General features: G+C 50.8%; 85 protein-coding genes and 2 pseudogenes (2 of these 87 cut by a window edge). 75 read left to right on the plus strand and 12 right to left on the minus strand.

The features are described from left to right. From AC0YNV_RS22235 to AC0YNV_RS22265, 7 genes are all read left to right on the plus strand, one after another. A protein-coding gene (locus tag AC0YNV_RS22235; RefSeq protein WP_475769960.1) for a lamin tail domain-containing protein crosses the window boundary here: on the plus strand, window positions 1-6,088 show its 3' portion. 539 nt of this gene lie to the left of the window's left edge; the window shows 6,088 of its 6,627 coding nt (coding positions 540-6,627); its start codon lies beyond the left edge, outside the window; the stop codon is at window positions 6,086-6,088. Between the two features lie 219 nt (window positions 6,089-6,307). Next, window positions 6,308-7,882: a response regulator gene (locus tag AC0YNV_RS22240; RefSeq protein WP_475770049.1), complete on the plus strand. Its 1,575-nt coding sequence runs from the start codon at window positions 6,308-6,310 to the stop codon at window positions 7,880-7,882. Next, the gene (locus AC0YNV_RS22245) at window positions 7,879-9,699 is read left to right on the plus strand and encodes a cache domain-containing sensor histidine kinase (RefSeq protein WP_475769961.1); all 1,821 of its coding nucleotides are present in this window, start codon (window positions 7,879-7,881) and stop codon (window positions 9,697-9,699) included. The genes AC0YNV_RS22240 and AC0YNV_RS22245 overlap by 4 nt, the downstream gene beginning before the upstream one ends. A 101-nt stretch (window positions 9,700-9,800) precedes the next feature. Continuing rightward, window positions 9,801-10,727, plus strand: a complete 927-nt coding sequence (locus AC0YNV_RS22250) for a carbohydrate ABC transporter permease (protein ID WP_475769962.1) — start codon at window positions 9,801-9,803, stop codon at window positions 10,725-10,727. A 10-nt stretch (window positions 10,728-10,737) separates the two neighbouring features. Beyond that, the gene (locus AC0YNV_RS22255; RefSeq protein ID WP_210044684.1) at window positions 10,738-11,550 is read left to right on the plus strand and encodes a carbohydrate ABC transporter permease; all 813 of its coding nucleotides are present in this window, start codon (window positions 10,738-10,740) and stop codon (window positions 11,548-11,550) included. 95 nt (window positions 11,551-11,645) lie between these two features. Continuing rightward, a complete protein-coding gene (locus AC0YNV_RS22260; protein ID WP_475769963.1) occupies window positions 11,646-13,121 on the plus strand; it encodes an ABC transporter substrate-binding protein in 1,476 nt (491 codons plus the stop codon). 29 nt (window positions 13,122-13,150) lie between these two features. Next, on the plus strand, window positions 13,151-14,641 hold the full coding sequence (locus AC0YNV_RS22265) for a sulfatase family protein (protein WP_475769964.1): 1,491 nt from the start codon (window positions 13,151-13,153) through the stop codon (window positions 14,639-14,641). A gap of 63 nt (window positions 14,642-14,704) precedes the next feature. On the opposite strand, the gene AC0YNV_RS22270 is transcribed toward AC0YNV_RS22265, so the two are convergent. After that, window positions 14,705-15,517 carry a helix-turn-helix transcriptional regulator gene (locus AC0YNV_RS22270; protein ID WP_475769965.1) on the minus strand — a complete coding sequence of 271 codons (813 nt, stop codon included), beginning with the start codon at window positions 15,515-15,517 and terminating at the stop codon, window positions 14,705-14,707. Between the two features lie 16 nt (window positions 15,518-15,533). Further along, window positions 15,534-16,292: a phytanoyl-CoA dioxygenase family protein gene (locus AC0YNV_RS22275; RefSeq protein WP_475769966.1), complete on the minus strand. Its 759-nt coding sequence runs from the start codon at window positions 16,290-16,292 to the stop codon at window positions 15,534-15,536. A gap of 468 nt (window positions 16,293-16,760) precedes the next feature. Here AC0YNV_RS22275 and AC0YNV_RS22280 point away from each other — a divergent pair, with 468 nt between their 5' ends. Next, window positions 16,761-21,734, plus strand: coding sequence for an S-layer homology domain-containing protein (locus AC0YNV_RS22280; RefSeq protein ID WP_475769967.1), 4,974 nt, complete (start codon window positions 16,761-16,763; stop codon window positions 21,732-21,734). Window positions 21,735-22,110: 376 nt separating this feature from the next. Here AC0YNV_RS22280 and AC0YNV_RS22285 read toward each other — a convergent pair whose 3' ends face one another. After that, window positions 22,111-22,656: a GbsR/MarR family transcriptional regulator gene (locus tag AC0YNV_RS22285; RefSeq protein ID WP_210044678.1), complete on the minus strand. Its 546-nt coding sequence runs from the start codon at window positions 22,654-22,656 to the stop codon at window positions 22,111-22,113. Between the two features lie 316 nt (window positions 22,657-22,972). Between AC0YNV_RS22285 and AC0YNV_RS22290 the strand changes: the two genes are divergently transcribed. The 7 genes from AC0YNV_RS22290 to AC0YNV_RS22320 all read left to right on the plus strand — a co-directional run bounded on the left by AC0YNV_RS22290 (window position 22,973) and on the right by AC0YNV_RS22320 (window position 29,304). Continuing rightward, window positions 22,973-23,797 (plus strand): carbohydrate ABC transporter permease, encoded by an 825-nt coding sequence (locus AC0YNV_RS22290; RefSeq protein WP_475770050.1) that lies wholly within the window; start codon window positions 22,973-22,975, stop codon window positions 23,795-23,797. A gap of 27 nt (window positions 23,798-23,824) precedes the next feature. Further along, entirely contained in the window at window positions 23,825-24,667 is an 843-nt protein-coding gene (locus tag AC0YNV_RS22295) for a carbohydrate ABC transporter permease (protein ID WP_475769968.1), read from the plus strand. A 27-nt stretch (window positions 24,668-24,694) separates the two neighbouring features. Further along, window positions 24,695-26,065: an ABC transporter substrate-binding protein gene (locus AC0YNV_RS22300; protein WP_475769969.1), complete on the plus strand. Its 1,371-nt coding sequence runs from the start codon at window positions 24,695-24,697 to the stop codon at window positions 26,063-26,065. Between the two features lie 14 nt (window positions 26,066-26,079). Further along, complete coding sequence (locus AC0YNV_RS22305) at window positions 26,080-26,865, plus strand: HAD family hydrolase (protein ID WP_475769970.1); 786 nt, start codon at window positions 26,080-26,082, stop codon at window positions 26,863-26,865. Next, window positions 26,862-27,203: a DMT family transporter gene (locus tag AC0YNV_RS22310; protein ID WP_379114647.1), complete on the plus strand. Its 342-nt coding sequence runs from the start codon at window positions 26,862-26,864 to the stop codon at window positions 27,201-27,203. Before AC0YNV_RS22305 ends, AC0YNV_RS22310 begins: the two co-directional genes overlap by 4 nt. A 130-nt stretch (window positions 27,204-27,333) precedes the next feature. Next, window positions 27,334-28,200 carry a metallophosphoesterase family protein gene (locus AC0YNV_RS22315; RefSeq protein WP_475769971.1) on the plus strand — a complete coding sequence of 289 codons (867 nt, stop codon included), beginning with the start codon at window positions 27,334-27,336 and terminating at the stop codon, window positions 28,198-28,200. A 42-nt stretch (window positions 28,201-28,242) separates the two neighbouring features. Continuing rightward, window positions 28,243-29,304: an ABC transporter substrate-binding protein gene (locus AC0YNV_RS22320; RefSeq protein ID WP_475769972.1), complete on the plus strand. Its 1,062-nt coding sequence runs from the start codon at window positions 28,243-28,245 to the stop codon at window positions 29,302-29,304. Window positions 29,305-29,704: 400 nt separating this feature from the next. Here the strand turns inward: AC0YNV_RS22320 and katA are convergent, their stop codons facing one another. After that, window positions 29,705-31,162, minus strand: a complete 1,458-nt coding sequence (gene katA, locus AC0YNV_RS22325; protein WP_475769973.1) for a catalase KatA — start codon at window positions 31,160-31,162, stop codon at window positions 29,705-29,707. A gap of 1,227 nt (window positions 31,163-32,389) precedes the next feature. On the opposite strand from katA, the gene AC0YNV_RS22330 reads away from it, so the two are divergent. Together AC0YNV_RS22330 and AC0YNV_RS22335 are read left to right on the plus strand one after the other, a co-directional pair. Continuing rightward, complete coding sequence (locus AC0YNV_RS22330; RefSeq protein WP_475769974.1) at window positions 32,390-33,808, plus strand: RtcB family protein; 1,419 nt, start codon at window positions 32,390-32,392, stop codon at window positions 33,806-33,808. 542 nt (window positions 33,809-34,350) lie between these two features. Further along, entirely contained in the window at window positions 34,351-35,502 is a 1,152-nt protein-coding gene (locus AC0YNV_RS22335) for a slipin family protein (RefSeq protein ID WP_475769975.1), read from the plus strand. Here the strand turns inward: AC0YNV_RS22335 and AC0YNV_RS22340 are convergent. Then, window positions 35,426-36,682 (minus strand): MFS transporter, encoded by a 1,257-nt coding sequence (locus tag AC0YNV_RS22340; RefSeq protein ID WP_475769976.1) that lies wholly within the window; start codon window positions 36,680-36,682, stop codon window positions 35,426-35,428. The two genes, AC0YNV_RS22335 and AC0YNV_RS22340, sit on opposite strands and share 77 nt — an antisense overlap. Before the next feature lie 439 nt (window positions 36,683-37,121). On the opposite strand from AC0YNV_RS22340, the pseudogene AC0YNV_RS22345 reads away from it, so the two are divergent. Together AC0YNV_RS22345 and AC0YNV_RS22350 are read left to right on the plus strand one after the other, a co-directional pair. Next, window positions 37,122-37,389: pseudogene (locus AC0YNV_RS22345) on the plus strand (RtcB family protein); the annotation flags it as partial. Window positions 37,390-37,758: 369 nt separating this feature from the next. After that, window positions 37,759-38,373, plus strand: a complete 615-nt coding sequence (locus tag AC0YNV_RS22350) for a P-loop nucleotide/nucleoside kinase family protein (protein WP_475769977.1) — start codon at window positions 37,759-37,761, stop codon at window positions 38,371-38,373. Here the strand turns inward: AC0YNV_RS22350 and AC0YNV_RS22355 are convergent. Both AC0YNV_RS22355 and AC0YNV_RS22360 read right to left on the minus strand, forming a co-directional pair. Continuing rightward, complete coding sequence (locus AC0YNV_RS22355) at window positions 38,354-39,031, minus strand: LrgB family protein (RefSeq protein ID WP_475769978.1); 678 nt, start codon at window positions 39,029-39,031, stop codon at window positions 38,354-38,356. The two genes, AC0YNV_RS22350 and AC0YNV_RS22355, sit on opposite strands and share 20 nt — an antisense overlap. Beyond that, complete coding sequence (locus AC0YNV_RS22360) at window positions 39,031-39,405, minus strand: CidA/LrgA family protein (RefSeq protein ID WP_475769979.1); 375 nt, start codon at window positions 39,403-39,405, stop codon at window positions 39,031-39,033. The genes AC0YNV_RS22355 and AC0YNV_RS22360 overlap by 1 nt, the downstream gene beginning before the upstream one ends. Window positions 39,406-39,516: 111 nt before the next feature. Here AC0YNV_RS22360 and AC0YNV_RS22365 point away from each other — a divergent pair, with 111 nt between their 5' ends. The 17 genes and pseudogenes from AC0YNV_RS22365 (at window position 39,517) to AC0YNV_RS22445 (ending at window position 58,070) form a co-directional block, all read left to right on the plus strand. After that, window positions 39,517-40,428 (plus strand): LysR family transcriptional regulator, encoded by a 912-nt coding sequence (locus tag AC0YNV_RS22365; RefSeq protein WP_475769980.1) that lies wholly within the window; start codon window positions 39,517-39,519, stop codon window positions 40,426-40,428. Window positions 40,429-40,566: 138 nt separating this feature from the next. Continuing rightward, window positions 40,567-41,403 carry an adenosylmethionine decarboxylase gene (speD, locus tag AC0YNV_RS22370; protein WP_210044663.1) on the plus strand — a complete coding sequence of 279 codons (837 nt, stop codon included), beginning with the start codon at window positions 40,567-40,569 and terminating at the stop codon, window positions 41,401-41,403. A 4-nt stretch (window positions 41,404-41,407) separates the two neighbouring features. After that, window positions 41,408-41,659 (plus strand): hypothetical protein, encoded by a 252-nt coding sequence (locus AC0YNV_RS22375; RefSeq protein ID WP_475769981.1) that lies wholly within the window; start codon window positions 41,408-41,410, stop codon window positions 41,657-41,659. A gap of 413 nt (window positions 41,660-42,072) precedes the next feature. Beyond that, window positions 42,073-42,693, plus strand: a pseudogene (locus tag AC0YNV_RS22380) (glycosyltransferase); the annotation flags it as partial. 111 nt (window positions 42,694-42,804) lie between these two features. After that, window positions 42,805-43,875 (plus strand): glycosyltransferase family 2 protein, encoded by a 1,071-nt coding sequence (locus AC0YNV_RS22385; RefSeq protein WP_475770051.1) that lies wholly within the window; start codon window positions 42,805-42,807, stop codon window positions 43,873-43,875. Window positions 43,876-43,954: 79 nt separating this feature from the next. After that, window positions 43,955-45,976: an exosporium glycoprotein BclB-related protein gene (locus AC0YNV_RS22390; protein ID WP_475769982.1), complete on the plus strand. Its 2,022-nt coding sequence runs from the start codon at window positions 43,955-43,957 to the stop codon at window positions 45,974-45,976. A gap of 402 nt (window positions 45,977-46,378) precedes the next feature. Further along, window positions 46,379-47,668, plus strand: coding sequence for an ATP-binding protein (locus AC0YNV_RS22395; RefSeq protein WP_475769983.1), 1,290 nt, complete (start codon window positions 46,379-46,381; stop codon window positions 47,666-47,668). Window positions 47,669-47,822: 154 nt separating this feature from the next. Beyond that, window positions 47,823-48,809 (plus strand): bile acid:sodium symporter family protein, encoded by a 987-nt coding sequence (locus AC0YNV_RS22400; protein WP_475769984.1) that lies wholly within the window; start codon window positions 47,823-47,825, stop codon window positions 48,807-48,809. Between the two features lie 125 nt (window positions 48,810-48,934). Next, complete coding sequence (locus AC0YNV_RS22405) at window positions 48,935-49,777, plus strand: metallophosphoesterase family protein (RefSeq protein ID WP_475769985.1); 843 nt, start codon at window positions 48,935-48,937, stop codon at window positions 49,775-49,777. A 14-nt stretch (window positions 49,778-49,791) separates the two neighbouring features. Further along, window positions 49,792-50,421, plus strand: a complete 630-nt coding sequence (locus tag AC0YNV_RS22410; protein WP_475769986.1) for a glycerol-3-phosphate responsive antiterminator — start codon at window positions 49,792-49,794, stop codon at window positions 50,419-50,421. 447 nt (window positions 50,422-50,868) lie between these two features. Next, complete coding sequence (locus AC0YNV_RS22415; RefSeq protein ID WP_475769987.1) at window positions 50,869-52,224, plus strand: ABC transporter substrate-binding protein; 1,356 nt, start codon at window positions 50,869-50,871, stop codon at window positions 52,222-52,224. Window positions 52,225-52,390: 166 nt separating this feature from the next. After that, window positions 52,391-53,302, plus strand: a complete 912-nt coding sequence (locus tag AC0YNV_RS22420; protein ID WP_475769988.1) for an HAD family hydrolase — start codon at window positions 52,391-52,393, stop codon at window positions 53,300-53,302. Further along, entirely contained in the window at window positions 53,256-54,326 is a 1,071-nt protein-coding gene (locus AC0YNV_RS22425) for an ABC transporter ATP-binding protein (RefSeq protein ID WP_475769989.1), read from the plus strand. The genes AC0YNV_RS22420 and AC0YNV_RS22425 overlap by 47 nt, the downstream gene beginning before the upstream one ends. A 1-nt stretch (window position 54,327) precedes the next feature. After that, window positions 54,328-55,200 (plus strand): carbohydrate ABC transporter permease, encoded by an 873-nt coding sequence (locus tag AC0YNV_RS22430; protein WP_210044654.1) that lies wholly within the window; start codon window positions 54,328-54,330, stop codon window positions 55,198-55,200. 156 nt (window positions 55,201-55,356) lie between these two features. Then, window positions 55,357-56,139 (plus strand): carbohydrate ABC transporter permease, encoded by a 783-nt coding sequence (locus AC0YNV_RS22435; protein WP_475770052.1) that lies wholly within the window; start codon window positions 55,357-55,359, stop codon window positions 56,137-56,139. Window positions 56,140-56,152: 13 nt separating this feature from the next. Then, window positions 56,153-56,905: a glycerophosphodiester phosphodiesterase gene (locus tag AC0YNV_RS22440; protein ID WP_475769990.1), complete on the plus strand. Its 753-nt coding sequence runs from the start codon at window positions 56,153-56,155 to the stop codon at window positions 56,903-56,905. Between the two features lie 253 nt (window positions 56,906-57,158). Then, window positions 57,159-58,070, plus strand: a complete 912-nt coding sequence (locus AC0YNV_RS22445) for a restriction endonuclease (RefSeq protein ID WP_475769991.1) — start codon at window positions 57,159-57,161, stop codon at window positions 58,068-58,070. Between the two features lie 1,128 nt (window positions 58,071-59,198). Here AC0YNV_RS22445 and AC0YNV_RS22450 read toward each other — a convergent pair. Beyond that, a complete protein-coding gene (locus AC0YNV_RS22450) occupies window positions 59,199-61,604 on the minus strand; it encodes an AAA family ATPase (protein WP_475769992.1) in 2,406 nt (801 codons plus the stop codon). Window positions 61,605-61,730: 126 nt separating this feature from the next. Here AC0YNV_RS22450 and AC0YNV_RS22455 point away from each other — a divergent pair, with 126 nt between their 5' ends. The 19 genes from AC0YNV_RS22455 to AC0YNV_RS22545 all read left to right on the plus strand — a co-directional run bounded on the left by AC0YNV_RS22455 (window position 61,731) and on the right by AC0YNV_RS22545 (window position 88,382). Beyond that, window positions 61,731-62,927, plus strand: a complete 1,197-nt coding sequence (locus tag AC0YNV_RS22455) for a Shedu immune nuclease family protein (RefSeq protein WP_475769993.1) — start codon at window positions 61,731-61,733, stop codon at window positions 62,925-62,927. Window positions 62,928-63,549: 622 nt separating this feature from the next. Further along, window positions 63,550-64,338 (plus strand): toll/interleukin-1 receptor domain-containing protein, encoded by a 789-nt coding sequence (locus tag AC0YNV_RS22460; RefSeq protein WP_475769994.1) that lies wholly within the window; start codon window positions 63,550-63,552, stop codon window positions 64,336-64,338. 292 nt (window positions 64,339-64,630) lie between these two features. Continuing rightward, complete coding sequence (locus AC0YNV_RS22465) at window positions 64,631-66,142, plus strand: Fic family protein (protein WP_475769995.1); 1,512 nt, start codon at window positions 64,631-64,633, stop codon at window positions 66,140-66,142. 1,049 nt (window positions 66,143-67,191) lie between these two features. Further along, a complete protein-coding gene (locus AC0YNV_RS22470) occupies window positions 67,192-68,061 on the plus strand; it encodes a phosphorothioated DNA-binding restriction endonuclease (RefSeq protein ID WP_475769996.1) in 870 nt (289 codons plus the stop codon). 21 nt (window positions 68,062-68,082) lie between these two features. Next, complete coding sequence (locus AC0YNV_RS22475) at window positions 68,083-71,232, plus strand: DEAD/DEAH box helicase (RefSeq protein WP_475769997.1); 3,150 nt, start codon at window positions 68,083-68,085, stop codon at window positions 71,230-71,232. A 12-nt stretch (window positions 71,233-71,244) separates the two neighbouring features. Next, window positions 71,245-71,625, plus strand: a complete 381-nt coding sequence (locus AC0YNV_RS22480) for a (deoxy)nucleoside triphosphate pyrophosphohydrolase (RefSeq protein WP_475769998.1) — start codon at window positions 71,245-71,247, stop codon at window positions 71,623-71,625. Window positions 71,626-71,891: 266 nt separating this feature from the next. Continuing rightward, window positions 71,892-72,068 (plus strand): hypothetical protein, encoded by a 177-nt coding sequence (locus AC0YNV_RS22485; RefSeq protein ID WP_475769999.1) that lies wholly within the window; start codon window positions 71,892-71,894, stop codon window positions 72,066-72,068. A gap of 197 nt (window positions 72,069-72,265) precedes the next feature. Further along, window positions 72,266-73,156, plus strand: a complete 891-nt coding sequence (locus AC0YNV_RS22490; RefSeq protein WP_475770000.1) for a helix-turn-helix domain-containing protein — start codon at window positions 72,266-72,268, stop codon at window positions 73,154-73,156. Between the two features lie 80 nt (window positions 73,157-73,236). Continuing rightward, complete coding sequence (locus AC0YNV_RS22495) at window positions 73,237-73,932, plus strand: nuclease-related domain-containing protein (RefSeq protein ID WP_475770001.1); 696 nt, start codon at window positions 73,237-73,239, stop codon at window positions 73,930-73,932. Window positions 73,933-74,445: 513 nt separating this feature from the next. Continuing rightward, window positions 74,446-77,823 carry a DUF4832 domain-containing protein gene (locus tag AC0YNV_RS22500; RefSeq protein WP_475770002.1) on the plus strand — a complete coding sequence of 1,126 codons (3,378 nt, stop codon included), beginning with the start codon at window positions 74,446-74,448 and terminating at the stop codon, window positions 77,821-77,823. A 228-nt stretch (window positions 77,824-78,051) separates the two neighbouring features. Further along, on the plus strand, window positions 78,052-79,245 hold the full coding sequence (locus tag AC0YNV_RS22505; protein WP_475770003.1) for an MFS transporter: 1,194 nt from the start codon (window positions 78,052-78,054) through the stop codon (window positions 79,243-79,245). A gap of 11 nt (window positions 79,246-79,256) precedes the next feature. Further along, window positions 79,257-80,423 carry an iron-containing alcohol dehydrogenase gene (locus AC0YNV_RS22510; protein WP_475770004.1) on the plus strand — a complete coding sequence of 389 codons (1,167 nt, stop codon included), beginning with the start codon at window positions 79,257-79,259 and terminating at the stop codon, window positions 80,421-80,423. Window positions 80,424-80,632: 209 nt separating this feature from the next. Beyond that, the gene (locus AC0YNV_RS22515) at window positions 80,633-81,148 is read left to right on the plus strand and encodes a hypothetical protein (protein WP_475770005.1); all 516 of its coding nucleotides are present in this window, start codon (window positions 80,633-80,635) and stop codon (window positions 81,146-81,148) included. A gap of 349 nt (window positions 81,149-81,497) precedes the next feature. Then, entirely contained in the window at window positions 81,498-82,451 is a 954-nt protein-coding gene (locus tag AC0YNV_RS22520) for an aldo/keto reductase (protein ID WP_475770006.1), read from the plus strand. 125 nt (window positions 82,452-82,576) lie between these two features. Continuing rightward, window positions 82,577-83,605, plus strand: coding sequence for a sugar phosphate isomerase/epimerase family protein (locus AC0YNV_RS22525; RefSeq protein WP_475770007.1), 1,029 nt, complete (start codon window positions 82,577-82,579; stop codon window positions 83,603-83,605). Window positions 83,606-83,626: 21 nt separating this feature from the next. Next, the gene (garR, locus tag AC0YNV_RS22530; protein ID WP_475770008.1) at window positions 83,627-84,532 is read left to right on the plus strand and encodes a 2-hydroxy-3-oxopropionate reductase; all 906 of its coding nucleotides are present in this window, start codon (window positions 83,627-83,629) and stop codon (window positions 84,530-84,532) included. After that, window positions 84,529-85,977 (plus strand): four-carbon acid sugar kinase family protein, encoded by a 1,449-nt coding sequence (locus tag AC0YNV_RS22535; protein ID WP_475770009.1) that lies wholly within the window; start codon window positions 84,529-84,531, stop codon window positions 85,975-85,977. Before garR ends, AC0YNV_RS22535 begins: the two co-directional genes overlap by 4 nt. A 249-nt stretch (window positions 85,978-86,226) precedes the next feature. After that, entirely contained in the window at window positions 86,227-86,778 is a 552-nt protein-coding gene (locus AC0YNV_RS22540; RefSeq protein WP_475770010.1) for an N-acetyltransferase, read from the plus strand. A 356-nt stretch (window positions 86,779-87,134) separates the two neighbouring features. Then, on the plus strand, window positions 87,135-88,382 hold the full coding sequence (locus tag AC0YNV_RS22545; RefSeq protein ID WP_475770011.1) for an ATP-binding protein: 1,248 nt from the start codon (window positions 87,135-87,137) through the stop codon (window positions 88,380-88,382). Between the two features lie 101 nt (window positions 88,383-88,483). On the opposite strand, the gene AC0YNV_RS22550 is transcribed toward AC0YNV_RS22545, so the two are convergent. Beyond that, complete coding sequence (locus AC0YNV_RS22550; RefSeq protein WP_475770012.1) at window positions 88,484-88,639, minus strand: hypothetical protein; 156 nt, start codon at window positions 88,637-88,639, stop codon at window positions 88,484-88,486. A 176-nt stretch (window positions 88,640-88,815) separates the two neighbouring features. On the opposite strand from AC0YNV_RS22550, the gene AC0YNV_RS22555 reads away from it, so the two are divergent. After that, window positions 88,816-89,589, plus strand: coding sequence for a hypothetical protein (locus AC0YNV_RS22555; RefSeq protein ID WP_475770013.1), 774 nt, complete (start codon window positions 88,816-88,818; stop codon window positions 89,587-89,589). Window positions 89,590-89,701: 112 nt separating this feature from the next. Here the strand turns inward: AC0YNV_RS22555 and AC0YNV_RS22560 are convergent, their stop codons facing one another. Further along, window positions 89,702-91,273 (minus strand): histidine kinase N-terminal 7TM domain-containing diguanylate cyclase, encoded by a 1,572-nt coding sequence (locus tag AC0YNV_RS22560; protein WP_475770014.1) that lies wholly within the window; start codon window positions 91,271-91,273, stop codon window positions 89,702-89,704. A gap of 298 nt (window positions 91,274-91,571) precedes the next feature. Between AC0YNV_RS22560 and sigJ the strand changes: the two genes are divergently transcribed. Next, a complete protein-coding gene (gene sigJ, locus AC0YNV_RS22565; RefSeq protein ID WP_475770015.1) occupies window positions 91,572-92,432 on the plus strand; it encodes an RNA polymerase sigma factor SigJ in 861 nt (286 codons plus the stop codon). A gap of 337 nt (window positions 92,433-92,769) precedes the next feature. On the opposite strand, the gene AC0YNV_RS22570 is transcribed toward sigJ, so the two are convergent. Then, window positions 92,770-93,483, minus strand: a complete 714-nt coding sequence (locus AC0YNV_RS22570) for a TioE family transcriptional regulator (protein ID WP_475770016.1) — start codon at window positions 93,481-93,483, stop codon at window positions 92,770-92,772. 273 nt (window positions 93,484-93,756) lie between these two features. Here AC0YNV_RS22570 and AC0YNV_RS22575 point away from each other — a divergent pair, with 273 nt between their 5' ends. The 5 genes from AC0YNV_RS22575 (at window position 93,757) to AC0YNV_RS22595 (ending at window position 100,890) form a co-directional block, all read left to right on the plus strand. Then, a complete protein-coding gene (locus tag AC0YNV_RS22575; RefSeq protein ID WP_475770017.1) occupies window positions 93,757-94,650 on the plus strand; it encodes an ABC transporter permease in 894 nt (297 codons plus the stop codon). Window positions 94,651-94,653: 3 nt separating this feature from the next. Then, the gene (locus AC0YNV_RS22580) at window positions 94,654-95,550 is read left to right on the plus strand and encodes a carbohydrate ABC transporter permease (RefSeq protein WP_475770018.1); all 897 of its coding nucleotides are present in this window, start codon (window positions 94,654-94,656) and stop codon (window positions 95,548-95,550) included. A gap of 65 nt (window positions 95,551-95,615) precedes the next feature. Beyond that, window positions 95,616-97,316 carry a type 2 periplasmic-binding domain-containing protein gene (locus tag AC0YNV_RS22585; RefSeq protein ID WP_475770019.1) on the plus strand — a complete coding sequence of 567 codons (1,701 nt, stop codon included), beginning with the start codon at window positions 95,616-95,618 and terminating at the stop codon, window positions 97,314-97,316. 174 nt (window positions 97,317-97,490) lie between these two features. Further along, window positions 97,491-99,281 (plus strand): cache domain-containing sensor histidine kinase, encoded by a 1,791-nt coding sequence (locus tag AC0YNV_RS22590; RefSeq protein ID WP_475770020.1) that lies wholly within the window; start codon window positions 97,491-97,493, stop codon window positions 99,279-99,281. A gap of 10 nt (window positions 99,282-99,291) precedes the next feature. After that, window positions 99,292-100,890, plus strand: coding sequence for a response regulator transcription factor (locus AC0YNV_RS22595; RefSeq protein WP_475770053.1), 1,599 nt, complete (start codon window positions 99,292-99,294; stop codon window positions 100,888-100,890). Window positions 100,891-101,025: 135 nt separating this feature from the next. Here AC0YNV_RS22595 and AC0YNV_RS22600 read toward each other — a convergent pair whose 3' ends face one another. Continuing rightward, a complete protein-coding gene (locus tag AC0YNV_RS22600; protein ID WP_475770021.1) occupies window positions 101,026-101,838 on the minus strand; it encodes an IclR family transcriptional regulator in 813 nt (270 codons plus the stop codon). Window positions 101,839-102,227: 389 nt separating this feature from the next. On the opposite strand from AC0YNV_RS22600, the gene pxpB reads away from it, so the two are divergent. From pxpB to AC0YNV_RS22665, 13 genes are all read left to right on the plus strand, one after another. Beyond that, window positions 102,228-102,986, plus strand: a complete 759-nt coding sequence (gene pxpB, locus AC0YNV_RS22605; RefSeq protein ID WP_475770022.1) for a 5-oxoprolinase subunit PxpB — start codon at window positions 102,228-102,230, stop codon at window positions 102,984-102,986. Beyond that, window positions 102,983-104,062, plus strand: a complete 1,080-nt coding sequence (locus AC0YNV_RS22610; RefSeq protein ID WP_475770023.1) for a 5-oxoprolinase subunit C family protein — start codon at window positions 102,983-102,985, stop codon at window positions 104,060-104,062. The genes pxpB and AC0YNV_RS22610 overlap by 4 nt, the downstream gene beginning before the upstream one ends. Further along, on the plus strand, window positions 104,034-104,810 hold the full coding sequence (locus AC0YNV_RS22615) for an ABC transporter ATP-binding protein (RefSeq protein ID WP_210046315.1): 777 nt from the start codon (window positions 104,034-104,036) through the stop codon (window positions 104,808-104,810). The genes AC0YNV_RS22610 and AC0YNV_RS22615 overlap by 29 nt, the downstream gene beginning before the upstream one ends. A 58-nt stretch (window positions 104,811-104,868) precedes the next feature. Then, on the plus strand, window positions 104,869-105,672 hold the full coding sequence (locus tag AC0YNV_RS22620) for an ABC transporter permease (RefSeq protein ID WP_475770024.1): 804 nt from the start codon (window positions 104,869-104,871) through the stop codon (window positions 105,670-105,672). Window positions 105,673-105,750: 78 nt separating this feature from the next. Further along, window positions 105,751-106,827 (plus strand): ABC transporter substrate-binding protein, encoded by a 1,077-nt coding sequence (locus AC0YNV_RS22625; RefSeq protein ID WP_475770025.1) that lies wholly within the window; start codon window positions 105,751-105,753, stop codon window positions 106,825-106,827. A 43-nt stretch (window positions 106,828-106,870) separates the two neighbouring features. Then, window positions 106,871-108,295 carry a UbiD family decarboxylase gene (locus AC0YNV_RS22630; RefSeq protein WP_475770026.1) on the plus strand — a complete coding sequence of 475 codons (1,425 nt, stop codon included), beginning with the start codon at window positions 106,871-106,873 and terminating at the stop codon, window positions 108,293-108,295. A 143-nt stretch (window positions 108,296-108,438) separates the two neighbouring features. Further along, window positions 108,439-109,212 (plus strand): LamB/YcsF family protein, encoded by a 774-nt coding sequence (locus AC0YNV_RS22635; RefSeq protein WP_475770027.1) that lies wholly within the window; start codon window positions 108,439-108,441, stop codon window positions 109,210-109,212. 31 nt (window positions 109,213-109,243) lie between these two features. After that, complete coding sequence (locus AC0YNV_RS22640) at window positions 109,244-110,941, plus strand: FAD-binding protein (RefSeq protein WP_475770028.1); 1,698 nt, start codon at window positions 109,244-109,246, stop codon at window positions 110,939-110,941. Window positions 110,942-110,963: 22 nt separating this feature from the next. Further along, window positions 110,964-111,275 carry a 2Fe-2S iron-sulfur cluster-binding protein gene (locus AC0YNV_RS22645; RefSeq protein WP_210046309.1) on the plus strand — a complete coding sequence of 104 codons (312 nt, stop codon included), beginning with the start codon at window positions 110,964-110,966 and terminating at the stop codon, window positions 111,273-111,275. A gap of 72 nt (window positions 111,276-111,347) precedes the next feature. Next, window positions 111,348-112,193: an FAD binding domain-containing protein gene (locus AC0YNV_RS22650; protein WP_475770029.1), complete on the plus strand. Its 846-nt coding sequence runs from the start codon at window positions 111,348-111,350 to the stop codon at window positions 112,191-112,193. Between the two features lie 23 nt (window positions 112,194-112,216). Continuing rightward, entirely contained in the window at window positions 112,217-113,176 is a 960-nt protein-coding gene (locus tag AC0YNV_RS22655) for a substrate-binding domain-containing protein (RefSeq protein WP_475770030.1), read from the plus strand. A gap of 24 nt (window positions 113,177-113,200) precedes the next feature. Next, window positions 113,201-113,686 (plus strand): (2Fe-2S)-binding protein, encoded by a 486-nt coding sequence (locus tag AC0YNV_RS22660; RefSeq protein ID WP_475770031.1) that lies wholly within the window; start codon window positions 113,201-113,203, stop codon window positions 113,684-113,686. Beyond that, window positions 113,683-115,343: the 5' portion of a xanthine dehydrogenase family protein molybdopterin-binding subunit gene (locus AC0YNV_RS22665; RefSeq protein ID WP_475770032.1), read on the plus strand. 577 nt of this gene lie beyond the right edge of the window; the window shows 1,661 of its 2,238 coding nt (coding positions 1-1,661); it begins with the start codon at window positions 113,683-113,685; its stop codon lies beyond the right edge, outside the window. The genes AC0YNV_RS22660 and AC0YNV_RS22665 overlap by 4 nt, the downstream gene beginning before the upstream one ends.

Here is a 115,343-nt window from a genome sequence, read left to right on the forward strand (position 1 = left end):
AGGGATATTCTATCAGCTTCCCACAGATGGCAAAAATATGGTCATGATGCCGGGCGCAGGCACATTTGCCGCATCTCCGGGCGTCGTGGACGCTTATCAGGTTTCTCCTGATTACGTAAATCAGCCGCCGGTCATCACGCATACGCCACTGACGAGGATCAATCCGGCGGACGATCTGGTGGTCGACGCGCAAATTGCGAATCCGGAGAACAGTTCGGGAACGGATACGGTGACCGCTTCCGTCTATTACAAATTACCGTCGTCGCCGGCATTCACGCCGGTTAACATGGCTTCCCCGGCGGCAGGCAGCTATAAGGGCGTTGTTCCGAAGGCGCTTCTGACGGGAGATCAGCTGCAATATTATATTGAAGCCCGGGACAGCGCCCATACGGTGAAGACGGATATCTATACCGTTGCAATCGGAGATGGCAGCTATGACTATACGAAGGTCCCACCGCTGCTTGTTACGGAGCTTGTTCCCGACACCACGAATGTCACGGGAGTAAGCAGCGATGCCTATGAATTTATCGAGGTGTACAACAATACGGACAAGACCGTCAATTTCAAGAACTATAAATTGATTTACCGGTATACTGGTGATCTATCCAAGGATACGCAGTGGCCGACAGGAGATCAGGACATCAATATTCCTTCCCAGAAATCGGTCGTATTCTGGGTGATTAACAGCGCGAACGGGGCGCTGAAAGCTGAGGATTTTAATGCCAATTACAATACAAACACCCTGATCGAGAACAATAATCTGTTCCGCATCTTCAATGACGGCATGGCCAACGGATCGCCTCGCGGGCTGATCATCGCAGATGCCAATGGCAATGAAATATCCGGCTCTTATTATGACAATGATGAACAAACGCAGCCGAACAAAGGGATCTTCTACAGAAACCCTGTGGACGGAAGCAAAAATACGGTCATCTTAACTGCCGGGCAGAATGCGGCTACTCCAGGAGTAGTGGACGCCGCGCAAGTTCCGCCAACGCCGGTCACCCTTAGGGAAAGCGAGCCTCCGGTCATTATTCATACTCCGGTTCTGGAGACGGGCACGGAGAGCGATCTTGTCATTCAAGCATCCATCAGCAACCCTGAACAGGATGAGACGATTACAGCAGATGTATTTTACAAGCTGCCTTCTCAAACCGCCTTCCAATCTGTGAAGATGAGCTATTCGGCAGACAGCGGCTATCAGGCAGCCATTCCCAAGGAAGTGCTGACGGACAATACACTGAGCTACTATATTCAAGCCAGCGACGGCATTCAATCCGCCAAGTCGGAAACCTATACCGTTATGGTTCATCTCCCTGTAAACGATACCCAGAAGCTTCCTCAGCTGCTTGTAACCGAGGTGGTTCCGGACTCGGCGAATGTAGGCAGTGCGGACGGCTACGAGTTTGTGGAGGTCTATAACAATACCGACCAGCCTGTTAATTTCAAAGATTATACCATTCGCTACCGTTACACGGATCAGGGACCGGATGCCGACGTGCTCTGGCCGGCTGTTCCGGACGACAGAATCATTCCATCCGGAGGCACGCTTGTATTCTGGATTATCAATGCCCAGAATTCAGCCAAGACGGTCGACGATTTCAACGCCAACTATGGCACGAGTCTGGTGAAAGATCAGGATATTGTAAGGATATACAGCGACGGTATGGCTAACGGCGGCAACCGCGGCCTTATCGTAGCCACCAATACGGGGACCGACATTTCGGCCACCTACTATGATACGGACGCGGAAACGGTCGCAAACAAAGGGATCTTCTACAAATTCCCGATTGACGGCAGTACGAAAATGATCAAATACAGCGCAGGGCTGCTCCCCGCCACTCCGGGTAAGGTTGAGCCTGTACAAGTGCCCGAAGAGCCTGTGCATCTGACCAAGGATGACAAGGACCCGGTTGTCAAGGATATCACCGGCAAGACCGAGGTGAAACAATCGAGCGACATCGAAATCATTGGCGACGTGAGCGACGACCGCCAGGTGAAGACGGTGCTGCTCTATTACAAAACAGATAAGCAAGCCGACTACAAGAAGGCGTATTTGACAGAAAGCTTTGCGGATACCATGTATCATCAAATCGTGTATTCACCCGAGCTGATCGGGGAATCGCAGCTGTCGTATTACTTCGTTGCTTCGGACGGCACCAACGAGACCACGACGAAAGTGGCCACAGTCAACATTACCGGAGGTCCGGATCATGCTCCCCTTCGTCTGAACCTGAAGGACGGCGATTATATAGCGGACAAAGCCATTATCAAAGGTACTGGCGAGGGTGTTAGTCCATCCACGCTGAAGCTTTCAATCGATGGCAGCGAGCTGTCGCAATCCGTCTACAATGCGGTGGAGAACGATGCGTATTTTGCTTTCGAAGTGACGGGCGTCAACTATTACTTCAAGAATGCCGTCACAATCGGCCAGGAAATCATTCAAACCTTCCAGGACCCGATTAACACCTATACGACCTTGTCTGTTCCGATTCAGGCCGATCGTCTGAAGGAAGGCGGCAATATCATCTCGATCCGCGCAGGCTCGAAGGCATCGCCTTTCGATGACCGCGGCGAAGAGAACAAAGATGATTTTACGGTGAAAAATATTCGTCTCGTACTTGCGGACGGCACGGAAATTCGCGATGCGAAGTATTCCGATCCCGGTACTGTCATCAAAATGGGCGACAGTGCTGGCAAAAATCCTTTCATTGATTTCGACTTCACGCTGCCGGCGGACAAGCTGGCTTCCAAAGCGTATGAATGGGATACGAAAACGGCAGCCGACGGCGCTCATCAAGTGACAGTAACAAATGCGCAGAACGACAAGGTTACGGTAAATGTTTCCGTCGATAACACGGCGCCGGCGATCAAGCCTTCCGTTGAAGAGGGCAAAGAATACCGCGGCGCATTCACGCTTAATGCGGATGTAACCGACGCACTGGCCGGGGTGGACAAGGTGGAAGCAACGCTTGACGACAAGCCGCTTGCGCTTCCGTATGATACTTCCTCTTCGAAGCTGGCAGGCGGCAATCATGTGCTTGTCATCACGGCAGCTGATAAAGTCGGAAACACCGGAAGCGTGACGGTTCATTTTACCGTACCGGATGAGATCCCGCTTGCTCCCGAGCTGGTTGCGCCGGCACAGGGCGCCACCGTTCCTGGCGGAAGCACTCCGTTATCCGTCAAGGTAACGGACCCGACCAGTGACGATATGGATGTATCCTTCTATCAGGGCTTCAAATATGACGCCAATGTGCAAAGCAGCTTCGTCGGCAATCACGGCGCGGCCGACACCGAGCCGCCGAAGCAGGAGAAGCCTGCCGGCGAAACGGCTTTTACAGAGGAAGATTACGGGAAAATCAGCAAGCAGGACGGCACCTATCTGGAGGATGATGCCGTGGACAAATTCCCTTACCAGCGCTTCGAGATTGCACTCGATGAATCCGTTAAGAGTACGGACCACGTGAACATCAGCTGGGAGGGGAAATCGCTCGAAGGCCGCAAAGTCAGCCTTTATGCCTGGAGCCCTGCGCAAAGTGTATGGAATGCGCTGGATTCCGTAGTAGCAGGCACCGCTGATTTTGAGCTTTCGGCAGACGTTCAAGCTGGAGATTACGCAAAAAACGGTAAGATTCAGGTTATGGTGCAGGATGAGGTAGCTGCAGAACCGGATACCGGGGACAGCGGGGATGACTACGACTTCTCCTTTGCCTGGATGTCGGATACGCAGTATTATGCTCAGAGCTATCCTTACATTTATCAGGATATCGTGAACTGGATCGTTGACCATAAAGAAGACAATAAAATTAAGTATGTTATTCATACTGGCGACATCGTCAATAATGCCGACCAGCCGTACCAATGGGTAGAAGCCGACAAGGACATGAAGGTGCTGGAGGATGCCGGTATGCCGTACGGCGTGCTCGCCGGCAATCATGACGTCCTGCATGAGGACAATGATTACAGCTATTATGATGAGCATTTCGGCGAAGACCGCTTCAAGGATCAGCCCACGTATGGCGAGTCCTACGACAACAACAAGGGACATTACGATCTCATTTCCTCCAACGGCAACGACTTCATTATTGTTTATATGGGTTGGGGCTATGGAGACGAGGAAATCGACTGGATCAATGGAGTGCTGGCGAAATATCCGAACCGCAAAGCGATTCTGAATTTCCACGAGTTCCTTCTTGTATCCAACAACCGCGCTCCGATGGCGGACAAAGTGTTCGAGCGCGTCGTGAAACCGAACAAGAATGTATTTGCCGTATTGTCCGGTCATTATCACGACGCTGAGCTGCATGTGGACGCGATCGACGATGATGGCGACGGTCAATCCGACCGCAATGTCTATCAAATGCTGGCGGATTATCAAGGAGCGCCTGAGGGCGGTCTTGGCTACATCCGGCTGCTGCAATTCGACTTGAAGAATGATAAAGTCAACGTCAAGACATACTCGCCTTATCTGGATGACTTTAACTTCTACGACGAACCGGAATATCCAGGCAAGGATGAGTTCTCTCTTGATCTTGACATTCAACCCGTGATCAAGCGGGTGGCGACCGATTATATCGGCATAAGAGTGTACACGGATCAGTTGATTGGCAAAGACAAAGGCGTCAAGAGCGGGGGAATTGCTTCTGCAACGTGGAGTCCGCTTGCCGATAATGCAGCCTATGAATGGTATGCGGAGGCCAAAGACGCTTACGGAGGCGACAAGCTGTCGGAGATCTGGAAATTCAATACAGGCATTATTGACCCTGGCGAAGACAATCCAGGCGATCCCGGAAACGGCGATGGCGGTACCCCAGGCAATGGGGACAATCCTCTGGCCGAAAATCCCGGACAAGGCGGAGGGGATAATCCTCCGGCAAACAATCCGGTTAATCCCGGATCAGGCAGCAGCCAGCCGGTTACACAACAGCCTAACGATGGCGTAATCAAAGTTGAACCGCAGGCGGATCATACCTTCGTTGTGGACGAGGATATGATGCAAAATGCCTTAGCGCATGCGGCATCCGACACCGTTGAAATTCTGTTGGTCGGTCATGACGGCACGCAAGAGCCGGCTCAGCTCCAAGTAAGCGGAAAAGCCATACAGGCTGTGCAGAAGCAAGGCACCTTGCTGAAGATCGTAACTCCCGGGCTCACACTCGAGATTCCAGCCTCGGCGCTGCCAGCCGAAGCCGCCGGTGCGGATTATGTGACTCTCAAGCTGGATACCCGCCAGAACGCTGTGAACCAAAGCGATATTACCGGCGCAATTGGGCAAGGTTCGGACTACACGGCGACGGGTCTTGTCTATAATCTGCAGCTTATCGTAAATAAAGCCGGCAGTGAATCGCAGATCCATCAATTCGGCGAATCGCTGAAGGTTGAACGCACATTAAAGCCTGAGCAGGTCGCCGGCATCGATCCTGATTACGCCGGTGTTTATTACCTGAACGGCGATCAGGTTGAATATATGGGTTGTGTGCTTGAGGGCAATAAAATCAGCTTCACGACGGACCATTTCTCCGCATTCGCCATACTGGAATACCGGAAGCATTTCGTGGATATGATCGGCAGCTGGGCAGAGCCGTTTACGCAGAAGCTCGCAGCGAAGCATATCATCGAAGGCGTGGATGCCGACCATTTTGCGCCGAATACAGCGGTAACCAGAGCAGATTTTGCAGTCATGGCCGTCAAGGCGCTTGGATATGACAAGCCGGATACTGCGACTGCTTTCACAGACGTCAAGCAGGATATGTACTATACACCGTACGTCGGCAAGGCGTATGAGCTTGGTCTGATTGAAGGCGACCATGGCAAATACAGACCAGCGGACTTCATTTCCCGCGAGGAAGCGGCTGTAATTCTGCTGAGATTCTACCAAATTAAAGAGAAGCGGGACTTTACAGGCAAGCCTGAAGCAGATTTCATGGATATCGGCAAAGCCTCATCATGGGCCCAGTCATCCATCCGCAGCGCACAGGCCTTGGGACTTGTCAACGGCAAAGGCGGCAACCGCTATGATCCGAAGACAACTGTGACCCGTGCGGAAATCGCGAAAATGCTAGTGACGGCAATTGAAGTGAAATAAAGCAAAAACGGCGGGATGTGCAGTAATCCCGTCGGGTATGAAAGTACGGTAAAGAATGAAATGGCGACCGCGCTCCTGATAATCATCAGGGGAACGGTCGCCTTTTTTATGATCTTGCTCTGTGAATCTATCGCTTGGCGTTCAATCTATTTCGTGATTATTTCCTCGTATTGACTATAATAGGAAATACAACGGCCGGAGGTGAACCCCTTGTTTAAAGTGATGATCGCGGACGACGAGTCCTGGATCCGCAAAGGTTTAAAAGCCATGATCGAGTGGGAGCGCTTGAATTTGGAATGCGACAGTGAGGCGGTCGACGGACTGGAAGCGCTTCAAATGGCAGAGGAGCGCATGCCCGATATTCTGATTACGGACATCCGGATGCCGGGGATCGACGGGCTGCGCCTGGCGGAGAAAATGCTCAGAATCGCTCCCCGCCTCAAGGTAATTATCGTAAGCGGGTATAGCGATTTCCAATATGCCAAACGAGCCATCCAGCTGGATGCGATTGATTATATTCTGAAGCCGATCAACCCTGCGGAGCTTAACAAGACGATCGAGAAGGCAGCCGGGAAGCTGAGCTTAGAAATGCAGGAGAAAACGGCAAGCGGCCATTTAGCGGTCGTCCTCGAGAGACTTGCAGGGGATATATGCCGCTGCGGCGACCTGCCCTCTGCCCGGAAGTTCCGGGAAGCGCTGAAGCTGCAGGGCATTGAGCCGGGCGAAGCGGCGGCGCTGTTGATCCATTATGACGAGGATCAATATGACGTACAGGCGATAACGGGTCTGTTAGAACGGGCCGCAGCTGCCTGGGGCACGGCCGGCCGGCGTCTTATTATATGGGAACGGAGTCCACTGCGGCTGAGCGCAGTCGTTCTTGGCGAGAATGGGACGGCTGTCCACAAGTATGCCAAAAACATCTGGTGGGCGCTCAAAAAGCAAAACGTCTCCGGCATTTGGGGCGCTCTCGGCCATCATGTCCCGGTCTCGGAAATGCAGTTGATCAGCCGCTCCTATCAAGAGGCGCTTAGCGTATCGGAGAGGCATGCCTTCAGCAAGGCGGAGGATATTATCCCGTATTCGCGGGAGGAGGAAGAGCAGCTCTCCTACAAATATCCGCTGCATCTTCAGAAGAAGCTGAACGAGGCTTTGATCCGGGACGACACGGACGCCTATGAGGGCATTATCACCGACATCGAAGGGTACTACCTGCACACGGAAGGGGCTTCCCTCAAGCATGCGCGCAGTTTTTTCCTGTCCGTTGTGTCGGATGCCGTCAAGCTTATGCTGACCAAGCCTTCATTCGATGAGAATATCGTCAAGGCCGGCTTCGACTTCTGCCTGGGGATAGACAGCTATGACGATCTGCCCGGGATGACCAGATGGCTCAGAGGCTTCCTGGGGAAAATCAGCGATTTCATGGCTGGCTCCTCCCAGGGCGATGTCCACCGGAGCGTCCTGCTTGCAGCCGAGTACATCCGGGAGCATTTTGCGGAAGAGATCAGCCTGAATTCCGTGTCAACACAATTCCATGTGACCTCCAGTTACTTCAGCAGCATGTTCAAAGAAATTATCGGGGAGAATTTCATCGAGTACCTTACCCGCGCCAGGATGGAGAAAGCGAAGGAATATTTGACGGATTCCGGCATGAAGATCGCTGAGGTCGGCGAGAGGGTCGGTTATGCGGACAGCCGTTATTTCAGCAGGCTGTTCAGGAAGCACACGGGACAGATGCCGTCTGATTACCGGCAGAGCCCTCCGGTTTCACCGGCAGACGGACAGCACGAAGCATGATACGGCTGCCCGCGTTCCGCAAGAGCATCCAGACCAAGATGCTGCTCAGCTTTATGACGGTCAGCCTCATTCCTCTTGCCCTGCTGGGCTGGTTCTCGTACAGCTGGTATGCCGATCTGGTGGAGAACCGGACCGCGGAATATAACGCCAAATTGATGCAGACGGTCACGGCGGATATGGACCAGCTGCTTATTCAGATCGAGCAGTACTCGTATACGGCCTATCAGGATAATTTTCAGGAGCTCTGGAAAGCAAGCCGGACCGTGGATAATTTTGGCAGGATCCGCAATCAGCTGGAGATGAATGCCCTGTTTCTGAGGCAGGAGGAATTTTATAATTTTCGCGGAATCATCCAATCGGTCACGCTGCTGAATGAACAGGGCTACGTATTCTATCAGAACAAGGAAACGGTAGATCCCACCTATCCTTTCGGCAATGAGCCATGGTTCTCGGAAATGCGCGGCGGGCGCAGCAGCGATAAGCTGATCGGTCCGTATTTAACGCAGGCATGGCTGCCCGAGAGTCTTGTCCCGGAGGAAAAGGACGTCGAGGACTTTCATTTGATCTATATAAGAAAGGTTTCGGATCTGCAAAGGCCGCAGGAGGCTCTCGGATACATCATGCTCCACTTCAGCCTGAAGGAAGTGCAAAAATTTCTTGAGCCGCTTCTGCTTGACTCCTCAGGCTCCATGATCATCGCGGACGGGGAGGGCAAAATCGTTTACGATACCGACTCCCGGCAGATCGGGCGTCCGATATCCGCCGCGCTTAGCGTTTCGGATGACAAGAAAGACGGCTATATGGTCGTGCCGGAGAACGGCAAGAAATATCTGGTTACTGCTTCCTCGCTCAAAATGGTCGATTGGAACGTCTACTGCAAGAATGACCTCGCCATTCTGCTGTCGGACAGCCGCAGGATGCGCGATATCACGCTGCTGTTCGTGCTGGCAAGCTTCGGCCTGGCTGTAGTCGTCTCGCAGTTTCTGTCCGTCGGCTTGGTCACGCCCATTAAGCGCCTGAAAAACGCCATGCTGAAAGTAAGCCAGGGCTATCTGAGCGTACAGACAAGCAGGCTGTCCCAGGACGAGATCGGGGAGCTTGGACGGTACTTCAACGAGATGATTAGCCGGATCAAATATTTGATCGAGCAGGTGTATCAGGCGGAGCTGCATGAGCGGGAAGCGAAGCTGAACGCGCTGCAGGCGCAGATCAATCCTCATTTTCTGTACAATACGCTGGAGACCATCAACAGTATTGCCGCCGTAGAAGGCGTGCCCAAGGTGAGCGAAATCGCCAGGGCTTTGTCGGATATGTTCCGCTACAGCACGAAGGCCGGGGGAATTAAGGTTGACGTGGCTGAAGAAATCAGGCACATAAGGAATTACCTGGATATTGTGTCGATCCGTTTTGAGGATAAACTTTCATTCCGGCTGGATATTCCCGAGCAGCTGCTTGCGTATAAAATGATCAAGCTGGTATTTCAGCCGATTATGGAGAATGCCGTATTTCACGGCATCGAAGTGAAGCGGGGCAAGGGCGAGCTCATCATCGGGGCACGCAAAGAAGGGGAGGATCTCGTCTTCTCCATACGGGACGACGGGGTAGGCATGACAACCGGACAGCTTGCCGCTCTGAACAAACGTCTGGCTGACCATTCCAGTCTGGACCAGTCCGACCACGCTTCCGGCAAAGTAGGAATCAAGAATGTGCATGACCGGATCCGGTTTTATTACGGGGACCATTACGGAATTACACTCAGCAGCGTAGAGGGATGCGGAACGGAGGTCATCGTCCGCATCCCCGCAGTCTCAGAGTAAAAAAGTACACCCAAGCGCATAAATCTGTCGCATTGCCCGGGAATCCCGGCCCCTTCTATAATAAACTCAGAAGAGTTTGGATATAGAAGGGACTGGCACCCATGAATGAATTCGCTTACAGCAAGCCTCGCGGGAAAGGGTTATTCCACCGGATATGGAAACACAGAACCGCTTATATCTTCCTCATACCCGCTTTACTGCTGCTTTCCTCGATTAAGTATTATCCCTTCTTCACAGCCATATTTGAATCCCTGTTCGAATGGAACGGAGTTAATATCAATAAATTCATCGGCTTCGGGAACTATGCCGAACTGCTCAAGGACGAGAAAATAAGGGTCGCCTTCGCGAATGTATTCAAAATTTCGATCGCCACCATCCTGGTTAATCTGACGATTCCGATGATCGTCGCCCTGCTCGTGTTTCGCGTGAAGCACGCTGCCCTGCAGAATTTCCTCAAAATCGGCTTCATCGTGCCGCTTGTCGTCCCGATGATGGTGCTCGTCCTGCTGTGGAGGTGGATGTATTCCGGCGATTTCGGCATGATCAACCAGCTGCTGGATACCGTGGGACTCGAAAGCCTGAAGCATTCCTGGCTGGGAGATCCCTCAACCGCGCTCTGGGCCATCGTATTTGTTGGGTTCCCCTGGGTTGCGGGGCTGCCTTTCCTTCTTTACCTGGCAGGCCTGCAGGGAATATCGGAGGATCTGTTCGAAGTCTCCCGGATCGAGGGGGCAAGCCCGATCAAGAGGTTCTTCTCCATCGAGCTTCCGCTCATGGCCAGTCAGATCCGGCTTGTCCTCATGTATTCGCTCATTCAGGCCTTCCAGGTATTCGAAGCTCCTTATATCCTGACGAACGGGGGGCCGGGGATCTCCACCATCACGCCATCCCTGCATATCTATGACCAGGCCTTCAACTACGGCCGGTTCGGCTATGCTTCGAGCATAGGGGTGCTGCTGTTCGCGGTGCTGCTCATTCTGACCTTCGTCATTCAGAAGCTTATCAAAAATACAGAAAAAATCGATTAGAGGGTGCAGCATGAAAAAAGGAAGCTTGGGAATAAACCTGACCGCCGTTGCCATTCTCGTTCTGTCTCTATATCCGTTCTTCGTGATGCTGGTCTCGGCATTCAAGCATCAGATGCAAATTTACGAGAATCCCTGGTTTTTCTCGATGCCGCTGCATATGGATAATTTCTCGAGCGCGTTTGAGCAAATTTCGCGTCCGATCGTCAACTCGGTCATCATCACGCTCATCGGCATCGTCGTTACGCTGACCGCGTCATCGACGGCTGCCTATGCATTTGCCAAATTTTCATTCCCGTTCAAAAATTTCTTCTATACCTTCATCGTGATGCTGCTGATGATTCCGGGCTTCGTTATCCTGGTTCCGCAGTTTATCAATATCAAGAATCTGGGGATGTACAACACTCTGATCGGCCAGGCGCTTCCTCCGGCGGCGAGCTATACGGCGATGGGGGTCCTGCTGATGCGCACCTTCTTCGAGGGGCTATCCAAAAGCCTGTACGAGGCTGCCGAAATGGAAGGAGCCAGGGATGTCCGGATATTCACGCAAATCGTCATCCCGCTCTCCAAGCCCATTCTCGCAACCGTTGCGATTATGTCGGGTCTGCAGATCTGGAACAACTTTGTATGGTCCCTGGTTGTGACCTCGGGCGACAGCGTCAAGCCGGTTATTCTGGCGATTACCACGATAGCGGGCGGCGTGAATCAAGGCGACGGAGTGAAGCTTGCCGGCTATATCATCGCATCGCTGCCGCTCCTGATCCTGTTCTTCGCGGCCACGAAGCCGTTCGTGTCCGGTCTTACCCAGGGAGCCGTGAAAGGTTAGCCAAATAACCCTGCCCGAGAGGTCAACCTCCGGGAAAGGCTTATATATAATCACCATCCAAATTGAATCATGATCATCAGGAGGGGTATTGCAGGATGCATAAAAAACTAAAATCGGGTCTTCTGGCGCTGAGCCTCATCATCGCGCTAACCGCATTATCGGCATGCGGAGGGAACAATGCCAACGTGAATTCTTCTGAAGCTTCGACAGACGGTGAAGCGGCGAACACGGGCGGCGAAGCAGCCAAAATCACCGTGGCCTATTGGGGCGCCGAATTCGCCACCGCGCAGAAGGTCGAAGAGACGTACAAAGAAATATTCGACGAATACAAAGCGAAAACGGGCACAGAGGTGGAATTCACCTTCATTCCGGACAACAACTACAGAACGTGGATGGTCACGCAGCAGGCTGCCAACAGCATGCCGGAGGTGGTCCTGACCCGGATGGCATGGGTTTGGGAGGATTTTGCCAAGCAGCAGGTTCTGGATCTGACGCCTTATATGGACAAGGAATCGCCGTACAACCCGGGGAAGCCATGGAAAGAAACGTTCCTCCCGTCCTTTTACAAAGACAGCATCAACCCGGCTAACGGGATCATCAACTCCGCTCCGGCGTTTACTGCCATGATCCGGATCCTGTATAACAAGGAACTGTTCGAGCAGGCGGGAATTGCCAAAGCTCCGGAAACCTGGACAGAATTCATTGACGCATGCAAAAAGCTCCAGGAAGCGGGCATTACTCCGATGGCGATGTCGGGACAATCCAACAGCCATATGAGCTGGTTCTTAACCTCGATATTCGGTCAGCTTGATGAGCAGCTCCGCAAAAAAATGGACACGGACGGAGACAACCAGGTTATCAAAAACGAACTAGCGCGCGCTACGGACGAAGGCCTGGTCGACTATACGAAATATCCGTTCAAGGACGGTCTTGAGCTGTTCAAGGACTTCTCGCAGTACTGGAATACGGATTTTAACGGCATCGACGAGAAAACGGCCCAACAGCTTTGGCTGACAGGCAAAGCCGCTATGCTTCCGTTGAATTCCGCCGATCTGTCGCTTGTGGAAGATATGGAAGGCCGGAATTTCGAATACGGCGGCATGCCGATTCCGGTTATCACGAAGGAGCAGTTCCCGGAAGCGATGGGCAAATCCGTTATGCTGGGCGGAGCCGCGAACGAATCGTGGGCAATCTCCAGCAGCGCCAAGGACGAGAAGCTGGACGCTGCCGCAGATCTGATCATGTACCTGACATCGCCGGAAATTCAGGGCAAGCTTGGAGAAACCTTAAGCTACCTGCCGACGATCAACAATGCCAATCTGCCTGAGAAGCTGCAGGGCTTCGTGATGCAGAATGAAGACATCCGCAGGGCGAATTACACCGGACCTGCCACGATCAAGGAATTCTCCGACTTCCTGGTGAAATCCCTTCAGCTTTATCTGGGCGGTTCGGTAGACGTTGCCAAGCTGACGACGGAACTGAATATGGAGTGGAAAAAAGGCATGGATAACGCGAAGACGACAAATGATTGGACGAAAGAGAACGATTACGGCATGAAAAAGGCCGAATAGCGCAGGAGCGCAAGGCGGGAGCGGATCTAATGAAACAACCCAATATTCTGCTGATCATGTGCGATCAGCTGCGTGCGGATGCCATCGGCGCGCTCGGGGACGGCATTGTAAAGACCCCTAATATGGACCGGCTGGTTGCACGCGGACTAACCTACGACAAAGCCTATTCGACCTGTCCGGTCTGTGTGCCCGCGCGGTATACGATCCAGACGGGAAGGGAGCCTTACCATACCGGGTATTACGATAACGGCGGTCTGCATCTTTCGGACCGCCAGCCCCGGGGCCCCGAGGAGCGCTGCGGAGATTACTTGCCGCGGACGATGAAAGCCATGGGCTACAGGACGTTTGGTGTCGGCAAGTTTCATACGGATCCATGGAATGAAGATCTGGGGTATGAGGTTCAGCTGCGAACCGAAGAGCTGATGGACACCGAGGAGCAGCTACAGGGAGACGACTACGCCAGATTTATCGCCGAGCAGCATCCGGAGTACAGTCATATCGAGCAGCTGCACGGCGAAAGGACCGAAATGTATTACATGCCCCAGACCAGTCCGCTTCCGGCGGAGCTGACAGTGGAGGCATGGGTTGCGGACCGGGCGGTTGAGCTATTGCAGGCGGAAGCGGACGAACGGCCCTATTTCGGGTACGTTTCGTTCATCGGCCCGCATCCGCCGCTCGCTCCTCCCGTACCGTTCAATCGCATGTATAATCCTGACGCGATGCCAAGTCCTATCCGCGGGGATCTGGAGACGGATTTCATGGACGAACAGCTCAGCTGGATGAATCATCTTATCTGGGCGGAGAATATCGACGATCCCCGCGCCAGGGCGCTGAAGGCGCGTTATTACGGGGAGATTACCTACATCGATCAATGTCTGGGCAGGATCCTCGATGCTGTAGAGAGCAGGCCCGATGCGGATGATACGCTTATTTGTTTTTACAGCGACCATGGCGACCATATGGGCGACCATCATGCCTGGCAGAAGGAAAGCTTCTTCGAAGCGTCGGCCCGCGTGCCGTTCATGGTCAGTTGGCCGGCGCGGCTGCCGAAGGGGGAACGAAGAGATGAGCTCGTCTGCCTTACGGATTTGTTCTCCATCGTCACGCATGCGGGCGGGGACCTTCAGACGAGGGACGGGGTCGATGTGCTGGGAAGCGTAACCGGCAAGGCGGCTCCCCGGGAATTGCTGTTCGGCTGGTACGGCAAGCCGGGAACCCCGAACTTTAAAGTCATGGTCAGGGATCAGGATTATAAGTACATCTACATGTCGAACGGCGGACGTGAGCAGCTGTTCCATCTCACGGAAGACCGCAACGAGCTGACTCAGCTGGCGGATCTGTATCCTGAGATAACAGCAAGGCTCAGACTGGCGGCTGTCGATGAAATAAGCAGGCATGAACCGCTTGCCGGGGCGCTCACGTTCGGCGGCTTAAGGAGCTTCCCCTTTAAGGAAAGGCCTCTTGCAAGAATCAGGCAGTTTAATCTGGCAATAGGCGTGAAAGATTTTACGGTCAATTAAGGCAAAAGCAGGCAGCAAAAGGCGTCCACCAAGTCGGATTTTGGCTTGATGGACGCCTTTTTTCTATTCATGTAACAGGGCTTCCCGCCTGATCTCGCTTGGTGTCATGCCGGTCTGCCGCTTGATCATCCGGGTGAAATGGTAGACCGTCTTGAATCCGGCCTGCCCGGATACCTCGCTGATCGACAGACCTGTGCTGCGCAGCAGGCCCAGTCCCTGCTGCAGCCTGTAGCGCCACAGGTACTGAATCGGCGTTACCCCTTCGTCCCGGCGAAACAGCCGGATCAGATGCTCCGGCGACAGGCCTGCGGCGCGGGCGAGGTCACTCAGGCTCAGATTATCTGCGTATCGGTTGCGGATTTCATCCTTCGTCACCAATACCGAGGGATGCTTCCGGACATTGGCGCTAATGCGCCCATGCTCCTCGAGGAAGAGCTGCATGGCGGCCCATCCCAGCGTGCGGATCACGTCCGCCTCCGGAGCGGAGCCGCTGCGCTGCAGGGCGAGCATCAGATCCGCCAGCCGGTTCATTTCATCGGACAGCGGCAGGGCTAACGGCAGCGCGTTGAAGCCGGCCAGCACGGAAGGAGGCAAACCGTCCGGACTGACGTTGATCCATAGATGCAGGGTATTCCGATGGGTATCGAATTGAAAAGCTTCATGGTGGTTCGGCTTCAGGAAGGCGGTGTGACCTGCAGGTACCGCATAAGGACGGCCATCGATCGACACGGTCATGGAGCCGGTAATCACCAGCACCAGCTGGAGATCCTGCTGCACGCGCGGGCCGAAGGTGCCGCCGGGCGCGTAGGTGACAGAACCCGCAGCAGCACGTCGGACGTCAAACCATGAAGCGGGCTGCAATTCATCCTGATTCAATAACGCTCATCCTCCACTATTCAAGAGAATATTTTTTCTTCAAATCCTCCCGCTCGATTGTAGAATCATGGCGGATATAATGGCAGACATAAGACCGCCGCCAACGCTTAGAGCGGTTGCGGGTCGACGAATGGATCAGCAGGCTGTCGAAGAACAGGATATCCCCTTTATCCAGCACGACGGCAACCTCCCGGCTCAGGTCAACGCCTTCGACCTCGTCCGTCCAGGCTTCGTGCTCCTCCAGATTCTTCACCTTGCCATGCGGAAGAATGCCGATCTTGTGCGAGCCGGGGATGACGTAGAGGCAGCCGTTCTCCTCGTCCGTATATTCCATCGCCACCCATGCGGCCGTGAGCGAGTTGGGTTCGTTGCGGATATAGTAATAATCCTGATGGGCGGCCTGGCCGGGCGCTCCGGGCTCCTTGTAGAAATACATGCTCTGAACGCCGGCCGCCTCATCCCCGAGAAGCTGGGCAAGAGCGCCGCGGATAACAGGAAGCTTCATCATCTGCTTGGCGAAACCATCGTGCAGATGAGGATTAAAGAGACGCAGCGAAAAACGGTCCTTGTCTTCCACAACATCCTGTCCCCTCCTGGGCTTTGCCCATTCCGGCATATCCTCAGACAGGCGGATGCTCCGGATATGAGCATTGAAGGCATCGATCAAATCGTCGCTGGCGCTTTTGCGCAGAATGAGATAGCCGTTATCCTTATAAAATTGAAGCTGTTCCCGGGTAAGCGGGGTCAAGCGGTCAGTCGATGTGGACATATTCATGCAGGCACACTCCCTTATATCGGATTAGTCTTGCCTCTTTACGATACCTTCTAATCCGGTTTGTGGAAATGGTTGCAACCGGCATGTTTTTGTCTGAAATTGATATGGGCTGGCGCATGCTTTGGATGCGCTCTATCAAGTTCAGATTTTGTTCAGAATGTACCTGTATGATAGTTTTGAACATCTGAACCGATATACCTATGAAGTATTCAGTTTCGTCATCTTTTTCTATTTTTTTGAAAATGAATTGTCGAAGTAGTTGTTTTTTTGTGGGTTTATAAGAAAAAGTTCAGATGATTTAGAATAAAATGATTCTGTATGACTAGTCCTAAATAACTATATCTATCAGAATCGACATGGAGGGATTGTATGAGGAGGCGGAGGTAGCGAGGCTGCTTCTGGTAGAGGAGGTTTCACTGTTTTATGTCATATATTCAATTAAAGTCAACCGAGAGGAGAAAACAAATTTTGAGAAAGAGAACAACGAGCAAACGTATAGTCTCGCTTGTAATGGCCTTGTTTCTGCTGCTGGGAGCGGTCACGCCTTCATTTGCGGCGGAGGGAGGAGTACCTGAGGTTTCCGGCGGTGCTACTTATTTTACCGACACTGACAATTGGGGTGGACTGGATTCCGAAGGCAGTGATAATGCCGTCGACGCGGATCTTGATTTTCCTTCTAAAATTGGAAATGGCGATGCCAAATATCCCATTGAATTCAAGATTGAAGATGTTGATCAGCTTCCGGCAAAAAGCGCCTATCTGTTAATTCGTGCTCTTGATGTGGACGAGTATGATGGTAACAGCGGTACGGGGGAATGGGATCGTGCCTATTTATCTTCCGATCCCGGGGAAATTGTTCTTGGAACCCCGTACACCGATTGGAACCAAAGTCCGAACAGCAGCTTGAAAGGTCAAAATGCGACTTATAAAAGAGAGTTCAATCAGAATGCTTATGTGGGAGCTCTTTCCGGTAACAACGATAAGTGGAATACAACAGTGCTGAAAATTGATCCCGACGATTTTGGTAAGATTCAAACGGGAGATAACTTTGTTGGCATTTCCACCCATCACTATCTTTGGGCAGAAACTACTTTCTCATCGTGGATCGTTAATGTTGACTGGGGCCAGCTTGTAATTGACGGCGGATCCCGCACTACCGGGGAAATAACAAGTGCAATTGTCAAGGTTGAAAATGGCAAGATCACTGTCGACCCGGAATTTTTGCCGAAGAATAACGGCGATTTTGCAATGGAAATCAACGTTATTGAAGAAGTAACAAATGGTGGAGATACCGTTGAGCAGAATCTTGTAACGGGGCAGGAATTTTTCCCGGATGCCGAGCAAGGTCAACCTGAATCCCCCAACCAGCCTATTGCGCTTTCAAATCCAAATATTGATCCAAGTAAAGAATATACCGTAAATATTATTTTGTTCGATAACAGGGATGACGAAAGCTTCGACCCCGGCAAGGCGGAGCATATTTACTCGCTGTCGACCTTTGATCCAATGGTGTCGAACATAGCGAAATCCGGCAGCCAGTATGATCCGACTGCATTTGCCAAAGAGGAATTCAAAAGCAAATTCTCCAAAATTAATGGTGCCACAGACAACGATCTGGGAAAGGTGAAAATCGTTACGCTGCCGGACTCCGGACTTGGCATCCTCAAGCTTGGAGCAGCGACTGTCACCGAGGGAATGGATATCGACTATGACCAATTGGACGAGCTGCAGTTTATCCCCAATTCGAATGGCAGCTTCGATGAGCCGGTCACATTCAAATGGAATGGGTATGACCCTGATCAAGGGAAATACGCCCAATTCGATGCTGATGTTACCATCACGCCTAATCTGGCGCCAACGGTTGATAATACGGTAATATCGGTCAACAAGGGTACTGAAGAAATTCCTTTGGGTGAAAATATTTCAGATGCTTATGCCGATCCTACTGTTCCTGATGAACCTCTGGAACAAGTGAAGATCGTCCATGTGCCGACGTCCGGCAAATTGGTATATCTTCCTGATGGAGATACAGAAGAAAAGGTTGTCACAGACGGAGATATTATTTCTGTAGACGAGCTGGAATCTCTGAAATTCATTCCGGACGAAGGCCAATCCGGAGCGGTAACCTTCGAATGGAATGGATCAGATGGAACGCAGTACGCGCAGACACCTGCGACGGTCACCATCAAAATCAACACACCGCCGGTCGTTAATGCAGTAGCTGAAACGGGACTTGAAGGGCAAAATGTTGCCATTGCGAAGAACGATTTGGGTTATGTGGACAATGACGGCGATGTATTGACCAAAATCCGTATAACAGGTCCAAGCAGTGACAAGGGAATGCTGAAGTATAATACGGTCACTGATGCAACGTATATCGACATTCCGGTTAACAATGAAATTGATTTCAATGAATTGAACAATCTGATTTTTATTCCGGATCCGGGATTGACTATCGATGAGCCGGTTACTTTTGAGTGGGAAGGGTATGACGGCAAGCAATATTCCGAAGCACCTGCCGCAATTGTCATTACTTATGACGGTATCCCGATCGCCAAACCGCAAACTGTAAATGTGGAAGAAGGCACGCTGTCCATTCCGATTGAGCTGATCGGGGAAGATGCGGAAAATTCGCCTTTGACTTATAGCATTACGGTTGATCCGGACAAAGGCGGGCTGCAGCAGATAGATTCCGGACATTGGATCTATACACCGAATGAAGGCTTTAAATGGGGAGAAGACGCATTCTCATTTACAGTAACGGACGATACTTATCATCAGGTAAGCTCGCCTGCCGAAGTCACCATCAAGATTCACCGGGCTCTCGACGGTTGGGTTGGCTTCAAGGGGCTGGGGGACCCGAACGTCGTTAAGGCGATTCCCGGGGAGCCGCTTCTGCTGTCTGCGGTAAGCTCGCTGCTGGCTGATTCGGTAACAGCGATTGTGAATGGACAATCCGTTGAGCTGACACTCGCGAACCCCGAAACGTACCTTCTGGATGGTTTTAAGTCATGGATGGATAACAATTTCGTTCTCCCGTCCGAGACGGCAACCGGCGTATACACGGTAGCCTTCGAGGCGAGAAAATCCGATGATTCCCTGCTGCCGGCCGAGCCGGAGAACAAGCTGGCCGACAATAAGTTCGAGGTTGTCGGAGTGGATCTTGCGCTAACTGCAAACCCGGATAAAATCGTGGGAGACGGCAAGTCGACTACCGAGCTGACCGCTGTGCTTAAGGATGCAGACGGCAATCCGCTTTCCGGCGTTGAGGTGGAATTCAACGCACCAATCGGAGAGTTTGTCGGATCCAATAAAGCCGTTACGGATGAGCAGGGTAAAGCTGTCGTAACCTACAAGTCGGCCAAAATTACCGGCATCGACGAGCAGCAGATTCCGGTTACGGCTACAGTCTATGATCCAGAAAAAGGCTTGAGCGGCCAAGATCAAATTATGGTGACCTTCCAGCCCGCTACGATCAAAGGGGTTATCACCAAAGGCGATACGAACGAGCCTGTTCCCGGCGCCAGTGTGAGAGTGACGCTTGATCTGAACGGAGACGGCAAGATCGAAGCCGGAGTCGACTTTGACGGAACGGTCGTAACCGACGCCAACGGCGCTTATTCGATTCCTGTTCCCAAGGGCGATGCGGAATACGATCTGGAGGTTACGCAAACCGTGATTGTCGGCGGTGTTGAGACGCCGGTAACCTTTAATCAGAAAGCTCATGTCGGTACGGTTACCGGCAGTGAGGATGAGAGTTTCGATTCCGAGAAAACCGTAACCGGTATCGTTTTGTTCCAGAAGCCGGATGGCAAAACCAGCCTGATCAGCGATGAAATGCTGGGCAAAACGAAAGTATATCTTAAGGATGCCGACGGAAATTACGTTTCCGAGAATGGCGTTCCCAAAGCATTCGAGCTGCAAGCCCAAGGTCTGTTTAATGCAGATGGGTTGGCAGTAGGCGATTACACACTGGAAATCAGCTACGAGCTTGCTCCAGGGCAGGAAATCATTATCAGCCGCGGCACTGTAGGCGTTAAGGCCAACGGCGAAATGAACATTACCGAGGAACTGGTCGATCCGTACGGTACGATCACGGATGCGGCGACAGGAGCCAAGATTGAAGGTGCGAAAGTCGTTCTGCATTTTGCGGATACGCAGCGCAACAAAGACAAAGGCAGAACGCCGAATGGCGAGGTTACATTGCCTCTCCTGGTGGGCTTCGACCCGAACGACAACGCGAGCCCGGAACAGCTCAGCGATGAGCATGGCTTCTATGCGTACATGGTATTCCCGGAGACGGATTATTATCTGACCGTTACAAAAGACGGCTACGACAGCTATACAAGCCCAACAATCTCGGTTGAACGGGATATCGTGAAGCATGATCTGCAATTGGCTCCGGTTACCCGAGGTCCTGGGCCTGTCTACATTCCGCCAGCCGCACCTGATGTAACGCTGAATCTTTCCGTGGACAAGAACCTTGTGGAAGCAGGCGGCCAATCGACGATTACAGTCGATTACAAAAATCAATCCACAGCCCAACTGGCTGCGGGAGAAATTAAAGTAACGCTTCCCGAGGGCGTGGAAATTATTGATGCCAATGGCGGCAAAGTAGAAGGCAGCACGATTACTTGGCCGGTTAAGGAGCTTGCGGCAGGTGGAACGGGAAGCTTCAAGATCGTTGTGAAATGGCCTCAGCTGGATGCGAAGGACGCGTCATTCGACGTATCGGGCGAGTTTACTGTGAACAATAATTCAGCCGCTCCTGTAAAGGCGCAATCGGCTGTGAAAATTCAAGTATTCTCCATTGAAAAGCTGGAGCATCAGCGTTATATTCTGGGCTACCCGGATGGGCTGTTCAAACCGAATCGCTCGCTTACACGTGCGGAGCTTGCGGCGATTGTTGCCCGTCTGACGGAGAACAATCAGCTGGAAGATACGCTCAGCTTTACCGATGTGCCGGCCGATTACTGGGCGGCAAACTATATTAAAATTGCAACGAAGCATGGCTACTTCAGCGGTTTCGAAGACGGCACATTCCGTCCCGACGCTGCAGTAACAAGAGGAGAACTGGCATCGGTTATGGTGCGCTTCCTCAAGCTTGATGTAAGCAAGCCTGGGGAATTGCATTTCAACGATGTTAAAGGCCACTGGGCGGCGTCTGCGATCGAAGAATTGTATCGCAGCCATTTCCTCGCCGGTTATCCGGACGGATCGTTCAAGCCTAGCAACAGCATTATCCGTTCCGAAGCGGTAACGTTGATTAACCGCATGCTGTATCGCGGACCTTTGAACGGCCTGGGTGCCATGTTCCCTGACGTACCGACAAGCCACTGGGCATTCGGAGATGTGCAGGAAGCGACTGTATCTCATGAATCGGTCCGGAATTCGGACGGCAGCGAAACATGGGAGAAAAACATCGCGGACGATGTTGAATAAGTAAAAGAACGACCACCAAAAACCAACCTCCCTCTTGAAGGGCGGTTGGTTTTTGCCGTTTCCTGCAATATTTGTTGGGTACGGTTTATTAGACCTGTATTAAGAACCTGCACGTGAAGCGCTGTTTCCATACGAAAAGGCCCTGGTCGGCGGACTGATCAGGGCCTTTTCAAGCATTTACCATATTGCAGTCTCTGCGGGATCCCACCCTACTGGAAACCTCCGGGATCTTCCCTATTTGCCGGATTCAACAGCAACAGCTTTTACCCCACCCGCTGTGTGGCCGCCCGGGACGAACGTCGTAAGAGGCGCGCATTAGGAATAACCACGTCAGCTTCAATTAATGCCCAAGCAGCATTCCGTCATCGCCCCCCGGTCACTCGCTAAAATACCGCCCTGCCTGGAGATTATTCACGAATTCCTGCAGCCATGTGTAATAGCTGAGCCCATGCCGAAGCTTGTGCAGATCCTTCAGGCACAGCTGACGCTCTTCCTCCGGCGTATCCATCGCCAGAATCAGCTCCGTCAGATCCGGAAGAACCCCGTTGATCGCCTCCGTCATCACATCCACTTCGCGCTGCAGCTTGGTCGTAAAGAAGTTCTGGAACGCCAGGAAGAAATCAGTCTCCGCAAGATACAAATCTTTGCGGTCCTCTTTCTCATCCAGCTTGGTGACCATTTTGGAGGCCATCAGCGAACGGACCGCATAGCTCATATTGCTTTTGCTCATATTCATATGGGTCTTCATCTCTTCGAGTGTCATGGGCTTGTCCTCGAAATACATAATGCCATACAGCTCGCCGAATGAATGGGTCGCGCCATACAAATCCATGGTATCCGCTATCGCATCAATGACCTTGCGGCGAAGCTCCCCGCGCTGCAGCGGCGAGCGCTCTTCCCCATCCGAAGCCGTTTGTTTCATAAGTTCACCTGCAATCGCATTGAATTCATCATGGTTCTCCTTGTATCATTATACGTTTTAAGCACAGGAATGAACATGCGGCATTTATCCTTTTTTACATGATCTTAAATTCTATTTTACACTAAGAAAACCAAACTCTACACTTTTAACTGTACAATAAATTTTGAACGAAACCACATGATAATGCGGAACGAGGGGGATAAACGAGAGAATCCATTGTTAATGTTAAAAATATATTGAACGATTAGGAGGGGCAGATTTGAAACAATCGAAACTTGCCGCAGACGGAAAGGCACTGCTCTTCACCCTGCCGGCGATGGTTCCGCTCACGGTTTTCTGGCTCGGTCCGCTTGTGTACGCCTTCTACCTGAGCTTCACCGAGTGGGATTTCATGAGCCCGGACAAGCTGTTCGTCGGCCTTGATAATTACACGGAGTTGATCAGCAATCCGCTCTTCTACAAGGCGCTCGGGGTAACGCTGCTGTTCTGTGCCGGAAGCGTGGTGCCGACCCTCATCGGTGGACTTGCCTTTGCGATGCTGCTGAATAGCAAGCTGCGGTTCTCGGGTCTGTACCGGGCGCTTATCTTCTCCCCGTGGGTGACGCCGACTGTCGCGGTCTCCATTGTATGGTCGTGGATTTTCGAGCCGGAGGTCGGTCTTGCCAACAATGTGCTGCGGGTATTCGGCTCGGATGGCATCGGCTGGCTGAATGATCCCGATTGGGCGCTCGTCGGTATCCTGATCGTTACGATCTGGAAAGCTGTCGGCTGGGCGATGGTCTTCTATCTCGTGGCGCTGCGCAATGTTCCGCCGGATCTGCTGGAGGCGGCCGGGATTGATGGAGCGGGAAGCTGGCGCAGATTCATCCATGTTACGGTGCCGCTCATCTCGCCCACTACCTTCTTCCTGTCGATTGTTCTGATTATCCAGTCCGTGCAGGCCTACGATCAGATTAATGTCATGACGCAGGGCGGACCTTCCGGATCCACGCGGACCTTATTGTACATGTATTATCAATCGGCGTTCGAATCCTACAATATTGGCGAAGCGTCCTCTGTAGCGGTGGTGCTTGTCATCGGCTGCGTGCTGCTCTCGCTGGCTTCATTCACAGTCAGCCGGCGAAGCGTGCACTACCATTAATAATCAAGGGAAGGAGAGAGCACACCTATGACTGAGAGAAAAACAATGCCTGCCCTCACAAGGCATCTACTGCTGGTGCTGGTCGGCGCCGTAATGGCCTTTCCTTTCTATTGGATGGTTACGAGCGGCCTCAAGACCAATGACGAGATCTGGCAGTTCCCGCCAACCTTCTGGCCGGAAGCCCCCAAATGGGGCAATTTCCTGGAGGCTTGGGAGGCGGCGCCCTTCTGGCGTTATATGACCAACAGCATCGGCGTGGCCTGTGCGATCGCATTCATTCAGGTGATCAATTCCGGCATGATGGCCTACGCGCTGACCCATATGAAATTTCGGCTGAAGGGTCTCTTGACCGCCGTGATCCTGCTTGGATATATGGTGCCGAGCACCGCCGTATATTTGCCCAGCTACATCGTGCTGGCCAAGCTGAATCTGCTTGATTCCTACGCAGGCATGATTTTGTCCAACTGCGTCAGCGTGTTCTCGATCTTTCTGATCAGACAGGCCTTCCTGCAGGTATCCCATGAGATCGTGGAGGCCGGGCAAATCGACGGGGCAGGGCATTCGCGCATATTGTGGACCCTTCTTATTCCGCTTGTGCGTTCCTCGTTTGCGGTGCTTGTGCTCATCACGTTCATAGAGCAGTACAACAATTATTTCTGGCCTATGCTCATCACCAAGAATCCGGATCTGCAGCTGGTATCGGCGGGTCTGCGCAGCTTCTTCGTGGAGGGGGGTGCTTATGGCTTGAAATGGCCGCTGATTATGGCAGCCAGCTCATTCACGATTGCGCCGTTACTGCTGCTGTTTCTGCTGACGCAGAAGACGATTATGCAAAGTGTGAATTTATCCGCGGGAGTCAACAAGGGTTAACAAAACGAATGGAGTGGGGGAACTAACATGATAGTATTCAAAAAGGGTCTGCTGTTCACGATGGTAATGAGCTTTATCCTGCTTGCGGCATGCGGTACCGGTGGGGAAAAAACGAATAATACGGCCAATACAGCGGCCGTGAATGAGGCAGAGACAGCGGTGAACACCGAGCCTGCAGCGCCGGAGGAACCGGAAGTCAAGGAGCCGGTTACCATTGAGTTCTGGTACGGGCTGGGCGGCAAGCTGGGCGAGCATATGAAGACGCTCATCGACGAGTTCAACGCGTCCCAGCAGGAAGTCATTGTGAAGGGAATCGTCCAGGCCGATTACGCGGAGACCGAGCAGAAGCTTCAGGCTGCCATCGCCGCAGGCAAGGTGCCGGCCGCCGTTCTGGCTTCCAATGTAGATTGGGCGCGCAAAGGTTATTTTGCCCCGATGGATGATATGATCGCCCAGTATCCGGATTATAACAAAGAGGATTTCGTGCAGACCTTCCTGACTCAGGGACAGGTGGACGGCAAGCAGTATTTCATTCCGATGTACGGCACAACCCAGGTCATGTACTACCGCAAGGATATGTTCGAGAAGGCGGGCATTAAGCCCGAGGAAGTCAAGACCTGGGAAGACCTTGCAGCCGCAGCCGCGAAAATGACGCAAAAGGCGGATGGCAAAACAACCGTATACGGCTGGGAGCCGATGTGGGGCTACGAGAATATGCTTGATGCCGTATTAAGCAAGGGCGGACGCATTCTCAGCGAGGACGGCAAGACGGTCATGATCGATTCCCCGGAATGGGTGGATACCTGGTCATTGTTCGGCAAGTGGATTCATGAGGACGGCATTATGAGCATCCACTCCGGCGGACAAGGCTGGGAATATTGGTACAAGACGATCGACGATGTGATGAAAAGCCAGGCGGCCGGCTATACCGGTTCAAGCGGCGACCAGGGCGATCTCGACTTTGCGCAGCTTGGGGCCATGGAGCAGCCGGGCTGGGCGGGCGTTGGCGAAGGCAAGCCTGTAGCGAATGCGATTATGGCAGGCATTCCGGCAAAAGCAAGCCCTGAGGAGCAGCAGGCGGCGTTCAAATGGTTCGCGTTCTTCAACAATGCCAAAAACACGGCATTCTGGTCGATGAACACCGGCTACATCGCAGTCCGTCAATCTGCGCTTAACGATCCCGATTTTGTGGCCTACAGCGAGCAGAATCCGCAAAGCAAAATCCCGCTGATGCAGGCGTCGCATGGCTCCGCTCCTTTCCAGGATCCAACGGGCGGCAAAATCAACGATGCGCTGAAGATTGCGGCCGACAAGGTGCAGATCGAGAATGTACCGGCGGAGAAGGCGCTTAAGGAAGCGAAGGAAACCGCGCAGAAAGCGCTGGATAATTTGAAATAGGAGTGACTTGTAAAATGCCTGAACTCATGATCCATCATCGCAGCTATGGTATAACGGGCATTTTATTCGATAAGGATGGAACCCTGCTGGACTTCATATCCATGTGGGGCGGCTGGAGCGGGCATATGATGAACAGCTTCAGAAGCAGGCTTGCGGAGCAGGATCTGGAGCTGCCGGCGATCGAGCCCTCTCTGTGGGGGACGATCCACAGGCCGGATGGCACGATCAGCGGCTATGACCGGGGCGGTCCGCTGGCCATGGGCACGATGCAGGAGCTGTTTGCCCTGCTGATCTGGCAGGGCTACCGCCTCGGCCTGTCATGGGCGAAGTCCAAGGAGCTGGTGGAGTTATGCCGCTTGGATGCGGATGAGGAGCTGGAGCGGGTTCGTCCCGCCCGGCCGATCGCCGGGATCGTGGAATTTCTTGCGGCATGCCATGCGGAGGGTATCCCGCTTGGCGTGGTAACCGCCGATGAGACACAGGCGGCGGAGAAGCATCTGAATTGGCTGGGCATCCGGCAGTACTTCGGCGCTGTAGTCGGCACGGATCAAGTGGAGCGGGGCAAGCCATTCCCGGATATGATGGAGCTTGCCTGCCGCAAGCTATTCATTGACGCCCGGGGAGCGGCCGTGATTGGCGACACGAACGGCGATATGCGGATGGGCCGGGCCGCGGGAGCAAGGCTCTGCATTGGGCTTGGCGAAGCCGGTTCCGAGAATGCGCGGGCTGACGATTTTCCCGATGCGGATATCATCATTGGCGATTATAGGGAGCTTCGGCCGGGGGGAGGAGCAGCATGAAGACGGAGAGCAGTATAGGCTGGCTGTTTCTTGCCCTGGCAATTGCTTTGGAGCTGTCAGGCACGATATCGATGAAAATGTCCGAAGGGTTCACCCGGCTGTGGCCTTCCGTGCTGATGTTCCTCTTCTACGGAGCGAGCTTTACGTTCCTGAATTATGCGCTGCATTACATGAATATGAGCGTTGCCTATGCGATTTGGTCCGGCATCGGCATCGTCCTGATTTCGCTTGCGGGCGTGAAGCTGTTCAATGAGCAGCTTCCGCTTTCCTCTATTATATGGATTATTGTAATTGTCATTGGTGTAATCGGATTAAATATCAGCTCCAAGGTTCATTAACGGCGGTAAATATACAGGGACATATTTGAAGTGAGCAGCTTATGCAATAAGATGCACACATGAAAAGCAGCTAATGCGAAAGATGCACATCCGAGAAGCAGCCTATTTGAAAAGGAGTGCGGGCATTCCAATGAAGCGAAACGATCATAACGAAGCGGGGAAGCCGCTGGTTACCTTCCAGGTCATAACAGACACTCATGTGACTGCAGATGCCGATCATGAACACAACCGGAATTTGGACAGAGCGCTAAAGGATATTATCGCCAATAGTATGGGCAGCAGCGGTATTATGCATGTCGGCGATCTGACAGATCACGGTTTTATAAAGGAATATGGGCAGCTGAACCACATCATAGAAGCGAATAAAGAAGGGCTCCCCGCAATCCGGTTTGCGGTGGGCAATCACGATGTCGCTTTTGGCGAATGGGCTTCGAGGCTAGGGAATTACACCGCATACAGCGGTATGACGGGCGCCTATCATGATCACTGGATTGATGGGTATCATTTTATCTTTCTGGGGACGGAGCAGGGGCTGAAGGACTTCTGTCATCTGACACAGGAGCAGCTGGAGTGGCTCGATATGAAGCTGGGCGAGGAAGCCTCCGCGGACCGGCCGGTATTTGTTTTCCTGCACCAGCCGCTTATGGACACGGTGGCAGGCTCTTTGCAGGCTCAGGGGTGGTACGGCGTTGTGCAGGACAGCGAGCTGAAGCAGGTGCTGGGCAGGCATCCGCAAGCGATTATGTTCAGCGGGCATACGCATTGGCAGCTGGAAGCCGGACATACGATGTTCGATGGCCGGGGGGTTACGGCAACCATGTTTAATGCGGCCTCGGTCGCCTATCTCTGGACGGATGAGGACGAGCATCTTGCGGGCAGTCAAGGCTATTACGTGGAAGTATTCGCAGATAAGGTGCTGGTGAAAGGCCGGGACTTCGCATCAGGCAGTTGGGTGGAATCCGCGCAATTCCAGGTGGATTATCCGGCTTCCCGGTGATGGCTTCGGCGATTTGTCCCAAATCCGCCTGACGTTTCTCCATTGTTAGAAGCACGAATCTCCATTATTATAACGATAATGATAATCATTATCGAATTTGATTATTTGACGGAGCTGCGGATGAAGCGGGCCAAGGAGCTGCTGCTGCTCTCCAATGATCCGCTGAGGGAAATTGCCCGCAGCAGCGGCTTCAAGGATGAATACTACTTCAACCGGCGTTTCCGCCAAACGATGGGATTCCCGCTGAAGCAGTATGCGCGTGCATATAATCATGGTGTCAGAAGAGAAGACTGGCGCGGCTTGGAAATCGAAATTCCTCTCCAACCCGCACGGGTAGTTGCCATCGGCTATGCGCTCGGGGAGATGATTGCCCTGGGCATCAAGCCGCTGGGCGCGGATCTGACCATTATCGGACGGCAGGTGGTCTATCGGAACAAGCTGGGCAGCATATCGGATGTGGGCACTGTGGGGGATCCCAAACGCATTCGCGAGCTTCAGCCTGATCTGATTCTGCACAGCAGCGATCTGAATGAATCGCTTGAAATTTTCTCGGATATTGCGCCGACGGTGAGTATCCGCAGGAGTGAAAACTTATTTGACCGGCTGCGGCTGACGGCGGAATTATTCGGGAAGAAGCGGCAGGCGGAGAATTGGATTGCCCGATACAAGAGCAAAGAAAACGACTTTTGGAGGAATTACGATTCAGGCAGAACGGCCAGGGAAACGGCAGCCGTTATTTTGCAGCTGCAGGAGCAGCTTTTTGTAATGGGGAACCGCGGAATCGCGTTAACGCTTTATCACCCGTTGGCATTCAAACCGGCCAAAGAAGTGGAAACTATGATCGGGGACGGGATTCCCTTTCTCGCGATAGCGGCTGCGGATCTGCCGGCTTACGCCGGGGATCGGATATTTCTCCTGATCAGCGAAGACGGGCTGTCGCAGAGCGAGGCACGCAAGCTAACTGGCAGCAGGCTCTGGCAGGAACTGCCTGCCGTCCAATCCGGCCGGACCCATGTGACGGATGCCAAATGGAATTTCGATAATCCGTTTACAAGGGACATGCTGCTGGCCATGCTCCCCCAGCTTTTGAGCCAATCTTCGTAAAAGGTTGGTTAAATGGAAAAAATTGCGCTTGAAGAAAAAAGCGGGAAATGTGGTCGGATCGTTGATAGATGGGGGCAAACGGACATTATACCCAACCTGGGATGTGCGCATGTAAAGGAATGCATTTGTGTCCAAATATGCAAAAAATACTCTTTCGCCCATGAGGGGAAAGAGTATTTTTTTAACATTACAGCATATATAAGTTTCACCTTTATAATTGCCATTAAGGGTAAGCGAAGAAACTGGCTTTGCCGACGGAGGGAGGCAAGAACCAGCTCTTCCGACCTTTTAGAATCCTATATATTTCGCTTCTATAAGCCAGATACGTAAGGTGTTTCTTCCTGAACTGACAGCATTTGATTAGTCTCATACTTCGCTTCAGCCAAGCTTCTTAAAACCCTTAAAGTCCTGGAGGAACTTCCAGTCCAAGCCCCTCTGCAACGCGTCTTCCGTATTCCGGATCCGCTTTGTAGAAGTGGCCGATCTGGCGGAGCTTGATCTCGTCCTTCTCAACGGGAGCCATGGCTCCGACGATGTTCTTGATGAGGCGTGCCCGTTCCTCTTCGCTCAGCAAGCGGTACAGGTCCCCCGGCTGCGTATAATGATCATGCTCATTATAAGCGACGCTCGCCGCGAGGCCGGATACGGGGTACTCGACTTGCTTGCTTTCCGGGGACTCTGCAGGTCCGCCATAGCTGTTGGGCTCATAGTAGACGGAGCCTCCGCCATTGCTGTCAAACCGCATTTGGCCGTCGCGCTGGTAGTTGTTCACCTCATTGCGCGGCCGGTTGATCGGCAGCGCCTGATGGTTGGCGCCTACACGATAACGATGCGCATCCGCATAAGCGAACAAGCGGCCCTGAAGCATTTTGTCAGGCGAAACATCGATGCCCGGCACGAGCGTGCCCGGCGAGAAGGTAGCCTGCTCCACCTCGGCAAAATAATTATCCGGATTCCGGTCGAGAACCATCCGCCCGACTTCTATGAGCGGATAATCCTTTTGCGACCATACCTTCGTCACGTCGAAGGGGTCGAAGCGGTACGTATCCGCATCTTCAAGCGGCATAATCTGCACGAATAATTTCCATGCCGGGAAATCCCCATTCTTAATGGCGTTAAACAAATCCTCGGTATGATGATCGGGATTTTCTCCCGCAATTTGGGTGCCGACCTCCTCGGTCAGATTGCGGATGCCCTGCTCCGTCTTGAAATGGTATTTCACCCAAACGGCGTTTCCTTCCTGATTCACCCATTTAAAGGTGTGGCTGGAGAAGCCGTGCATATGACGGTAGGTGGCGGGAATGCCGCGGTCCGACATCAGAATCGTGACCTGGTGCAGCGATTCCGGGGAGAGGGACCAGAAATCCCATACCGCGTTCGGATTTTTCAGATGTGTGGCAGGGTGACGCTTTTGCGTATGGATAAAGTCCGGGAACTTGATGGCGTCGCGAATGAAGAAAACCGGTGTATTATTGCCGACCAGATCATAATTGCCGTCTTCGGTATAAAATTTCAGGGCGAAACCGCGCGGATCCCGCACAGAATCGGCAGAGCCGTTCTCGCCGGCAACGGTAGAGAACCGGGCGAACATGGGGGTGCGTTTTCCCACCTCGGACAGAAAGCCTGCTTTCGTATATTTCGAAACATCCGCTGTAACCTCGAAATAACCGTGCGCACCTGCGCCTTTGGCATGAACGACCCGCTCCGGAACGCGCTCTCTGTTGAAATGAGCCAGCTTCTCGAGCAGGTGGACATCCTGGATCAGAGTCGGTCCGCGGGAGCCCGCCGTAATGGAGTTCTGATTATCTCCAACCGGAGCGCCCCAGCTTGTGGTAAGCTTATTCTTATCTGTAGTCATCGTTCAATCACCTCTTCTGTTTGATTATGTTTTTAACTATAAATTATATGATAATAATTATCAATATAAAACTAATATTAAATTATAATAAATATAATTAAAGATTTGGAATTAGGGATTTACAACACAAAAAGACTGGAAGCACAACTGAAAATGTGCCGCCCAGTCTTTTTTTAATGTGTAATTGCGATAACCTTTAGGGTGCTTGGTTTACAGCTTGTTCACCTGGTTTGGGCCAAGATGGCAATACCCCGTCCTGTTTTTAGAAATATAGGTTTAGACTGGAATTATTTTGACGGGGTTCTGGGCATTCGGCGATGAAAGCCGGAAAACCAGGAAAAACCTTGCTGCAGCGCAGATCGGGCCGCTGCGGGCCGCTCCACACCCAACAGTCATCCCCAGCAAGGAAAAATCGGTTTACATGTGCGCCAGCACCAGTATCCGGCGTTGTAAACCGGAAAAACCTTGCTGCAGCGCAGATCGGGGCTGCTCGAGGCCCAATAGTCAGCTCCAACAAGGTAAAATCGGTTTACACGCTCGCCAGCACCGGTATCCGGCGCTGTAAACCGGAAAAACCTTGCTGCAGCGCAGATCGGGGCCGCTCCACGCCAAACAGTCATCCCCAACAAGGAAAAATCGGTTTACACGCTCGCCAGCACCGGCATCCGGCGCTGTAAACCGGAAAAACCTTGCTGCAGCGCAGATCGGGGCCGCTCCACGCCAAACAGTCATCCCCAACAAGGAAAAATCGGCTTAGATGTGCGCCAGCACCGGCATCCGGCGCTGTAAACCGGAAAAACCTTGCTGCAGCGCAGATCGGGGCTGCTCGAGGCCCAATAGTCAGCTCCAACAAGGTGAAATCGGTTTACACGCTCGCCAGCACCGGCATCCGGCATTGTAAACCGGAAAAACCTTGCTGCAGCGCAGATCGGGGCCGCTCCACGCCAAACAGTCATCCCCAACAAGGAAAAATCGGCTTAGATGTGCGCCAGCACCAGTATCCGGCGCTGTAAATCGGAAAAACCTTGCTGCAGCGCAGATCGGGCCGCTGCGGGCCGCTCCACACCCAACAGTCAGCCGCATGAGTGTCCATTTTTCTCAAATTTCCCCTTGTCGCCATACTTTCACCATGTTCGCACGCGCTGTAATAAGTGATGATAAGACACATCAGAGAGAGCGCGGGGCGCTGAACTTTAAGCAAGAGAACATTGGAGGATCAAGCAAATCATGAATAGGAATTATAGCTTTCACGGAAACAATCATCACGAAATGGAGCTTGCGCACGGCAAGCTTCATGTCTATGCCAATGAAGAGATTTTTCAATCCTTCCATGCGAATATGTATGAGATGGCGGATAATAATCTGCGCATTCCGCGCAACCAATATATGAGCTATACGCCGGATGCGCATATTGGCGTGGGAACATGCATTGGAACAACGGCGGTATGGAATATGAGAGATGGCTGTGTGTCCCCTTCCATTGTCGGGGTGGACATCGGCTGCGGCATGCGCGTCCATACGACGCAGCTGCGCAAGCAGGATATTCAGGATAAAGCGGTCCGCCGCGCCTTGATCGCCGCAATTGAGAAATATGTGCCCACCAATGAACGCACCAACACGAATTATGCGGATATCGAAATTATGGACGTGGTCCGTAACGGTCTGAAGGGGCTGCCGGCCCGATATATTCCCGATGCTCAGTGGTTGACGCATGTGGAGCAGTCCACCTTTTCATACGATCATACTTATCTGGAGCAGCTTCCCCCGAAAATCCGCAGAAACGCCCACGGGCAGCTGGGTTCCCTTGGCGGAGGCAACCATTTCATAGAGATTCAGGTCCTGGAAATCAGCGGGTCCCAAAAGGAGCTTGCCGCCCAGTGGGGGCTGTTCGACGGACAGGTGGTTGTGATGATTCATTCCGGCTCCCGGGCCTGGGGTGCGATGCTTGGACGGGAATACAACCGGATTCTCAAGCAGGCGATGCATTTGTGGGGAGTCAGCAATCCCGATCCGAATCTGATCTATGCGCCGATCGCAAGCCAAGAAGGGCAAACCTATTTGAACCTGATGTACTCCGCTCTGAACTTTGCTGTCAGCAACCGGCATATGATTGCTTTCGGCGTACAGGAGGCCTTCCGGGAGGTGTTCGGGTCGGGCCTGCAGATGCCCGTTCTCTATGATCTGATGCATAATTATGCGCTGCAGGAATTTCACCGCAACCAGCCCATGCTTGTCCACCGCAAAGGGGCGACCCGGGCGCTGCCGCCGAAGCATTTTATGAATGCGCCGGCCTACAAGGCTACGGGCCATCCCGCCCTTATCCCGGGCTCCATGGGAACCTCCTCCTATATCATGGTGGGAAAAGAGGAAGGACTGAAGAACTTCTACTCCATCTGCCACGGCGCAGGGCGGGCAAGATCGCGGAAGGCGACAAAGGAGCTGGTCACGGTCGATCAATTTCAGCAGTCCCTGAAGGTAGGGACAGAGGAAGAGATTCTGGTCAACCATCCATCCCTGCAGACGATTCTGGACGAATGCCCTCAAGCCTACAAGGATGTGGATCAAATCATCGAGAGCATCGTCGGGGCATCCCTTGCCGAGGTGGTCGCCGTGTGCAAGCCGATGGCGGCTATCAAAGGCATTTGACTTTAGATGCAGCTAACAGCATCAATCATCAGCGCTATTAAAGATAATATCAATAATAGATTGGATTCGTGAAATGGGCGGCGTACCTTGGCTGGGATGTCTCATTCATCCCGCAGTGCCTGCACATGCTATGTGCTCGTATGCTGTACGACCGTACCGGCGCGGATCCCACCTTCTGTAGGGGTTCGAATCCCCTATCGTCCCCAACTGGGCGATTAAGCTCAAGTGGCAGAGCACTCGACATTTAATCGAGAATGGCAAATCTGAAGCTTTTACCAAGGAGGAAGTCTCATGGCGGGCATTCGTGCCCTGTCGCTGCGGCAGCGGCTATGCAATGGGGCGGATATCGAACCAGCGGACATTCTCTAGGTCCCGGCTGTCAGGACAGGGGGCGGGGAGCAGGCGGAACCATCGCCTGTGAACGGCAGTCTGACAAGACACCGAACCTGAGAAGGGCGCTGTTCTCAAGCCCGATTCCGTCTGAGCTGCAGGAGGCTTCCCAAGCGTAAAGGCAACAAACGAAAAAAGAGGTGCAAACAAACATGTTGAAAAAAGTGATCATAAAAGCGGATGAGCGGGGATTGCTGTTCCGCAGAGGCAGCTATGCCAGACATCTTCAGCCCGGTACATACCGGACATCCGTCTTTTCCGACGATACCATAACGATCATGAATGTGGCGAAGCCATTTGATGTGGCAGGCAAGGAACTGCAGCTGTTTCTGCGGGATAGCCAACTTGTTGAGGAATTGGCGGTCGTGGATGTGGCGGATCATGAATACGCGCTGCATTACGCGGACGGCAAGTTCATATCTATCCTGAAACCAGGCGTATACGCCTACTGGAAGGCATGGAAGAAACACAGCTTTACGCATGTGGATACCGGGAAGCCGGAAATAACGGGCGAGGTGGATGCCGCCATTCTGCCCAGACTGAACGGGTATGTGCAGACGATTGAAGTTGCGAGCTACGAATCAGCGCTGCTTTACTTCAACAATGTCCTGCAGCGGGAGCTGCATCCGGGCAAATATTATTTCTGGCGCGGCCCCGTTGCCGTTACGGCGAAGCCAGCAGATCTGCGGCAGCAGCAGCTGGATATGACCGGGCAGGAGATGCTGACGGAGGATAAGGTGACGCTGCGGCTTAATTTTGTTTGCCAATACCGGATCGTGGATCCGCTGAAAATTATGGCGATCAAGTCCTTCGATGACCAGATTTATATTGTGCTGCAGCTCATTCTGCGTGAATACGTCGGCACGCTGAAGCTGGATGAGCTGCTCCGGATGAAGCAGGAAATTGCCGCATTCGTGCTTGCCCGCCTGAACGAGAAAAGCGGCCAGTACGGCGTGCAGTTTATCTCGGCCGGTGTGAAGGATATCATATTGCCCGGCGAGATCCGGGATATCATGAACACGGTTCTGCTGGCGGAGAAGAAGGCGCAGGCCATGATTATCACCCGCCGGGAAGAGACCGCGTCGACCCGCAGCCTCTTGAATACAGCGAAGCTCATGGATGAGAACCACACGCTCTATCGTCTGAAGGAGCTTGAATTTCTGGAAAAGATCTGCGAGAAGGTCGGAACGATCTCGCTGACAGGAGGAGGCAATCTGCTCGAACAGCTCAACGCGCTGGCGAACGCCGCCCAGCGCCACTCCTCGAGCCGTTTGGCCGACTCTTCGCCCCGGGGCGAATCGTAATGAGCGTGATGACAGCGGAGGCGAGCGCCGTCGATGCGATAATGGTAAAAAGCAGTACCATCGACCGGTCCATCAGCAGTGCACTTGCCGGCGGTCCTGCCGCAACCCCGATAAACCGCATGCTGCTGTACAAAGAGGTCACTGTACCTCTTTGTTCCTTTTCTATGCCTTCCGTGATCAGGGCATCCAGGCTTGGCAGCGCAGCGCCGATTCCGGTCGAGGAGACACCCAGCATAGCAACCATCCACCACGTATGACTCCACTGCAGCCATCCGAGTATATACAGGCTTGCAGCCGCAACAACCAATCCGGTGAAGCACGACCATTTCATAACAACTTTATTCTCGCCGATCCATTTGCCGCTCAGATACGAAGTCAGGCAGAGGCAGGCGAGCGGAACGGCGAGCACCAGCCCTTTGATGATCGAATTCAGCCCCCGGTCCTCCAGGGTTTCGGACAAATAAAACAGACTGCCGAAGATGACGAACATGCAGATGCCGCCAATCGCGAAGATGCCGTACAGCCATTTGCCCTTTGACCGCAGCAGGGAGCCGATGGATTTCAGGAATGTTTTTAGGCCGGTATCGGCCGTTTTCTCCTGCTCTTTGGAAGGGGATTTGACCAGAAATAGGACCAATACGAATGAAAGCATACTGAATATCGGAATGGCGAAAAAAGGAATATACCATGCCCAAATCGCCAGCGCCGCACCCAATATCGGGCTAAGCACCTTGCCGAAGGTATTGGAGGTCTCCACCACACCCAGCCCGCTGCTGACATCTTCTTTCTTCTTGAACAGATCTCCGACCAGCGGAATGACAACCGGAAAACATCCTGCAGAACCGAGTCCCTGGACCAGACGAGCCGCGATGATCAGCCCGTAGGCGTGATTGGCCCACAATGCCGCGAGGCCAGCTCCCACACCGGCAGCCGAGACCAGAATAAGACCGGGAAGAATAACCGCTTTGCGGCTGAACCGGTCTGATAAATAGCCTGCCAGCGGAATGAACAGAATAGCCACCGCCGCGTAGACGGTGATGATTAGACTGGCCCGGAATGCACTGATGCCCAAAGCCTTCTGCATAGCGGGAAGAATGGGAATGAGCATGGAGTTGGCCAGTGTCATGGTTAAGGGAATTGAAGCTATCGAGAGCAAATCCCATTTCTTTTTCGCTTCCATGCCGGCTGATTCTCCTTATATAAAGTTTATCGGTTTAGACGGAATTAGGGCTTCCGGTGCTTGTATTCGGCGCGCTGATACTCAAACAAGCTTAACCATAATGGTACAGGATTATGCAATTCGGGTGGTGCTCTTACCGATGAATATGACCGCATACCAACCGTTTTATACAAATAGGCAAGGTAAGTCCATTCACGGCCCTCTGACGGGATATGTGGGCATTAAATAAGATTTTGCGCGTATGAACGGTGAAGCTTAGATAATGAAGTTGCTTGTGAAGCTGTGGACCCTGGCAAGACGGTCCGCAGCTTCTTTACGTTACCCTGAAGAGGAATAATTCAATGATATGACGAGAGGATTTTAGACAATGAAAGAAAACTATTACCGGCAGGTACGGCTCCCTTCGGGGCAGCTGCATGTCTAAGCCGGGCACGCGCTGCTGGCGGAGCAGTGGGGGATGTTCGAAGGGCAGGTCGTCGTCATGATCCATTCCGGCTCCCGCGTCTGGGGCGGCTCCGTCAGTCAATACTGAGGCAGCTACATTGCGAAGATGATGTGGGCCGGAGGGGCTGAGAACGGCCGATCCCAGGCTGCTGTTCGCGCCTCTGTCCCACCCGCTGGGACGGAGCTATGTGGATCTGATGTATTCGGCCTTGAATTACGCCGTGGTGAACCGGCATTTGATCGCCTGTAGTCAGGTGCAAGCCCCTGGCTGCGATTAAGGGCAGCTAAAAGTTAATTGAATGACAGAAGACCGGACTAATAATAGGGGAAGTGATCGGGATCTATACGGTCAAAGCGGCCGAACAGGGAGTCGTATTCTGTTATGCGGGCAGCGGAGTCTGACTGGCCGATCAAGTCCCTGCCGGCTGCTGCAGCCACAAGGAAAATTAACTCGAATTGCGGTATTCAAAGACAAGGTGAAAGGGATGCTTCTCTCCCGCAGCCTTGTCTTTTCCTTCTGCGCGTATTTAAATAGGAGTAGCAATTACGCTTCAATTGGAATTGGAGATCGTGTTTGGAGAGACGATGAAGACAGACAGGATAGACATGAATACAGGATGGAGGAACAAAATATGCGCAAGCTGGTCTTTTTTATCGGGGGCGCCGGAGCGGGGAAAACAACGGTGGCCAAAGCTTTGGCGGCCAGGCGGCATGCGCCCTTATTCGATATGGATACGTTGTCGAGGCCGGCGTCCGAGGCGATTATGAAGCTTTCCGGCCTTGACCCGAACGACCGCGATTCCCCTGTTTACAAGACGCTCTGCCGCGATCTGGGGTACAGAATCACGATGGACGCCGCGCTGGAGAATGTGGATATCGGCAGCGACGCTTATGTGATCGGACCCTTCACCAAGGAGACCGAAGATCCGCTGTGGCTGGAGCGGGAGCTTGCCGGCATTGGAGCTGCGCTTGTGGATGTGGAGGTCAAGGTCATCTTCGTTGAGCTGCAGAATGAGGAGCTCTATCGCCAGCGGATCCAGCGCAGAGGCTCCATTCTGGATGCCTGGAAGCTTGCGAACTGGAGCGCGTTCAGCCAGTCTCTTGCTCCCCGCCATACCCGCTGGAGGCTGCCAGCTTCGTCCGTGCTTCATTATGACAATTCCGCATCATTGGATCATGAGAGACTGTCGCTAATTGAGCAGTTCGTCTATGGCGGCAACACCGACCTTATTGAAATAAAGCCATGAGCCAGGGAGCTGCGCATAAGGTAATGAAGGCGGTGCAAATCATCGCAATTCCGGCCACCGAGCCGGATACCGCACCGTACTCCAATGCTTTGCTGATTCCGGCCGAGTGGGCACCGGTACCAAGCAGCAGTCCCCGTGCAATGGGATGTCTTATGCGGAGCCATTTGACAAGCAGAGGCCCCATAATCATTCCCACCAGTCCCGTAATGACCGTCGCGGCAGCCGTAATGGCGGGGACCCCTCCGATCATCGAGGACACCGAGACGGCAATCGGTGTCGTTGCCGAGCGCGGCGCGAGGCTGCTGGCGATTTCATCAGACAGTCCGAACAAATGGGCGAGCCCCGCAGAAGTCACAATCGCAGCAAGAGCGCCGCATCCGACACTGGCGAGGATGACCACGGCGTTCTTTTTTAATAGATCAACATTCTTGTAGAGGATGACGGCAAGCGCAATCGCAGCAGGCTCCACCATGTCGGAGAGCAGGCCCGCGCCTTGATCATAATCCGCATAGGTGACGCCGCTTAAGCAGATGACCGCGATGACGATAATCGGCGTAATGAGCAGCGGCGTCAGATACGTTTTGTTGAACGTACGGTAGAACCGTTTCGCTGCCCAATAGATGGCAATCGTGCAGCCAAGCCAGAATAAAGCCTCCATCAGCTCATCCCCTCCTTCTTTTGCCTCCCGGATATCCATTGACCGATCAGTCCGCTGAACAGCATAACGGCAATTGTGCTCGCGGCGATCGTAAGCATGATGACGAAGCCGCTGTGCACGATCAGACTTGTATAATTCATAATCCCCACCGTGGCCGGAATGAAGAACAGCAGCATCTCCGCAAGCAGCCACCTGGAGCCCCGTTCAATCCAGTTCAGGCGGACGAGCTTCAGCTTGAGCAGCGCGAGTGTGAGCAGGATGCCCGCAATGCTGCCAGGGACTGGTAGATTCAGCCATTCCACGAGATGATCCGCGATTTGAGCCATTATTATGAAGAACAGGATCTGCAGAATCAGGTTAAATAATGATTTCATGGCCTTCGCTCTCCTTCGCTTGTAATGCTAGTATACGAAGTCACCCTTCATGAGTAAAATGAATATAATGAATTGTTTACATTCCATTTGTCTATGTGAGAAGGGGCTATCATGGAAATTCGCCATTTGCAGGTTGTCGCCGAAATTGTACGCCAGAACAGCTTCACCAGAGCCGCCGAAACGCTTCATCTCACGCAGCCGACCATCAGCAAGACCATCAAGAATTTGGAGAACGAACTGAACGTTGAAGTGTTCGTCCGTGACGGCAAGGCTATAAAGCTGACGGATGCGGGACAGGCCATCATGAATTATACCGGTCCTATTCTTAAGCTGTTCGATCAGCTGCAGTTGGAGCTTCATGATCTGACCTATTTGAACAAGGGGCATATCTCGCTGGGTCTGCCGCCTATGGCAGGGGCGAATTTCTTTCCCTCTGTAATCAAAAGCTTCCAGGAGACTTACCCCGGGATTGCCATCCGGATGGTGGAGGAGGGTTCCGTTAAAGTGGAAGAGAGCGTCGCAAGCGGAGAGCTGGATGTTGGCGTCGTGCTGACCCCGGTCGATGATGAGCTGTTTGAATCCTTCCCCGTCATTGAGGAGGAGCTGAAGGTGATCATGCATCCGTCCAATGCGCTTGCTGGAAAGCAGCGGGTGGAGCTTGCCGAATTGGCTGAAGAGAAGTTTATTCTGTTCAACAGCGATTTTGCCCTGCATAACCGCATTATTGCGGAATGCCGCGCGGTCGGTTATACGCCGCGGATTGAATATGAAAGCACGCAGTGGGATTTCATCGGGGAAATGGTAGCGGCGAATCTGGGTATCGCCATGCTGCCGGATACGATTTGCCGGTTCTTTGATAAGGATAAGATATGCTCGGTTCCGCTTGTCAGTCCCGTCATTCCTTGGCAGCTGGCTATGGTATGGAGGCGGGAAGGCTATTTGTCTCGTGCCGCGCGTGAATGGATTTTATTTACAAAAGATTTATTTGCGGACTCAAGCCTGAATAGAACGAATCTGAGATAATGCAAAGGACGGCTTGGGATGAGGGGCGGGGTTCATCACTTGGCTTTAGTTATGCATTAATGGGTAATATATTAGAAGAATAAGGGTGCTGCCGGAAGAAGAACGGCTCTGAAACCATCAAAAGAGAGGTATTCCACGATGAAACTGACACCAGAGCAGCTCATCACGCTGCACGGTTTTAACAATCTGACTAAATCCCTGAGCTTCAATATGTACGATGTTTGCTATACCAAGACCAAGGAAGAACGAGAGGCCTACATTGAATATATCGACGAGCAGTACAACTCCGACCGGCTGACGGGGATTCTGCAATCTGTTACCGATATCATTGGCGCGCATGTGCTCAATATCGCGAAGCAGGACTATATTCCGCAAGGGGCCAGCGTCACCTTCCTGATTTCCGAGGGTCCTGTGGAGGAGGCTCCGACCGAATCGTTCGAGCAGTCTCCGGGCCCGCTGCCCAAATCCGTGGTGATGCATTTGAATAAAAGCCATATTACGGTCCATACTTACCCCGAATACCATCCGGATGAAGGCATCAGCACCTTCCGCGCGGATGTGGACGTGTCGACCTGCGGCGAGATTTCTCCGCTGAAGGCGCTGAATTATCTCATTCATTCCTTCGATACCGACATCATGACGATCGATTATCGCGTGCGCGGCTTTACCCGCGACATCCACGGCCATAAATTGTTTATAGACCACGATATCAGCTCGATTCAGAATTATATTCCGGATCAAATTAAGAGCATGTATGATATGATTGATGTCAATGTCTATCAGGAGAATATTTTCCATACCAAATGCAAGCTCAAGCAGTTCGATCTCAACAATTATTTGTTCGGCTACACCAAGGACAAGCTGGGACCGGGGGAAGAGCAGGAGATTACGGAGCAGTTGAAGATGGAGATGGACGAAATTTTCTACGGCAAAAATATGAGCGTTGGTTCCATCGGGCAGGGCTCTAAGGAGTGAAGAATTGAACAACAGCATTCTGGACAAATATTGCATCGTGATGATCGGCTATGCCGTCTCCCGGATCGGCCAGGTCAAGAAAGTAACGGGCCGGACGGTGCACGTGGATTGGGGCAACAAGACGATGATCTATATCAACAAGGATTTCAAATGGATTCCCGTGACCAGGGAAGAGATTGAGACGAAGTACAGGAAGAGCAAGTTCACTCCCGAGTCGCTGAAGCGGGCGGAGGAATTGGGACTGGCTATTCGGTAGCGGGGAGCGGATGGGAGCTAGAAGCGCGGCGGGTTATCTGACAACGGACAGAACCAGCCTGTGCACGAGTAATAAGCCCATAATCACATATTTAATGAAGGCCACGAGTATGCTGCGTGCTGCAGCGGATTCGTGGCTTTTTTTGTGCCAGAAAGTATAGCAGCAGCTTGATTTTTTCTTTGAAATAACAGACCGCTGATACGGCGCATGAAGATAAATAAATGATTGAATATTTTTTTAACCATAGCTGTAATCCTCAACAGGGTTTTGCCATTTTTTAGCGAATATATTGTCAAATGCAGTTGAAAAATGACGTTTTATGCTGCAAATGATCGAAGGATTTTATCGAATTTTTTTCCTGTGAGGGAGATGCCATGATAGTCAGCATTATCGTATTAGCGAAACATCCAAGTATGTTGAAACAGTGCATTGCCAGCATTGAGCTGTATACGCCTGCGCCCTATGAATTAGTTGTCGTCCATGATGGAGCCGGAGGAGAAGCAGACAGATGGCTGAAGAAAAGAAGCCATTTACGAACGCTGACGGCTTTTTCGCATGCGAGCAATTCAGAGCGATATAACCTAGGCGCATTGCAAACCAGCGGCAATTTGCTTGTTTTCATACAGGATCATATGCTGGTCGCAGAGCACTGGCTGTCATGCTTGACCGGATGTCTGGAGCGTCATCCGCAGGCGGCGATGGTCGGTCCGATGACCAATTGCGAAAGCGCCGGTTTACAGCAGCTGCCTCTGCCCTTCGAAACCATGCAGCAGTTCGATACGATGGCGCGTGCTTTTGTCACGGCTAAGGCAGGGAAGGACAAAAAGGTGACCAGACTGCTTACCGATTTCCTTGTGATGCGCCGGGAAGCTTACAGGCAGCTGGGGGGCTTCGATGAACAGTTGAGGCTGTCCGCTCATGAGGATGACGATCTCTGTTACCGGACTCTGAAAGCCGGATATACCCTGCACATCGCTCAGGATTGCTTCGTCCGCAGCTTGGAGCCTCCCGACCGGCAGTCAGAAGATGCGCAGCAGGTTGCCAGAGAGCGGCAAATGAACCAGGCAAGCCTGATCGATAAATGGGGATTCGATCCATCGGAGGCGTTATCGAAATGGGAGCAGCCCACCACGGTCAGTCTCTGCATGATTGTCAAAAATGAAGAACAAACCCTTGGACGCTGCCTGTCAAGCATCCATAAGCTGGTCGATGAGATCATTATCGTGGATACCGGTTCGGGAGACCGTACACGGGAAATTGCCCGCGAGTATACCGGTGGCGTATACGAATTCACTTGGGTGAATGACTTTGCCAAGGCGCGGAACTACGCATTCAGTCTTGCTACCAAAGAATATGTGCTGTGGCTGGATGCGGATGACATCGTGCTGCCTAAAGACGGTGATGCATTTCGCAAGCTCGCCGCTGCGCTCACTTGGGATACGGATGCGGTGTCCATGCATTATAATCTGGATTTCGATGCGGACGGCAATGTGATGACAAGCTTGAGAAGAAACCGGCTGGTGAAGCGGGAGAACGGTTTTCAGTGGATTGGGTCTGTACATGAGTATTTAGAGGTGTACGGAAAGATTCTATATTCCGATATATCTATTACACATGACAGGAAGCATACGAATTCCTCCCGCAACCTGCATATTTTCGAACAGCGGGAAGAGAGGGGACTGCAATTCCTGGCACGTGATTTATACTATTATGCCAACGAGTTGACCGATCACAGGCAATTTGAGCGGGCTGTCCTGAAATACGAGCAGTTCTTGCAGCATCCGGACGGATGGGTGGAAGATAAAATCAACGCCTGCGGAAGGGCGGCGGATGCGCTGCATGAATTGGGCCGTACGTCTGAAGCGAAGGACAAGGTTCTGCTTTCCTTTGCCTATTCGTTCCCGCGGGCAGAAAATTGCTGCAGGCTGGGGTTCTATCATATGGCTGAAGCAAACTTTGCCGAGGCTATATTATGGTACAAGCAGGCGATCCAGCTGCCCAAGCCGGCCGAGTCCGGAGCCCTGCTGCTGCATGCTAGCTGGACCTGGCTGCCCCATCTGCAGCTATGCGTATGTTACGATCGGCTGAAGCAGTATGAATTAGCCTGTCATCATAATGAAATGGCTGCGAGCTATATACCGAATGACAGCAGAATACTGGCCAATCGGAAATATTTTGCCAGCTTGAATTTGACAGGAACGATCAGGGTTAAATGAGTCACCTCGGTTCCGTTATACGGGACTGTTGCGATAGCATGACAATGAATAACACAACTTTATGGGGGATGAGATGTTCATGAGAAACGCGACAGATCAGGCAATGGTGAAAGAATTAAAAAAGGGCAGTAAAGAGAATAGGAAAAAGGATATGAAGCAGACGCTGGCAAAAACATCGTTGGCGGCGCTTGTTGTAGGTCAAGTTGCAGCCAATATTCCTCATCTTGATTTTATGAAATACGGAGTTGCGGGCGCCGCTTCACTGAACATTACGTTTTCCGATGTGAATGCATCCGCATGGTCATTCAAGTACATTACGAAGCTCGCGGCTTTGGGCGTGACGGTTGGAGACGATGCGGGAAAATTCAATCCCAATAATCCTGTCAGTCACCAGGAGGCGATCATTTTGATTCTTCGCTTCCTGGGAATTGATACACCGCCTGTCAATTCGGGCGAACTGTCACTTCAAGTTGATAATTGGGCGCATGATTGGGTGCTTCAAGCAATCGATAAAGGACTTCTGGTGGCCGGGGAAGAGACGGAAGCAGCGGGCACATCATGGGGACAAGCCCCGGCAAGCCGCGAGTGGACGACAAAATTGCTTGTTCGCGCTCTGGGAAAACAGGCGGATGCAGAAACGCTTGCGGATCAAAAATCGACTTTTACCGATGCTTCGTCAATTACGCAAACCGAAATCGGATACGTAAATGCTGCTGTTCAGCTGAAAATCGTTAACGGTTATCTGGACAACACCTTTAAGCCTCAAGGCTTGATCACCCGTGCCGAAGTAGCAAGCATATTAAGCAACGTGGAGAGTCAATTCAATGATCAGCCTGACAAGGTTGTACGGGGAAATGTTGTGAAGCTGACGGTCGACGGTATAGAGGTATCCTCCACCAGCGGAGAGAACCGCCAGTTCACGTTGGATCCCAAAGCGATTGTTTTTGGTCAGAATGGACTCAGTTCCTCCATCCAGGCAGGACAGCCGGTCACGATTGTTTATAACGGCAGCGCAGCCTACTATGTGGAATGGACAGGTGTACCGCAAACAGAAATCCAAAAACCTGGAGAAAAGGGTGCCGCAGGCGAAAAGGGAGAATCGGGCCCTCGTGGGAATGACGGCTCTCCTGGAGCAAACGGATCTCAGGGACCTGCAGGAACGGCGGGTGCGAACGGGAAAGACGGAGTAAATGGGAAAGATGGAGCCGTCGGAGTTACTGGTGCAACAGGGCCAGCAGGTCCAAACGGAGCCGCCGGAGTTACTGGTGCAACAGGGCCAGCAGGTCCAAACGGAGCCGCCGGAGTTACTGGTGCAACAGGGCCAGCAGGTCCAAACGGAGCCGCTGGAGTTACTGGTGCAACAGGTGCAGCAGGTCCAAACGGAGCCGCTGGAGTTACTGGTGCAACAGGTGCAGTAGGTCCAAACGGAGCCGCCGGTGTTACTGGTGCAACAGGTGCAGACGGAGCCGCCGGAGTTGATGGTGCAATGGGAGCAACGGGCGCAACGGGCGCAACAGGCGCAACAGGAGCGACGGGTCTAACAGGGGCAATAGGAGCAACAGGAGCAACAGGCGCAACAGGAGCATCCGCCATAATCCCATTTGCATCGGGGCTCCCTATCACGGTAACTACAATTGCGGGTGGTTTACAGGGCACTGCGGGCATACTGGGCTACGGTTCTTCCGTTTCGGGTATTAACCTTTTGGGTGGTGCCATAGACCTTACTGGAGCGGCAGGAGTCAATCTTAACTATGCCTTTTCAGTTCCTCGTGCGGGTATCATTACATCATTGTCAGGTTATTTCAGTACTACGCTTGCAATGGCTCTTGTCGGAACAACGGTATCTATCCAAGCTCAATTGTATCAATCAACCACACCAGATAATACTTTCACTCCCATTCCGGGTGCTGTAGTCAATCTGGCCCCTCCTCTGACGGGAGTTATCTCACTGGGCACCATCAGCAGCGGAATTACTACTGGACTAGCCATACCTGTGATGCCAGGAACGAGATTGTTAATGGTGTATACGGCAACAGCCGCTGGAGTCGCCTTGATCAATACAGTAGAAGGTTATGCGAGCGCAGGAGTTTCCATTAATTAGTTTCAGATTGTAGTAGAAGGTAGAACTAACTGGAAAGAAAAGATTGACAATCGATTAAATTACCATATATTATTGGATTTATCATTTAACGAGGGAGGCTGATGGATCATGATTGGAATGACAAACAGATGCATGCTGCAATTTTCGCTGAACCGTTATCAAATGCATATGAACAATCTGATCTCATCGGCCCCGGGCGGGATAGGTGGCGGACTTTAGGCCCGTCATAGAAGTAATCGGCAGTACATGTGGACGAACGTACCACGCCTGTTGTTTATTCGCTTGAACAAGCTAAGCCATGGATCCGTCGATCCGTGGCTTTTTTGTGCCTTTTTTTGAAGACCAAATGCATGGAGGAACGGGGTGTCAGCCGCAACTTATACCAAAAAGGAGATTAACGAAATGGAAACAGCAAGTCGAATCAAACCGATTATTTATGAATATGGGGCAGAAATGGACAGCACGATAAGAGGATATGCCCAGCATGCGCGTCTGATGGACGGCATTCTCGAAGCACTGTCTGTCCGGTACGGGGTTGCGTATCAACTGTATGCGAGCGATGATCCCAATAATGACTACTGGAAGCTGCTGGAGGATGATGTGAAAAGCGGCAATCCGGAAGTGGAGCATGTTGCGCGGATCTTCGACCGGCTGGAGACCCGCACATTCGCTTATGACGATGATAAGGAGCTCCCGGAATACAAGGTTCACTTATCCGTCCGCAACAATGTTTTTGCTTATCCATCGATGGGGGTGGCACTCGCGCGAATCCCTGTATTTCAGGGGAACTCCATTAACTTTCAGGACTGTGTCTACGCGGTAGGCGACCAGCAGCTGCATGCCTTTCTCAGCGAGATCCGAAACCGCCAGCGGAAGCAGAAAATAAACAAGGTCTCCGTGTTCACGGATATGCGCAACGGGATTTCCCGCGATGACGAACCGATTACCCGTACCGTGAGCCGGGAGGAGGTTGTCATGGACGCTGCGATCAAAAAAGAGATTTACCGCTCGTTGGATCAGTTTTTTGATGCCGACCGCTCCTTCTACCGCACCTATGATATTCCCTATAAGCGGGGCATTCTCTTGTACGGCCATCCCGGCAATGGCAAGACGACGCTGGTCAAATCCATTGCGGGCAGCGTCCCCGGTCCTGTCGCGTACTGGCAAATCACCGAATATACCAACAGCGAATCGGTCGGCGTGGTATTCGAGGCTGCCGTCCGGCTGGCGCCAATGGTGCTGGTCATTGAAGATATCGACTCCATGCCTCAGGAGGTTAGGTCATTCTTCCTGAATACGCTGGATGGCGCGACCTCCAAGGAAGGGATTTTTCTCATCGGAACGACAAACTATCCCGAGAAGATCGATCCGGGGCTGATGAACCGGGCCGGGCGCTTCGACCGTTCTTATGAAATCAGGATGCCCGACGAGGCGCTTCGCCTGCAGTACCTGCAGATCCGCGGGTTTGGCGCTTTTGTGGATGATGAAGGAATGGCTGAGGCAGCGCGGCTGACGAATGGTTTCTCGCTGACACAGCTTGGCGAGTTGTATGTCAGCAGCGCATTGGAGTGGCATGATAGCGGCTCAGTCCATATGGAGGGTCTTGTCCGGAGAATGCGCGGCGAGCTGGATAAGGGTCAAAAACAGGTGTGGATGAAGGATACGAGCGCTTCTCAGCTAGGATTTTTGTGAGGGTAGGATTATCCTACTCTCAGCCCATTTTACTGCGGCTGGCCGGGAAATCTTCTATTTTGGATGTAAGTACGGCAGGCATCTGGTAGAATACGAGTATAGAATTCCACCTGCCATGTGGTGCTTGGAGTGAAAAAAAGGGAGTCCTGTAACCATGCTTCAGCAGTTTAACCGCCGCTTAGAGCGTTTCTTGCCGCTGCTTACACCTACCAGTGTCCTGATCGGAGTGCTGCTGGGGAATCATTTGTCGGGTTTTACTTTCCTGTCCACCTGGATTTTCGCCTTCATGACCTTCTCGGGGAGCATCAGCTCCAGCTTCAAGGAATTTATTAAAGTACTGACGCAGCCCGTTCCACTGTTCATTACGCTGCTCATTCTCCATATCATTATGCCACTGGTCGCCCTGGGAGCGGGGCATCTGTTTTACGCGCAGGATGCGTTTACTATGACAGGCTTTATTCTGGCCATGGCGATCCCGACCGGTATATCGAGCTTCGTATGGGTCGCCATTTACAAAGGAAATACAGCGCTTACTTTGTCGATTATTCTCATCGATACAATTCTGTCGCCGCTGGTCGTGCCTTACACACTGTCGCTTCTTGTCGGAACCCAGGTCGAGATGGACACCTATGCCATGATGCGGGGGCTCCTGCTGATGATTGTACTGCCGTCCATGCTGGGAATGCTTCTGAATCAATGGACGGGTGGCGGCATCCGGGATCACTGGGGACCGCGCCTGAGCCCTTTCTCGAAAATCGCGATGGGCGTCGTCGTCGCGATCAACAGCTCAGTTGTATCCCCCTATCTGCGCCACTTCAATGCCAAAATCCTGGGGATCGCCTGCACGACGCTTGTCCTGGCCAGCTTGGGGTACATACTCGGCTGGCTCATAGCCAGGCTGCTGGGCTGGGAGAAGGATCTGGTCATTGCCCTCACCTTCAACGGGGGCATGCGCAATATTAGCGCCGGAGCCGTAATGGCCGTGTCGTATTTTGCCGCACCGGTCGCCCTTCCTGTAGTGCTCGGCATGCTGTTCCAGCAATCGCTCGCTTCGCTGTTCGGGTACCTGATCAATAGGAGATATAATCTGAAGCGAAAGACAGAGTCCGGGGTTGTGGCTGACAGCAATTTCTCGGCATAATCTCTCTTTACGGTTTTCATATACCTTTACAAAAACTCCATCCCTATTTAACGGATAATCAATACTTGCTCTATAGCATGAGGGAGTGAGTTACAAATTTGGTTTAAGCCAGGAGGAGAAAAGTAATGAGATTGGTTCTGATGGGCGACTTGCATTATCACGAGATTGATGCAACGATTCCGGGACTGCCGGAGGCTAGGACTGCTTTCTATCACACCTTGCTGGAACATTTTATGAATACGGATGCCGATTTGCATATATCGCTCGGAGACCTTACAAATTTTGGATCGCCCTCGGAGCTGCAGGAGGTTTATGAGCTGCTGCGTCGTGAGGAACGGACATTTATTCACGTGCTGGGCAACCACGATGTCTACTCGCAGACACGCAATCAGGTGCTGGAGATTACGGGGCAGCAGCGCTATCACGCGATTGACACCGACTCGGCCTTCCTGGTCTTTCTGGATACGGCCAGAGAGATGGACACCGCCGATTGGAGCGGCTGGATCGACGAAGAGCAGCTGCAGTGGCTGGAGGCCATGGTGGAGAAGTCCGGTACGAAGCCGCTGCTCGTCTTCGGCCATCACCCCGTCTATCAGACGACGGCAAGATCGGAGATGGACAAAGGCTCCATTCATCCGAGCATCGACATGTGGCGCATTCTGAACCGGAAAAACGGGGCAGGCGTCTATTTCAACGGTCATACGCATGTGAATTCGATTGTGGCCCAGAACAACTGGACCTTCGTACAGCTTGCCGCCTGTCTGGATCAACCCGGCTTCCGGATCATTGAGCTTGATGGCGAGAAGATCCGCATCTCCGCTGTGGATATGATGGACGAAGCCATGCTGGAGCATGCTTCTAAGATGCACCGGCATATGTCGCATTTTCACCACAATCCCAACGCCCGCGGCCAAGACGCCGACCGACAGTTCGAAATTTCCTTGCCGACAGCGGCGCAGCCCCAATAGTGGAGGTTAGAGGAATGAAGAACGACGTAAACCATGCCGCATTCCTGAAGGGTCTCGCCGCGCACAGATTGATCGCTTCGATCAAGGATCCGAGGCATATTGAGATCGCCCTGTCGCTGCGCGGCCAGTTGAGCGGCATCTTCCTGCTGACCGGCCACATCGGCGTTGTGAAGGGCTATGTAGACGTGTTCAAGGAGCATCAGCTCCCGGTCTTCCTGCATCTGGAGAAGATGGGCGGCCTTAGCACGGACAATTACGGTCTGGATTATTTGGCGAAGGTGATCAAGCCGACCGGCATTATTTCGACGAAAACGAATGTGGTGAAAACCGCGAAAAAAATGGGTCTCATCACCATTCAGCGCTTCTTCCTCGTTGACAGCGAAGGCCTGGACAACATCGCCAAGAGCCTCTGCCAGAGCGAGCCGGACATCATCGAAGTCATGCCTGCCCGCATCCCCGACATGATCGGCAAGGTGAAGGTGTTCACCTCGCTGCCTATCATTACAGGGGGGTTGTTGTACGAGCAGAGCCAGGCGGAGGAGTGTCTCAGGTACGGAGCGACAGCGATTTCGACGTCCAAGCCCGAGCTGTGGAGAGGCGCAGACCCCTCGTCGGACAAGTCCAAGGACCGGCAGGTTATATAGGTTCCTCCCCCTCCTGAATAGTAAGCCGGTGATTAACCGGCGGAGCAGGCGGAAATAGTCTGGAGAAGCGTAAGCGTTCGCCTTTGTACCCCGAATTTCACCGATAAACTGTTCCAATTAAAAAAATTAGGGGTACAACAGCTCCTCGACAAGTGACAAGCGGCTAACTCGCTTGTAACACTTGCGAGTATCGGAAGACGGTTCCGCCTGCGCAGCCTGCTTTTATTCTCCGCACCAATCTATGAAAATTCATATAATCTTAGCAATCAGATAACATAGATTTAATAAACATCACGTATCATTCGATATGAAAAGTAAATAGCAATCGGTTGGAGTATTGGAGAAACCTTATCCGCTGGAGGACATGAAATGTCCTCGGCAGGATTAAGGTTTCTTTTTTTGCGCCCCGGTTGTAACTCAAGAAAAGAAAAGGTGGAGGATCAGACAATGGTTAAGAAGCTTACTGCATTGACGCTGGCGATTTTCATGACAGGGGTTCTCTCGGCTTGCGGAGCGGGCGGCGCGAACACGAACAACACCGGCACGAACGCAAACACAGGCACGGACAACACCACAACCGGGGCTGCAGCCGAGCCGGCAGAAGCCGACGCATCCAAGAAGGTTGTCATCAAGTACTGGTACGCGTTCGGTGAGAAGATTGAGGAAGCGAAGCTGCACATGGTCAAGGAATTCAATGAGTCGCAGGACAAAATCGAAGTAGTGGCCGAGCACCAAGGCAACTACGACGACCTTCATGCCAAAGTACAAGCGGCATTCGCAGCCGGAGACGCGCCTGCGGTAACCGACCTCGAGATCGCATCAACCGGCGTATTCGCACGCTCGGGCATGCTGGAAGAGCTGACGACCTATGCGGAGCGCGACAAGGATCAGCTGCAGATTGATGACTTCAATCCCGGCCTGATGGGAAATGCCTATGTGGACGGCAAGCTGTACGGCCTTCCTTTTATGCGCAGCACCCCGATCCTGTACAAAAATGTCACGATGCTCAAAGACGCCGGCCTCGACCCGGCTGGTCCGAAGACATGGGATGAGCTGGAGCAATATTCCCGCGTCCTGAAGGAGAAGGGCAAAGTCGGCATGACCGTGCCCATAGATATCTGGTTTTACGAAGGTCTGGTTGCCCAAAGCGGCGGCCAAATGCTGAGTGAAGACGGCAAATCGGCTGCGTTCAATTCGCCTGAGGGCGTGGCGCCGGTAGAGTTCTGGAAGAAGCTGTCCAGCGAAGGACTGATCAAGATCCCGATGGGCGACGAAGCGGGACCAACCGCGGATAAAGACTGGTCCAACCAGTTGTCGGCCTTCAAATTCGCTTCCACAGCCGGTGTAACCGGAAGCCTGGAAATTGCCAAAGGCAATGGTTTTGAAATGGAAACGTCGTTCATGCCTTCCAACGTGAGCTACGGCGTTCCGACCGGCGGCTGTCAGCTTGTCATTACGTCGAAGAGCAGCGATGAAGAGAAGCAAGCGGCTTGGGAATTCCTCAAATGGATGACGTCGAAGGAAAACACGATTTACCAGCATAAGCATGTCGGTTACCTGCCGACCCGTCTGTCTGCCGTAGAGAGCGATGAGCTGAAGGCGCATTTTGCCGAGTTCCCGCAGTTCAAGGTAGCCGTCGATCAATTGGAATTTGCAAGACCGCGTCCGATGGAGAATGCGTATCCGGAAGTGGCGAAGATCATCAAGGAAGCCATTGAGAAGGCGATTCTAGATCCGAAGGTGTCTCCGCAGGATTCGCTCAATCAAGCGGCGGAGAAAGCCAACAAGCTGCTTAGCAAATAATATTTTGCACATTCCGCCATGCGGTCCGGCTGCATCATGCACCACCACTATCATGCACCGGGAGCTATGAATTCTGAAGTAACTGCTTAAACCATGGAGGAGCTTCCGCTTCATCGGAAGTCGGAAGTCTTCTCCTTCCAATCATAAGAGCTGAGAGGTTACACCTATGTACAACGAGAATTGGTTGTCCGCGATCAAAGTTATTATTTTCGATATGGACGGAACGCTCTACCAGGAAGATACCTTCCTCGAGCGGTATATCCGTTATCTGCTGGAGGAAACGGAGCACGAAGGGGAAACCGAAGCGGCCATGAGCATAGGAAGAGCCATTCTGGCAGGAGAGCATGCGATCCAATTCGGCCATTTCTATCATACAGAGGATGATCTCGGATTGGTGCGCGAGGGGGACCGTTTCGTCCAGGGCTTTACCTGGGATGGGGCCGCAATCGATGAATATGCCTGCGCTTATGGACCTTTATCCTCCCAGGCGCCCCATCTGATTCATATTGGCGACCCGTGGGGCATTGCGACGGTTCTCAGCCACAAATACAAGCTTCCCGAGCAGAAATTAAGATCGGCGTTCGATCGTGTCCGCAAGGAGATGGTCCTCACCCCCTATCAATTCGAATGCCACAGCGACCTGTTCCGGGCCATTGAAGAGCTCACCGCTGTCGAGAAAAAAAGCCTCATGACCAACACCCACCTCGAGTCCGGCGTCGAGTTCATGAGCTACATGCAGATCCGCCATTTGTTCGAGGATGTGGTTTACGGCGCGAATAAGCCCTTTGGACTCCAGTCGTATTTCACGTCCCTGCTTGCGCAAGGTTACCAGGCTCATGAAATTCTGTCGATCGGGGATAACCCGTGGAATGATCTGCATCCGGCCAAGAGGCTGGGCGGCAGAACCTGCTTTATTTCCCCTTACCCGAGCAGCGATCCGGAGGTCTGGGATTTGCGGCTTAACCATCTGGAAGAGCTGGAGCAGCTCATGCGTGCGATTCAGGAATCCATCACAAGGAGGAACATATCGGATGGCGAAGATCGAGCTGAAGCATATAAGCAAGAAATTCAAGGATGAGACCATTATTGAGAACTTGAACCTGACAATCAAGGACGGTTCGTTCACCGTTCTTGTCGGACCGTCGGGCTGCGGCAAATCCACGACACTGCGCATGGTAGCCGGGCTTGAGAAGGTGACGAGCGGCGAGATATGGATCGATGACAAATGCGTGAACGATACCGCCCCCGGACTGCGGGATGTCGCGATGGTGTTTCAGAACTATGCCCTGTACCCGACCATGACCGTCCGCGGCAATATCGAATTCGGGCTCAAGAATAGAGGCATTGCCAAGAGCGAGCGCGAGAAGCTGATCTCGGATATTTCCGAGATTGTCGGCTTAACGCCGCATCTGAACAAGAAGCCGCAGAACCTGTCCGGCGGACAGCGTCAGCGGGTGGCACTTGCCCGGGCGATGGTGAAGAAGCCGAAGGTGTTCATTCTCGACGAGCCGTTGTCCAATCTGGACGCCAAGCTGCGCAACCAAATGAGAACCGAGCTGATCCAGCTTCACAAGCGTCTTGGAACCACCTTCGTCTACGTTACGCATGATCAGGTGGAAGCCATGTCAATGGGCGATGAAATCGTCGTCATGAACAAGGGTGTCATCCAGCAGGCGGATACGCCGATGAAGCTTTATCACGATCCGGCCAATCAGTTCACCGCGGAGTTCATCGGAACGCCTGCTATGAACATGATGAATATGCGGGATGTACAGGGGTTGGATATTCGTTCAGCCGCCACTATCGGCAATGTAGGGTTCCGTCCGGAGCAGGCGCTTATTGGCGTGGGAGCAGAAGTCGAAGGGTATGACATAGAAGGCGAGATTCTGACCCGCGAGAGTCTGGGAGCGGAAAATATTTATCAGATCCAGTCGCGGACCGGCGTCTTCTTCGTCAAGACCTTCCTTGCGCCGCTGGAGACGGCCGAGCGCGTGAAGGTGACGATTCCGCATGACCAGCTCTATTATTTCGGGCTGAACGGGGAAAGGCTGCGCGGCGTCGAGGCAAGCTCGAAGCGTCTTGTGGCGGCTGGAGGAAGATGACATGACCGTATGGGAAAAGCTGCGTCCGTACAGCATGGTCGCTCCGGCCATTATCATTTTCTCCCTGTTCTTCATCTATCCGATCTTCTATATGATCTACCTGAGCATGTTCGACTGGAATTTTGTCAGCCCGACCAAGACCTTCGTGGGCTTCCAGAATTTCAAGGACCTGCTGACGGAGCCGGACTTCCGGCAGGTGCTCACCAATACGACTATCTACACCCTGCTCACGGTGACGCTGACGACCGGAATCTCCTTGCTGCTGGCGCTGTGGCTGAACCGCAAAAGCTTCTTCCACGGCTTCGTGCAGGGGGCGATCTTCAGTCCGCATATTATTTCGCTCGTGTCCATCTCGCTGCTGTGGAGCTGGCTGATGGATCCTGAATACGGGCTGCTCAACTGGGTGATCGGGCTCGTGGGCTTCGGCAAGCTGGACTGGCTGTCCCATCCGAGCACCTCGCTCATCTCGCTGGTCATCGTGGCTGTATGGAAAGGGCTCGGGTACAACGCTCTTGTATTCATCGCGGGGCTGCAGAGCATCCCGTCAGATATCTACGAAGCGGCTTCCCTGGACCGTTCCAAGCCTTGGACGACCTTCACGAAGCTGATCCTGCCCATGCTGTCGCCGTCGATCTTCTTCCTGGTGGTCATCAACATGATCGGATCGTTCCAGGTATTCGAGACCATCGCGATCATGACCCAGGGCGGTCCAGTCAATTCCACCAACACCCTGGTGTATTACATCTATGAATACGGCTTCCGGTTCTTCAAGATCGGCTATGCCTCCGCGGCAGGCGTTATCCTGCTGGTCATTGTCGGCGTACTTACGATTATCTACTTCAAACTGCTGTCGAATCGCGTTCATTACCGTTAGGAAGAGGTGAAGCTCTTGAAAGCTGTAGACAATACGATCGGCGGAGCCCCGATTGGGACTGCCACTGCCGGCAGCCAGTTGAGCCATGTCCGTACCCGCAAAACGACGATCAAGAAGGTGATATCCGCCATACTGAGCGTATTCAATATTGCCGGCATGCTGGCGCTGGTGCTGATCTTCGCTTTGCCGTTCATCTGGATGGTCTCCACATCGCTCAAGACGCTGCCGGAGACGATGATTTTCCCGCCGGTATGGATTCCGACGAGTCCCGTCTGGCAGAATTACGCGGATGCCTGGAACACGGGGCCGTTCCTCAGTTATTTCACGAACAGCATCATCATTGCAGTGGGCATCCTGATCCTGCAGATGCTGACGATTATTCCGGCCGCGTATGCTTTTGCCCGGTACAGGTTCATCGGCTCGGGCTTCCTGTTCGGCATCGTCATGGTGACGCTCATGATTCCCGCCCAGCTGATCTTCCTGCCCGTGTATCTGGAGCTGAGCGCGTTCAAGCTGCTCAATACGCATCTTGGCCTTATCCTGCCATTCGCGTCCAGCGCCTTCGGCATCTTCCTGCTGCGGCAGGCGTTCATGCAGATCTCGGATGAGCTGCTCGAAGCGGCACGACTGGATCAGGCGGCCGAGTGGAAAATCATCCTGCGCATCATGGTGCCGCTCGTGAAGCCGGTGCTCGTCACTTTCGCCTTGTTCAGCTTCATTGCCCATTGGAACGACTACTTCTGGCCGCTCGTCATGACAACCAATGAAACGGCGAGAACGCTGCCGCTCGGCATCGCCAAGATCCGCGAAGTGGAAGGCGTCGCGACCTGGAATATCCTGATGGCCGGCAACCTGATTCTGGTTGCGCCGATCCTGGTTGTATTCTTCTTATCGCAGCGGCAGATTATCAAGGCGTTCGTGTATAACGGAGTGAAATAAGAGAACCGAAGGGATGGATGAAACGATGATTACGATAGTGGCACACCGCGGATGTTCGGGAGATGCGCCCGAGAATACGATGGCGGCGTTCAAGCTGGCTCTGGCCGAGCCGGATATTGCGATTATTGAGCTTGACGTGCACCTGTCCAGAGACGGAGTTCCTGTCGTTATTCACGACCATACACTGGACCGGACGACAAGCGGGACAGGCATGATCCGCGCTTATACGCTTGCGGAGCTGCGCCAATTCGATGCGGGCAGCAAGTTCGCTCCCCAGTTCGCGGCGGAGCGGATTCCGACGCTTGAGGAAGTGCTGGAGCTTGCGAAAGGTCGCTGCAAGCTGCATGTGGAGCTGAAGATGCTGGGTGATGAGTATGAGGGCATTGAACAGAAGGCTATCTCGCTCATTCAGCAGCAGGGCATGCAGGAGGAGGTTGTGCTCTCCTCCTTCAATCATGATTCCATGAAGCGGGCGCACGAGATCGATCCCTCCATCCCGACGGGATTGATCTTCCTGGGCAAGCCGACGCTGCTTGCGGAGCAGCTGCGTTATACGGGGGCATCGAGCGTGTCGATGCATTATGCTTTTGTGACGCGGGAGCTCGTGGATGAGATGGCAGGACTAGGGATTGATATGGGCGTGTGGACGGTGGATGAACCGGAGATTCTCGAGCGGATTATTAGGGAGTATCCAGGGATGAGGATTACGACGAATTATCCGGAGCGGGTGCTGCGGATTGTGTGGGGGGATGGGGTTAGGGGTTAGAGGGGGAAGGTCTAGAGTTATTCAATAGTTATAGATGTACACATGTGGAGTGCTGTTCACTATTAGTGAGGAAAGAATAATAAAATGTATGGTTTACGGTGATATTGGGGGATCTCAGTGGAGGTCTCTCTTTTATTTGTGATACTGTAAACCATATTTTTTCTTTCATATGAAGAACCCCTATTTATAGTAGCTATATAGATAATCAAATTTTGCTATATTAGAAATAAGACAAAATTGGGGAGTTGGTAAAGTGGCTGTACCAGGTTATCAAGATTTCATGTATCCATTTTTAAAGCGATTGAAAGATGGCAATGAATATAAGCTACAAGAACTATATGTCTTGCTAGCTAGCCACTTTCATTTAACGGATACAGATATTGCAGAGCTTTTGCCTAGTGGAAAGCAAACATTGTTACATAATCGTATTGGATGGGCTAGAACGTATCTATCAAAAGCAGGTCTAATTAAAGTAATAAGAAGAGCTGTATTTAAAATTACAGATGATGGTTTGAAAGTTTTAGGAGATACATCTGTCACGAGGATTGATATTAAGTTCTTAAGTAAATATCAGAGTTTTAATGAGTTTGTAAATAAGAATACTATTGATAAACCGAAGATTGATGTAATAGATAGTGATGAACAAACTCCTTTAGAAATTATCGGACACAACTATAATATTTTAAAAAATGAGCTACAAGATTTGCTATTAGAAAAGATATTAGAGTGTTCACCTACATTTTTTGAACGACTAGTTGTTGAACTGATTGTAGCTATGGGTTATGGCGGTTCTGTAAAGGACGCAGGCAGAGCAATAGGCAAATCAGGTGATGAAGGAATTGATGGGATTATAAAAGAAGATGTGCTAGGTCTTGATATGATTTACTTACAAGCAAAGCGATGGAAAGCAGATTCCACAATTTCTCGTCCTGAAATTCAAAAATTTGTAGGAAGCTTAGTGGGTAAGAAAGCCTCTAAAGGGATTTTTATCACAACAACTAAGTTTTCCAAAGAAGCTCGCAGCTATGTTGACTCTATTGAAAAACGAGTCATCCTAATTGATGGTTCAGAACTAACAGATCTAATGTTCAATTACAACATAGGTGTATCTAATGAGGAGGTCTATATAACGAAAAAACTTGATTTAGAGTTCTTTGAGGAGTAAGAACGTTATTTACATATGAATAAGTGAATTTGTATAAAGACAGAATCCGTGAGCCTTTAAGAGTGATTGGATACGAATATGTTTCAAAACCGAATTCCTCAACCGTCGATTCTTTAGAAGGGAGAATGGCTAAAAGGAATCCATCACCTACACGTTTAAAAATTTAATAGAGAAGAATGGAACAATAACCTTCTATTTCAAAAATGCACCCTGGAGAAGAGTCCTCGGGTTTTGTGTTCAAGTGGGGTTTAGGCAACTAACACTGATCGGATACATAATAATGAAATTAACAAAATGCACAATAGGTTAAGTTGGTGAAAACACATGTAGGTAGTTGTAAAGCAGTTTCTAGCAACGTGTTTTTGTTTGTTTTCGGGCCCATAAAAATTTGTACTTAAAATTTTGATACTAATGTATAATTCTGCTAAACATTTCGGGTGGGTAGAGGGTTAAACCTGATACCATCTCAAGGTGTAAATACCATTCAACTAATCTGTAAACTAGGGAATATGCTTCAGATAAAAGAAACTGCTCTTACCGGATACTATTTTTTGTTGTTCATAGGTATTAACACAACTTGAGGATTAGTGACATTCTGTCTGTGAGTATGTGAGGTTAAACCCATTTACAGTCATATTGTGGTCCTGCCGTTAATAACTACGCTTCGTTGCATTTGCGTATGCTGGTTTATTGTTAAAGTCCTCCTGAGGAGAATCTATCAACGGAGAAAATATTCACACCAGAAAATGTAGCGGTGGGGATCGAAAAACGGTTCCGAACAACCATTAATAGCCTGCAAGGAGTAGAGTAACATGCCTAAGCCCAAGGAAACCTTTCTTCTGATGTACCGCGTTGTTGAGGATCACCTATTTGTTGTATTTCATCGATTTCTTGAACAGAAGGATCGTCGATAACTACCCTTCAAAATATTGTTAAACGGGAATGAAGTCTCACCATGGGATCCGTATGGGACCTGACGATGAATTGCGTAATCGTATAATGCTACAAGATCAACTGGAATTACCTGCCTTGAGAACAAAGAAGGGTCGGTAGTTTGGGAAAAAAACCTGATAGGCGTTTCTGAATCTCTAAAAAATGGACATGCTATCACAAGCATGTCCCATTTTCTTATGCAGGTAGTGTGTGGACTCCACGAAGAACATTTAAAGTTCTCTGAACATAAGCATGCAACTCTGTTTCGTTTAGTAATGCACTATCTGCAAAAGGATTTTTATCATGATGGAATTTTTTGCTAAAATCATTTATTTCTTCAAGCTCTCTTAATTGTGGCTGCATATGAATAACTGTAGGAGATAATCCATTTCTAACTTTATCGATAAAATTACCGAGCCATTCATCACTCTTAAAATCTTTAGGGAAACGAATTCTAAGATTTCCTTCAATTAATGGTCGGATGCACCTAGCAACAGCTCGAAGATCAAGTTTAGATTGTCCTTCTAGAAAGTCAGCTAGAGCAAAATACCCTTGATAATAATCATTTTTTGTTTCTTCTTCAATATTCCAAACATCTATTTTGCTATCTGCTATCCCATCGCGTCTTATGCATAATTGTGTTAGTAAGGTGGATTTATCAGCGAATTTTTGCCATAGGATTCTGGCGAAATATGAATCGTGGGTAAGTACTAGTACTTGTTTTGCTAAGGAACTAAATCTCAATATTTGATCAGCAGTGTAATTCTTTCTATGACTATCCAAACTTGATATGGGATCATCGAATATTATTACTTTTTTTTCTATCTCAAGATCAGTTTCCAATTTTGCAAGAAAAAACGCAAATGCAAGGCAACTTTTATCTCCTTCACTAAGAGTGTTACTAAATGTAGCTTTTGAAGTTGGTGATTTATCATTACCTAATTCAACTTTACAACCATTGATTGTAAGTACAAAATTACTACTTGGATTTCCTCCAAGGAAGCTTGATTTGAAATCCGTAATGGTGAAACTTGCTCCACAATTTTTCAAATGAAAATTAATTTTCTCCTCGTATTTTGTAAATATAGTGTTTGTATATGTATCTAAATCAGACTTTATTTGTTTTTTGCTCTGTTCTAACAAACGAATTGACTCTAATTTCACAAGATAACCTTCTATAATTTTTTCTTTCTCTTCTGAAAAGCGAAGTTTAACATTTCTATAGAAATTTAATCTTGTTCTCGCATTCTGAATATGTATAGTATCAATGCTTTTTTTTCTTTGTTCGACTAGATCATTGAATTCTTTAATATCCTTATTATATTTGTGAATATTTTCAAGAAGCGTTAAATACTTTTTTATGTGAGCCGATACAGATTCAGGTGTAATAACTTCTTCTAAAGGAGCCGATTTTTTGGTTTGTATTAAGGAATTAATTTCTTCAGTGAACCCTTTCCAGGTTATACTTGAGTCATCCAGGTCAAAATCTAGATCTTTCTCAAAAGTAATATATTGTTTCCAATACGCTGAAAGCTCAGTATTTGTATTTACAGCCCTTTGAAGATCAAATATCTTGTCTGTACTAAAAATCTGTCCAAATGATGATTCTAAATTAGATATGATACTTTTTGCTTTATTGTACTCCTCACTGAAAAAGCTTTGAAACGCTTTTATAACTTGCACATTACTTATGTCTTGATTACAAAATGGGCATGTATCATCAATAATATGATTCATTCCATATTCTAACCATTTTTCACCTTCAACACCATCCAATTTTACATGAATATGTTCTTTTGTTAATGCTTCAGCATTATTCATCAAATGAGTAATTATAGTTCGTTCAAAATTAGATAGAAACTTTTCTTTATCGAATGGTGGGAGTTTTAAAAGGTTAAAAGTGGGTTTTGCTTTAATTTCTGCATCTTTCTCAACTGCTCTTAATGTCATTTCTTGCCTTGTAATTTCTGATTCAAGATTATCCACCTGTTTTAAGGATATAAAGTCAGAGTATGAAAGAAGCCCGCTGGTACCAGAAATTATATCTTTTTCTAATTGTTTTTTTATATTGTTGGCTGCTTTTATTTTTTCATCTTCATCTAATAAATTTCTAACGTATTCAACTCCTTTTTTTCCAACTGTAAATAAATACATTCTCTTTTTCTGATCATGCTCTATTATATAACCTGAGAATACATTTTGGTTTACATAATGAGAATCAAAGATCTCTATATCAAAGGTTGGTTGTGCTAACCACATGTTTCCATTAAATTTCATCATTCCTTTATCTGTAAGAATTTCGATGATCTGCTCTTCTTTAGAACCAAGCGTTTTCCTACCAACAATTAAATCATTATTCTGATCATTAAGTGATCTAAGAATGTGGGACAAAGTGGTTTTTCCACGTCCATTTTCAGAATAAATAAGATTCATTCTGTTGAATAATATGTCGCCTTTTGAAGAAAAAGATCTAAATTTCCCTGTATTGTTGATTTTGACTATTTTTTTTATCATAATTACAACCCCTTGCTGGTAATTTATAGCATGTCTTATTTTAACATGCCAAGAATAGCCTGATAAAGAATTAATTGACGTTCCCAAAATAAAAACCTGCTCTATTCTTTATAATTAAATGAGACAGCGAGTAACCAGGAGCAGGATGGTCACCGCCGCGCTCAGCGGAGCGAGGTTTCTGCTATATTATCTTGCGGTAAAAAGGGGTATAAAATGTTAAATATAATTAAGAATGAAAGAGAGATCTTGGTGGAGTATTACCCATTGAATGGCTTACAGTGGATTAATGATGCTTTTTCAAAAAACGAATCAATTGTTATTAGAAAAACATTTACTTTTAGTAAGGATGATATGCATATACAAGAATCTATTGACGGAGTGGAATATGTAGATGAAGATCGTATTGTTTTTAGATTAGGGGAAATAAATAGGGGAGGGGATTATTATAAAATTAATAATAATGTCCTATCTATAAATGTAAACCTATTCATACAAGCTAATATTAAAATTCATGACAAGATGTTTACAGCCTATAGGAATATCTCTATCTTTAAGAAAATAAATAAAGTAATTAAAGAAGATATCTATATTGGTGATAATGATAATTATTTGCCTGTTAGTGTATTTGAAAAATTATTGAGTTTATTCCCCAACAGTAATGAACTGACTAAATATACAGATGCACGTAATAGTAGTATTTTAAGGGATTATTTTTATGATTCGGTTGATGGGGAGTATATATATGAAAAACACATGAATAACAGTAACAATTTACGTAAAAAAGATAAGTTATTATATCTTTTTTCAAATCAAGAATATGAAAAATATTGTTTTATACTTGAGACACTAAAGTACATGCTTAAAAACGAAATTAATTATACTGAGAAGCAGTGGCAACAATCTATTATTGAAATCATCCAATTGATATATCCTAAATATATTCAAGTATTTGAAGAAGTAAATATAAAAGACTATAACGATAAGAAAAGAAGACTTGACTATATGCTAATTGATTCTAATGGTAATATTGACATCATTGAAATTAAAAAACCTTTTGGGCAAAGCATAGTCTCTGAAAATAAATACAGGGACAATCATATCCCTCTTAGAGAGCTATCAGGCTCTGTGATGCAAATTGAAAAATACATATTTTACTTGAACAAATGGGGGAGATCAGGCGAAGAGACCTTAACCAAAAACTACAAGTCCCAGTTGCCAGATAATTTCAATATTAAAATAGTGAACCCTGGTGGAATCATTATTATGGGACGAGAGAACGAATTATCAAGTATGCAAAAAGATGATTTTGAGGTTATAAAAAGAAAATACAAAAACGTTATAGACATTATTACATATGATGAATTGCTCGCAAGATTGGAACTTATCATCTTCAAGTTTAAATCTAAATAGGAGATGAGAACAAATTCCAATAATTGGGTTGGGTTTTCTTTTCGCGATTTAGGCATACCTTACTATCATTTACCGTATTCCTCTATCTGAATACTTCTTTTTCCATAGAGACTCGAATAGATACTGAGCGTTTTTCTTTTTTTGATTTTGAACATGCATCGCAAGCATTTCCTTGAAGGGAATAGGGAAAGGGACGATGCGATTTTTTTACCTTTTCTTTCATTAATACGTATCTGTCAATAGGTAAAGTCCACTTCATTTAATTTTATATTAATAAGCTCATCAATGCGGACGTCGGTATAAACAAATGTTTTGATGATAATCATATCTTGGAAGTTCTTGGCTTCCCAGGCTGCTTTATAAAAATGCTGGAGCTCCTCATCGGCTGTGACATAGGGCAGCGCCTGTGTGGCGTTGTCTTCATCCCCTCGCCTCCACCATGTAAATCCACATCCGCACGAGGTTGTGGATTATTGCTATATTTATATACAAGATATAATAGACCTTTCAACCAACTTCCTTATTTTGTTTATTTAGGAAACATGCTATATTTATCATAGATCCATTATTTAGTTCCTAGAGTATTTATAATCATTATAATAACTGGGGGAAATGATGTACATTGAGTAGTATCTTTCTTAGCCATAATTCAAAAGATAAACCTTTCGTACGAAAGCTAGCAAATGATCTTCAGCGTCAAGGGTTTATGGTTTGGGTGGATGAAGCTGAAATAAAAATAGGAGACTCTCTAATTGAAAAAATAAGGGATGGTATTGATCGAATGAGATATGTTGGTGTCATATTATCCAACAATTCCATTCAGTCAAAATGGGTTCAGAAAGAAATCGATATTGCAATGAATCAAGAAATTGATGGTGAGCAAGTCAAAGTTCTCCCAATCATGCTTGAAGAAGTCGAACCACCTGGTTTTTTAAAGGGGAAATTTTATGCGGATTTTACAGATAGCACTAAATACAAGCAAGGTTTAAAATTAATTGCGACCCGATTGAACGAATCACCTACTACAAATTCGGGATTAAGTTATGCCGAAGCAAAAGCATATCAAGAGGCGCTCAAGGCACTTGAAGCACAACTAGAGATCTCGAAGCGTGATAAAAGACTATTATTAGAGCGTCTAGCAATTGAACGGCGTGATTTACCGCAGTCACTTCTCAATGCAATAGAAAGAGAGGATAAGACTTTTCCTGAATTTATTGATATCAATCGCAATTTTGCTTTTGAATGTGAAGGAATGTCTATTACCGCAGGTTATGTGATGCATGGTATCAGAAAAGAAATGATTAAGGGTGGTCCGCATCAGATCGCCATGTGGTGTAAAATTCATAATAAGACAGATGAACTATCTCTTATAGTTGGCGCACTAGTCAAACGCCTCGATAATGTTTCATAATAACTAAACAGTTGACAAAAGTGATCCTAACTTTATAGTAGTTAGGATTTGTTTAGGTTTAAATCGCATTCTGCACCGTGTTCCTGTATTCCTTCTTCCATTCGCGGATGCCGCAGAGATAGGCCACGTATTTCATTTGCTTCGCCTGAGTGCCTTAAAGTTGCTCTTATGGGGATCGTTGCCCTAACTATTGCAGACGGTCAGTCTGTTTAGCATATTCATTTCTTCGTATGCACAGGAAGTATTATCTTAAATTTATTGCTTTTTAAAGAAATAATCAGGAGGTAGTTATATGGATTATCAAGAGAATAATGAGGTTATCATTTGGAGTCCGATCATCTTTAGTGATTCGTGGAAGAGTCTTTCTATAGCAAAGTTAGAAAAATTGCTTCCCTCTTGGTTGCATCGACGTGAACAACTTCAGCAACAAGGAACTGAGTATGAGAAGTTTCTTGATAGATTAAAAAGACAACATGCAATTGAGACAGGAATAATAGAAAGATTATATGATCTTAAAGAAGGAATCACAGAAACATTTATTAAAGAAGGATTTGTTGAATCCTATCTTCAGCATGGGGATACGAATATTAATCAATCGGTATTGATGGGCTTTCTTCGAGACCATTTCGATGCACTAGATTTTGTGTTTGATGTTGTAAAGAATGATCGCCCTCTTACAAAAGGTTTTATATTAGAACTTCATCAGTTGGTTACATCACATCAAGATTCAACGGAAGCAATAACAGCACTAGGGCACGTTATAGAGATACCACTCTTAAAGGGACAATTCAAGCAGCATGAGAATAACCCTAAGCGCAACGATGGTACAAAATTTATGTATTGCCCACCTTTACAGGTGGAAAATGAGATGGAAAATTTACTATCTATATACAAAGATCTTGAATCGAAGAAAGAAATTCATCCCGTAATTATTGCTGCTTGGTTTCATCACAGTTTTGCTCAAATACATCCGTTTCAAGATGGCAATGGCAGAATTGCTCGATTGCTTGCGAGTCTAATTTTAATAAAAAATAATCTATTTCCATTAAATATTAATAGAGATGAGAAGATAAAGTATATAAATAGCTTAGAAAAGGCTGACCAAGGTGAATCCCAGCCACTTATTGATTTATTTTGTGATGTGCAGGTACGAAATATTGAGCTTGCTCTGAACTGGAAATCCGAACAAAGACCAACCTCATACACACACGTAATGCAGCTTTTTACACAGAAGCTACAAGAAAATCAATCTCATGAACGCGAACTTAGAAATATGAAACTTAAAGAAAAACGTAAAGGAATTTTTGATGTATTACACGCTCAGTTAATAAATACAGTTAAGGATCTAGAGACAAGCGTTAATGGTATGGCCACTATAAGTTTAAATCTTGCTCCCCCAGAACAGCAGAATAGTCATTACTTTGCTGGTCAGATCATCGAATATGCAAATCAGCATGATTATTATTTTAATAGAGTATTGCCAAAAGGATGGTTTTCATTACAGATACGAATTTCGAAAGAAAAGGTGTATCGCCTTATTGTTACTGTTCATCACTATGGCTACGATGATTCAACCCTTGCTGTTGGAGCAATTCTTGATTTTGGAGAAAATGGTATTAACACTAAAGGTACTAGAAGTAGACAAGGTAGGGACAATCGGGTGTGGACAATGGTTCCTATCGATTTAAGACCTTTAACATTATCAGTTGATCTGGAAGTTTCTCAAATTCAAGAAGATCTACAATCTTTCGTTTCAGATATTGTAACAATAACATTAGCACATATTGCAAATGAAATTTATTAATTTAAAATATAATACTTTCATACCAATTAGAGAATGCTTTATTTAGGAGACCGGAGGCTAGGTTAAGTTATGCCCCTCACCCAAAATTACTATTACATTGCGGCGGATTGAGGATTTACTGAACCACGGTTCGCCTCCACCATGTAAGTGCACAACCGCATGAGGTTGTGGATTTTTGCTTTATCCACAACTTTATTGTTGGAATTATTAAGAAGGACCTTCTAGCCTGGATGTTAACTATATGCGTATTCCGAAATTGTTTAGTCACCGATTCCGGAAAGTCTTAGCCAGGGGTAGTACCAGCGTAGCTGTTCGCTGGTTCCTTAGAGTAATAAATTACGCGTCCCAGGCCCTATCAAGAGCCTTAGCGTATGTTCTCGTTAAAAAATTAGGCCGCGAATCTGCGGAGAAGTATAAATCTGGAGAACTTACAATGAGGCCATTTGATCATTATGAAAGTATGGGGCATGGGATTTAGATGGAGATATTCATATCCAGGGAAAAGGAGCTGTATTTTTGTGTCAGAAAGCATACTTTTCGGCACATTGAAAAATAGGCTTGTTTTGCGTGCCAATATATCATAAAAGTTTTTTTGGCATGTGTCATGAGACGATATGATATTTTGGCACGAAATATGGAGGACTTTTACAAATAGAGATGGGGTACCATCTGACTCTTAAATTCAGGTGTAAACTTGCGTCTAGCTTGAGGCATTGTAGTTTCGCTCCTTGTCTGTTGAGCTCATTTTACTCGCCCTCAACTTTTCTGTCCAAGTTACTGTAGCCGATCCAAAAGTTTCAAAAAAGGCTGTAAGTGATTTGTTACTTTACATCGCGTGGCTACAAACTTTAACAAGCTGATCATTTGGTACACTGGGCATTTAAATGAATCGGGGTGGAGGAAATCTCTCCTTACGTTTTTTTTAATAACAGCCTCCACAGCAAGGATAGCGACTGCATTCTAGAATTGTTAAAATTACAATTTGAAGGAGCTTTGTCCTTTGCTATCGAATATATAAATCGCAACGTCCAGAATGGGGGCTTCACCATATGAGTTCAACTGAGCTAAAGGAGATCCTCACCAAGCTCACTATCTGGAAAAAGAACGGACAGCGAGCCCCGCACAAGCCGTTATTGATCCTATATGCCTTGGGCCAGCTTCAACGGGGAGATACGGTCCTTCCCTATAAACAAGTTCGTGAGAAGCTGAAGAAGCTGCTGATCGAATTCGGTCCAGTGCGAAAATCCTGCCATCCGGAAGAACCATTTGTGCGGTTAAGTACGGATGGGATTTGGACACTCAGCAGCGTTGTGGACAAGAAGAAGTTCTCGGACAAGCAATTGGTTGCAGAAGGCGTAACAGGTGGCTTTACCCCGGAGATCCTCTCTCTTCTCTTGAGTAACGAGCAGCTCATCCAGGAGCTTGCGGAGCAGCTGCTTCATGAGCATTTTCCTGATACGATTCACCAGGATATTCTCGAGGATGTGGGTCTTTCTTTCGCAGCCCAGAAGAAGCTTCGCCGGGATCCGGACTTTAGAGACCGCATTCTTCGGGCCTATGAATACAGCTGCGCAGTTTGCGGCTTCAACGTTCGGCTAGGCCATAATCTGGTCGGTATCGACGCGGCGCATATTCAGTGGCATCAAGCCGGAGGACCAGATGTCGAAGAGAATGGTATCGCGCTGTGCTCCTTGCATCATAAGCTATTCGACCGTGGGGTGTTCACGATTACGGATAAACGTGATTTGCTCGTTGCTGAAGAGGCACATGGAACTGCCGGGTTCGAAGAGTGGCTGATGCGATTCCATGGGAAGCCCATCCGGTATCCGGTTCATCCGCTATATCAACCCAAAGATGACTATCTTGACTGGCATGTCCGGGAAGTGTTTCGAGGTCCAGCACGATATCTAGTCAAATAACAACTACCAACGAGGTGCCTCATGAAACAAGGCCTATACGAGCAACTCATCAACAAATTAACGAAGGATCAGCTATCTGCATTGGACCCTTCCTTGTTCCAGATTGGCAAAGAACGATTGGATTCGGAAGAGGCGCGGAAGCTTCTATCGACTTACATATCAGCCGTCACGCGAAGAGCTCTGAAGATCGTCAGAGAGATGACGGATGATGATGAGGCCGTATTGGCACAGGTACGAATGTGTAACGAAATCATATCAACCTTGAGAACCAGCCTTGATGATCAGGAGCTCGATGAATGGAAGCTGGATGAGCAGGGTGAGTTACTGACGTTCGTCTATTCGAAACTCAATCATATCAGAGGCATCAAGGACGAGAAGGTCCTACGTCCGGCCACGCCGCTATCCCAAAGCTCGTTGTTCACAGGCGCGCATTCCGAACCGAATATGATGAGCGAGCTTCAGCATGAGATTGTCACCTCGGATCGTATAGATCTGCTTGTCTCCTTCATTAAGTGGAGTGGACTTCGCATTCTTATGGAGCAGCTTGAACAATTCACCGAGAACGGCGGGCAGCTGCGGATCATTACGACAACTTACATGGAAGCCACGGATTACAAGGCAATCGCAGAACTAGGCAGACTCAAGAACACGGCCATTCAAATCCCTTATGATACCGACCGCACGCGTTTACATGCGAAAGCGTATATTTTCAAGCGTGACACAGGGTTCACAACGGCTTATGTAGGATCTTCGAATCTATCCAACCCCGCCCTTACAAGCGGCCTGGAATGGAATATCAAAGTGACGGAGAAGGACTCCTACGATGTTCTGAAGAAAATTGAAGCGACCTTCGAGAGCTATTGGAATGATCGTGAGTTTAAGAGCTTCACAGTGGATAATGAGGAGCATCAACTGCAGCTTAAGGAAGCTCTAGGACGCAAAAAGCTGCAAGAACAAGAAGAGCTCCACTTCCATTTTGATATTCATCCTTACGATTACCAGAAAGAGGTCCTGGAAAAGCTGGATGCCCAGCGGAGGCTATATGGGAGAAATCACAATCTGCTTGTCGCCGCAACTGGAGTCGGCAAAACGGTTATTTCTGCCTTCGATTACAAGCGCTTCGCACAGCATAATCCCAGCGCCAGACTTCTCTTCGTCGCGCATCGGGAAGAGATTCTCAAGCAAAGCCGGGATACGTTTCGTTTTATCCTGAAGGATCTGAATTTCGGGGAGCTTCATGTTGGCGGGGATCGTGCGCGGTCCATTGATCATCTTTTTATTAGCATCCAGAGCTTCAATTCTATGAAACTTGCTCAAATCACGGTCTCGGAGTTCTATGATTTTATTATTGTGGATGAGTTCCACCACGCCGCAGCGCCATCTTACCAGGCGCTACTCTCACATTACTCGCCTCAGATCCTGCTTGGCTTGACTGCAACGCCGGAGAGGATGGATGGCAAGGATATTTTACGCTACTTCGATAACACGATTGCGGCAGAAATCCGTCTCACGGACGCGATTGATCGGAAGCTGCTTAGCCCCTTTCAATATTTTGGCGTTACGGATAGCGTCGACCTCACCCATGTCAAATGGTCCCGACGAGGTTACGATCTCAGAGAGCTTGAGAACCTCTATTCGAACAACAAAATCCGTGTAACTCAGATTCTGAACAGTATGAGAAAATACGTTACCGACATGGAGCAGGTAAAAGGGCTCGGATTCTGCGTCGGCGTGGAGCATGCGGAGTATGTGGCCAAAGTATTTCAGGAGGCGGGTATCACCTCCATTGCTCTGCACGGTAATTCCAGTGATCAAGATCGTGACCAGGCGAAGATCAGGCTGGTCCGTGGGGAGATCCGCATGATTTTTGTCGTGGATCTCTATAATGAAGGGGTGGATATCCCGGAGGTCAACACGATTCTATTTCTACGCCCGACAGAGAGCCTGACAGTGTTTCTTCAGCAGCTTGGTCGCGGATTGCGGCTGGCGGAAGGCAAAGAATGCCTAACCGTTCTTGATTTTATCGGGCAAGCTCACAAAGACTACAATTTTACGGATAAGTTCCGCGCCTTGATCGGCAAGACGAAGCACTCCATTCAGCACTATATGGAAAATGGCTTCTCAACGCTGCCGCGCGGCAGCTTCATTCAATTGGAGAAGCAGACGAAGGAGTATATTCTCAAGAACCTGAAACAGGCTGTGCTGAATCGGAGAAGCCTCATTAACAAGATGAAGTATTTCGAAGGCGACACAGGATTGCAGCTGACGCTGGAGAATTTTGTTCAGCATCATCATATGAGCTTGCAGGAGTTCTACGGTGGTCGCACCGGAAACCGGACGTTCAAGGGAATGATGGCGGAGGCGGAGCTCATTGCTCCCTTCGAGTTCGAGAACGGGGATTTCGTCACCAAACGGATTCCTGCTCTGCTCGGATTGAATTCACGCCGGCTCCTGGAGTTCCTGATAACCTATCTTGAGGATGGTCGCGAGCCTGTTTCCGAAGAAGAGCATCTGATGCTCAGCATGCTGTATTACACCTTCTATCGGTCAGAGCCGTTCAAGCAAGGATATGGGAGCATCGAGCAGGGTATCCAGTCCGCTGTTGCGTGCCCGGAATTTCGGGATGAAGTGTTTCAGATTCTGAAGTACAATTATACTCATATTGATTTTGTTGATAAAAGGAACCCATTCCCTTATGCGTGTCCGCTGGATGTCCATTGCAAGTACTCCACGGATCAGATTCTGGCGGCTTTCGGATTCTGGAATGGGGAGAAGGCTCCAGCTTTCCGCGAGGGAGTTAAGTACTTCGAGGATAAGAAGACGGACATTTTCTTCATTACCTTGAACAAATCGGACAAGGATTTCTCGCCTTCCACGTTGTATGAGGATTATGCGGTCAATGAGCGCTTGTTCCACTGGCAGACGCAAAGCCGAATTGGCGAAGAAACCAACACGGCCCAGAGATATATCCACCATCGGCAAACTGGGAACCGTATCATCTTATTCGTTCGCGAGTACAAGGACGAGAATAACTACACGTCGCCTTTTGTATTCCTGGGTGAAGCAGAATATGTAAAGCATGAAGGCCATAAACCGATGAGCTTCGTATGGCGTTTGAAGGAAGAGATGCCGCCATCCCTGGTCCCGGCAGCAAACAAGGTTATCGTATAGGACGTGAACATAATGATCAGAGTAGTGGCAGCGATTATTGAGAATGAGCAGGGTCAGATCCTGATAGCCAGAAGGAAGCAGGGGAAATCCCAGGAGGGCATGTGGGAGTTTCCGGGCGGGAAGCTGGAGATTGATGAGAGCGCCGAGGAGTGCCTAAGGCGGGAGCTTCGGGAAGAGATGAATATTGAGATTGAGCCGTATTTGTATGTTGATGAGAATGATCATTGGTATGGTCAGACGCATATCCGGTTGATCGCTTATCGGGCGAGGCTCGTGAGCGGGGAGATTCGGCTTGTGGATCATGATGAGTATTACTGGGTAACCCCTGGTCAGCTGCAGGAGTTTACTTTTGCCCCCGCGGATATTAAATTTGTGGAGATGCTGTCAGAGTAGAATGGGATGAACGATAAGAGCTGGACTTGGGGCTATCACATAGCCTTTTGTCCAGCTTTTATTTGTCTTCACAGTCATGGCTATGCGCGGCGATCATTATTTGCGGCAAGTATTATTTGAAGATAAATCCATGATTCGCTCTATAAGCTGTGTCCGAATTTAACCGGAATCAGCTTTTTGTTTTTTTGCAACCGAGCTCACTTAGCCCAAAGTTTAATTGTGTTATATTGTTTGCAGATATATAGGTTATAGGATGGTGAAAACGCATGAATCAAATCAAAGATCTCCAAAAGCTTATCAAACTCACTGGCGATCGAGCAAAGTTGGATGCCAAGGCTAATGAAACATATATTGTTTATAAAACCGTAGAAGGCCAGATTGTAAAGGAATACTATGACGGTCATGTTATTCCAGTTACTGAGCAGGATGCCCCACATGAATGAATTGTCACCGATCATGAACATTTTTGCTGGGAGCAATGGGAGTGGGAAGAGTACAATTCGAAATCTCATTGTTGACCAGCTCGGAATAAGTGTGAATTACACATTGATATGAATTTTTATTTAAGGAAGAATATTCATTCAGATTCTAATAAAGCCGATATTTACTAGTAAAAGTCATTCAGTGAAAGGAACTGCCGATGTCGACGACTAAATATATTTCCACTTCCGCACTATCCAAAGAAATGAAGATTTCAGCAAAGGACTTATTTCAAAAACTACAAGAAAAAGGATTCATTAATCGTGAAAATGATAATTGGACACTAACGGCTTTAGGGAAAGAAGTCGGAGGCGTTATGAAATCTCATCCTCAATATGGATCTTATATCGCTTGGGATGAAGACAACAAGGGTCTGCTATTGACTCCCGATGATGAAGAGGACAAGCTGGTCAATACGACTACGTTAGGTAAGCATTTTAATATTTCGAAGTTAAGAATGAATCCCATATTATCCGAGCTGGGAATGGTCCAAAAGTCCATCAAGGGATGGACATTAACCAAGCTTGGTGAAAGTCTTGGCGGTAAGCAGTTCGAATATGTCCAAACCGGAATCCCTTATGTTTGTTGGAATGAAAGTATTTTGACCAACAAGCGTCTTCTGGAGACCATTCAAAGTATTAAGGGTGTTAGTAATAATGACGAAAAAGAGGCGAAACCAACCTCAGCGGCAGTTGGTTTTCGTGATAAGTTTGAGGCGAAACATCGGACAGCAGACGGTCACTATGTTCGTTCCCGGGCTGAAATGCTTATAGATAACTGGCTGTATATGTCCGAAATTGTACATGCTTACGAAAGAAGATTACCGATTGAAGAAGAAGTTTACTGTGATTTTTATCTGCCAGTCGGTAAGGTCTACATCGAATACTGGGGATTAGAAAATGACGAGAAGTACGTTGAACGGAAAAAAGTAAAGCTTGAGATTTATAATAAATATGGATTTAAGTTAATAGAGCTTGATGACGCGGACATTCAGAATTTAGACGATATCTTGCCTAAGAAGCTTTTAAAGTTCGGAATTCAGGCGTATTAAATCTTAAAGTAAGAAAGTTCATATGTATTTATGACTTTTGTAGGAGATCAAATAGAGGAATGAAGTCGGGAGAATCGTAGATGATATACAAATTGCTTGCTCAATTAAAAAAAGCCAGTCCAAAGAAAAAACCTAATCCAAAGAATGATAAGATTCAAAAGATTAATCAACGTAATAGGATAGAACCTACTCGGATTGGTGAACTAGGCGAGCATAAGATAAACATTCAATTGGACCAGCTGCCAAAGAATTGTAAATATCTAAGTGACCTCCTAATTCCTAATTCAAAATCAAGATCCGGCTATTCGCAAATTGACCATCTTGTCATTACACCTTACGGGCTCTTTGTTATTGAAACGAAGAACTATAATGGCGAAATAAAGGGTGGACGCAATGACAAGAACTGGAGCGTAAGTAACCGGTTCAAAATGTATAATCCTCTAATGCAGAACTACGGACATATAAAGGCAATTGAATCTCATTTGAATGAGTATAAGCAAGTTAAATACATCTCAATGATTTCGTTTACCATGAGATGCCGATTCAGTCTCGATCCAGATCTCCGAAAAATTCATTCTGACGAGTTAGTTCTTTATGATGTGGAATTATCAGAGTTTATTCAAAGAAAACTTGCTAGATTACAAACAGAGCATCCAGCACCATTACTCTTACCAGAGGATATTAGATTGATTTTCGACAAAATGGAAAGAATCAATATAACTGAACCAAGGGTTAGAGTTGAACATATTGAGCGAATAAAGAAGAATAACGAATAGACTGAGATTATTTCAGCAGAACTTAAATAGGTCGTACGTTTGAGCTGGACTTTAGGGCTATCACACAGCCTTTTGTCCAGCTTTTATTTGTCTGCACAGTCATGGGTATGCGCGGCGATCAATATTTGCGGCAAATATTCAATTAAGTCGGAAATTTTGCGCAAATTAATCGTTGACAATTTGCGGAAAATTGCGTAAATTGAGAACAGAATTTGCTGCAAATATTAACAATTTGCACAAACGAGTTGAAGCAGCAGCAAGGCCAAGCGTATGGATTTGGTTATTGCCAGCGTCGGAGGCATGGATTTCCATAAGCCATTCCCGCCAAGCAGCGCGCAAATCCGGAAGGAGGAGATACGCTCTAATAGATATTCACTACCCACCCAATAACAAATAACACCAACAGGCGAGGACACTTACATAAGTAGAAGACAGCTAGAGCAAGCCAACGTTTGTCGATTCGCAGAATTGAGTACGCTTACATCGAATGGGAGGTTAAGGGAGGCTATGACAATGTTCACAACGATCCACGTACGGCGGTGGCTAGGCTCAACATTAGCGGCTGTTCTCGTGTCTTCTGTGGCTATTACAGGAGTTTGGGCGCAAGCCCCCGATGCTTCGGCCGGCACTGGCGCAGGTTTTGAGGGAAGACCGGAACAATGGGCAGGCGTGCCTCATGCTTCCACGAGTTTAACGCAATCCTTGCAAGAGATTAAGGCGGTACAACAGGATGGAAAGCTGCAATTGCTGGTGCAAGGGCCCGGATTGGAGGGCCAGGGCGTCTGGTATATCGATACGGATGGCAACGACAAGACCGGATCGGCCGTTTCGATATGGAACAACAGCTCCGGGATCGATGCGAAAATTTCGGAAGGAAAGATATGGCGTGCCGTTGACGGGAGCTGGAATGAGGTCGGAACGGTCCAGCAAACTGTAAAAGGCGATGTCTTGGAAACAGAGGCTGAATTGAGCGTTCTGGGCGATGGAGTACCAGCTAATATAAGGGTAGGCTTCGCCTTGGCAGGCGATCAATACTTGCCGGCTCCAGGGAAACTGATGCTGACTGTCCCGCCGCCGTCCGGCAATGTGTTCGGACCGGATGTGAACGTGACGGTCGATGCGGATGCATCGGATTGGTCGGGTGTAGAGCCGGCCGCCATGTCCGCTGACGGCCTGACTTCGCTGTACGCGGCAGAGGATGCCAATAGTCTGGTGCTGCTGGTGACAGGTAATATGGCGGAATTCAACGACATTTATCTGGATACCGACCGCAGTGCCGACACCGGATACACCGATGTGGGATGGCCGGAATTCGGCGGCAATTGGCTGATTGAGAACGGTGCGCTGTTCCAAAGCACAGGAGCAGGCTGGAACTGGGCGCCGGTCAACGACGCGGTCCTGGAGTACAAGCAGAAGGATGAGAACGGGATCAAGACGGTGGAGTACCGCATTCCGTTTACGAATATCGGCTTGACAGGGCCCAAGGCATTCTCGATTGGATTTACCTCCAATGACATTACGGTGCCGGACAGAACTCTTCTGGCCCCGCTTGTGGCCCCTCCGATTCCCAAAATAACGGTGGACGGCAGCTCCGATGAGTGGAGTTTACTGCCTGTGACAGCCCAGGGGGAAACATCCGTTTCCGCGATGAAGGCGTTTGTGAAGGACCAGCAATTGTATGTATTGGCCCAGGCCGCATCCTTCGATGTGGAAACGAACGTATTCATCAATAGCGATAATGATCCGGATACCGGATACCTCGGCTGGGAGTTCAAACGCACCGGGGCCGACTATCTGATTCAGAACGGCAAGCTGCTTCGCAGTGCCGGCCCGGGCTGGACATGGGAAGAGATCGGTCCGGTGGACTGGAAAGTGTCCGATACGGCTGACGCTTCAGGATTCCGTAGCCTGGAAGCTCACGCCGACCTGTCCGCATACCCCAATGCCGGCAAATCGATGCGTGTGGCGATAGGCGTCGGTGAGAACTATGCGCCGGCCAAATCTTCCGATGGCGAGTATGCTCTGGCTTCTGGCGGCAGCGGCGCGCCGATCGTGATCGACGGCGAAGCAAGCGATTGGGCATCCATTGATAATTCAGTCACCGGAACGGGTGAATCCCTGGAAGCGAAAGTGGCTCAGGATGATTCCAAGGTTTACCTGCTCATTGACAACGATGCCGTGGATACCCGGAACATGTTTTATCTGGATACCGACAATAACGCTGCAACAGGCTTCCGCGGAACGGGCTGGGATGACCTGGGGGCAGACGCCAAAATCATGTATAACAAGCTGTACCTGTACAACAAGAAGAACGGGCAGTGGAACGACGCCGGTCCCGTGCGTGCGGAAATAAACGACAGCTATGCTCTCATTTACTTCTATCAGGATCAAATCGGCAGAAAAAGTGCCAAACCATTGAAAATTGGCTATACCGGCAAGGAAGTCTATCATCTTCCCGCAGCGGGAGGCCACTCTCTCGCCCTTAAAGAGGAAATACCGGTCAAGAAGCATAACGATGACTTTGTGCCGCAGGAGCGGTTCGATGTCCTGGATAATCCCTTCATGGGCTGGGCCGGATGGGGCGATACTACTGAGCCCCTGCCACAGCCCCACAAGCTCGTATACGCGAACATTAACTGGCGGGATTTGGAACCGGTGAAAGGCACCTTCGATTGGGCCGGGGTGGAGCAAAAGTTCCAGTTCGCCAAGTGGCGCGCTGAGGGCGACCGGTTGATACTAAGACTCGTGCTGGACGATCCCGGCAACGATCCGGAGATGGATATTCCGCAATGGCTGTATGACGAATTGGTTCAAGCGGAAGGCGAGAGCGGCGCCGGCAAATGGTACGATACTCCGTCTTCTGTGGTCGGTAAAGGGTTTGCGCCAAACTACAGCAGTCCGCTGCTCATTCAAGAGCATGGACGGGTTCTCCAGGAATGGGGCAAACGCTACGATAATGACCCGACTATCGCATTTATTGTTATTGGCAGTCTCGGCCATTGGGGGGAATTTCACAACTGGCCGGAAGAAGTATCCGGTAAATTTCCGAGCGTGAAGGTATCGGATCAATATGTGCAGCAATACATCGACGCGTTCCCTCATAAGAAAATCGGCATGCGAAAGCCATACCCAATCGCCGCCTCCAATCAGCTTGGATTGTTCAACGATGTGTTCGGCAGCAAGGGCGCAACTGACACCTGGGTGAATTGGACCGTCGACGGCTGGAATGAGATCGCTCCGTATGTGGAGGAAGGCGAAGATCCGGCAGCTGTGCAAGCCGCCTCGAAGATGCCGGATTTCTGGAAACACGGTTATTCCGGCGGTGAATTTTATAACGGAAATCCGTTATTGTCCCTGGGCGATGATACAATCATGGAGACATTGCGGGAAACAAGGGCAAGCCATACCTCCTGGTTGGGACCTTCTTCACCGGCCAGGTATCAGCTGGGCGATGATATAACGGAAGGCCAACAAGCCAATATCGATTTGATGCATAACACCATGGGGTACAGGTTTGTGCTTGAATCGGTCGCTCATGACAAGAAAGCCAAAGCCGGTAGATCCCTGGGAATCCGCATGAAATGGAACAACAAGGGAGTGGCTCCGTTTTACTTTGAATGGCCGCTTGCGCTCGCGCTTGTCGATTCCAAAGGAAAGCTGGTATCGGGCAGCATTCAGCGAGTGGGGTCGGAGGACTTGAACGAATGGCTCCCGGGTCGTCGCGATGTCAATGTCAGCTATACACTGCCGCGCAATCTACATCCGGGAAAATACACATTGGCCATCGGAATTCTCGATCCGGACACCGGACTTCCGGGCGTTAGCTTGGCTATCGAAGGCGCAAGAAAGGACGGCTGGACAACGCTGGATTCCTTCCAGGCAACCCGTTGATCGTCCTTGCAATCATTGACATTATAAATATCCGATAAAGAGAATGGCCGTTGACCCGAACCCCGGGTCAACGGCCCGTTTGTCGTCAAGTCAAGCCTCTATCCATTCCAGAACGGCATCATGATGGGGCTGCTCCCAAATTCTATCGTCAGCTCTATAAATCAACAGATGCAGCTGTATAAATCTATGGTATTGTAATAGATATGACAGGAATAACGAGAGGTATCCATGCAAATCATTCGTGACGTCCGCAAGTTTGTTGTGATCCCCGGAGCGGGGACGCTGCTCACCATGTTGTTTCTCTACGGTATAGGAACCGGCATTTTGGCTCCCATGAACGCCGTATATCTCGACGAGAGCATTGGCCTTTCCAAAGTACAGATCGTTGCCGTCTTCGCGGTATCCCTGTTCTGCAACATGGCTATCACCATTACAGTCGGCTGGATCAGCGACCGTCTGAAGAACAAGAAGCGGCTCCCGGTATTGGCGGCTTTTCTGTGCATGATCGGGTTGTTCATCTATATGAACGCCACGGACTTCCGGAGTGCGCTCATCGGCATGACGATTACGGTCGCACCATCGGGATTGATCATGGGGCAGCTGTTTGGCATGGCCCGCAATCATTTCTCCCGCACTGCCGGCGACATTGTGGAGATGGCCCAGCTGTGGCTTCGGGCCTCCTACAGCGTTGGCTTTTTTGCGGGGCTGCTTCTCGGAGCGAACATCTTCCTCATTGCCACGTTTAAAGGCGTGCTGTGGGGCAATTTGGCAGGCTATGTGTGTCTGGTGGCTCTGCTGCTGTTGTTTAAGGAAACGACGGGAGAACCGGGAGTAAAGCATGTGGTCAAGGGAGAACCGTTCTCCCTGATTATGCTGATTGCCCTATTGATGCTCTCCTGCGCCGATGCCATCCGCGGATTATATTTGCAGCTTGTCGTACTCAAGCTGTTCGGCAAGCCGGAGATCATGTCCTACATATGGAGCGCACAAGCGGTATTCGAGCTGTTGTTCATGACACTGGGCGGATATTGGGCGGCACGGTACGGCAGTAAGAAGATTATCTTTGTCGGCGGCTGCTTCGCGCTCGCCACTTATTTGATTTATACGGGCAGCTCCGCGCTTCCTGTTTTCTTTGCCGTACAGCCGCTCTATTCGTTCTTCGTATCCATTCTGTACGGGGTGGCCATGGGTTATGTACAGCGGATGTTCTTAAGCCGGACAGGCTTCGGAGCCAGCTTGTACGTGTTCATCTCACAGACGGCGTCTCTCATTGGATATTTCCTGCCGCTGTTCATTGAGGGCATAACGCCGGATATTTTCTTCATACCGAGCGCTCTGGTAGCACTATCCTTGCTCATGATCGGAATTGTGCTGTACCGGGAGAAAGCGAGAGGCTCGTTGATCAAATCTTTAGAAGGATAGGGGAAGCATTGATGACGGATTATAGCTACTATTGTAATACGAGAATCGAGATGGGGATGGGCAAATCCGGCCAGCTGCCCGAGCTGCTGCAATCCTTGCAGATCGGTTCATCCATTCTGCTGGTCAGTGATCCGGGCGTCGTGAAGGCGGGATTATCCGCACCGATTCAAAATGCGCTGGAAGCCTCAGGATACCGGGTTGTTCGGTTCGATTCCCTCTCGCAAAATCCAAGGGATACAGAATGTCTTGCCGGGGCCAGACTCTTCGCTGAGCAGGGCATGGATGCTGTCGTTGCCATTGGCGGCGGAAGCGCAATGGATACGGCCAAAGCGATTGCCCTGCTGGGTCCGAATGGAGGCACCCCGGTTGACTATTGTGAGGGAAGGCGGGCGTACACCAATATCGCTCCGATCATCTGTATTCCGACCACGGCAGGCACCGGATCGGAAGTGACGCGTTCCTCGGTTATTACCGAGTCTTCCACGCATCGCAAGCTTACGCTTAAGCATGCCTCGCTGCGGCCGCTGCTTGCGGTTCTTGATCCGCAATTGACCTTCACCGTGCCGAAGTCCGTCACTGCAGCAACGGGTGTTGATGCCTTGGTTCATGCGATTGAAGGCTATACATGCAAAGTGACCAATCCGATCTCGCAGGCGCTTGGCGCGAGGGCGATGCAGACGATTGTTGCTGCTCTGCCGGCCGCCTTCAGCGATCCCGAACATGAACAGGCCCGTTATAGCATGCTGGAGGGCAGTCTGCTCGCGGGATTATGCTTTGGCTCCAGCGATGTTGCGGCTGTTCACTGCCTGGCCGAGGCCCTTGGCGGATTGTACGATACCCCCCATGGGGTGGCGAACGCGGTGTTTTTGCCTTATGTGCTGAAGTTTAACACGCAGGAAGAGAAGCCGATCCACGCCACGCTCGCGCGTATCATGAAATTTGCCGCAGAGCTGGATAATGACGAGGCCGCCATTGATAAAATGATCACCGGAATTCGGGAGTTTACGGCAGGGCTCGAAATTCCGAAGCTGAAGGACCTGCCGGGCGTGCGGAGAGAGGATTTTCCCCGGATCGTCGAGCTGGCTGTGCAGAATAATTCAACGCCAAGCAATATCCGCCCGATTGGCGCCGGGGATTACCTGCATATTCTTGAGCAAGCCTACGATGATGTGATTTGAGTATCGGAATTAGCGGGTAGGAATCTTAAACTGGAAAGCATCCGCGGCGCTGGCGGCGATTAAGAAAGCAGGCACTCCGGAATATGCCGCCTTCACTAAAAACGCCTGTTGCATGATCAGGGCTCGGGCAATAAAGTATTGGCAAAATGAGGGAACCGTGGCATGATGGATACGAATCGCTATCTCGAAAAAAATGGAGGGATTCATTTATGCGGATTCGGAAATCTATTATTGCAATGGCTATAGTTGTATCAATACTTTTTGCTTCACAGTCAGTATCTGCAGCTCCTGCTTCAACTCTAGAAACGACAGATGTTCATTACTTTATTGGTTATGGGTATCATATTAAGTCGAATGAATTCTTTATGGGTTATCTTGGTTTTTATTGGGATGTCGATTCATTTATATGGACGAACAATACAGATCATGATATTGCAATCGAACCATGGCTGTTTTCTCCGTCTGGCCTACAATATGATATGGACATTGCTTCAGTTGATTATTATCAATTGCCTGATGGACGATTGGAGAATTTATTGGTTGAACCCGACAGGGAAGGTCAATATGTTTATAAAAAATCAGTTGGCCCAAATGATGGTCCCACTAGTCCGATAACAATAAGGCCTGGCAAAACAGCTTACTTTTGGATTGAACCAGCAGAGCAGGACTTCAGTAAGGAAAAAAACTATGTATTTTGGATCAATGAGGTGCCTATCAAAAAATAATGCATACGTATAATAGGGGCCGCTCATACAGAGCGGCTTTTTATGTCGTGTGACTAAAACGTTTATTTTACGACAATTTCTAACAAAGAAAAGGACCTTAGTCTAATTATCAAGAGAGGGGAAAAATGGCATTCTTACGAATAGATAGCCGGATGGCTTCGCGTTATTCCCGCTTGACAAGCACTAGCTTGCATGCAGCACTTGCGAAATATCGAAAAGACGTTTTCGCATGCGCAGCCTGATTTTTTCACCGGGCTTTAAGGAGCTATCTTTTGACTCTATTCAACAGCGTAATAGAGCTTTCCATGCTATACTAATCGGGAAAATGAATAGATTGGAGGAATATGGTATGCGATATCGGAATTTGGGAACAAGCGGATTGGAAGTCTCGGTGCTGGGATTGGGAACGAATGCATTCGGTGGACGGGCAGACAAGGAAACATCGATTCGGGTGCTGCATCACGCTGTTGACAACGGGATCTCGTTTATTGATACCGCCAACATCTATACAGGCACCAAATCGGAAGAGATTATTGGCGAAGCGTTCGAAGGACGGCGCCATGAGGTGATCCTTACGACCAAAGTGGGCATCAAGCGCGGAGAAGGTCCGAACACCAGGGGGTCCTCGCGTCAGCATATTTTCAAAGAACTCGAAGAAAGTCTGCGCCGCTTGCGGACAGACTACCTGGACCTGTACCAGATCCATGTTTTTGATCCGAAGACCCCGCTTGACGAGACGCTCCGCGCTCTGGATGATCTCGTTACATCCGGAAAAGTAAGATACGTCGGGGCTTCGAATTATGCCGCGTGGCAAATGATGAAATCCCTGGCGATCAGCGAAAGTCAGCATCTGATCAAGTATATATCGGTTCAACCCGGCTATTCGCTGGCAGACCGCGGCGTGGAGCGGGAGCTTATTCCGTTCTGCGTGGATCAGGGAATCGGGGTCATTCCTTATTTTCCGCTGGCAGGTGGAATTCTGACCGGCAAATATTCGGGAGGCTCCGTTCCGGACGGCTCGCAGCTGGACAAGAATCCCAACTTTGCAGGGCGGGTAAGCTCCGCACGGGTGCAGCTGGGCGAGCAGGTGGCCAAGATCGCGGTGGAGATCGGAACATCTGCAACAGCGCTCTCGCTTGCCTGGCTGATGCACCAGCCTGCGGTAAGCACCGTCATTGCCGGCGCGACCCGTGAATCGCAAATCGACGAGAATTTGAACGCGGTGAACCTCGATCTCTCTGCGGACGTTCTGCAAGCGCTCGATGATATAAGCAAAGATTTTATCTACTCGCCTCCGTTTTGAAGCATACCGTGCCGGAACAGAAGTCTGAATTGCGCGTGAGCTAGTGAAATTTAGTTTCCTGAATCAGGGTACCCTCGGGTGCCCTGCATTTTTCTAAAGGTGCCTGCCTGAGAGGAGCTAAGTCAATGAGTAATGTCCAAATCAATGAACAATCGCTAGCCAAGGTATACGAACAAATTCCAACCAGCCGCTATTTGACTGAGAGCCATAAAGGGCCGTATTACACAGGAGATTACAAGCTGGGCCTTAACTTATACAGCTTCAGCCATAATTTGTTTTCGTGGCTGCAGGGCAAGCCGGACGGCGCGCCTCCAGTAGACACAATGTCGCTGATTCGGTATGCCAAAGAGGCGGGCTTCGACTCGGTGGATATCACCTGCTACTTCATCCCCGGCTATGAGAATTTCACGCTGCCATCCAAACCGGATGAGGAAATCTATGAATATGCCCGAACTATTAGAAGGCTATGCGATGAGCTGGGCCTTGAAATAAGCGGTACGGGAATCAAGAACGATTTTGCCGATCCCAGCGCCGAGAGACGGGCAATGGACATTGAGCGCATCAAATATTGGATGGATGTCGCGGTCGTGATGGGGGCGCCTGTCATGCGGGTGTTCAACGGAGAAATCCCTGCAGATATTCTAGGCACGAATTGGGAAGCGGTTGCAAAGGAAAGAATTGTCCCTGCTCTGATAGAGTGTGCCGAGTATGGCGCGCAGCGGGGAATCAGGATCGGTATGCAAAATCATGGAGATATCACCTCGACTGCCGATCAGGTCATCCGGATTCTGCAGTGGGCCAATCACCCCAATCTGGGTGTGGTTAACGATACGGGCTGCTACAAAACGTTCGGAGCACCCACCGGTGAAGGCTATGCCTGGTATGATGACATTGAAGCCGTTCTCCCCTACACGTATAACTTCCAGGTCAAGAAATTGCCCGGCGGACTTCATACGGAGACCGTAACGGACTTGGACGAGCTTTTTACCCGAATCCGGTTCAGCGGGTATAGAGGCCATATTCCATTGGAGACGATATGGGCGAACTCGGATGCAAGTCATCCCAAAGCGCTCTCCGGGCCTCCTTATGATCAAGTCCGCGGGTTTCTTGAACAGATCCGGGCTGCGATGAATCGTACGAAGGTGCAAAAGTGATCGTCTAAGGGAGGAAGCATAATGAACAAGCGGATTGGTTTTATCGGATTAGGCATTATGGGCAGGCCGATGTCCCTGAACTTGATCAAGGCAGGCTATCAGTTGACTGTATATGATATTAATCAGGAAGCGATAGATCAATTAGTTCTTGCCGGCGCCGCGGCGGCGAATTCTCCCCAAGAGGTTGGCGAAAACAGCGATATTATCATTACCATGGTTCCAAACTCGGGGCATGTCAGAGAAGTGGTGCTGGGAGATAACGGGGTTATCAAGGGAGCGAAGGCAGGAGCGGTTATCATTGACATGAGCTCGATTACGCCCGTAGCTTCCCGGGAGATTGCAGGCGAGGCGGCCGGGAGCGGCCTGCATATGCTGGACGCGCCGGTGAGCGGCGGGGAACCGAAAGCGATAGATGGAACCTTGGCCATTATGGTGGGCGGCCGGGAGGATATTTTCGAGAATGTAAAAGATGTCTTGAACGTGATGGGACAAGATGTGATCTTGGTAGGCGGGAACGGTGCGGGCGCAACGGCGAAGCTGGCGAATCAAGTCATGGTGAATTTGAATATTGCCGCCATGTCCGAAGCCCTCGTGCTGGCTGCAAAAGCCGGAATCGATATCAATAAGATGTATCAGGCCATTAGAGGGGGACTTGCTGGAAGCGCTGTCCTGGATGCGAAGCTGCCGCTGATTCTGGAGAGGAACTTCGTCGCAGGCGGAAGAATTGATATTAATTTGAAGGATATCGCCAATGTGATGGAGACCGCCCATGAAATCGGTGTTCCGCTGCCCCTGACAGGTCAGCTTTTGGAGATCTTCCATGCCTTAAAGGTCGATGGCAAAGCCCATCATGATCATGGGGGCATCGTGCAGTATTATGAGAGATTGGCGAACGTCACCGTAAGCGGCGCGGAGGAGCGGCAATGAGGGAGGGGGGCAAGGAGCTGTCCTATTCCACGATCCACTCGCAGCTGCCGCCGGTATGGCAGGGGGATAATCTTCGGGAGCAAATCAGGCAGGCCAATCAATCCGGCAATCGGAAGATCATTGTATTGGATGACGATCCGACAGGCGTTCAAACGGTTCATGATATTGACGTCCTGACGGAGTGGGACAAGGAGCTGCTGCGCGAGGCGTTTGATAATCCGGAGACGGTCTTTTATATCCTGACCAATACACGCGGCGTAGAAGCGAGCGAAGCGGAGCGAATAAACCGCGAAATTGCCCGGCATGTGCAGGAGGTGGCGGATGAAACGGGAAAGGGTTTTGTTTTCGTCAGCCGGAGCGACTCCACCCTGCGCGGATATTACCCTTTGGAGATCGATGTTTTATCTTCGGAGATACACGGCTTAACGGGCAAAGCTTATGATGGACATCTGCTGGTTCCGGCCTTTTTCGAGGGCGGGCGCGTAACCTACCGGAATACCCATTACCTTCTGGAAGGCGACACGCTGATTCCGGTTCATCAAACCGAGTTTGCCCAAGACAAGGTCTTTGGCTATGAACATGGGGATTTGACGGAATGGGTCGCGGAAAAAACTGAGGGACGGTTTCAGCCGGAGGATTGTACGGTCATCACCTTGGAACAGCTTCGCCGGGGGCCCGCCGCAGTAGAAGAGCTTCTTCTCCGGGTTGAAGGAAATGTGCCGGTGATCATCAACTGCATGTCCTATGAGGATCTCGATGTTCTTTCCCTTGCGCTCTTGCAGGCAGAGAAGCAGGGGAAAAGGTTCATCTTCCGGACCGGAGCCTCTTTCGTTAAATCGTATGGGGGCATCGGGCATCTGGACTATCTGCCAAGAGAGCGGCTGACAGCGAAGGGACAGGAATCCCACGGCGGGTTGGTTGTTGTCGGGTCCTATGTGCAGAAGACCACGCGCCAGCTGGTGCAATTGCTGAGCGGCACCGATATATTCCCGTTGGAAATGGAAGTTGGGCGGATTTTGCAGCCTCCTGAACGGGCGGGCGAATTGAACCGGCTGATTTCAGAGGTGAACCAGCGGCTGGCTCAGGGGCAAAATGTCGCGGTATACAGCAGCCGCAAACTCGTAGCATCGAACAACAAGGCGGAGAATATGAAAATCAGCCAGGCGGTATCCGCGGCCCTCGTGGAGCTCGTGCGCTCCCTGCAGGTCATCCCCAAATTCATCATCGCAAAAGGCGGGATTACAGCAAGCGATGTCGCGACGAAAGGATTGAACATCCGCAAAGCGAGAGTGCTCGGACAAGTGTCTGCAGGCGTGCCTGTCTGGCTGACCGGTGAAGAAGCGAAATTTTCCGGAGTTCCTTACATCGTTTTCCCTGGAAATGTAGGGGATGACCGAACGCTCCTGGAGACGGTCCGGAAGATAGAGGGTCAGCTGATAGAGTAGAATTGGAGTAACCATTCGAGCTGGACTTGGGCTGCTGCGGCAGCCTGATGTCCGGCTCTTATTTGTCTTTGCCGGTTATGTTTGACGAAATCAGTGCTGCAATTCGCTCTTTTTTTTGCTGGAGGAACTCCGGTTCTACAGGATGATGGGCAGAGGGGATAAATGGTAAGGACAGAGCATTACGCAAACCTGTTTATTTTGATAAACTGAAGCAATAATAAGGCTTGCTTTAAGAGGAGGAATATGACGGTGCCATCATTTGCGCGTACGGATTCAATCGGAGTCATTCAAGGGGACATCAATGTTTTTCAGGCCAAACCGGAGGATACGGAGGCTGTATTGCAGCTGCTCGTCCGCACGGCCGAATGGCTGCGGAGCAAAAATTCCACGCAGTGGAGCGGCTTGCTGCAGGGCGAGGATTCCCACCGGACACCGGAGGCCATCAAGCGCGGCGAGGTTTATATTTTCATGCAGGGAGAAGTATTGGCGGGCATGGTCATGCTCATGCTGAAGGAGAGCGCCTGGGACAGGGAGCTGTGGGGGAAGGAGGGTCATGAATCCTCCGTCTATCTGCACCGCCTTAATATCAACCGGGAAGCCGCGGGTACTAATCTGGGTGAAGCTATCGTACGCTGGGCCGGCTCCGGCATTCATTTTGCGGGCAAGGACCGGATCCGGCTGGACTGCATCGCGAATAATGCAGTGCTGAACCGGTTCTACCGGACCTGCGGCTATGAATATATAGGGCTGGCCTCCAATTCCATGGGAGAATTCAGCAAGTATGAGAAGCGGTATGACTGAACGGGCTTGCCCTTGCCAGAGGATGTGCGCCATTATCTGTCATGGGTTTCATTTCTGTCCGAGTATGAGGGGCTTAAGGCAGACATCGATAATCGGAGTTCTATGAGCTGCTTCCGGCACTTACCGCATTATTCGGCTGCTGCCGTGGGACGGCAGTATGCCGCGTTAAATTGAAGATGAGGAGCAGAGGCTGCCCGCCGTCAGGTCTTGATCGACCTGAGGGGCAGTTTTTTTGACCTTATAGAATTTATAGTTTCACCCCTGCAAATGCAGGAGATATGCCTCTTTATGTTGAAAATCTAAACGTAGATAGAAGAACTGAGTTTTATTACTCGAGAATATGGCAGGTAAAGAACATGACGATAATAAAGGATTTTGTGCTGCAGCTGACGCTTATAGCACTGCCTATGTTTATTTACCATACATTTGTCAACGACAGGCTAAAGAATGATAAAACTCAGAGGTTGGTATTGTCAGCTTTATGGGGACTCTCGCTTATATTTTGCATGTCCTTTCCCGCGATTGCTTCAAATTACCGATTGGACATAAGGATCATTCCTCTGCTGATGGGGACGTTATACGGTGGATTTGGAACAGGTGTAATCCTGGCAGTTCTTGTCATCCTATATCGGCTTTATATTGGATTTGACACCGGGTTTTATACGACAGTTCTTGCCTTACTTACCGCTATGCCTGTTATATTATATTTCCAAAAGCCCTTTGAAAAAGCAAAAAAAGCCAAGAAGGTCAAAATTGCCATCTTTCTTTCTCTTTTCTATACGCTTGGTGGCATTACCTGGTTTTGCACGCTTAGAAATGTTTCGTGGGAAAGCCTTGGCGTACAAGCTGTTCACCTTGCTTTTATATTGCTCGTGATCTGGTTCTTCACCACCTTAAACGAAAATATGAAAGAGATTCATCAGCTCCGATTAGAGGTGCAAAATGCGGGGAAGCTGCAGGTCATCAGTGATTTAACCAGTGTTTTCGCACATGAAATAAGGAACCCCATGCAGGTTACCCGCGGTTTTCTTCAGCTTCTGAACGAGCCTGATCTAACGGATCAAAAGAAGAAATATATCCGGTTATCCATTGAAGAATTGGACCGTGCGAACGAAATTATCAATGACCTGCTGTTATTCGGAAAACCCTCAACAAACTGCACGGAAAGAGTAAATGTGGGAAATCTGCTGCAGCGTATCCTGAATATACTCGACAGCTACACGACATCTCAAAATGTTACGGTCACTACGGATATCAATGATGATTGCTGGACAAATGCGGTTCCCCAAAAATTGAATCAATGTTTGGTTAATATCTTGAAAAATGCCATTGAGTCCATGCCAAATGGGGGAACGGTCTGGGCAAGCTGTGCCCCAACGGGCGATGGACAGATACAAATCAGCATTAAAGACCAAGGGATCGGTATGACAAAAGAGGAGATTGACAGGCTTGGTTCACCCTTTTATTCCCTGAAAAAAAGCGGTACAGGATTAGGCATGATGATCAGTTTTCAAATAATCCGGTCCTTTCACGGCAAAGTTCGGGTAACCAGCGAGAAAAACATTGGGACAGAGATTGTTATTCTACTGCCGAAAGCAGGCTGAGACGAAGTGCCGGTGCATGAATGGACCATTGACTCTCGGCCGTCACGATTTGGTCGTTATATTGGGAGTGCCGCATCCCTGGTTTAATTAAAGCCTGATTGTTACAAAGCAGTCTTCTCCGGAAGCAGCACCGCAAATTCAGCGCCGCCTCCGACGGCGTTCTTGACTTCAATCCCCCCACCGTAGGCAATCACGATTTGCCGGGCAATCTCAAGACTTAAGTCCCGCTCCTGACGACTTCCGTTCTTTCGTGCCAACGCGATAGAAAAGGTCTAATACGGTCTCTCCATACAAAAAGCATGAATTCTCCAACTGTTCTACACATTCGTCTCGTACACTAATGATCAAACCGAAACGAAGGAGAACAACCGCTATGTGAATCTGGCTGCTGATTGAATATGAGATGACTTTTTTACTTGTGTTTTTTTGGTGGATGGCTTATGCAAAAGCCAAAGGCTTGCTTCGTTCACAAACAGAGGCCGCTTTGCGCTCCAATATCCGAAAGGTCCATCTATGGCTGTACACGGCGATAGCGATGACCGGGATCAAAGCGGGCGCGGCCATTATGCTGTGGTCGACGGATTGGGCATACGTGGAGGATAAAATTATGATCCAGCTTCCGCTGTTTCTGTTATCCATTGCCGCCATTTTCACATTCTCGCTGCCGTTCATAAAAGCCGCTGCTGCGGACTCCGCCCCGTCCATGGAAGGGCAGCTGCAGCAAGACCTTCGTTTGCGGCTTTACGATCCGGTTATTACGATTCCGTTCGCCGCGGCTTTTATAGCCTCTGTCGTGAACTGCCTGCATATGCTGCTCTTCTCGCAATCGCCGCTCCGGTTTGGAACATTGTTTTTGATATGGGGCGGATTCGGGGTCTGTGCTGCCATTCTATGGTATATGAAATCAAGAGTCTATGAACGTATAGCCGCAAGTGGTATATTCCCGCCAATCCAATCGCATCGCCAGAGGCTTGTGAGAACGGCAATCGTAAGTCTGTCCATTGCCGCCTTGCTCGCAATCATTATTCTAAGCGGCATGAACGCTTCGCGATTGCCGGATCGTATCAATATGGCAGATCGTGGCGGCCACCCGCAGCACGGGGCAGATCCAGCTTCCATAATCAGTGTGGACAGCTTGAATGGCCCGCAGAGCGGAGCACCGGATCGCATATGGCGCATTGGTTGTGGAAACCCAAGCTTCGGATAAGATCGATATGTGGATCTGCTGTGATCTCGCATCAGCATAGAATGAGCAATGGAACGAGCGTCGCACCCGGATTGCCAGGGGAGATGCATCTGAACGAACGGCTACGGCCAATCTACCAGAGTGACACGGGGGAGGATTGCTGCGCCAATTCTACCCGGTTGCGTCCGCCTCTTTTGGCTTCGTACAACGCCGCGTCCGCGGCCCGGAGCAGCGATTCGAGCGTATCGCCATGCTCGAAGGATTGCGCGGCGCCGAAGCTGGCGGTCGCCGTAATCGTCCCGTGATTCGTGACCAGGGGCTCGTTCTCCAGACTGGTCCGGACCAGCTCTGCCAGCCTGCCTGCTTCCTGAAGCGTAGAGGAGGGCAGAGCCAGCACGAATTCTTCGCCCCCGTAACGGGCGAACAGCATATCCTGCGTGATCACCCGCCGGCAGACCGTCACCATATGCACGATCACCTGGTCGCCGGTTTCATGGCCATAGGTGTCGTTGACCTGCTTGAAGTGGTCGATGTCAAACAATATAAATGACGCGGGCTGATCCTGGAGATGAGCCTGCAGCAGCATTTCCTTGCTTTGCTGGATAAAGTGCGTACGGTTATAGATTCTGGTCAAGCCATCGTAGTAAGCGAGCTGCTTGAGCTGATCCTGGAGCAGCCGCTGTTCCGTGACATCGATCAGCATGAGCAGGCTTCCCGCCCGTTCGCCGCCGCGGCTTCTGACCACGGAGGAGCGGATCTGGTAGTAAGCGGTGGTGCCGTCCTCCGTCCTGATGCTGGCTTCCTGCACACTGTCCGTGCTTTGTATATCCGGAAAAGGCGAGCCTGTCAGCCGCGTCCAGCCTTCATCCAGCTTTCTGCCGATCATCCCGATGCTCAGCCCCGGAAGCATTCGGCTTACGGCGCCATTGAAGTCAATAAGCCGCTCCGCTGAATCCAGAACGATTACCCCTTCCCGCATACTTTCAAAAATGCTTTCCTTGGCAATCGGCACAATTGTCAGCATCCTCGTCGTTACGATCGCCCATATGTACATCGAGGACGTGATACAGACAACGAGAGGCACAGGGTCCATGCCCTCGGGCGTGAGCCCCATAAGATAGATGAAAGCGGATATCATGGGGATGAACTGTCCGCAGATGAGCGTCGCCAGCTGCTTGCGGTAGGCTTTCTTGGTTGCTTTCCATTCCCTGGCAAGCAGCACGACTCCGGCGAGCAAGCATCCGAAGGTGAAGGCCCCATGCACGATATACCACTCTCCGATGACCACATCGGTTGCGTGAAGCGGAGAACCTGCTCTGAGCTCCAGAGATTTATAGAATAAATGGTGGAAGTCATTAGTTGCCACCATCCCAAGCGTAATGACGGGAATAACGAACAGCAGCGCCGCGGTCATGCGTGAAATCGGCCTGTCTATGTATCGCAGAATAAGCATCAGGCCAATCACAGGGGCGAATGAGATTCCGATATATTCCACAATCGTCCATCCTTTGATCGCTGCAAGCGTGGTGCTTGACATCTGGAAGGCGTAAGCGAATATATAAATGGCCTGTACCGTCATATAGATGATAAACGTACGCGCACCGGGTATTTCCTGCTTTTTGAAAAATGCATAGAAGCCTAGAAAAATGCAAAGTACGCCCGAAGTTGCGATCAACGAAATATACATCGTAATTTGGGATCCCATAATCTTTTTCCCCATTATCATTATAGTTTGTTGGCAGGGCTGAAAAAGTCGAATCAGGGGGGAACTTGCGGATAGCACAATCTTACCATATTGGACGTTCAAACTGTAGATTCGACGCGGTGGTCCTTACCAATGAAAGACTGTCACAAAAAAAGCCTGTAAATCGTTTTATATGCAAACTGATATAAGGTGATTCTGATCGGCAAAGCTTGGCTGGCCCATGAGAACATTCACTTCGGATCCGGCGAGTGATAAAATAAGGCAATCAGCTGTAGAGGACAAGATTGGAAGTGGTAAAGTGCAGGAGTTATATGCGCAGTATAAAGGGCTGCTGTTTGCGCTTGCTTATCAGCTGACCGGATCGGCTTCCGATGCGGAGGACGTTGTGCAGGATGTATTCGTGAAGGTGTACGATGTGAAGCCGGAGGGTTTGGCTGAGGAGCCGAAAGCCTATTTGTGCAAAATGGTGACGAACCGCGCCCACGATTTGAACAAGTCGGCCCGCAAGCGGCGGGAGCGGTATTTTGGAGAATGGCTCCCTGAGCCCATTCCAACCTCAGATGATGAATTGCTCGAATCGGTTGTCCGCGGTGAGCTGTTATCTTATGCCATGCTCGTGCTGCTTGAAAAGCTGTCTCCGTCGGAGCGGGCGGTGTTCGTGCTCCGTGAAGCGCTCGGCTTCGAATATCCCGATATTGCCGGGATTGTGGGCAAAAGCGATGCGAACTGCCGCAAGCTGCTCAGCCGTGCGCGCGGCAAGATGGGAATCGGTCCGGATGAGACGGTCCATTATGAAGCTGCGGGCGAAGAGTGGGTCCGCCAGTTTCTGGAGGCCCTCGAGCAGAATAATGTGGATTCGGTCGTAGCCATGCTCGCCAAGGATGTCGTGCTGGTCTCCGATGGCGGAGGAAAAGCATTCGCCGCCGTCCATCCGATCGCATCAAGCGATTTTGTCGCAAGATTCCTTCTCGGTCTCATTCGCAAGGCTCCCCATTACGAGGGAGGCGTGCGTATCGAGGTAAGGGATATCAACGGCCAAACAGGACTGGTTGTCCATTCTGGCGAAGGCATCGAAGCCGTTGGGCTTATGCATGTCGAGGGTAATTTGATCCGCAATATTTATATGATCCGCAACCCGGATAAGCTGGGGCGTTTATAAAGTGTCCTCCCAACATTGGCAGGAAACGGAAAGGAACGAAATCAAGCAGGCATCTTTTGCGCACTTATCTGGTGCAAAAGATGCCTGTTTTTGCTATGCAAAAGGCGTCGGGAGGGCGATAGCCGATTCTTCCCGCAATAACTGAATGTGAGCAATATATTACCATAAAAGGTAGAACTTAAATGTAAAATGGAAGAATAGAAGCTTGTAGGTATTTTATAAGTAATTGTATAAATGCGAAGGCTTGACCGCATCGCACGGCCCGCTTGATCAGCAGAAAATAAGGAAAGTCCGTACGTTCCGACTCTTCTTGCCTTGTAGCTATGAAAGAATAGCATTACCCCTGCGTTTCCAACCCTGCCTCTTTGCAAAGCTCTACCAATTGATGAACCCCATAGATTTGCCGGCGGTTGCGCTCATGGATGCTTAACAGGGCATCCTCTGTAACTCTTTTGGCTTTCTCCATGCTATGATGCTCCACGGCCTGAACAATTTCCCTCATATTATCCAGAAAATAGACGGTCCGCCTCAAGGTGCGGATGAGCAGAATTTGTCTGATATGCGTGGACGTAAAAACCCGGTAACCGTTCTCGGGATCCCGGTCCGGCGTCAGCAGCCCTTCCTTCTCCCAGTGCCGGATAGCCGAGGCCTGCACATCGGTTAGAGCGGCAGCCTCGCCGATGTTCATCCTGTTTTTCAGCTTCTTGCCAGCCAGGATGGCGAGCTCGGAATCCTGCAGCAGCGCAAGCGTCTGGTCGGCTACTTCTTTTTCATGATGCAGACTTGCCTGCTCCTTGTTGACCAGCCAGAAGGCGGAGTCCATATCCGATTTCTGAATATGGCGCAGCACGTCACAGGTGACGGCAACGCCAAAGCCGGCGAACATGGTGCGGAGACAGCGGAAATAAGCCAGATGCACCGCCGTATAAAGCCGATAACCATTCGCGGCTCGTTCGGGGATCGGCACAACCCCCCAGGATTCATAATGGCGCAAAGCGCTCGTACTGATGTGAAGCTCTCTGGCAATCTCATGGGGCTTATAGTAGCGCATATCCCGTCCTCCCCTTGGTATACGTAGATTTAAACTTACCAAAACGGTTTGTTTTAGGCAAACCTTTGGGCAGAATCCTATAGTAAAAAGGATAGCATTCCCCGAAAAAACTCCGCAGCACCCAAAGCCCAATGGAGCGCTTTTTCCTCGGACAGCTGCCCTATGCGATTTCCTAGCCTGCTTTTTTCTCCAATCAAAACGATGGAAATCCAATCGTTGTGATATGGAACTGCTTACATTCAAACCCTATAATGAGTGCAAAGGGGTGACATAATGTTTGCGAGACTGACAAAATACCGCTGGCAGTACACGATGATTGTACCGGCCGTTGTCCTGCTGTTCTTGTTCAGCTATGTTCCGATGGTCGGCATTCAAGTAGCGTTCAAAGATTTTCATATCGGCCTTACGATGTGGAATAGTCCATGGGTCGGATTTGAAAACTTTTCTTTTTTGCAGGATGACCAGTTCTGGGTTGTGGTAGGCAACACACTTTATATCGCCGTGCTCAAATTTGTTTTCGGTTTCCCTGCACCCATTATTCTTGCGCTCCTCATTAATGAGTTGAGACATACCGGCTTTAAGCGAATCGTCCAGTCAGTCAGCTATCTGCCCCACTTTTTCTCCTGGATCGTCGTCGCCTATATGCTGCAATCCCTGCTCACTCTGGACGGGGGGATCGTCAACCAGCTGATTGTCAATATGGGCGGCGAACCGGTCTTCTTCCTCGGATCGACGGAATGGTTTCGTCCGATGATTGTGGCGAGCGGCTTGTGGAAGGAAGTCGGCTGGAATACGATTTTGTACCTGGCGGCCATCACCACGATCGATCCGCAGCTCTATGAAGCGGCCAAGGTTGAGGGAGCCGGCAAGCTGGCGCAGATGCGCAGCATTACCCTGCCCGGCATTTTGCCTACGATCTCCATCGTACTGATCCTGAGTATGCCAAGTCTGATAGCCGTCGGGATGGATCAGATCTATCCGCTTATGAATCCGGCCAATCAGCCGGTAGCGGATGTGCTGGACACGTACATTCTTCGCAGCGGCCTGCAGCAAGGTTATTTCGGTATGGCAACGGCGGTCGGTCTGCTTTCCTCCATCGTCAGCTTGATCCTGGTGCTCTGTACGAATCAGCTGTCACGGAAATTCAACGGGGAGGGGCTTTGGTAAGCAATGAAACGTTCAGCAAGCGACAAGGTCAGTCAGATTATTATCATTGCGCTGATGCTTCTATTGTGTGCATCGGTCATCTATCCGTTCATGTCCATGCTTTCCATTGCTCTGAATGTGGGGAGCGATGCGGCCAAAGGCGGCGTCTATCTGTGGCCGCGGAAATTTACGCTTTATAACTTCGAGGTGGTTCTCGGCAATTCCGTCATCCAGCATGCCTATCTGATCACGATTGCCCGTACCATTATCGGAACGATTATTGGACTGCTCGTAACGATTCTGGTCGCGTTCGGCTTGTCCTACCGGCAGCTGCCGTTTCGGCAGGTTATTCTCAGCTATATCCTGATCACGATGCTGTTTAGCGGCGGATTGATCCCTTTATATATCCAGCTCAACGATTTGTCCTTGCTCAACTCGTTCTGGGTGTACATCATTCCATCCGCGTTCTCGGCCTGGAATATGTTCGTCATGATGAAATTCATTCAGGGCATTCCCGAAGCGCTGACCGAATCGGCGGAAATTGACGGCGCGAATCCCTTCCGGATTCTGCTTATCATTATTTTACCGCTCTCCAAGCCCATGCTTGCGGCACTCGGATTGTTCACCGCTGTCTGGCACTGGAATGACTGGTTTGCCGGAGCCTTCTACGTCTCGGACCAGAATCTCATCCCTGTCCAGACGTTTCTGCAGCAGCTTTTGTCCGCGCAGGACATATCGGCGGTTCTTGGCTCGAATAATAATCAGGAGGCGCTGGCCAGAGGCTCGATGATTTCCAATGTCACCTTGATGTCCATCAAAATGGCAACCGTCATGGTCAGCGCGCTTCCGATTCTTTGTGTCTATCCGTTTTTGCAGAAGTATTTTGTCAAAGGAGTCCTGATCGGCTCTGTCAAAGGGTAAGAGAAAAGCGGCGGGTATAAGGAAACATCAAATACCAAACGAGAAAAGGGAAGGGGAAGCAATTCATGATTATACGTAAAAAGAGAGCAAGATGGCTGGGAGCCATGACCCTTGCGCTGCTTATGTTTCTGGTGGCGGCATGCTCGAACGGCAGCGGAGGTTCGAATGGCAATGCAGACTCCGGCAGCGGCTCAGCCGCTGACGGCGGAACGAATGCCGCTGAGGGAGCCGGCGGGTCCAAAGCCTTCAAGCTGTGGCTCGGCTGGACGGCAACGATCAACAATGACAGTAAGGTACAGACATACTGGAGGGAGAATGAGCCGGGCATCGACGTGCAGCTGGAGGCTACGCAGGGCGATGCCATGACAGCGCTTAATCTAAAGCTGAACACCGGAGGCTTTGATGATGCGGCCATTTTTGCCCGCGGCGATGTGGTTACGTCCGCTATGATCCGGTCGAACACGGTTCTTCCGCTTGAACAATATTTTGATATGCCTGACAAATATCCCGGACTCGCGGCGATCCCCAAGCTGTATCTGGACGCGATGAAGGATAAGGACGGCCATATTTGGTCGATTCCAACATGGTTCGACCAGAATCCCGAAGATCCGTGGCCGGGCTGGGCCTCCCTTGGCTGGTTCGTCCGCTCCGACGTATTGGAGAAAACCGGTCTGACCGTAGACGATCTCAAAACGATCGGCGGCGTGGAGAAATATCTGGAACTCGCGGCGAAGCAGACGGATGAATCGGGCAAACCGCTCATTCCGCTGAGCTTCCTCTCGGATGCGAATGACGAGAACGTGATTCTGAGTACGTTCGGGGTATCGACGGCCACCGCGGGGGGCGTCATTCCGGTTCAGAAAAAGGGTGACGGCTACGAATTTATTTATGATAATCCCCAATATAAAGCCGCCTACCAATGGATGAACAAGATGTACCGTGCGAATCTTCTGGATCACGAGGCGATCACGGACAAGAGCGAGCGCTACAAGGAGAAAAACAAAACGGGACGCATCGCGATGAACGCCGGCGGATTCTTCAATATGGACGCGCATTTGTGGGAGGTTCTGGATGGACCGACGGAGCCGGCATGGTACTATGAGGCCGTTCCATACCCGCAGGTCGACGGGGTGAGCGCCATCGGCGCCAATCAGATCGTCAATCCGTATCCGGCCGATGATGTATTTATTAATAAAGACACGAAAAACCTGGAAGCCATTCTGAAATTCTTCGATTATACGCTGACGCAAAATCCCGAGCAGCAGCAGGTTGCCGCCGAAGGACCGGCCGGCGTGTTCTGGAACTGGGTGGATAAGCCGCTCGGACTATGGGTTTTCACCGATAAAAACTACCAGGAGCTGCACGATTCCGGGGACGCGGCGAAGGTCGCGAGCACCAATCCCGGTCTGTATATGGCCTCTTCCTACAGCAATGAATGGTATCCGTGGTGGAACTACGGCGTAACCGAGCCGAAGGGCCGTCAGAAAACAATCGACTTCTCTGAGCAAATCGGCAAGATGGGCGGAATCCGCATCGCCGAGCCGCAGGATATGGTGAAGGCGAAGGCGGGAGGCCTATGGGAGAAATACCTGCCTGAGCTGGAAAATGTGCGCAAGGAGTTTAAGGCCAAGTTGATCATGGCCAAGGACGACGCCGCATTCGAGTCAGCCTGGAAGGATTTCCAGGCCGCCATCGAGAAGCGCGCGCACTGGAGCGAGCTCAAGGAAGAATGGAACCAGACGCTGCAGGAAACAGCAAAAGCCTAGCGCAAAAGGTCCGGTTGAAATAAGGGAAGCAGTCGTGAAGGCTGCTTCCGATGAAGCTCGGACATCATTTTAGCTCATCAGGAAACGGGAACCGTCCAACAAGGACGGCTCCCGTTTATGCGTGCTTCACCATGCATATGATATGGTTGGTGCATGTGAAAGGAGTGCAGTGCTTTGAAATTGTGGTTGGAAAGAATGATCATCGGGTTCACCCGCGGGATGAATCTGCGCAGCAAAATTTTAATCCTGTACGGCCTGATCCTGCTGCTGCCCACACTTGTCCTTGGCGGCGGCGCTATCTATTTGGTGATCCGCAGCTTCCATCACAGCTATCTGGTTACGCTCGACGAGACAGTCCGGCAAACCGCCCGCAATGTCGATTTCGCCAAGCAAAGCTATGATTTGCTTGCCGTCCGGACGGCTACCGACGGCGAGCTGATCGCCCGGCTCGAACGGGAATATACGGATATGCCCGAGATTGTAGATACGGTTAATTATGTAGACCGGACGTTCCTGATTACGAGCAGATATTTGCCCGGTATCGCCGACTTCCGCATTTATCATACCAATGAGACGCTGGTCCAGGACGGGCAGCTGCTGTGGCGGCCGGAGGAGAGAATGCTGGCAGGCAGAGACGAGCGTTCGTGGTACAACGACGCAATGAAATCGTCGAGTCCGCTTCAATGGAGCAATGCACGCGATAATCCCAAACAGATCGTCATTACGCGCAAAATCATCAGCGCCTCGGGGAATGTGCTCGGGATGGTCTATATTCTGCTTAATTATGATGCCATTTTCGGCGAACTGCTAGACCATCCCTTCAATGGCGACGGGAGCCTGTACATTGTGGATGAATCGCGGAGGATTCTCGCTGCGTCGGACAAGGCAAGGATCGGCAGCCTTATGTTGTCAAAAGAATGGCCGGACGCCGGAGAGGATGGAGATGAGGCGGGTGTTTATGATTTGACCCAGGTCAAGGAGCTGCTGATTACTAAGCCCCTCTCCTCCCACTGGAACGTGGTGGCATTGGTTCATATGAAATATATGGGCAGTCAGAACAGGACGGTGCTGTATCTGATTGTCGGTATCACGCTCTTTTTCCTGCTGCTGTCGATCTTCCTCATGATGACCATTGTCAAAAACATCGTCCGGCGCATCCGCAAGCTGGGCAGCCGGATGAGCGATCTTTCCCGGGGCGAATTTGAAGTGAACGTCCGCAACCACGAGAAAGATGAGGTAGGCGAATTGGAGAATATGTTCAATTCCATGTCGGAGCGGCTCGGGAAGCTTGTGGAGGGCATCACGCGGGCCGGGCTGAAGGAGAAGGAGCAGGCCTTTAAGGCGCTGCAGGCGCAGGTCAATCCCCATTTCATCTACAATTCGCTCAGCCTGATCCGCTGGCGGGCGCTCGATGTGCAGGATTCCGAGCAAATTGTGATCATCGACGCGCTGACGACCTTTTACCGGCTGGCCTTGAATAACAAGATCAGCGTCATCCGGATCCGCGAAGAGCTGGAGCATGTCAAGGCTTACCTGGATATTCAGCAGCTCCGGTACCCGGACCGGATTCAGATCGAATGGGATATCGACAGCTCTGTGCTTGACTTCTATACGATCAAGACGGTGCTGCAGCCGATTGTGGAGAACTGTTACCTGCACGGGGCCATTACACGCAGGAAGAATGCGGTCATTCGCATTTCCGTTTCAAGAGAAGGCGGAAATATCCGGATGTCCGTCTATGATAACGGCCAGGGCATTCCCGGGGATATCCTGAGCGCGATTGAAGAGGGAACGCATGTAGGGAAGGGCAACGGGTTCGGGACGTCCAACATCAAGGAACGGCTTGCTCTCTATTTCGGGGAAAACGGAACGTTCACTATGGAAAGCGCGGCAGGCGAGTGGACCTTGGTTTCCATCGTATTTCCGGTTTGCCCGGAGCAGCCGACCATCAGGAGGGAACAGTAAATTGCTCAAAGTGCTGATTGTCGATGATGAGCCTTCTAATATTATAGGGCTTGTCCGCTATATCAAATGGCAGGAGCTGGGCTATGACGATCCCGTTTCGGCGGAATCGGGGGAAGAGGCGCTGGAGCTGATGGGCGAATCGTCCTTCGATGTGCTTATTTCCGATGTGTCGATGCCCGGTATGAACGGCATTGAGCTGGTAGCGAAGGCCAAGACGCTTTATCCGCAAATTCAGGTTCTGATGATCAGCGGCTATAATGAATTCGAATTTGTCCAGGATGCCATTCATGTCGGCGCGCAGGCATATGTGTTGAAGCCGCTCAAGCTTGATGAAGTGTCAAGCCGGCTGACTGCGCTTAAGATCACATTGGATAAGATGCGGAGTGTCGTCGAGCAGACCAGCGATCTGGAGAAAAAGGTATCGGGAAGTCTCCGGCTGGTGAAAGAGCGCTTCGTCAGCGATTTGATTGCGGAGATCCCCCAGACCGAAGAAATGCTCTCTTCCTGGAGCAGCCTTATGGAGCTGCCGGGAAGCATCCGGGGTCTATGGATCATGGTTATCGGACTTGATCATTTTCTGTCTTCAGGCAAGGAAGCCAAAGACAGAGTGCTTCTTGGAAGCGGCTTCAGAAAAACCGTAGACGTTGGCTTGTCCGATCTGGAGCAGCTCTACATGGCGCAGATTGCCCCGGATGAAATAACCGTTCTGCATCTGAACCCGACACCCGGGGAGCGGGTGAGGGTCGAGAGGCAGCTGCAGTTTATCCAGAAGATGATGCTGGAGCAGTACAGCGCCACGGTAACCGTCGGCTGCAGCCGGATGGGGAGCCAGTGGAACGAGGTGCCGCTGTTCTACAAGGAAGTCAAGTTCATGATGGCGCAGGCCCGTCTTATTGAAGACGGACAGATTGTCCGGCACGAGAACAGGGATTCGACAGAATTCAAGGACTTCCGCCTGCGCGAGGAGTTTATGCCAAGCGTCGTAAAGCTCATGGAGTCTGGCGACGTGAAGGCAGTCGGCGATTATATGAATCAGATCTTCGACCTGCTGCAGGCGCAGGAGACGTTTTCCTTCTCTTATGTGCAGGCGTTTGGCATGAATTTTCTCAGTGAGCTCGTTCGGACCCTTAAGCCAAGCAGCGGATCCGACGGGGAATTGAATATCCTGATGTGGCGCCGGCTGCTGGACTGCAGCAGCACAGGGCAGATTATCGAGCTTCTGATCGAGCATGTGGACCGGTATATGCTGATCGACAAGAAGGAGCACAGCAACCAGCAGCACAACCTGATCCGGAAGGTAGCCAGCTTTATCGGGGAACGGGTGCAGGAGAATTGGACCGTCAAGCAGCTTGCCGAGCAATTCAATCTGAACGCCAGCTATCTCAGCGTATTGTTCAAAAAGGAAATGGGCAAGACCATCTCCGATTTTGTCCAGGAAACCCGCATCCAGCTTGCCAAGGAGCTGCTGCAGGATCCCGGTATCAAGGTGTATGAGGTCACGGAGAGGGTCGGCATTCAAACCTCGGCCTATTTCATCTACTTGTTTAAAAAATGGGTCGGCTGCACGCCTCAGGAATACAGAGATTATCATTATTCGACCCGCGACTAGCTGCAGGCATTCCTATTCAATGAAAGGTCCGATTCTATTCTGAGCTGATCCGATAGTTGGCTCTAGCGAACATACTCCTAAGCAAAAAGAGGACGGCGCGGGGCCATCCTCTTTTTCTGCTGTTCAATGAATCCGCTATCGGGTAAGGCCAACAGGAGTCGTGCAGCCAAGCCTGCGGGACACTTCATCCGCTGCATGCTTCACCTTGAGGATCAGGGCGGGCATTTGCTCCTCCCCGAACCGTACATTAAGCCCCGCGATACTGATCGCCGCCACGATTTGATCCGAATGGTCGAAGATAGGCGCGCTCAGCTCTGCCGTATAGTTCTCAAGCTCGGAGCGGCTGAAGCTGTAGCCTGTCTGTCTGGACAGCTCCAGCGCTTCGCGCAGCTTCTCCTTGCTCAGGATGGTTCCCGAGCCGATCGGCTTCAGCTCGACCTCTTCCAGATACGCCTCTCTCTCATTCTCCGGCATAAAAGCTAGAAAAATCCGCGAGGACGCTCCCGCATACAGAGGAGCCTTCCTGCCAATTTTTGTGAACAGTCTGACGGGATGATCCGTATCCAGCTTCTCGATATAAATGGACTCATGGCCATCCTTCAGGATGAGGTGGACCGCTTCTTCAACATCGTCGCGCAGCTTCTGCATGACCGGTAGGGCAATATGCCGGATGTCCAGCCGTTCCGCGACCAAATTCCCGAACTGCAGAAACATGAGGCCAAGTGAGTATTGTCCGTTCTTATCTTTATGCAGAAATCCCATCTCTTCAAGCGATCCGATCATCCGGTGGACGGAGGTTTTGGGCACGCCGGAGTGCTGCGAGATTTCATTAATGGTCAGTCTCGTATGGGTCAAAAAAAGATTAAGCAGATCCATGGACCGGATGATAGTTTTGTTTTTATTTAACACTTTTTCCTCCTGTGCTGCGCGCTGCTTATTCATTTTCATTTTCAAAATATCGCCTATCCAGTATACACCAAAATGGCTGGGAGAATGAATCATGCCTGGTTGACATAACATAAATCGACAAAAAATTAATTTCCTCTTGATTTTTGCTGATTACCTACTATAATGATCGTATATATCGGGTTTCAAAATTCGGATATAAGATACCGAAATTCGGAATTTAATTATATAATAGGGCTACCCGAATGACAAAAGGCGGTGAATTGGAAGAGCGTTACGCTTATCTTTTTGCTTTCAATCTTCAGGAGGTTGTTCATGACATACAACACTAATAGGTATGAATCATTGAGATTATCACCGATGCTGCCGGGCAGGGCATTATTCCCGACCGGCAAGGATGGGTTTAATATGCGAAGAGGTGTCGTTCCGGCATGATGAACAGCGGACTGACCCCTTCAGGGGAAGTAAAGATCGTTCCGCTCGGCGATTCCGGGCTGATTGTTAAATTAGGGGATGTCATAAGTCTGGAGACCCACAAACGGGTCAGACAGCTATCCGACTATCTGGAGCGCCATCCTTTTAACGGGCTGATTGAATACGTGCCGGCGTTCACGTCGGTTACCATCTATTACGAAGGCTTGACGCTGATGACGGAATATGCGGATGAGGTGGGGCAGGAAGACAGGGATTTCCCCTTTCAAATCGCTGCCGGATTAGTGAATAAAATTATTTTGCAGCTGAAGGATATTTCCGACGAGCCGGAGAGGATTGTTAATATACCGGTATGCTACGGCGGCGATCTTGGACCGGATCTGGATGCGGTGGCAGATCATAATGGATTATTGCCCGAAGAGGTGATAAGCATTCATACATCTGCTGATTACCTGGTGTACATGCTCGGTTTTGCGCCGGGCTTTGCTTATCTGGGCGGCATGTCGGAGCGGATCTCAACCCCGCGCAGGCCAACCCCGCGACTGTCGATACCGGTAGGGACCGTAGGAATCGCGGGAGACCAGACGGGGGTTTACCCCATAGAAACGCCGGGAGGCTGGCAGCTGATCGGCAGAACCCCTACACGATTGTTTCTTCCGGAGCTCATGCCGCCAACCTTGTTAAAAGCGGGTGACATCGTCCGCTTTTATCCCATTCCGCGCATGGAGTTCGATCAATGGGAGGAACATAAGTCATGAGTCTGTTGATAAACAAACCAGGGCTGTTGACAACGGTTCAGGATTCCGGCAGATTCGGCGTTCAAAAATACGGCGTTGTCGTAGGCGGGGCCATGGATTCCTTCGCCCTGAGGGTGGCCAACCTGCTGGTGGGCAACGAGGAGACGGACGCGGGTCTGGAGATTACTATAATCGGTCCGGAAATCCGATTTGAAGGTTCGGCTCTGATCTCCGTATGCGGCGGCGATTTGTCCCCAACGCTGAATGGCACGCCCCTTCCCTTGTGGAGAACGATATACGTGCCGGAGGGAAGCCGTCTGAAGTTCGGCAGGATGAGTCGGGGCTGCCGCGCTTATCTTGCGGTTGGCGGAGGACTGGATGTGCCGCTTGAGATGAACAGCCGTTCGACTTATCTGCGGGCGGGAATCGGCGGCTTCCAAGGCCGTGCGCTTCGCCTGGGAGACGAGCTTCCCATTGGCAGCATGTCTGCCCGCAGTTTGAGCATGCTGGACCTGCTGGCGGCCAAAGCGGACGAATCCGGCGCTGTCAGCCACTGGTCGGTAACGCCGGATATCCTCCCGCCTTATTCCCCGGATCCGACGGTGCAGGTCATTGTCGGGGAGGAATACCAGTTGTTCACAGGAGAGAGCTTGTCCAATTTCTTCAGCGAGCCCTATGCGGTTCAGCCGCAATCCGACCGGATGGGCTACCGTTTTGCAGGAAGCAAGCTGGAGCTTAAGAATAAGGCGGAGATGATATCCGCAGCCGTAACGTTCGGAACGGTTCAGGTGCCGCCGGATGGGAATCCGATTGTGTTAATGGCCGATCGCCAAACGACCGGAGGTTATCCGAAGATCGCGCAGGTCATCTCTACAGATCTGCCGCTGCTGGCCCAGGTCAATCCTGGCGGCAAGGTGCGTTTTCAGGCGATTTCGCTAAGAGAAGCGCAGAAACAATACAGGCTTCGCGAGCTTGCTATCCAGACGCTGCGCAGCGGACTGGATCAACTGCAGTCCCCTCAGGGACCGGCAAGGGTAGAGAAATCAGTAGGGGAGAAGGTCATCACGAATGGAGAACAGCAATCGTCCGAAACTTGAGATTCGGGATTTAAAGGTAGAATATTATACAAAAACTCAAACCACAGTTGCTCTGGAGAAGGTTCAGCTGTCGGTGGCGGACGGGGAATTCGTCTCGGTGGTAGGACCCAGCGGCTGCGGCAAATCAACGCTGCTCAAGGTTGTATCCGGCCTGCTCCAGCCGGCTGAGGGAGCGGCCTATATTGACGGTCAGATGGTTCAGGGTGTTCCCGATCAAGTGGGGATGGTGTTTCAGAACGACGCCCTGCTGCCATGGAAGACCGCTTTTGACAATGTCCGGCTTCCGCTGGAAATCAAAGGATTGCCAAGAGACGAGCAGATCAGGGAGGCGGAGCGTCTGCTTAAGATGGTCGGACTGGAAGGATTCCGGGACTATCATCCCAAGCAGCTATCGGGTGGTATGAGGAAGCGGGTGGCGCTGGCCCGCACCTTTGCTTATGATCCGGATATTTATTTGATGGACGAGCCGTTCGGCCCTCTGGATGCGCAGACGCGCGTCAAGATCGGGGAAGAATTTCTGAAGATATGGGAGAAGGTCGGCAAAAGCGTATTGTTCATTACCCATGATATTGAGGAAGCCATCGCATTATCCGACCGGGTCATCGTCATGTCTGCCCGTCCCGGACGCATCAAGGCTGAGTTCAAAATCAATCTGAAGCGCCCCCGCCCTTTTTACGATATCCGCTTCGATCCCGTATTCAAGGAGCTGCAGAGGGAAATCTGGAATCAAATGTCCAACGAAATATAAGCCTCGCTACCGGGAATGCAAGTGTCAAGCTACGTAAAATTTTTAGGAGGCTTTGAACATGTCATCAAAATCCAAAGTCGTTACTCCCGGACCCCGCTCGTCAAGACGCGGCGAGGCTGGCAATACCGCCATTTGGCTGGGGAGAATCGCAGTATTCATCTTGACTGTGGGTCTATGGGAGCTTCTGTCCGGCAGGGCCTTCAATTCCTTCTGGGTCAGCAAGCCTTCGCTTATAATCAAGCGGATTTATGATATGACGGTCGACGGTGATTTATGGTTCCATATGAGCGTCACGCTGCAGGAATCGATTGTCGGACTTCTGATCGGGATGGTTGGAGGAACGCTGCTCGGTATTCTCATTTCCTTCAGCGGTATTTTTCAAAAATGGATTTATCCTTATGTCATGGCCTTATACAGTCTGCCCCGGGTGTCGCTTGCCCCGCTCTTCATCGTATGGTTCGGCATCGGCATGTCCTCCAAAATCCTGATGGTTGTCGCTATGGTCATCTTCGTGGCTTTCTATAACGCCTATGAAGGGGTAAGGAATATTGACAAGGACCTTCTGGACATGATGAGTACATTCAAGGGCAGATGGAACCACAAGCTCAAATGGGTGGTGTTTCCCTCCATTACCGTCTGGATATTGACCAGTTTAAGGCTGAATATCGGAATGGCCCTGATTGGTTCCGTTATTGCCGAGCTGGTAGGGGCAAACAGAGGTCTGGGCTTCTATATCTCCTACTCGTCGAACATGCTGGATACGACGGGGATATTCACCGGACTCGTGCTCATTATGATCATCGCGGTAGTGCTCGAGCAGATTATTATCCAGCTTGAGCGGCGGTTGCTGAAATACCGTTAGGCATCACGATCCAATCAAATCCTAGAGGACAGATTGGGGATTCAAATATAACTTAACCGTAAAGGGGAGGAAACAGCTGTGAAAGGATCAAAATTTGCAATACCCGCACTGCTCGTTCTGATTATGATCGTATTGAGCGCCTGCGGCGGCAATAATGCGCCAGAGAATAATGCTCCGGCCGATAACGCTCCGGCCAATAATGCCGGTTCAGGAACAAACAACACAGGAAGCGAAGGCGGGAATTCCGGTGCCAACGCTCCGCAGGAGGATGTCACGATCCGTCTGGGCCTTGTAGGCGGCGGGATGACTCCGATTATTACGCAAATCGGCATCAGCGACGGCTCTTTCGAGAAAGCGGGCATCCACATTGAAGAGAAGGATTTCACAGCTGGCGCCGATATGGTCCAAGCCCTGGTAGGAGGAAGCCTGGATATTACCCTGGGATCCTACGAGCATATTTTGAGACAGCAAAAGAACGGTCTGGATGTTAAAGCCTACGGCGAGATTTTCAATGGCGTTGGCTACACCCTGATTGTGAAGAAGGATTCCAAGTATCAATCGCTGGAGGATTTGAAAGGCACGACGCTTGCCGTCACCAAAGTAGGCAGTCTGTCGGACACGGGACTTCGCGAAGGTCTGAAGCAGGCCAATATCGATGCGGACAAAGACGTTCAAATCATTAACGGAGGCAGCGGGGCTACGATGCTCGCTGCAATCCAGAGCGGCAAGGTTGCCGGGGGAATGGTGTCGGAGCCGACGATATCCCAAATGCTCGCTACAGGCGAATACCGGGTCCTGTATGATCCGCCGTTCGAATACGCTGGCATTATCATTACAGCCAAGACGGATTGGGTAGAGAAAAACACGGAAACCATGAAGCGTTTCCTGGCAGTCAACAATGAAATTAATGAACGTGTGCAAAAAGATCCATCCATTGCTGTAGCGGCCATGCTGAAAACATTTGATCAAATACCGGAGGATGTCATGCAGTCCGCGGTCAAAAATCAATTGAAGAAGGTTCCCGCAGGCTTGAAGGTCTCCGAGGCGGGTGCGGAAATCGTACAGCAAACCCAGCTTGATCAAGGCATTCTTACCGAGAAGATTCCATTCGAACAAGCGGTGGATATGTCTTTGCTTCCAGCAACAACTCCTTAAAGTCGCAAGTTAAATAAGTCCGAGCAGAAAGAAGGTAATCGCAATGGCTAAAGATTTACGAACATATCTGGGACAGCTATCGGAATACGATTCCCAAAGCATTCGCGTAGTGGACAAGGAAGTGGACCCGAAATTCGGGATAACCGCATATGCTGCGGCACTGGCGGAGAAAGCCGACTATTCGGCACTGCTGTTCGACCAGGTCAAGGGCTCCAGTCTGTCCTGCGTCTCGAACCTGCTGACCTCGTATGAGCGAATTGCCCTGTATCTGGGCTGCGAGGTGCAGGATATTCCGCGCGTCTACGGCGAGAAGCTGCAAAAGCCGATTGATCCCGTCGAAATTGACCGTTCCCGGGCGAAGGTCAAAGAAACCATCATTTCCGAGGATGAAGTGGATCTATCCAAGCTTCCGATCCCTGTCCACAACGAGATGGATGGCGGACCTTACTTATCAGCCGGTGTCATGATTATTCGCGACCCGGACACCGGACTTATCAATGCGGGAATTTACCGCCACCAAATCTTCAATGAACGCGATATGGGCGTATGGTTCCTCGGCGCTCATCACGGCGGGTTGATTTACAAGAAGTACAAGAAGCAGGGCAAGCCTGCTCCGATCGCGATCGCGATTGGCCATCATCCCGGCTTCGTCATGGGCTCCGTTTCCCGCGTACAAGGGATCGGCGGCGAATATGAAGCGGCCGGCGCGCTTATGGGCGAGGCTCTGGAGCTGGTTCAGGCCGAAACCTCTGACCTGCTCGTGCCTGCGCATGCGGAAATCATACTGGAAGGCGTCATTCTTCCGGATGAGGATCACAAAGAAGGACCGTTCGGCGAATGGCCGGGCCACTATCTGGGCGGCGGTTCGGTGCCGACGATTCGCATTACCCGCATCACGCACCGGAAAAATGCGATTTTCCAGGATATCGTCGCGTCCAGCCGCGAGCATCTTGTCGTGGGCGGAGTGCCGCGCTCCGGAAGTATTTATCAGACGGTCAAAGAGGTCGTACCCAGCCTGAAAACCGTCAACGTACCGTTCTACAGCCGGATGAACTGCTATATCTCTTTACATAAAGAGAGGGATGCGGACGTGAAAAAGGCGGCGTTCGCCGCCCTGAATACCGAGCCGGAGAATCTGCGGCATATTGTCGTCGTGGACGAGGATATTGACGTCTTCAACGGTGAGGAAGTGGCCTGGGCCATCGGAACCCGCTTTGACGCGGAGCGCGACCTGTTGGTCATTCCCAAATGGAACGGCCCGGGCGGCCTGCTGCCGACGAACTGGGATTATAATGCGGAGGGCAAGAATACCCCGCGGATGTCCAGTGCGGTCATCGTCGATGCAACCAAGCCGGCCCCGCCGGTCATATTCCCCAAACGGGCGGTTGTGCCGCGGGAGCAGGTGGAGCTTGCCGATTTGCAGGCTCTGCGGGAGCTGAACAAGGAAGAGAAGGACAAGTGGCTGTAAGGCATTCAGCTGCAATATAAGCTTTATCAAGCCTCAAACGACGCGGCGGACCGGCTGTTATCCGGTTCTGCCGAATGCGTTTGAGGCTGCCCTGTTTCATGCGGGCGGAACGCAAGCTGACAAAAGAACGGGAGGAAGAAACAATGAAGGTTGTGGATTTGAACTGCGATATGGGTGAGAGCTTCGGCGCATACAAGCTGGGAAGAGACGCCGAGGTGCTCAAATTTGTAACCTCTGCGAATATCGCCTGCGGATTTCATGCCGGCGATGCGGCTACCATGCGCCGCACGGTCAAGCTGTGTCTGGAGCATGGCGTAGCCATCGGCGCTCATCCGGGACTTCAGGACCTGATCGGCTTCGGACGCCGGGACATGGATATTTCGCCGGAAGAAGCCTATGATATCGTCGTTTACCAAATTGGCGCATTATGGGGCTTCGTGCGGGCGGAAGGAGCAAAGCTTCAGCATGTGAAGGCGCATGGCTCTTTATATAATATGGCGGTCCGCAATGCCGCGCTGGCGGAGGCGATTGCCGAAGCGGTATACAAAGTCGATCCTGAGCTTATTTTGTTCGGGCTTGCAGGCAGCGAGCTGATCACAGCCGGCCGCAAGGTGGGGCTGCAGACGGCGAGCGAGGTATTCTCGGACCGCACCTACCAGGCTGACGGTTCGCTGACCTCCAGAAGGCTTCCTGATTCGGTCATCATCGATGACGAGCGGTCGCTCAATCAGGTGATCCGGATGGTATCCGAAGGGAAGGTGCTTTCCCAGCAGAAGACCGATGTTGCCATACAGGCGGATACGATCTGCGTTCATGGGGATGGCATCCATGCTGTAGAATTTGCCGAGAAAATCAACCGTTCATTAACGGCAGCGGGCATAACCGTCCAGCCGCCGGGAGCAACGCCGGGCCGGTGAGCTTATGCAGACAGAGAGGAGCAAATCGCTAGTGGAAACATTGCATTTACAAACGGATGTGCTGATTATCGGGGCCGGCGCAGCCGGCATGATGGCGGCAAGAGCGGCGGCCGATGAAGGCGCCGACGTCATTCTGACGGATAAAAGCCTAATCGGCCGGGGCGGTGCCACCATATTGGCCCAGATGACCGTAGCTGTTGCTTTGGGGGAAGCCGAGGAAGACAATCCAGACGTTCATTTCGAGGATACGATGAAGGGCAGCCGTGGAATGGCTGACCCGGCGATCGTCCGCGCGATTGTGGACAGGGGGCCGGAGGTCATCCTGGAAGCGGAGCGTTATGGCGTGAAATGGGCCAGAACGCCGGATGGCAAGCATTCGCAGGCATTCGCTCCGGGCCATTCCAAAGCCCGCTGCGTCTATGTGGATATTCTCAATACGGGCGGAGCAACTTCTGCCGGATTGAAGAAAGCGATCTGGAAGGACGCGAAGATCAAGCGGCTGAAGAACATTATGATTACGAAGATCGTCGTTGAAGAGGGACGCGCGGTCGGGGCAGTCGGTTTTGAAATGGAGAATTACCGTCCGGTAAGCATCGCGGCTTCATCCGTCATTCTGGCAACCGGCGGTCTGACGGAAGTGTATGAACGCAACAGCGCCTCCACCAATATGACCGGAGACGGGTACATTCTCGCCGTAGAGGCGGGAGCCGAAGCGCGTGATATGGAGATGGTGCAGTTCTTCCCGATTGCGCATCTGTTCCCGCCGCTTGTCGGAATCGACCCTATCATGTGGGATCCATTCCGCTACAAGCTGGGGGGACGGCTCCTGAACGGGAACGGCGAAGAGTTCATGGACAAGTACAACGGCGAGGTTGCCGGAAAATATACCGCCGCGCGCGATCAGACGACACTTGCGATTTTCCGGGAGGTTGAAGCGGGAAGGGGAACTCCGCATGGCGGAGCCTACCTTGATTTCCGCATGGTGCCTGAGGAAAAGCTGAGGGAAGCCTTCGGGCCGGTCATCGGCATTTTGGCGGATCAGGGTGTGGACCTGACCAAGGATATGGTTGAGGTGGCGCCAATGGCGCATTTCATGCTGGGCGGGATTCAGGTCGACGACAGCATGAGAACCCGCGTGCCGGGTCTTCTTGCCTCAGGCGAGCTGATTTACGGCATGCATGGCGCGAACCGTCTCTCGGGGAATGCCATCACGGAAGCGCTCGTCACAGGGCGCATCGCCGGAGAGACGGCAGCCCGCGAACGGGGCGGCACGAATCCGGCCGCTGTCAGTCAGGCGTTGAATACGGAGCTTGCGCGTCTGGCGCAATTCTGGCATCCGCATCCGGTGGAGCGGGACACCGCTTCGCTGCAGGCTTTCAAACGCAAGCTGCAGCAGGTGATGTGGAAGGGGGCAGGTCCGCTGCGGACGGAAAGCGGCTTGCTTGAAGCGCTGGACCAGGTCCGCGGGCTGCGCGCCGAGCTGCAGGCGATTTCGCTGGCCAAGCAGCAGACATATGCCCTGACGCTGGTCGAGAAGCTGGAGGCTGCCAATTTGCTGAAGATCGGCGAGTCGATCATTATGGGCGCATTGGACAGAAAAGAATCCCGCGGCGCTCACGTCCGCCTGGATTTTGAAGATATGCTGGACGTTCCCTTCAGCTCCACCTTTACTTTGGACGGGGACGGGGAATGGGTAATCGGGCAAATTGAACTGCCTGTTAAGGCTTGAATAACATGAGAGGAGAAATCACATGTCGATTGTCAGTTTGAACGTGGTCCGGGGCGATGCCGCAACAGGGGCTTCCCTGGAGCATTTCGAGGTCCCTTATCGGGAGGGAATGAGCCTGCTGGATGCGATTTTCTGGATACGGGAGCATAAGGATCCTTCCCTCTCCGTAAGGTACTCCTGCCGCTCCGCCAATGCCTGCAAGGAATGCTCGGCGATCGTGGGCGGCAAGGCGGGCTATCTCTGCAGCATCCGCGCGGTGCCGGGCAGCGAGGTCACGATTGAGCCCTTGGCTGCACTCCCGTGGATCAAGGATTTGGCTACTTCGCTGGAATAGCCGGATTCTTGCCGGGGGTTCCGGCGAGGCTGCCGTCAACCGTGCATTCATCATACGTTGAGGAGGAAAACTATGGCCTGGCTTCAGCCCCGCAGCTTGACCGAAGCGTTGGAGCAGCTTCAGGAGCGCAAGCCCCGCATCGCATGCGGGGGAACAGATCTGTTTGTTAACGGGCAGAGAAGAGAGTCCGAGAGGACGGGGATGGATTGGCTGGATTTGCGGAATGTGCCTGAACTGAGAGAGGTCAGCCGCCATGAAGACGGCCTGGAGATCGGCGCAGCCGTTACAGCTGCCGAGATATGGGGCAGCGATACGTTCAGCATCGTTCCGGCATTGCAGCAGGCCGCACAGATCGTCGGCGGCTGGCAGATCCAGAACCGGGCCTCCCTGGCCGGCAATGTGGCTAATGCTTCACCGGCAGCCGACATGGTGGTTCCGCTGGTTGCATACCGGGCCGAGGTAAGGCTGGCTGGAGCTGACGGCTCCCGCAGCGTGCCGGTTGAGGAATTTATAACCGGACCCAAGCAGACCGGACTGCGCGAGGGGGAGATCATTACTTCCCTGTTCATTCCGGAGCGGATGCTGGGCATTCCGCAGATTTTCCTGCGCTATGATCAGCGCGCGGCGACCGATATCTCAATCGTCTCCGTAGCGCTGGTGCTTCAGGGCAGCGCAGGACAGGTCGAGTGGGCCACTGCCGCCATTGGCGCAGCAGCGCCCAAGCCGTTCACCTTGAATGCCGAAGAAGAGCATTTGTGGAACGGAGAGCTGAATGAGGACAAGCTGGAGCAGCTTGGCGACTTGTATGCGCGCCGCAGCTCGCCGATTACGGATATAAGAGCAAGCGCGGAATACCGCCGCTCATTGGTTGGAACGCATATTAAACGGGCTGCCCGTTTGCTGGCAGGGAACCTGTAGATATAGGTGGGAGGAGAAAAAGGATGACAGAGAACAAATTAACGATAGCGATGTCCGAGAGCGACCGTACCCTTAAGCTGTTGACCGGAGCCAAGCGCATACCGGGTTTTGAACTGGAGGTCAAGCAGGAAAGCATCGAAGATATATTCGTCAATCAGATATCCCGGGCTGTATACGATGTGTCCGAGCTTTCGCTGGCATCTTATCTGATTGCCAAGGGCGGAGGCGACACCCGGCTGACAGCCATTCCCGTATTTCTGTCGCGTTCATTCCGGCACAATGCGATTTATGTCCGTTCGGACAGCCCATACAAGCATCCCTCCGAGCTGAAAGGCCGCCGCTTCGGTTTCCCCGAATTTCAAATGACCGCCGCCGTTTGGGTCAGAGGCATGTTCAGACATGAGTGGGGCATCGGCAATGAGGATATCCAGTGGTTCACCTTCCGTCCGGAGCGTGTTCCTGTCGACATTCCGGCTGTATTGACGGAAGGGGATATTTTCGAGGCGCTGGCGGAAGGAAAGGTCGATGCGATTATGTCGGCCCGCCGTCCTCCCGCGAAGCTGTTTGCCGCTTCCGGAGAAGGGGGAGTTCTTCGCCGCCTGATCCCTGACGTATGGGATGTGGAGCGGGAGTATTACGGGCGCACCGGGATATTTCCGATTATGCACCTGGTCTCGATGAAGGAGGAAACAAGCACCCGTCACCCTGAGCTGCCCCGGCAGCTGTACGAGCTGATGCAGGAAATCAAGAACGAGGGGATTGGCGGACTCCTGGAGACGATCAAGAACAATACCTCGAATCCGTTTGTCTGGGAATCAGTTGAGCAATCCATGGAGCTTATGAGCGGAGATATCTGGCCCTACGGTACGGACAAGAATTGGGGACAGATCCGGCAATTCATTACTTATTTGCAGGAAGACGGTCTTCTGAAGCGGGATCTGTCACTGGAAGAGGTTTTCCATGCATCCGTACTGGACACATAAGGATGGGAAGAGGTGCGCGTCAGAATGAATGGTGGAACCGATAGCCCGATTAAGTTGACGATTAACGAACAAGATACCGTCTGGCACGGAGAGGCGACAGATTCGCTGGCGGATGTGATCCGCGAAGGCCAGGGACTCACTGGAACCAAGATAGGCTGCCGCACCGGTGAATGCGGAGCCTGCACCGTTCTGCTGGACGGCCAGCCGGTCGTATCCTGCCTGATTCCCGCCGCTTCCGCCCAGGGGCAGAAGATCGAAACGATCGAAGGCTTGTCGCTGAAGAGTGAATTCCAGTCATTGGTGCAGTCCATGCAGGACAACGGCGGCGTCCAGTGCGGCTTTTGCACCCCGGGGGTTATGGTGACCTTATGGGCCTGGATGCAAAATCCCGGGCTGTTTGGCGGAGACGTGGGAGCCGCGCTGAAGAACAATTTATGCCGCTGTACCGGCTATCTTGGCATCATCAACGCAGCGGAGCAGGTCATAGCAGCGAGAGGAGCGGCGCGATGAACACTGTCAAGCCAGCCATGAAGAAGTCTCCCGCCGATTTGAAATTGAAGCTTGAAGGACATACAAAATATGTGCATGATATGAATTTTCCCGGGCAGCTGATCGGGGCCATCTACCGCAGTCCTTACCCTCACGCCCGGATTACCCGGATCAATGTGGACCGGGCGAGGGAAATGGAGGGAGTCGTAGCGGTAATCACGGCTGATGATGTTCCGGATCATCAATACGGTCCGACCAAATTCAAGGACTGGAATATTCTTGCGAAGGACCGTGTACTGTTTATCGGCGACGAGATTGCCGCGGTAGCCGCTGAGAGCAGGGAGGCTGCGCAGCGGGCGCTGGCTGCGATCGAGGTGGAATTCGAGCAGCTGCCCGGCGTGTTCGATCCCGAGGAAGCGATGAAAGCGGGGGCTCTTCTGCTGCATGACGACGTGGAGTTTAACCGTCCCATGCAGATCGCACTGGAACGCGGAGATATAGAGGACGGGAAGCGGCGGGCTGCGGTCGTCAAAGGCGGCCGCTATCTGTCGAACCGCATTTATCAGGGGCATCTGGAGCCGATTGGCGTCCTTGCCAGCTGGTCGGAGGAGGAAGGCATCACGATCTGGGCGCCCTCTCATATTCCGTACCGGGCCAGAGAGACTTACGCGGCTGGATTCGGACTGCCTGAGGACAAGGTGCGCATCATTGTGCCGCCGATAGGTGGATCGTTCGGCTCCAAATATGTGCTCAAGGTCCATGTTATCGCTGCGGCGCTTGCGATGGCGGCCAACCGGCCCGTCAAGATAATTCTTGACCGTTACGAGGATATGATTACTGCGCATCCCCGCGTCCCATTGACCTTTGATATCGAAATCGGGGCGGATGAGGAAGGCCATTTTGTATACAAAGACCTGACTGTATATGCCGATGCCGGGGCGAGGGTATACTGGAGTCCCAATGTGATCTCGACGGCGTGCACGAGGGCGGATAACATCTATCATTTTCAAAATGTGAAGTCGGCAGGGTATCTGTGCTATACCAACAACAGCCCGACGACCTGCATGCGGGGATTCGGCAATGCGGAGATGCTGTTCGCGGTGGAAAGCGTCATAGATGAAATCGCGCTGGAGCTGGGCATGGACCCCGCCGAGCTTCGCCTGAAAAATATCGTTCACGAAGGCGATACGACGATCCACGGCTACCGCCTCGATACATGCAAATTGGAGCAGTGCATCGAGAAGGTGAAGGAGATATCCGGCTGGAGCCGGCGCAGCGGGCTGCCGCCTTACCGGGGATTGGGGCTGGGGGTGGCGAACCATGTGTCCGGATTCCGCGCCATAGATCCCCGATTTGACGGCTCAACAGCCGTTGCACGCCTGAAGTCCGACGGTCAGGTGGAGATCGAGACCGGCGAGATTGAGCTTGGCCAGGGCATGTCGTTGTCCTATGCCCGGATTGCGAGCCGTACGCTGGGCATCCCCGAGGCGGAGATCCTGATCAAATCGGGGGATACGGGACGTTATCCGTTCGGCATTGGAACGCTGGCCTCCCGGAGCACCGTTATCGGCGGCAATGCTGTTAACAAGGCGGCCGAGTCCTTATTGAAGCAGATTGCCGACTTATCGAGGACGGTTCTTGGAGAAGGAGCGGTATTCGAAGGCGGCTCCGTAATCCA

The organism is Paenibacillus sp. JT31N11 (assembly GCF_056269285.1).

What these genes read in the sequence shown, in the direction of transcription:
- AC0YNV_RS22245 (WP_475769961.1), top strand. Translation starts at nt 7,879, where the DNA reads ATGATACGGCTGCCCGCGTTCCGCAAGAGCATCCAGACCAAGATGCTG.
- AC0YNV_RS22250 (WP_475769962.1), top strand. Translation starts at nt 9,801, where the DNA reads ATGAATGAATTCGCTTACAGCAAGCCTCGCGGGAAAGGGTTATTCCAC.
- AC0YNV_RS22255 (WP_210044684.1), top strand. Translation starts at nt 10,738, where the DNA reads ATGAAAAAAGGAAGCTTGGGAATAAACCTGACCGCCGTTGCCATTCTC.
- AC0YNV_RS22260 (WP_475769963.1), top strand. Translation starts at nt 11,646, where the DNA reads ATGCATAAAAAACTAAAATCGGGTCTTCTGGCGCTGAGCCTCATCATC.
- AC0YNV_RS22265 (WP_475769964.1), top strand. Translation starts at nt 13,151, where the DNA reads ATGAAACAACCCAATATTCTGCTGATCATGTGCGATCAGCTGCGTGCG.
- AC0YNV_RS22275 (WP_475769966.1), bottom strand. Translation starts at nt 16,292, where the DNA reads ATGAATATGTCCACATCGACTGACCGCTTGACCCCGCTTACCCGGGAA.
- AC0YNV_RS22285 (WP_210044678.1), bottom strand. Translation starts at nt 22,656, where the DNA reads ATGAAACAAACGGCTTCGGATGGGGAAGAGCGCTCGCCGCTGCAGCGC.
- AC0YNV_RS22290 (WP_475770050.1), top strand. Translation starts at nt 22,973, where the DNA reads ATGGTTCCGCTCACGGTTTTCTGGCTCGGTCCGCTTGTGTACGCCTTC.
- AC0YNV_RS22295 (WP_475769968.1), top strand. Translation starts at nt 23,825, where the DNA reads ATGACTGAGAGAAAAACAATGCCTGCCCTCACAAGGCATCTACTGCTG.
- AC0YNV_RS22300 (WP_475769969.1), top strand. Translation starts at nt 24,695, where the DNA reads ATGATAGTATTCAAAAAGGGTCTGCTGTTCACGATGGTAATGAGCTTT.
- AC0YNV_RS22305 (WP_475769970.1), top strand. Translation starts at nt 26,080, where the DNA reads ATGCCTGAACTCATGATCCATCATCGCAGCTATGGTATAACGGGCATT.
- AC0YNV_RS22310 (WP_379114647.1), top strand. Translation starts at nt 26,862, where the DNA reads ATGAAGACGGAGAGCAGTATAGGCTGGCTGTTTCTTGCCCTGGCAATT.
- AC0YNV_RS22315 (WP_475769971.1), top strand. Translation starts at nt 27,334, where the DNA reads ATGAAGCGAAACGATCATAACGAAGCGGGGAAGCCGCTGGTTACCTTC.
- katA (WP_475769973.1), bottom strand. Translation starts at nt 31,162, where the DNA reads ATGACTACAGATAAGAATAAGCTTACCACAAGCTGGGGCGCTCCGGTT.
- AC0YNV_RS22330 (WP_475769974.1), top strand. Translation starts at nt 32,390, where the DNA reads ATGAATAGGAATTATAGCTTTCACGGAAACAATCATCACGAAATGGAG.
- AC0YNV_RS22335 (WP_475769975.1), top strand. Translation starts at nt 34,351, where the DNA reads ATGTTGAAAAAAGTGATCATAAAAGCGGATGAGCGGGGATTGCTGTTC.
- AC0YNV_RS22340 (WP_475769976.1), bottom strand. Translation starts at nt 36,682, where the DNA reads ATGGAAGCGAAAAAGAAATGGGATTTGCTCTCGATAGCTTCAATTCCC.
- AC0YNV_RS22350 (WP_475769977.1), top strand. Translation starts at nt 37,759, where the DNA reads ATGCGCAAGCTGGTCTTTTTTATCGGGGGCGCCGGAGCGGGGAAAACA.
- AC0YNV_RS22355 (WP_475769978.1), bottom strand. Translation starts at nt 39,031, where the DNA reads ATGGAGGCTTTATTCTGGCTTGGCTGCACGATTGCCATCTATTGGGCA.
- AC0YNV_RS22360 (WP_475769979.1), bottom strand. Translation starts at nt 39,405, where the DNA reads ATGAAATCATTATTTAACCTGATTCTGCAGATCCTGTTCTTCATAATA.
- AC0YNV_RS22365 (WP_475769980.1), top strand. Translation starts at nt 39,517, where the DNA reads ATGGAAATTCGCCATTTGCAGGTTGTCGCCGAAATTGTACGCCAGAAC.
- speD (WP_210044663.1), top strand. Translation starts at nt 40,567, where the DNA reads ATGAAACTGACACCAGAGCAGCTCATCACGCTGCACGGTTTTAACAAT.
- AC0YNV_RS22385 (WP_475770051.1), top strand. Translation starts at nt 42,805, where the DNA reads ATGATTGTCAAAAATGAAGAACAAACCCTTGGACGCTGCCTGTCAAGC.
- AC0YNV_RS22390 (WP_475769982.1), top strand. Translation starts at nt 43,955, where the DNA reads ATGAGAAACGCGACAGATCAGGCAATGGTGAAAGAATTAAAAAAGGGC.
- AC0YNV_RS22395 (WP_475769983.1), top strand. Translation starts at nt 46,379, where the DNA reads ATGGAAACAGCAAGTCGAATCAAACCGATTATTTATGAATATGGGGCA.
- AC0YNV_RS22400 (WP_475769984.1), top strand. Translation starts at nt 47,823, where the DNA reads ATGCTTCAGCAGTTTAACCGCCGCTTAGAGCGTTTCTTGCCGCTGCTT.
- AC0YNV_RS22405 (WP_475769985.1), top strand. Translation starts at nt 48,935, where the DNA reads ATGAGATTGGTTCTGATGGGCGACTTGCATTATCACGAGATTGATGCA.
- AC0YNV_RS22410 (WP_475769986.1), top strand. Translation starts at nt 49,792, where the DNA reads ATGAAGAACGACGTAAACCATGCCGCATTCCTGAAGGGTCTCGCCGCG.
- AC0YNV_RS22415 (WP_475769987.1), top strand. Translation starts at nt 50,869, where the DNA reads ATGGTTAAGAAGCTTACTGCATTGACGCTGGCGATTTTCATGACAGGG.
- AC0YNV_RS22420 (WP_475769988.1), top strand. Translation starts at nt 52,391, where the DNA reads ATGTACAACGAGAATTGGTTGTCCGCGATCAAAGTTATTATTTTCGAT.
- AC0YNV_RS22425 (WP_475769989.1), top strand. Translation starts at nt 53,256, where the DNA reads ATGGCGAAGATCGAGCTGAAGCATATAAGCAAGAAATTCAAGGATGAG.
- AC0YNV_RS22430 (WP_210044654.1), top strand. Translation starts at nt 54,328, where the DNA reads ATGACCGTATGGGAAAAGCTGCGTCCGTACAGCATGGTCGCTCCGGCC.
- AC0YNV_RS22435 (WP_475770052.1), top strand. Translation starts at nt 55,357, where the DNA reads ATGCTGGCGCTGGTGCTGATCTTCGCTTTGCCGTTCATCTGGATGGTC.
- AC0YNV_RS22440 (WP_475769990.1), top strand. Translation starts at nt 56,153, where the DNA reads ATGGATGAAACGATGATTACGATAGTGGCACACCGCGGATGTTCGGGA.
- AC0YNV_RS22455 (WP_475769993.1), top strand. Translation starts at nt 61,731, where the DNA reads ATGTTAAATATAATTAAGAATGAAAGAGAGATCTTGGTGGAGTATTAC.
- AC0YNV_RS22465 (WP_475769995.1), top strand. Translation starts at nt 64,631, where the DNA reads ATGGATTATCAAGAGAATAATGAGGTTATCATTTGGAGTCCGATCATC.
- AC0YNV_RS22470 (WP_475769996.1), top strand. Translation starts at nt 67,192, where the DNA reads ATGAGTTCAACTGAGCTAAAGGAGATCCTCACCAAGCTCACTATCTGG.
- AC0YNV_RS22475 (WP_475769997.1), top strand. Translation starts at nt 68,083, where the DNA reads ATGAAACAAGGCCTATACGAGCAACTCATCAACAAATTAACGAAGGAT.
- AC0YNV_RS22480 (WP_475769998.1), top strand. Translation starts at nt 71,245, where the DNA reads ATGATCAGAGTAGTGGCAGCGATTATTGAGAATGAGCAGGGTCAGATC.
- AC0YNV_RS22485 (WP_475769999.1), top strand. Translation starts at nt 71,892, where the DNA reads ATGAATCAAATCAAAGATCTCCAAAAGCTTATCAAACTCACTGGCGAT.
- AC0YNV_RS22490 (WP_475770000.1), top strand. Translation starts at nt 72,266, where the DNA reads ATGTCGACGACTAAATATATTTCCACTTCCGCACTATCCAAAGAAATG.
- AC0YNV_RS22495 (WP_475770001.1), top strand. Translation starts at nt 73,237, where the DNA reads ATGATATACAAATTGCTTGCTCAATTAAAAAAAGCCAGTCCAAAGAAA.
- AC0YNV_RS22500 (WP_475770002.1), top strand. Translation starts at nt 74,446, where the DNA reads ATGTTCACAACGATCCACGTACGGCGGTGGCTAGGCTCAACATTAGCG.
- AC0YNV_RS22505 (WP_475770003.1), top strand. Translation starts at nt 78,052, where the DNA reads ATGCAAATCATTCGTGACGTCCGCAAGTTTGTTGTGATCCCCGGAGCG.
- AC0YNV_RS22510 (WP_475770004.1), top strand. Translation starts at nt 79,257, where the DNA reads ATGACGGATTATAGCTACTATTGTAATACGAGAATCGAGATGGGGATG.
- AC0YNV_RS22515 (WP_475770005.1), top strand. Translation starts at nt 80,633, where the DNA reads ATGCGGATTCGGAAATCTATTATTGCAATGGCTATAGTTGTATCAATA.
- AC0YNV_RS22520 (WP_475770006.1), top strand. Translation starts at nt 81,498, where the DNA reads ATGCGATATCGGAATTTGGGAACAAGCGGATTGGAAGTCTCGGTGCTG.
- AC0YNV_RS22525 (WP_475770007.1), top strand. Translation starts at nt 82,577, where the DNA reads ATGAGTAATGTCCAAATCAATGAACAATCGCTAGCCAAGGTATACGAA.
- garR (WP_475770008.1), top strand. Translation starts at nt 83,627, where the DNA reads ATGAACAAGCGGATTGGTTTTATCGGATTAGGCATTATGGGCAGGCCG.
- AC0YNV_RS22535 (WP_475770009.1), top strand. Translation starts at nt 84,529, where the DNA reads ATGAGGGAGGGGGGCAAGGAGCTGTCCTATTCCACGATCCACTCGCAG.
- AC0YNV_RS22545 (WP_475770011.1), top strand. Translation starts at nt 87,135, where the DNA reads ATGACGATAATAAAGGATTTTGTGCTGCAGCTGACGCTTATAGCACTG.
- AC0YNV_RS22555 (WP_475770013.1), top strand. Translation starts at nt 88,816, where the DNA reads ATGGCTTATGCAAAAGCCAAAGGCTTGCTTCGTTCACAAACAGAGGCC.
- AC0YNV_RS22560 (WP_475770014.1), bottom strand. Translation starts at nt 91,273, where the DNA reads ATGGGATCCCAAATTACGATGTATATTTCGTTGATCGCAACTTCGGGC.
- AC0YNV_RS22570 (WP_475770016.1), bottom strand. Translation starts at nt 93,483, where the DNA reads ATGCGCTACTATAAGCCCCATGAGATTGCCAGAGAGCTTCACATCAGT.
- AC0YNV_RS22575 (WP_475770017.1), top strand. Translation starts at nt 93,757, where the DNA reads ATGTTTGCGAGACTGACAAAATACCGCTGGCAGTACACGATGATTGTA.
- AC0YNV_RS22580 (WP_475770018.1), top strand. Translation starts at nt 94,654, where the DNA reads ATGAAACGTTCAGCAAGCGACAAGGTCAGTCAGATTATTATCATTGCG.
- AC0YNV_RS22585 (WP_475770019.1), top strand. Translation starts at nt 95,616, where the DNA reads ATGATTATACGTAAAAAGAGAGCAAGATGGCTGGGAGCCATGACCCTT.
- AC0YNV_RS22600 (WP_475770021.1), bottom strand. Translation starts at nt 101,838, where the DNA reads ATGAAAATGAATAAGCAGCGCGCAGCACAGGAGGAAAAAGTGTTAAAT.
- pxpB (WP_475770022.1), top strand. Translation starts at nt 102,228, where the DNA reads ATGATGAACAGCGGACTGACCCCTTCAGGGGAAGTAAAGATCGTTCCG.
- AC0YNV_RS22610 (WP_475770023.1), top strand. Translation starts at nt 102,983, where the DNA reads ATGAGTCTGTTGATAAACAAACCAGGGCTGTTGACAACGGTTCAGGAT.
- AC0YNV_RS22615 (WP_210046315.1), top strand. Translation starts at nt 104,034, where the DNA reads ATGGAGAACAGCAATCGTCCGAAACTTGAGATTCGGGATTTAAAGGTA.
- AC0YNV_RS22620 (WP_475770024.1), top strand. Translation starts at nt 104,869, where the DNA reads ATGTCATCAAAATCCAAAGTCGTTACTCCCGGACCCCGCTCGTCAAGA.
- AC0YNV_RS22630 (WP_475770026.1), top strand. Translation starts at nt 106,871, where the DNA reads ATGGCTAAAGATTTACGAACATATCTGGGACAGCTATCGGAATACGAT.
- AC0YNV_RS22635 (WP_475770027.1), top strand. Translation starts at nt 108,439, where the DNA reads ATGAAGGTTGTGGATTTGAACTGCGATATGGGTGAGAGCTTCGGCGCA.
- AC0YNV_RS22645 (WP_210046309.1), top strand. Translation starts at nt 110,964, where the DNA reads ATGTCGATTGTCAGTTTGAACGTGGTCCGGGGCGATGCCGCAACAGGG.
- AC0YNV_RS22650 (WP_475770029.1), top strand. Translation starts at nt 111,348, where the DNA reads ATGGCCTGGCTTCAGCCCCGCAGCTTGACCGAAGCGTTGGAGCAGCTT.
- AC0YNV_RS22655 (WP_475770030.1), top strand. Translation starts at nt 112,217, where the DNA reads ATGACAGAGAACAAATTAACGATAGCGATGTCCGAGAGCGACCGTACC.
- AC0YNV_RS22660 (WP_475770031.1), top strand. Translation starts at nt 113,201, where the DNA reads ATGAATGGTGGAACCGATAGCCCGATTAAGTTGACGATTAACGAACAA.